A 114203-nucleotide genomic window follows, 5' to 3' on the forward strand; every position below is an offset into this window, starting at 1 on the left:
TGCACTATCGGAATCAGGCCCTTGAACCCCTAACCACCTAGAATTAAACCAGTCCAACTTTTGGGGGCTAGTTCAGTTTGCCCTGGGGTTTCGTCGTTTTCAGCGCGGCTTTAAAAACTGCGGCACAATGGAGGCCATGACTGTGCCAACCGTAACTTTCAATGATGACCGCGAAATGCCCCAGCTGGGCCTAGGTACGTACAAGCTCTATGACGAGGAATGCATCCGCGTTATCCGTGAGGCCATCGATTTAGGCTACCGCCACTTCGATACCGCTACGCTGTACAAAAACGAAGAGGCGGTAGGCACCGCCCTCAAACAGGCGATGGACGCTGGCGACGTCACCCGTGATGAGCTTTTCGTTACTTCCAAGGTCTGGCATTCCCACCACGGTGCGCATAAGGTAGAAGAGGCATTCCAGCAGTCGCTAAAGGATCTGCAGCTGGACTACCTTGACCTGTATCTCATCCACTGGCCGTGGCCGCAGGGTGGCCTATACAACGAGACCTTTGAGGCTATCGCTCGCTTGCAAGGTATGGGCCAGATTGCGTCTATCGGCGTGGCCAACTTCTACGAGGACGTGCTCAAGGACTTGATTTCCACCACCGGTATTTCTCCGGTGCTTAACCAGGTGGAGATTCACCCGGGCTTTACTCAGTCCGGTTTGCGCGCTTTCCATCACGATAATGACATCGTCACCGAGGCATGGGCCCCGTTGGCACGCGGGGTAGTGCTCAATAACCCAGTGATTGAGCAAGTTGCCGCTGACCACGAGGCCACCGAGGGCCAGGTAGTTCTGTCCTACCTCATGTCCAAGGGTATGTCCGTGATTCCGAAGTCCGCGCGCACCGAGCGGCTGAAGGAAAACCTCGCCGCCACCGAGCTGGAGCTTACGGCGGAGGAAGTATCCGCCATCGATGCTCTGGAAGGCCAGGAGGGCTTTGGTCGGATGTTTAATGACCCGCGCGAGTTCCCTGGCAACGAAGAGTAATCTCACCCGCAGTTTAAGCCCCCTCACCGGGGGCTTTTCTTTTGTCAAGCGACTGTTAACAATCTTCGCAAAAGGGGGTTGTTTCCACCGATGGGGGTAGTTGGCTAAAGACGTTGATCCAGCTCGGCGGAACCTATGAGCTTGAAAGGGTGGAGAGGTGAGGTGTTTTCTTGGCGGAGTTCACAACCTTGCAGAAAATGTTCGGTAACTTACACGACAACATGGATAGTGATTAATGACACATTATCTCGTGTGACCTAAGTTCCTCTCACCCAAGGAGACGAAGCTCTATGAGTGACGTAGCTGCAACTCCTGTCTCGCGCCGCGAACCCACCGGTAGCGAGTTCATCGCGATGCGCGACTCCGCCGAATTCGGCGAGCTGCGCCGTACCTACCGGAGTTTTACTTTTCCCATGACCGTGGCCTTCTTTGTGTGGTACGTGGTCTACGTTCTAGCTGCCGTGTTTGCCCCTGGCTTTATGGCAATCGAGCTTGGTGGCGGCTGGAATATCGGACTGGTTTTCGGCCTAGCCCAGTTCCTCACCACCTTCATTATCACGTGGATCTACGTGAAGTATGCCAATAAGAATATCGAGCCTAAGTCGGCCGCCATCCGTGAAGAGCTGGAGGGCATGTAATGATTACCACCACCCTCGCCGCCGAATCTTCCGCTGGCAATCCCATCTTGAATATCTCCATTTTCGGCATCTTCCTTTTCATCACCATGGCGGTGGTGCTGCGCGCCGGAAAGACCACGAAGAAAGCCTCGGACTTTTATACCGGCGGCGGCACCTTCTCCGGCCGACAAAACGGCCTAGCCATCTCTGGTGACTACCTTTCCGCGGCATCGTTCCTGGGCATCGTTGGTGCTGTGGCGCTCAATGGCTACGACGGCTTTTTGTACTCAGTCGGCTTCTTTGTTGCCTGGCTGGTAGCACTCATGCTCGTCGCTGAGCCCATGCGTAACGTGGGCCGCTTCACCATGGCGGATGTCTTGTCTTTCCGTTTGAAGCAGAAGCCCGTGCGCGTAGCGGCGTCCATCGCCACCCTCTTTGTCACGCTCTTCTATCTCATCGCACAGATGGCAGGCGCTGGTTCTCTAGTGGCCGTGCTGCTGGATATCCACGATTTTAAGTGGCAGGCGGTCGTCGTGGGCATCGTTGGTGTGCTCATGATTGTCTATGTATTGGTCGGTGGCATGAAAGGCACCACCTACGTTCAGATGATCAAGGCTGTGCTCCTAGTAGCCGGCGTAGTCATCATGTGCTTCTTGGTATTCATTGCACTGCGCGGTGGATTTAGCGCGCTGTTTAACAACGCCATTGATATGCACGCCGCCTCTGAACAGATTAAGGAGAAGGGCTATGAAGCTAAAGACATCATGGCCCCTGGCCTGAAATACGGCGCCACCACCGCCACCAAGCTGGATTTCATCTCCTTGGGCATTTCGCTGGTGCTTGGTGTGGGCGGCCTGCCGCACGTGTTGATGCGCTTCTACACCGTGCCTACCGCTACTGAAGCCCGCCGTTCTGTTACCTGGGCGATTGTCATCATCGGCGCCTTCTATCTGATGACCTTGGTCCTGGGATACGGCGCCGCCGCCTTGGTCGGTCCGGACCGCATCCTCGCCGCGCCGGGCGGGGCTAATGCCGCGGCACCACTGCTTGCGCTGGAGATTGGCGGCTCTATCTTCATGGCGGTTATTTCCGCAGTGGCCTTCGCCACCGTGCTTGCCGTGGTTGCTGGCCTGGCCATTACCGCCTCGGCATCCATCGCGCACGATATTTACCATGCGGTCATCCGCAATGGTAAGTCCACAGAAGCCGAGCAAGTTCGCGTTTCCCAGGCCACCGTGGTGGTCCTTGGCATCGTGGCTATCATCTTGGGCATTCTGGCCATGACCCAGAACGTGGCGTTTTTGGTCTCCTTGGCTTTCGCGGTTGCGGCTTCTGCCAACCTGCCGACTATCTTGTACTCCCTGTACTGGCGTCGCTTCAATACCGCAGGCGCGGTGGCCTCCATGTATACCGGCGTGGTGTCCTGCTTGGTGCTCATCTTCTTCTCCCCAGCAGTCTCCGGTTCTGAGACCTCCATGTTCTCGGGCGCGGACTGGGCTATCTTCTCGCTCTCCTCGCCGGGGCTGGTATCCATTCCGCTGTCCTTCTTTGTCGGCTGGTTGGTCTCCATCATGACCAAGCCAGACGACTTGGAGGAGCTTTCTGCAGAAATGGAAGTCCGCTCGCTTACCGGCGTAGGGGTGGAGGCACCCGTCCAGCATTAATTGCCTAGATAGTGCACTCAACCGGTAACATGTATCGACGTGTTTAGAACGTCGTTGACTCGCAAGGCGGCATCAGCCAAGGCTGGTGCCGCTTTAGCCGTATGTATGCTCGCCTTGACCGCCACCGCGTGCAGTAACAGCGAGAGTGATAGCGGCGCGCTTGCCGACGCCCCTTCGGGATTAACAGACACCAACCGCGACGTCCCACCAGAAATCAATGAGTTTCTAGAAGGCGATGAGGGGCGCTCTGTTACCTATATTCGGCTGCATGATGGCATGCATATGGGTTCTGCCTCGGAGCACGAGGCTCGCCCGGCGCTCAGCCTCATCAAGCTCTATATCGCCACCTACGTCATGGAAAAGGGCGAGTACGAAGATAAGTATGAGGCGCTGGATATGATCGCTAGCTCCTCCGATAAGTCTGCCGAAGACCTCTTTGAAAAATACCCAGAGTCCATCGACACCATTGCCGATGAATTCAAGTTGGAATCTACCAAAGCCGGCGAGAAATGGGGTTACTCGCAGACCTCTACGTATGACGTTGCCAGCTTCATTTCGCAGCTCATCGAGCGCGATGAAACCCACCCAGTGCTCGTAGCCATGGCTCATGCCGATCCCATCTCTGAGGATGGCTACCGCCAGGACTATGGCACCGCAAAGCTCTCTAACGTGGTGGGAAGCAAGTGGGGCTGGTCCAATGATAAGTCCATCAACTCTTCCGTCTCTTTTGGTGAGAACTTTGTAGCCGCTGCCTCGATCAATGGCTCGTCCGATGAGCTTACTGACTATGTAAAAGATGAGGTCACCGGAAAGAGCCTGGGCAAGGCCACCGAGCGCTTCCTCAAGTACAAAGACGGCGAGGACGTCCCACCGATTGAAACCACTACCTCGGAGACCTCCACGACTTCGTCTAGCAAGAAGGATAAGGACGAAAAACCCAGCACAGGGAAGAAGGATAAATCCGCGTCGAAGGAACCTACCAGCGAGTCCACCAAGTCCGAGAAGAAAGATAAAGGCAGCTCCGATAAGAAGTCCACAGATAAAAAGAAAGGCTCAGAGAAAACCTCCGAGCCCTTTAAAAAGTAGTACTACCTCGCCTTAGCAACCGTTTCTGCGACGATCTTCGCTAGCTGACGAATCTGGTCGTTGCTCAACGTTTTGCCATTGAAAGTTACGCCATCCGCAGTTACCTGCGGTAGCTCTGGCAGCTCTGGGTGCTTGCTCTGTAGCTGCGAGCTCAACTGATTTACCAGGTCGGACGAGCCATTGCTCGGCGCCGTGGCCTGCGGCTGAGTCTTTGGCTGTGGTTTCTTAGTGGCTGGCTTTTTCGCCGGTGCAGGTGCTGCGGACTTGCCCGGTGTCCACTGTCCCCAGTCATCGGCGTAGACCTCGTTAACGTCTACGATGACGCCGCCGATGGTCTGCTGTTTGCCGTGCGGCAGCTGGTGAATAGTGGTGCGCGGGTGAATCTTTCCGTTAGAGCCCCAGTCATGCATCCAGAAATACTTGCCGATGTCATCCTGGATTGCCCACTCGATGGTGTTGTAATTGCCGTAGACACCTGTCTGGTAGCCGGCCAGCTCCAGCGTCTTGGAAAACGCCTGCAGGTATGGGCGGATTTGGCGGGTGTACTGCTCGCGGGTGGGGTTATCGTCGATAGCAATGTAGATAGGGCGGTTGGTTGGGCCGCCTGCCTTCTTGTGCAGCGCAATCGCCTTCGGTGCGTGAATTGCAGCACCTGCTGCGCCCTGCTTCCAATCCGCGGTCTCCGCGCGGCCAAACTGGTAAACGGAAGCGGTAGGCAGGCCTGCTGCCGCATTGGCCTTGGTCTCTTTCAGGGTTACCGGCTTGCCGGCCATCCACGCTGCGTCTGGGCGTTTGTCGGAGACGTACCGAATCGCACCCATATGGCCGGCCTTTTTAATCGCCTGCGGGGAAGGGACACCGGCAGAGTAATCGATGATGGTGCCGCGTATCGGTCCGAGCGCCGCCGCATTAGGAACGGCAGCGCCGATAGCGCCCGCGGTCAAGGCGAGGGCACCGACCTTAAAGAGGCCGCGACGGGAGAAAGATGGTGACATGTTGAGCTCCTGCAGTAATCACATTTGTCACAGTAGTTAACAACTGCACCATAGCAGGAGGTCTAAAGCCCCAGAGGCAGCGAAAGCGCATGTCGCGCATTTACTTCGTAGTGCTATTTCGAGTCATTGCCAAACAACACTCGTGTGGGATTCTCAACCGTGCGCGACACCGTGCAGTCCTTCTCATGGGAGATGCGAATCAGATTGTCCACCAGCTCGCGTGCTTGGTTACCCTCGGACGTATCTGGGAAAGAAAGATTGAACCCCACGCGAACCTCCGACAGGCGCGATGCGCCATCCTCGTTTACGCGGTCGCCTTCTACATGCACATCAAAAGACTCCGGCTCAGCGCGCCGGGAGGTCACCACGTCCACGTCTACTGCGGAGCACCCCGCAACGGCCGCAAGCAAGAGTTCAACAGGGGAGAGGAGCCCCTCGCCACTGCCAAACTCAATGCTTGCTCCCGCGGAATTGGTAGCTCGGTATAGGGCGGTGTCGAGGCGGGTGAGGTCTACGGCGTAGTGTTTAGTACTTTCACTCATGACTTAGAGCTTAAGCAAGAAGCGAGAAACGCAGAAGGAAATGGCGGTGAGGATCGTTCGATGGTCAACGGTCCTCGCTTCTTGTGGTCAATATGAGCATAGGATCTTGTTCCAGAAAGCGGGGCAGCTGTCATGGAAAACGAGATCACAGTGAAACCGCCGAGTTGTTAAAAGTTCGCGGAACGTGACGAATTAAAAAATCAAGGGCGGCGAAAAGTGAATCCAAACCGATTGTCCCAATGCGGGTTTGTGGTCCGCAGTGGTGCGGAATATGGTTCCAGATTCATGAGTGGCGGTAACGGAGTAGTGGTCGCCTTCGAAAATTGCGGAGTCCACTATTGCTGGAACCGTGGTGCCTAGATAGTCTTCGTCCACAATCTTTGCGTGGTGCGGCAAGATAGCGGCTTTAGTACCTTCCTCTCGCACGGTTACTTGGCTCAGAGGCCATGAAACACCAAGCGTGGGACACTCGACGCAGCATCCTGTAGTGGTGGTTTGAACAATTGTCGCGTCCGAAATAAACGCCGCGACCGCCGGGCTAGCAGGATTTTCCAGCAGCTGTTGCGGGGTAGCGATTTGTTGGATTTCGCCGCCGTCTAGGACCACGACTCTATCTGCAATTGCCAGCGCTTCGGCGCGATCGTGGGTCACGTGCACCGTGGTTAGACGTTGTTTTTCCGTCAGCGCCACTAGTTCGCGACGCAAATTATCGCGCAATGGTTCGTCAAGAGCTGAAAGAGCCTCATCCAGTAACAAAAGTTTGGGACTTGCGACGATCGCTCTGGCAAGAGCCACGCGCTGGCGCTGTCCGCCAGAAAGACTGTTCGGAGACCGGTCTTCGAATCCCGGCAGCCCTACGAGGGCCAAAGTTTTAGAAATGTGCTCTTCGCGTTTAGCCTTAGATACTTTCGCTCGGCGTAGCGGATAGCCAACATTCTCTTTAACAGACATGTGTGGCCAAATCGCGTGCTGTTGGAAAACCATACCAATGCCGCGCTCTTCGGGAGGAGTTGAAGTCATCTGTCTGCCATCGATGTCGAGCTCGCCCGATGATGGGGAAATAAAACCAGCGATGGTGCGAAGGAGGGTGGATTTACCGGAGCCTGACGGTCCTACAAGTGCGATGAGTTCTCCTGGCTCGATGGAGAGGTTGATATCGCGTAGGCCAGTGGTGCCGTCCGGAAAAGTGACCGAGAGGTGTGAAGTTGCAATTTTCGCCATTTTAAGTCCTTACCTTAGGGGACTGAATAGTCAGCGCGAGGGCAACGATGCCGACGATCGCGAAGAGTAGGGATAGAGCCGATGCCTGGTTATAATTTCCCGCCTGCTGAAGATTGAACACTTGGACGCCCAGCGTTGTCGTCCCGGGAGCGACAAGTAGTACGGAAATAGTTAGCTCTCGAATCGCAGTCACCGCCACTAGAACTGCGCCGGAAATCGCCGCTGGAATGCTCATTGCACCGACGGTTGAAAAGAGCGCCTTGAGGGGCGTGGCACCAGAAATGCGCGCTGCTTCTTCTATTGTGGTCGGGGTACTTATTAAAGGAGCACGCACGGATTGAACAACGAGTGCGGTAAATGCGCAGACGTAGGCAATAAGTATTATCCAAATCGTGTTATACAACCCCGTATAACGTCCGGCGATAAGCCAGGCTACACCGATGATGAGTCCTGGCAGGGCGCTCGGTAACAGCGTAGAAAGCATTAGAAGCGTATTTCCCCGTGCATGGGTCCGGGAAACTAATATTCCGATGACCCAGCCAAGAATGCCGCAGATTAACGCTGCGGTTATTGAGAGAAGTGCGGAATTGGTTAGCCCGTCGATGACGCGCGGGTTGGACAAAGCATTGGTGAAGTTCGCCAGCGAAATGGTTTCTAATGTAAACGGAATCCCAGGGGCTGGTAGCAATGCGCGGTAGGCCAAACCGAGGATTGGGCCAATGGAAATGACTAGTCCGCACACCCACATGATGATTGTGACCGGCCAACGCGCTGAATGCAGCGAAAAGCGCGCCGGGCTACCGGAGTCATGGGAAGAAGGTGAGTTTCTTAATGAGGTGAGATAGTCCATGATGACGGCGCCGATTCCCAAGAACAAGAGAACAACTCCGATGGTGGAGACTACCTGCAGGGGGTTGGATACGGTGCCAGAATCGATGAACCGGTAAATCATCGTTGCCAGGGTTTCGAACCTAGCTGGCGAGCCGATAATCGCGGGAATCCCGAAATCGGCAAGATTAGCAATTGCCGTGAGGGTAAACGCTGACAACAACGCAGGGCGAAGGAGGGGAAGGGTGACCGTACGCAGAACCGTTATTACGGAAGCTCCTGATACACGGGCGGCGAGTTCAAAATCTGGTGAGATTGAGCGCAGGCCCGATGAAATGATTACGTATGCTGTGGGAAAAGAGTGGATAGTCATCAGCGCAATGACCCCATCTGCGCCGTAGATATTCCAAAGTTCGAACCCAATGAGTCTATTTAAACCTTGATTCGGACCGAAGAGCTGAGTCCAGGCAATCGCTCCGATAAAAGGGGGAACCAAGAGGGGCGAAAGTAGGAAGAGCCGCAGTACCGAAGAGCCATAGATATCTGTGCGGTCTATTGCGATGGCAATAACGGTTCCAATGATGACGGCAGCAAGCGCCGAAAGCGCCGTGGTGAAAAGCGAATTCCATGTAGCAATGCTGAGCCCTTGTTCCAGAAGGGTGGGAATTTGGTTTCCTCCCAGTGCGAGGGAGACAACCAGGACCAAAGGCGTAATGAACAGACCAACAGCGATGAACCACACACCAACGCGCAGCGCGGATACGGAGGGATTTTTCAACAAGTGAGCCATCAAGAACTAGGAGGGATTAGAACAGACGGGGACTAGGAAGAAACTGCTTTTTGAAAAGCTTCGACGGCGGCGTTTTTATCCTTGGTAATTTTCTCTAGGTCTTGGTCCATGAGTTCAATGTCTTCAAGTTCTGGGGTGGCTGCTGGAGTTCCCACGTCCTTGCGCACTGGAAGATACGACTGCTCGACTGCGATTTTTTGTGCCTTTTTCGAAAGTAGGAAGTTGATGTACTTTTGTGCTGCTTCTTGTTTTTTGGAATCTTTGAATACACCCGCAGGTTCAGAAATATACGGTGCTCCCTCGGAAGGGTAGGAAAGAGCGACAGGGGAACCCTTGTCCGCTAGGTCTCGCACTAGATAATCGACGACTACACCTACGGGCCGTGACCCGGAGGCGATTTCTTGGGAAGTGGGACCATTGGACTCTGCGATCATCGGGGAGTTCTGGCCGAGATCTTCGAGCCAAGTTTCGCCGAGATCTGAATTGTTCTTCCACGCCGAGGCATTGAATGCCGCCGCGCCAGAGACCGCCGGGTTCGGCATGATGAGTTTGTCCTTATATTTCGGATCAGTTAGATCTGCCCACGACCTCGGGGCTTCGCCTTCTGCAAGTTCGTCGGTGTTATAGGCAATTACCGTAGGGATAATGCGCGTACCGACATAAAAATTCTCGTCGTCCTTGGCTTCGTCGATGATGTTGTTGGAATCAACATCGGCAAGCTGGATGAGGTCACCATCGTCGGCATAGTTTTCAAAGGTAGGTGCATCGGCTGCCCAGAAAACATCCGCTTGGATGTCACCAGATTTTTTCTCTGAAGATATGCGTGCGTTCAAATCTCCGGTGCCCGCGCGGTACACCTTGACCTCGATATCAGGAAACTCTTCATTGAAGGCCGCATTGATCTCATCGACCTTTTCTTCCGGCTCTGAGGTGTAGACGGTGATCGAAGTTGAACCGCTTTCTGCCTGCGTATCTTCATTCTTGGATGTAGGCTCACCGCACGAGGTAAGAAGTACAGTTGAAGCAAGAACTACAGCAGTAAGAGAAGAGTGCCTAGGCTTCATTTGGGGAATTTCCTCCAGAGAGAGTAGTGATCAGGAGTCTTTATCTAACTGTTCCGAAGTTAAGGAAACTTGGGATCGACGTGAATTCGCAGTTAATTTTTGACTCCCTGAGCGGGTGATTTGGAGGGCGGCGCGGTTAAAAATCCTCATACAAGACTGAATGAAACTACTTTCGCGTTTTGATCCTGTAAATATGAGCATCACGGCGAATGGATTGGTGCACTTTCGGCACACGCGGTTGCGTCTGGAATCCACGCTGTACCGTCCAACGGCGCCGTTTTGAGGACAACTAGCAGTGCCGACGTTGGTACTGACGACCCCAGGGAATACCAGATCTCAGCAGTGGACCAAGCGCGAGCTGATGACCACAACCGTTCCGCGTTCACTTCGCTAATGCTGTGGGGCTTGGCGGCCCCCTTTAGATCGGCATGCTTCTCGCCGAGCTTTTCACCGTGGTATGGGATAGTGCGCTCTGAGGGCTACTCCCAAGTCAGTTATGGAGCAATTCCATTCAGAGGCGGGCAAGCGTTTGCTATTCCGCAGGTGTGATTGGAGAGCCATGGAGTTTAAAAGCTCTGCCAGAAGATTAAGGATTCAAAGAACTCGTTCAACTTTTTCCACGGGTCGTTTTGTCTGTAGACATTCTGAAATCGTCAATGTATTGCAGGCAATTGAAAAAGGCACGGTGCGTGGAGGTGGGTTTCGATAAAACTTATAACGGGAAAATCCCGAAACGATCTCTGTTCGAGGGTAAATTTGGCTTATTTGTTAATACTGGGCTTGGCGAGGGACTGGGGAATGCTTTCGTTTTCATTTGCGTCTGTGGTCAACCAACTGGTTGATTGCAGTTTCAACCAGCCCTGCGATTCAAAGCCGGAACAGATGTAGAAAGATGAGTCCTTGGAGTATTTGATTCGTCGCTAATCCGGCCGTGGCAGCGGTTGGGAAGGAGAATGACCATGAAAGCTTTGTATTGGGCATCTATTTTCTACCTTGTCTTGGGATTGGGGGCCGGGGTCTTCTACCGCGAATTCACGCGTGCCAATGACTTCCCCGAGGGTGAGTTCACTCAGCTGAGCGTGGCGCATACTCACTTGCTGGCGCTCGGTTTCATGATGAGCCTTATCTTCTTGCTATTGGAGAAGGTCTTTGGTCTGTCACGCAATCGTGGTCAGTTCAATGCGTTCTTTTGGCTGTATAACGTCGGCGTGGTCGTCACCGTCGGCGTCATGATCTGGCACGGGTGCTTGACCGTATTGGGGGAGGAGTCCACTGCAATGATCTCCGGGATTGCTGGTCTTGGTCATATCCTCATTACGATTGGCCTGATTGCATTCATTGCAGCACTAGGCAATGCCATCAACGAGGCTCAAGAGGCTGAGGCCCAACCCGTAGCAGGTGACTAATGATGAGCGAGATGGCTACTGAATAGGCACAGTGCCTCCACGGCGAGACTGAACCTAACTCATGCGCACTGGGGTAATAGTTTGTATGCGGTCCTGTATGCAGCGCTGTTGTGGGCCACAGGAATGATTGCCGATAGCTGGGGTCGCAAGCGTTCATTTCTGGCGTGGCTGCGGTTGGATCATTGACTTGCCATTGACGCTCTACGGCTTGGGCTTTGTGCCTGTGTAGTTGATGGGTACGCTGCTCAGCGAGATTCCGGTGAATAGTTTCGGTCAGGCTTCGGCTACCCAGAGTACGGTCCGCCAAGTCGGTTCCGCGCTGGGCACTGCGGTTTCTGGGTCGGTATTTTCCATGGCACTTGGGCTAACGCTGCCCAAGACGCTGGAGGCGGCCGGCATCATGGGGCCGGGTGCCGCTGGCATAGCAGAAGCAACGCGCCAATCAGCTGGTTCCGCTATTGCAGAACTGCGCGTTCAAGGCGGGCATAGTCCCTTTAGCGAGCAGACCAGCGTTGTGGTGCAGGCGCTTAGCTACGGCATGACCGGCGCCGCCCGCTACTCCCTTCTTGCTGCAACGGCATTCCTGGCGCTGGGCTTTGTTAGTGCGATGCGGGTTCGCCGTGCCGCGAACGAAAGCAGTTCCATGGAGCAATCGAACTGATTTATTGCCAGAAAGTTAGTGTAAGTCTGTTGTTTTCCTGGGCGGATTAGATGAGCAAAGTTTTTCTGCCTTCAACTAAGAGGGCTTGCCCATCCCTCAGCAGTAGGAGATTCCAATCTTGTCCGTACTGCGCAACAGTTTCACTGATGACGTTTATAGAATAAGGACCAGTCGTTCCTTGGGCGTGGGGAATAATGACATACGGAGTGAGATTTAGTCCTGTGCGGTCGGTGAGCTGCGGTGCCGTCCGCGGATCGTCCATGATTGATGCCGGTTCGATTGAAGGTCCTGCAACCATTGCGCCGGCAGAACTTCCAGCGTAAAGCGTGCCGTTCTGGACCGCTTCAACTAGCAGGTGGTCGGTACCAGTGAGTCTCAGCGCATCAAGGAGACGGAATGCCTCGCCGCTCGCAACATAGATACAGTCGGCTAAGTTGATTTCATTGCGTATGTCGCTCGGTTGCGCCTGCGCCACGGTTAAGGGGATTAGTTCCTCTGCCGCATTGCGAATGGTTGTCAACTCTGTTTGGGCGAACGGGGCTTGGCTCATTCCCGCGGCAGCATCATCGATGTACAGCACTCGACCCGAAATGTATTTGCTGATTTCTGGGTGTAGGTATGAGGCGAGGAGTAAGTGCATAGGCTTAGTCTACGTGAGCGCCTTATATGCTTGGGGCAGCTAGATCGGAGTATTGAATAATCGGAAAAGTCTCGAGACGCCGATCGGAACGATGTCTCGAGACTTCACATTGTGCCCCAGAGTGGATTCGAACCACCGACACCGGCTTTAGGAGAGCCGTGCTCTATCCCCTGAGCTACTGGGGCGGGGTTGCGTGTGCAACTTGGCTAATCATAGCAGTGGGGCAGGGGTGCCCCGAAATGGCTGGGGCTTGGCTTAGCTCTCGGCCAATTCCTTTTGCTTATTGCGCACAGAGGAGGCTGGTGGGTTGGTTTCGTGGGTGCCGTCGGAGTAGAGGACGGTGGGGATGATGCGGTTGCCGTCGTTGACGGATTCGATCCAGGCGTTGATGTCTTCGGTGTTGTCGGCCTCGACGTCGACAAGCTCGTACGGGGTTTCGGTGCGGTCCAGGTTTTTAATGAGCTTGGCGCAGAAGGGGCACCAGTCGGCGTAGAAGATGGTGACGTCGGAGTTAGTTTCTGGGGTAGTAACAGACATTAGGCTGCATCCTTTCGGTCGTAGGTTAAAAAGCGGTATTTCATGGGGAGATCGCTGGCGGATTGCTCCGGGAGCTCTAGGTGGCCCTTGTCGGAGGTGAGCCAGTCGGTGCTGTGGGCGAGGCCGAATTCCTCGGGGATTTCGGGGGCGTAGATGGATTTATCGCCGTAGGTGCTACCGATATTGACGCCCATGAGGGTGACCTCAATTCGGTCGACCTGATCCAAGGTGGCGGTATAAATTTGGCCGCCGCCGATAACCCAGGCGTCGGAAAGCGGGGGCATAGCGGTGATGACCTGGGCGCCGGCGGACCACTGGCCGGGTGTGCGGGAGGAGAGCACGTAATTCTCCCGGCCGGGAAGGGGGCGGAATTTAGGGTTGAGTGACTCCCAGGTTTTTCGGCCCATGATGACCGGCGCGCCCATGGTCACGTCCTTAAAGTGCTTGAGGTCTTCCGGCACGTGCCAGGGCATTTGCTCGCCATCGCCAATGATTCCGTCCAGGGACTGTGCCCAGATTGCGCCCAACATTAAACGGATACCTGTGCCTTGATGGTGGGGTGGGGGTCGTAGCCCTCAATCTCAAAGTCGGCGAAGTCATAGGAGAACATGTCTTCCGCCTTGTGTAGGTTGAGCTGCGGGTACGGGCGCGGTTCGCGGGAAAGCTGCTCTTTGACCTGCTCCACGTGGTCGTTATAGATATGGCAATCGCCGCCGGTCCAGATGAGCTCGCCCACCTTGAGGCCGGCCTGCTGCGCAAACATGTGGGTCAGCGCCGCGTAAGAGGCGATATTGAAGGGCACGCCGAGGAACATATCGGCCGAGCGCTGGTAGACCTGCATGGACAAGGTGCCATCGGCCACGTAGAGCTGGAAGAGCAGGTGGCAGGGCATCAGCGCCATTTGGTCTAGCTCCGCGACGTTCCACGCGGAGACCAGGTTGCGGCGCGAGTCCGGGTTGTTCTTGAGGGTATCCAGCGCCTGCTGGATCTGGTCGATGTGCTGGCCGTCCGGGGTAGGCCAGGAGCGCCACTGCACGCCGTAGACCGGCCCTAGCTCGCCATTGTCATCCGCCCACTCATTCCAGATGCGGACCTTGTTGTCCTGCAGGAACTTGATATTGGACTCGCCTTTGAGGAACCACAAAAGCTCGCCCAATACCGCGTGGAAATAGACCTTCTTGGTGGTCAGCAGCGGGAAGGACTCGGCCAGGTTATAGCGCAGCTGCGCACCAAAAATGGAGCGCGTGCCGGTGCCGGTGCGGTCGCCTTTGGGCGTGCCGGTCTCTAGGACCTTTTTCAGCAGATCCTCGTACGGGGTCTCAATCATGGGCATTAGTTTAGAAGCCGCCGTTCTCCTCGGCAAAGGCCTGGGCGTGCTCCAAGATTTCATCCTTGAGCTCGGGGCGGCAGATAAGGATATCCGGGATGAAGGTGTCCTCATTATTGAACCGGATTTCGGAGCCGTCGAGGCGGCAGCAGTGCAGACCGGAAGCTTGTGCGACGCCCACCGGGGCGGCCTGATCCCACTCGTACTGGCCACCGGCGTGGATATAACCGTCATAATCGCCGAGCAGCACGTGCATGGCCTTGGCACCCGCGGAGCCGACGCCCACGACTTCATAGCCCATTTTCTCCGCAATGTAGTCGGCTACCTTGGGCGGGCGATTGCGGGAGACGACGAACTTCTTAGACAGCGGGCCGGTGACCGCTCGAACGTCCGAGGACTTGAAGGTAACACCGAGATCCGGCAGGCCCACCGCCGCGTGGATAGGAATGCCGTTCTCTACCAGGGCGATGTGCACGGCCCAGTCCTGGCGGCCGGTGGCAAATTCCTTGGTGCCGTCGAGCGGATCCACGATCCACACGCGGTCCTTCTTCAAGCGGGCAAGGTCATCGGAGGCTTCCTCCGAGAGCATGCCGTCCTGGGGGCGGTGCTGTTCAAGCACGCGAGCGATCCATTCTTGGGCGGCTTCATCGCCGGCGTCGCCAAGCGAAAGGCCCCGTAGCAGGCCCCCGTTGCGCACGCCCTTAAGGATCTCACCGCAGCCCTGGGCGAGGGAATTGGTCAGGCGGGAATCAGAAATCTCGACGGTCATGGTGCCCACATTACAACGCGGACTAGAGTGTGGGCATGCCAGAAAACATCCTCGACCGCTTCCGGCCTCAAGTAGCGCAGTGGTTTCGGGATGTATTTGCCGCCCCCACCGCCGTGCAGGCGCAGGCCTGGGAGAAGATTTCCCGCGGTGAGCATGCCCTTGTGGTAGCTCCTACCGGTTCGGGTAAGACGCTCGCCGCGTTCTTGTGGGCGCTGAATAATTTGGTCGAGCGCGAAGGTCAGCTGGCGCTGCCGGTGGGCTCTGGCGCCTCGGGATCCGCCGCTGGGGCGAAGGTGCTGTATATCTCGCCGCTCAAGGCACTGGGGGTGGACGTGGAAAATAACCTGCGCGCCCCGCTGACCGGAATTGCCCGCACCGCAGAGAACCTTGGGCTCGATGTACCGGATATCTCGGTAGGCGTGCGCTCGGGCGATACGCCCTCCGTGGAGCGTGCGCGGCAGGTGCGCAAGCCGCCGGATATCTTGATTACCACCCCGGAGTCAGCCTATTTGATGCTGACCTCTAAGGCAGCGGGGATTTTAAAGACGGTGGATACCGTCATTATCGATGAGATTCATGCCCTGGCTGGCACCAAGCGCGGCGTGCACCTGGCGCTGACCTTGGAGCGCCTGCAGCAGGTGGCAGGAGACTTCCAGCGCATTGGGCTTTCTGCGACCGTGCGGCCGCTGTCTGCGGTATCGAATTTCTTAGGCGGCAACCGCCCAGTAGAAATTGTGGCACCGGCCGCGGAGAAGAAGTGGCAGCTGGACGTGCATGTGCCGGTAGAGGATATGTCCGATTTGCCCACACCGGAGCAAGGCTCCACCATCGGGGAGATGACGGTGGATGATGCGATTGGCATCAGCTCTCCTTCCGTGGATGAGTCCGCGCTGCCCACGGCCAAGTCCATCTGGCCGTTTATTGAAGATGACCTCTATGCGGAAATCATGGCGCATCGCTCCACACTGGTATTTGTCAACTCTCGGCGCACGGCCGAGCGGCTGACCAGCCGGCTCAATGAGCTCTATGCGCAAGAGCATGATCCGGATTCGCTGTCGCCCGAAACCCGCCGGGACCCAGCCCAGCTGATGAAGCAGGTCGACGTCGCCGGCAAGGCCCCGGCGGTTATCGCCCGCGCCCACCATGGCTCGGTGTCTAAGGATGAGCGCGCGATGACTGAAACCATGCTGAAAGAAGGAACGCTCAAGGCCGTGGTGGCCACAAGCTCGTTGGAGCTGGGCATCGACATGGGTGCAGTGGAGCTAGTCGTACAGGTGGAATCGCCGCCCTCCGTGGCCTCCGGCCTGCAGCGCGTGGGCCGCGCCGGCCACTTTGTGGGCGCGGTCTCGCATGGCTCCTTTTACCCCAAGCACCGCGCGGATCTAGTGCAGTCCACGCTGACGGTATCGCGCATGCGCGCCGGGCTCATTGAAGAGATGCATACCCCGCGCAACCCGTTGGATGTGCTGGCGCAGCAGACGGTGGCGGCGGTGTCCGCGGCTGGTGAGGACGGGCTTGATGCCGATGAGTGGTACGAGATGGTCCGCCGGGCCTGGCCCTACCGCGATCTGGCGCGCGAGGTCTATGACTCCGTGCTGGACCTGGTAAGCGGCGTCTACCCGTCCACGGACTTTGCAGAGCTTAAACCCCGCGTGGTCTATGACCGTGTGGCGGGAGTGATGACCGCGCGGCCTGGTGCCCAGCGGGTAGCTGTCACCAGCGGTGGCACGATTCCGGATCGGGGCATGTTTGGAGTATTCCTCTATACCGGCTCGGGCGAGGGCTCCGGTGGCGCTCCGCGCCGGGTGGGCGAGCTGGATGAGGAGATGGTTTATGAGTCCCGGGTGGGCGATGTATTCACCTTGGGCGCTACCAGTTGGCGCATCGAGGACATCACGCGCGACCAGGTGTTGGTCACACCCGCGCCGGGGCATACCGGCCGCCTGCCGTTTTGGAATGGCGATGGCGCGGGCCGCCCCTATGAGTTGGGCAAGGCGCTAGGTGAGTATCGCCGCGAGGTCTTTTCCTCGCCGGAGACAATCGCGGACGCCGACGATAATGCGCGCTCCAATATCGTGGCTTACCTGCAGGAACAGAACGAGGCCACGGGTGTCATCCCGGATGAAAAGACGTTGGTGCTGGAACGCTTCCGCGATGAGCTAGGCGATTGGCGGGTGGTGCTGCATACCCCGTTTGGCCGGCCGGTCAACTCCGCATGGGCGTTGGCGGTGGGGGCCAGGGTAGGCGAGCGCACCGGCATGGATCCGCAGGCAGTAGCCGGCGATGACGGCATCGTGCTGCGCCTGCCGGAAGCAGAATCCGAACCTGATGGGTCCATCTTCGCCTTCGACGCCGATGAGATTGCCGATATCGTGGCCGAGCAAGTGGGCAATTCCGCGCTCTTTGCCTCCCGCTTCCGCGAATGCGCGGCCCGCGCGCTGCTCTTGCCTCGCCGCAACCCGGGCAAGCGCGCGCCGTTGTGGCAGCAACGCCAGCGCGCCGAGCAGCTTTTGGACGTTGCCCGCAAGTACCCGTCCTTCCCCATCATCTTGGAGACGGTGCGCGAGTGCGTCCAGGACGTCTACGATGTCCCCGCGCTTACGGAAGTCATACGGGAGCTGGGCCACCGCCGCATCCGCATTGCGGAGGTCACCACCGAACAGCCCTCGCCTTTTGCCTCTTCGTTGCTGTTTAATTACACCGGCGCGTTTATGTACGAGGGCGATTCCCCGTTAGCAGAAAAGCGCGCGGCCGCCCTGGCCCTTGACCCTGCGCTTTTGGCCAAATTGCTCGGCACGGTGGAGCTGCGCGAGTTGCTCGATCCCGAGATTATCGCCGAGGTCCACGCCCAGCTCCAACGCACCGATCCCTCGCGCCGGGCCCGCACCACCGAGGAGGTAGCGGACCTGCTGCGCGTGCTCGGGCCGATTCCCACAGACGAGCTAGGCGAGCACACCGACGTGCCGCTTTCCGCCCTGGACCAGTTGGGCACGCGGATCATGCGCGTGCGGATCGGCGGACGCGAGCACTTAGCCCAGGCCCCGGATGCACCCCTGCTTCGCGACGCCCTCGGCATCCCCATTCCTCCCGGCATCCCCGCCCAAGTGGCCACCATTTCTGATGCCTTGCCGCAGCTGGTCTCGCGCTGGGCGCGCACCCGCGGGCCCTTCGTGCTGCGCGATCTCACCGCGGCTTTCGGCATTTCCGTCTCTGCCGCGCATACCGTCCTCGGCGCGCTTGATGGGGTAGTAGAAGGCCGCTACCGCCAGGGCGTCGATGAGCACGAATACTGCGCCGCAGCGGTGCTCAAGACTATCCGCTCGCGTTCGCTCGCCGCTGCGCGTGCCGCTACCGAGCCGGTTTCGGGTGCCACTTTTGCCCGCTTTTTGCCGGAGTGGCATAGCATCGCACCGGCCGGAAAGCGCCCGGCCCTGCGCGGGGCCGATGGCGTCTTTTCCGTCATCGAGCAGCTAGCCGGGGTGCGCCTGCCGGCCTCTGCGTGGGAATCGCTCATCTTGCCCGCGCGGGTGGGAGATTATTCGCCCACCATGCTCGATGAGCTCACTTCTAATGGCGAAGTGCTCATCTTCGGTGCCGGCAAGGCCGGTGCGGCAGACCCTTGGATCATGCTGTTGCCCTCGGACTATGCTGCTCAACTCGCCCCGGAAACGGACGCCGAGGGCGTGAGCATGCTGCAACGCGCCATCCTCGATGTTCTGGGCCGCGGCGGCGGCTTCCTCTTTGCCGATATCGCTGCCGAGGTCCCCGGCACTACCGAGGAGACCCGCGAGGCCCTCTGGGGTTTGGTGGAGATGGGCTTGGTAAGCCCCGATTCCTTCGCGCCGTTGCGTACCCGGTTGTCTTCCGGCGGTTCGCGCTCAGGCCGCACCGCGCACCGTTCGAAGCGGCGGCCCACCCGCTCTCGCCTGCGCATGGGGCGTACCTCCTTCGCCCAAGCTCAGAACGCCGCGGCCGCGCAGACCCCGCCCGATGTGATGGGCAGGTGGTCGCTGGCTGTGTCTGCCGCTACCGATGCCACCTCGCGGTCTGTGGCACACGGCGAGGCCTGGCTCGACCGCTACGGCGTGCTCACCCGCGGCTCCGTCGTGGCCGAAGACGTGCTCGGTGGCTTTGCGCTGGCCTATAAGGTGCTCTCCGGCTTCGAAGCATCCGGCAAGGCCATGCGCGGCTATGTCATCGATGGGCTGGGCGCCGCCCAATTTTCTACCCCCGCCATCATCGACCGCCTGCGCGGCCTGGCCGATTCCCCGGATGTTACCGGCTGGCCGTCTGGAACCACCGAGCCCGAAACCTTTGTCCTCGCCGCCTGCGACCCGGCCAATCCCTACGGTGCGGCCCTGCCGTGGCCGCAGCGCGACGATGCCGACGGCAAAGCCACCGGCGGGCACACCCGTTCGGCCGGCGCGCTGGTAGTGCTTATCGACGGACTACCCATCGCCCACCTCACCCGCGGCGGGAAAACCCTCACCACCTTCCTGGAATCGCTGCCGGGAGGCATCGACCCGGCGGAGGTATATCCCCGCCTGGTAGGCGCGCTCACGGATATGGTGGCAAGGGGAGTGCTGTCCCCGTTGGTTATCGAAAAATGCAATGGCAGCCCCATTCATAAGACGGATACCGCCGCCCACCTGCGCGAAGCTGGCGCCGGGATTACTCCCAAGGGAGTGCGCATCTCCGCGAGCGCCGCTGCTCCGCGCACCCCACGTGCAGGACGCCGCGCCAGCGAGGCCATCGAAGAACTCAGCTTTGATGACGCACCGCCTGCACCGCGCAATAATGGTGGCTTCCGCCCGCGCAGCGGGTACCGTCGCTAAAGATCCACTGGAGGTGTTATGCCCGAAGGCGATTCCGTCCTGCAGCTATCCAACCGCCTGCAGTTCATGGCCGGACGCGAGGTCACCGGCTGTTCCGTGCGCGTGCCGCGCTACGCCACCGTGCATCTAGACGGCATGGTATGCGAGCGCGTCTGGCCCTATGGCAAGCACCTCTTCATGCAATTCGACCAGACCATCGTGCACACTCACCTCAAGATGGAAGGTACCTGGGCCATCCATTACGCAGGCGACCGCTGGCGCAAGCCCGGACATACCGCGCGCATCGTCCTGCAGCTAGCCAACGCCCCGCGCGATATTGAGGTCGTTGGTCACCAGCTAGGCTTCGTGGAGATCTATCCCGCCGACCAGTACCATCAGCGCATCGCCCACCTCGGACCGGATATTCTCGATCCTGACTGGGATCGCGAAGAAGCCCTGCGGCGGCTAAATAACCGTCCCCAACGCGCCATCGGCGCGGCGCTGCTCGACCAAAAGGTCGTCGCCGGCATCGGCAATGAATACCGCGCCGAGGCCTGTTTCCTAGCAGGGGTGCACCCGGCCACACCAGTATCCGAGGTGGATACCGCCCGCATCCTCGACATCTCTCGGCGCATCATGTGGGCTAATCGCACCTCCCCGGTACGCGTGACCACCGGCGTGCGCCGCGCCGGGGAGACGACCTATGTCTTCGGGCGCAATCGCAAGCGCTGCCGCCGCTGCGGCACCTTCATTACCAAGGGCGCGCTCGGCGGTGTGGATGCCGGCGGCGATGAAGGCGAACTCGAGCGCATCATCTGGTGGTGCCCTCATTGCCAGCCGCTTCACCCCGCGAAATAAGATTCCCGCGCTAGTGTGGGGGACATGCGTACCTTTCTTAACATCGTTTGGTTTATCACCGGCGGGTTCCTCCTAGCCCTTGCCTATTTCCTCTTTGGCATCATTGCCTGCATCTTCATCGTTACTATCCCAGCGGGCGTGGCGTCGTTCCGCATGGCTAATTTCGCCCTGTGGCCATTTGGCCGCTCGGTAGTGCAGCCAGTCAAGGGTAGTGGCTCCATGTCCACCTTCTCCAATGTCGTCTGGTTCGTCGTCGCCGGCCTGTGGCTGGCCATTGGTCACGTAACCACCGCGGCGGCACAGGTAGTGACCATCGTGGGCATCCCAGCCGCGCTGGCCAACCTGAAGATGATCCCGGTTACCTGCTTCCCGTTTGGCCGCCGAATTGTGAACTCGGAAGAGATTCCCTTCGGCTGGGAGCCGATGGTCAAACTTTAAGCGCCGGACCGCAGACAAAACAAGCACGTTCTGCCCAATTTCGTGCTGATTATGGGCAGAACGTGCTTGTTTTATAACGCCTTGGGGAGAAAGACCATAAAGCAGCCGCGCTATCCGCCCGCGGAAGGTTCGAAAGCGGGTTAACGCGGCTAAAAGTGGGCGTTTAGCGGTTGGAGCGGTACCAACCGATGAGCTCGTCGGTGGATTGGTCGCCGGATGCGGCCTCCTCCTTACCGGAGACAGCCGGCGCCAGGTCATTAGCCTGCTGCTTGCCCAGCTCCACGCCCCACTGGTCGAAGGAGTTGATATCCCAGATAACGCCCTGGGTGAACACGATGTGCTCGTAGAGCGCGATGAGCGCGCCGAGGGTCTGCGGGGTGAGTTCCTCGGCCAGGATGGTGGTGGTCGGGCGGTTGCCTGGCATGACCTTGTGCGGCACGACGTCTGCGTCAACGCCTTCGGCGGCGATTTCTTCTGCGGTCTTGCCAAAGGCCAGGACCTTGGTCTGGGCAAAGAAATTGCCCATGAGCAGATCATGCATGGAGCCGGAGCCATCGGCGGTGGGGAAGTCCTGCTTCGGGCGGGCAAACCCAATAAAGTCCGCCGGGATGAGGCGGGTGCCTTGGTGCATGAGCTGGAAGAAAGCGTGCTGGCCGTTGGTGCCTGGCTCGCCCCAGTAGATTTCGCCGGTGGACGGGACGGTGACCGCGGTGCCGTCGCGACGCACGGACTTACCGTTGGATTCCATGGTCAGCTGTTGCAGGTAGGCCGGGAAGCGGCCGAGGTCCTGCGAATAGGGCAGAACGGCGTGAGTCTGGGCGCCGAAGAAGTTGGTGTACCAGACACCAAGGAGGCCCATGAGTGCGGGGACGTTTTCTTCCAGCGGGGCGGTGCGGAAGTGCTCGTCCATGGCGTGGAAGCCTTCGAGGAAGCGCATGAAGTCCATCGGTCCAATGGTGCACATAAGAGACAGGCCGATGGCACAATCCACGGAGTAGCGGCCGCCAACCCAATTCCAAAACGGGAACATATTCTCGGTATCGATGCCGAATTCGGCTACCTTTTCCGCATTGGTAGATACGGCGACAAAGTGCTTGGCCACGGCGGATTCATCGCCATCGAATTGCTCGATGAGCCAGCGGCGCGCGGCGTGTGCGTTGGTCAGCGTCTCTTGGGTGGTGAAGGTCTTGGAGGCGATGATAAATAGGGTGGATTCGGCATCCAGGCCATCGAGGGTGGCGGCCATATCGGCGGGGTCGATGTTGGAAACGAACTCTGCGGAGATGCCAGCGACCTCGTAGGAGCGCAATGCCTTAGCTGCCATGGCCGGACCAAGGTCGGAGCCGCCGATGCCGATATTGACTACCTTTTTGATGGTGTGGCCGGTGTGTCCCAGCCAGGAGCCGGAGCGCAGCGCGGTGGCGAAGTCACGCATGCGGCCTAAGACCTCGTGGACATCGGCGGCAACGTCCTGGCCGTCAACAGTCAAGTCATCTTCGACCGGGACGCGCAGCGCGGTATGCAGCACTGCGCGATCCTCGGTGTTATTGATGTGCTCGCCGGCGAACATGGCATCGCGGCGGGACTCTAGATCGGCAGCCTTGGCTACTTCCACCAGCTGCTTGATGACGTCCCCGTCGATCAAATTCTTCGATAGATCGACGTGCAAACCGGCGGCGTCGAAAGTGAAGTTGCGGGCGCGGTCTGCATCGGCGGCAAAAAGCTCGCGGAGGTTGAGATCCTTTTTGGTCTCATATGCCTTCGCGAGATCGCTCCACTGGGCAGATGCGGTGATATCCATGATGGTTGGCCTTTCTGGCAACTAGCGCATTGGCAACATTTACCTCTCCCACCGTAGTCCAGAAAGGGCAACCGCGTCGGGCCCTTCTAGAGGATGAGTGCGCCTGCCCAACCGGCGATGAGCAGCGGAATATTGAAGTGGATAAAGGTGGGAATGACCGAGTCGCGGATGTGGTCGTGCTGGCCATCCGCACCCAAGCCGGCAGTGGGGCCGAGGGTGGAATCGGAGGCGGGAGAGCCGGCGTCGCCAAGCGCGCCTGCAGTGCCAATGAGCGCAACGGTGGCCGCGGGGCTAAAGCCTAGCGACATGCACAGCGGCACGTAGATAACGGAAATGATGGGCAAGGTGGAAAAAGACGAGCCGATGCCCATGGTGACTACCAAGCCCACCACCAGCATGGCACCGGCGGAAAGGACCTTATTGGTGCCAAAGAGGTTAGCGGTGGCATCCACCAGTGGGCCGACCTCGTTGGTGGCCGTCATGACCGAGGCAAAGCCCTGGGCGGTGATCATGATGAAGCCGATGAGCGCCATCATCTTCATGCCATTGGTGAAAACGTCATCGGCATGCTTCCAATCCACCGCGCCGGTCAGCAGCAAAATACCCAGGCCGGTCAGTGCGCCGACCATGAGGCCATCGGATTCGAAGTCGAGCGCCTGCATGATAATCTGCACCGCAAAGGTGGCAATGATGGCCACGACGGAGACCCAGATCTTATAGGTAGAAGGGGTCTCTTGGTGCTCCTCAGCGGTGATGGGGAGGTCCTTATAATCACGCGGCTTGCGGTAGCTAAAGAAAATAGCGATGAGCAGGCCTGCGAGCATGCCGAGCGCCGGAACACCCATAACCTGCATGATATTTATATCCGAGGTATCCAACCCCGCCTGCTGGATATTAAATAACAGGATGTCGTTTAAGTAGATGGAGCCAAAGCCCACCGGGATGAACATGTAGGTGGTAATAAGGCCAAAGGTCAGGCAGGTGGTAATGAGCCGGCGGTCTAAGCGCAGCTTATTCATCACCTTAAGCAGCGGGGGAACGATTAGTGGAATGAAAGCAATGTGAACCGGGATGAGGTTTTGGCTCATCACGGACATGGCAATGAGCCCGAGGATGAGCATCCATTTAGTGGCCAGGGCCGCCTTGGGATTTGCTTCGCCGCTGCCGCCGAGCTTGCGGATGAGGAAATTAGCCAGGACCTGGGGCAGCCCGGCCGAGGCCACGCCCATCGCAAAAGCGCCCAAGAGGGCATAGCTCAGCGCAATCTTGGCGCCGCCGCCCAAGCCATCTTGGAAGGCAACCATGGTGGCATCGAGTCCCATGCCGGACATGAGCCCGCCGACGATGGCACCCAAGAAGAGAGCCACCACCACATGCACGCGCAAAAGGGCGAGCACGAGCATGACTATGACGGCGATGAGAACTGCATTCATGCTTAGCCAGGATACTGCATAGTATCGGCTGGCCAGTAATTATTCGGCTAGCCCAACCGGCCGCGGCCCATGCGCAGCAGCGCAGAGGCGATGGTGGGGCCTTCTTCGCCGAGTTCATCGCGGAACTGATTCAAAATTGCGATCTCGCGCGTGTGGACGAGGCGGGTGCCGCCGGAGCTCATGCGGGTGCGGCCAATAGCCTGAGAGACTTCCGTGCGGCGCTTGGCAGCATCCAGGATGATGCGGTCCATGCGGTTGATTTCTTCGCGATACTGCTGGATCTCCGCATCAGATAGGGGATCATCCGTGCCCGAAGGCGTGCGGATGTCCAGGCCGTTATCGACGATGTCCTTGTTATCTTCTGCGGTCATAAGACCATATTGTGCCACCCGCCCACGCAAAAGGAAATAGCAGCTCGCACGGCGGATACGGGGCGTGTCCGGTGGGGCTAGTAGGTTGGAAGGCACTATGAACGAAAACTCTCCTTTTAGTCCTTCCCCGTCTACCGGCGGCGCACCCACACCAAGCCCCTTTGGCGGCTTCGGCGCACCGCGCGCAGCGAGCCCGCAATCCGAATCCCCCGATGCCTTGACCGAGGGCCTCAACCCACAGCAGCTAGAGGCCGTTACCCACTCGGGCAGCCCGCTGCTCATTGTCGCCGGCGCTGGTTCCGGTAAGACCGCCGTGCTTACCCGGCGTATTGCTTATCTCATGCGCCATCGCGGGGTAAATCCGTGGGAGATCCTCGCCATTACCTTTACTAATAAGGCCGCCGCGGAAATGAAGGAGCGCGTGGGCGGGCTAGTTGGCCCTGTGGCCGAGCGCATGTGGGTATCTACCTTCCACTCCATCTGCGTGCGCATCCTGCGTCAAAATGCGCAGCTCGTGCCGGGGCTTAATACCAATTTCACCATTTATGATGGCGATGATGCCCGCCGGCTATTGTCCATGATTGCTAAAGATATGCAGCTGGATCTGAAGAAGTACACCCCGCGCGTGCTGGCTAATCAGATTTCTAATCACAAAAATGAGCTCATTGGCCCCGAATCCGCGCTGGAGGCGGCGCAACAGACCAAGAATCCTTTTGATACCACCGTGGCCCAGGTCTATGCCGAATACCAGCGCCGCTTGCGCGCGGCCAATGCCGTGGACTTTGATGATCTCATCGGTGAGGTGGTGCGGATCTTCACCCAGCACCAGCAGGTGGTGGAATTTTATCGGCGGCGCTTTAAGCACGTGCTTATTGACGAGTACCAGGACACCAACCACGCCCAGTATGCGCTGGTTGCTGCGCTCGTGGGCAGGGGAGAGCTCGGCCCTGACGCGCCCGAGCTGTGCGTGGTGGGCGACTCCGACCAGTCCATTTATGCCTTCCGTGGTGCGACCATCCGCAATATCCAGGAATTCGAGCGCGACTACCCGCAAGCACATACCATCCTGTTGGAGCAGAATTATCGCTCTACCCAGACCATTCTCAATGCGGCCAACGCCGTTATTGCTAAAAATGAGAACCGACGCGAGAAGAACCTGTGGACGGCCCACGGTGAAGGCGAGCAGATCGTGGGCTACGTTGCCGATAACGAGCACGATGAGGCGCGGTTCATCGCCTCCGAGATTGATTCCTTGGCGGATAAGGGGCGCAGCTATTCCGATATCGCGGTCATGTACCGCACCAATAATGCCTCCCGTGCGCTGGAAGATATCTTCATCCGCTCCGGAATTCCCTACAAGGTGGTCGGTGGAACGCGCTTTTATGAGCGGCGTGAAATCCGCGATATGGTGGCCTACCTGCGCATCCTGGATAACCCGGATGATACGGTGAGCCTGCGCCGCATTATCAATGTGCCCAAGCGCGCCATTGGGGATAAAGCACAAGGGCACATTGCCCTCCATGCAGAAAACCACGGCATTAGCTTTGGCAAGGCGCTTGCCGATGTCCCTCGTGGCGAAGTGCCTGGCCTAGCCACCCGGGCCATTAACGCGGTCACCAAATTCAACGAGATGATGGAGGGCATCCGCAATCAGATCCCTTCCATGCGCGATGAGGTTACTGGCCAGCCGGATTTGGGTGAGCTGCTCACCGCCATTTTGGATGCCACGGGATACAAGGCGGAATTGGAAAACTCGAACGATCCGCAAGATGGCGCGCGCCTCGATAACTTGAATGAGTTGGTATCGGTGGCACGCGAATTTACCTCAGAGGCCGCGAACCAGCTGGCTGCTTCGGGTGCAGATGCAGTGGATCCTTCCGAGTTAGTGGAGGAGGGTGAGGCCGCGCCGGGCTCGCTGCAGGCCTTCTTGGAAAAGGTGTCGCTGGTGGCTGATGCTGATCAGATTCCTGACTCGGAGACTGGCGTGGTCACCATGATGACTCTGCACACCGCAAAGGGCCTCGAGTTCCCCGTGGTCTTTTTGACCGGCTGGGAGGATGGCCAATTCCCGCATATGCGCTCTCTCGGTGACCCGAAGGAGTTGAGCGAGGAGCGCCGCTTAGCCTATGTGGGCATTACTCGTGCCCGTGAACAGTTGTATCTCACCCGTGCCATCTTGCGCTCGGCTTGGGGCAACCCGGTGACTAATCCTGCCAGCCGCTTCCTCGGCGAGGTCCCTGCAGACCTCATCAACTGGCAGCGCGAAGACTCCGATAGTTCCCTAACCGGTGCGTGGGGTGAGGACGATTACCAATATGGTCGTTCCTACGGCCGCGACTGGTCTGGGTGGGGCAGAGGTGGGGCCCGCGGTGGCCAGTGCGCTGCGTCTTCCCCATCGCAACGCACTAGCAAGCCGGCGGCAACCTCAATGCCTAAGAACAATAACTTCAACCTGGCCGTGGGTGACCGTGTCAATCACGCTAAGTACGGGCTCGGTACCGTTATTGAGACGTCGGGCTCCGGTAAGCGTGCCACGGTCACCGTGGACTTTGGTTCTTCCGGTAAGGTCCGGCTGATGCTCATCGGCGGAGTGCCGATGGAAAAGCTCTAGACCGAAATGCCGCGCTCGTTGAACCAGGAGACTGGGTCAACGGGTGCTCCACCACCTGGGTGAATCTCAAAGTGGAGGTGCGGGCCCGTGGAGTGGCCCTCGTTGCCAATGCCGGCGATCTCTTGACCCGCGGTCACGTGGTCGCCCACATTTACCTTGAGCTGGTCTGCCGACATGTGGCCGTAGACGGAGATGGTGCCGTCATCGTGCTGGATGCGGATCCAGTTGCCAAAGCCCTGTGCTGGCCCGGAGTTGATGACGGTGCCGTCCATGACCGCCACAATCGGGGTGCCCACGGAGTTTGCTACGTCGATGCCGTTGTGCATGGTGCCCCAGCGCTGGCCGAAGCCGGAGGTAAGGGTGCCGGAGGTAGGAAAGACCACTGTATTGCCCGCGGAGTCCTTGCCGCGCTTCGTGGTGAGTCCAGAGTGATTTCCCTGGGGAGCGAATGCTTCTTTCAATCCCGGTACAGAACCCGGATCCAAGACGATATTTACTCCGCCGGATTCGTTTCCATCTACCTGCGGGGTAGCCTCGCCGTTGAGAACGCCTACGGTAGTGGTGGCCAAGCCCACGAGGGCGTCGACCACACCGGCGTCATCTACGTTCGTAGCGGTGGGCTCGGAAGAGCCGTCCGATACGTCCACGCTAGCCACTGGCTCTGCAGCAAAAGCGGTGGTGCCGGTAGCAAGTACGGTACCGAGCGTAACGATGCTCAGCGCCACGTTCTTGCGTGCGCGGTTCATGCGCTTCATATCTTAAGTCCTTTTCATGGCTTGCATGGTCTCGGGACGCTTGCGCCCTAGTGAGGGCGGCGTCTTGCAACTGCCAACCGCGACACGCCGAAAGCTGAAATGCTTGCGTTCGAAATCGCTCGTGGCAACGAGTTAAAAGTTAGCCCGCCTGAACGGCCCGCGCAATCTTAAAAAACGCTGGTAGCGGCGGAAAAAATTCGAAATTATTCGAACATGCCAGCTTGTTGCGCGTGTTACGAATGTGACTAGAGTGGCGTGTGTGAAGTGTTGGTTTAGGGACTGGGGGTAGACTTTGGGGGTGGGTATGCCGCTCTGGAAATGGCGTGTTGCGTTCAAACCCAGTGATTAGCGGAAAATGTGTATTTACCTGCGACAAGGCTGAGCGCTGGACTTGCCTGTGCGGCGCAATTTGTGTCTAGGTCCGGTGGTGGAGCGCTTGTCTCGACGGGGCTTGCCATTTGTTGGAGGCGCAATGGGAAGGCTGCGACGCACTTGAGTCGTCTTGGGGAAGGTTGGCTGCAGCCGCGGTGGTCGGGAGCCGGCGCTGGTGTCTTTAGGGGCAATTGTGGACATGAAAAAGCGCCGCAGGAAAGCCACTGCGGCGCTTAACAAGAAGGTGTTTGGGTGGGAGCCTTAGAGGTCGATGCCTCGCTCAGCCAGCCAAGGCTGCGGATCGATTGCCTCGCCACCGTTCGGGTGAACTTCGAAGTGGAGGTGGGAGCCGGTGGAAAAGCCCATCGAGCCCATGCCGGCGATCTTCTGGCCGGCATGCACGTGCTCGCCAACGGCCACGTCAAGGGTCTGCATGTGACCATAAACGGTCATGGTGCCGTCGTCGTGCATGATGCGGATCCACTGGCCAAAGCCGGAAGCTGGACCGGAGTCGATGACCGTACCATCCATGACGGCAAGGATGGGGGTGCCGGGAGAGTTGGCGATGTCGACGCCCTTGTGGAAGGTGCCCCAGCGCATAGCGAATGGGGATGTGAATGCACCCTCGGCTGGGCGGGCTACGGACGGTGCGCGAGCGGCTTCGTCAGCGGCGGCGCGCTCCTCGGAAGCCTGGATGGCCTTGTTGAGCTGATCGGATAGATCTGCAACCGGCTTTGCTTCAGCTACATTGAGGATCTGCGGAGTGGTATCAACGGGGGCCTCAGCAGCGTCCTCAACCTGGGTGGAATCAGAAGCGAGCTCGAAGTCAACGGACTGCGTCTTGGTAGTGGCCGCGTCATCAGACTGGATGTTTGCAGCGGCTGCGCCACCTACGCCGGCGGTGGATACGGCACCTGCCGCAACCGTCATTACGGCGATGCGGCCCTTCGCGGTCTGCGAGGTGACAATCTTGCGATGGCGACCGGCGCCACGCTGAACTTTGCTTCGCATTAGGTCTTCTTTCGTCTTTTTCACAATCTGCGCAATCTGAGTGTTACGTCCCCACCGAGTTAGTTACGAGATTGTGACCTTCTTGTTACCAACGAGATGTAACAGTAGCGTCTCGAAAAGATAACAGCAACCCAAATTAAGAAATTTTTAGGCGTTGCTCGAGGGAATTGCCCACGAGCAGGCAACATAATCCGAATGGCATATTATTACTGCGACCAAGATCCCACTCGGGCTGCGTGTGGGTCGTATAAAACCGATAACTTTCCATTCATGTTACTGTAGCCAGAGTTAAAGGTGTGAAACCGGGGTAGATTTTATACTCCTAATATATATGTGTGGTCAAGGTGCAGGGGTGTCGCCGGTGATTTTATGGCTACCTCGTCGCGCCACCCCAGATCTGCTGCCGGAAAGTGGCAAAGTGGACGCCGATGAACAAAAACACCAGCCCCCATTCTCGGTCAACGCCCCGCCCGCGTAGCCAGGCGCGGGGCAGGACGGTGCGCACGGAGCGCACCCCACGCGCGCCCCATCCCAGCGGGGCCCGCCAGCCCTCTGGATCGGCGCAACGTGTCGCCCGAAAGGCCGGATCTAAAGCCAAAGCGCGCCGTACTCCTGCGCCGCTGACTAGGGCCGGCCGCATCCGACGCATGCTTATCACGGCGGCAGTGCCCAACGTGGTCATTGTCCTTATCATTATGGCCATTGCCCTCGGTGGTCTTATGCTGGCCGGCTCACCCATGGCGTGGTGGTACACCATCGTGGCGGAGTCATGGATGGTCTTTAACCTCGCGCCAGTCTCGGCGGCCGAAGTGCACATGTCTTTCTTGCCCGCCTTACCCGCGCTCATCTTGGCTGCGGTCGTGGCAGTCCGCGTGCGTAACGCGGTTAAGCACAAGGTCAGCGTCAAAGACTTGCTTATTCTTCTTAGCTGCGTCCTTGGCGTGCCAGTGGTATTTACCATCATCGCCTGGCTGATGCTGTGGGACGCGGGCAAGGTCTATGATGTCTCCCCGCCAAACCTGGCACAGGCTTTGCTGCGGGTTATTGTTCTACATCTTGCTGCTATGGCAGCCGGCATGGGCTCGCGCTTGTGGCGGGCATTGGCCAAGCGTTATGGGGTGCCGCGCCAGATTGTCGACGCCACTCAGATCGCCCTTCGCTACCTCGGCTACCTAGCCATTGGTGCCGCCGTAGTCTTTGCGGTGGTTTTCCTCCTCAATATTTCTCGCCAGGGCGAGATGATGGATGAATATCCCACGGTCTCCGGTCTAGGTGTGGCCGGACTAGTGCTAGTGAGCCTGCTATACATTCCCAATGCCATCGTCAGCACCGCTGCGGTGGTGGTGGGCTCAGAGTTTTCCATCGGCGAAGGTTCGGTCAGCCTCTTTAGTGCCCACCTCGTGCCGTTGCCACCGCTGCCGATTACCGGTGGAATCCCGGCCTCCGCGCCTAGCTGGGCCGTAGTGCTTCTAGTTGTCCCGCTCGGCGCCGCAATCTACGCCCTATATAAAAAGCGGCCAAGCTTCCAGGACGTACTAGTAGCTACGGTGGCCTCCGCGGTAGTGATGTTTATTGCCTGCTACCTTGTCAGCGGCGACCTTGGCTACTACGGCGCCACCGGTCCGATTCTGTGGACCGCCGCAGGCCTAACCGCCCTGTGGATGGCCGTTGTCGGCAGCGCCGTTGCCGCAGGTTTTGCCTTTGTGGCATGGCGCGCGGCGCGCACGGCACGTGTCACGGCCCCTGATACTCCCGATTCGGATGCCGCTGAAGACGACGCCCCTGAGGCCGCCGCTGAAACCGACGAGACCCCAGTTGAACCGGAGCGCGAGCCCATCACCGATCCAGAGATCGTTGACGCCGAAGTAGTTGAGAACGAGCCCGATGACTCCGCCCCTGACGCAGCCGCGGATGGGGAAGAAGGCACCCCAGCTGAGGATGCGGCGAAGCAGCAGGAGGAACCGGAGGAATCTGAGAAACACGAGGAATCGGACGAACCTGAGGACGCTGAGGAGAAGAAAAGGGGCGTCGCCAAGCCGGTTAGCCAACAGCTCAAGGACCAAATGGGGGAGAGCGAGCAGGCTTCCTCGAGCGAAAATTCCTCCGCGGAAGGGGAGAGAGACTAGGCTATAGCGCGTGACTTCACCGATGCCTCCGCGCTATACCGCTGACCCTGAACGCCTCCGAGTGGTGGTGCTCGTTTCTGGAACGGGTTCACTGCTGCAAGCCATCGTGGATGCCCAAGCAGGGCACTACCAAGTGGTGAAGGTGGTGGCGGATAAGGAATGCCACGGTATTTCGCGCGCACAGGACCACGGGATCGATACCGAGGTCGTGGCGCTAGGTGCCGATCGCGCCGAATGGAATCAACGTCTGGTTGACGCAGTAGATGCTGCGCAGCCAGACGTTGTTGTTTCTGCGGGCTTTATGAAGATCCTGGGAAAGGAATTTCTTGACCGCTTCGAAGGCCGCACCATCAATACCCACCCGGCGCTGCTGCCAGCTTTCAAGGGAGCGCACGCCGTGCGCGACGCCCTAGACTATGGCGTGAAGATCACCGGCTCTACCGTCCATTTTGTGGATTCGGGAGTGGATACCGGACCCATCATCGCGCAGCGATCCGTAGCCATCATGGCGGACGATGATGAGTCCACTCTCCACGAGCGCATCAAACAAGTAGAGCGCGATCTCATCGTGGAGGTGCTGCGCGCAGCAGACGTCCACAATGAGGAACTTATTATTCAACTCGCAGACTAAGACTTTTCGAAAGGCTTAATCCTCCTCATGAGCGAAGACCGCAAGCAGGTAAAGCGCGCTCTTATCAGCGTGTACGACAAGACCGGGCTGGAGGATCTGGCCCGCGCCCTCGATAAGGCAGGCGTAGAAATCGTCTCCACCGGCTCCACCGCGAAGAAGATCGCGGACCTAGGCATCGAGGTCACTCCGGTAGAAAAGCTCACCGGCTTCCCAGAGTGCTTGGAAGGCCGCGTCAAGACGCTGCACCCGCGCGTTCACGCCGGCATCCTGGCCGATACCCGCAAGGAAGAACACCTCAACCAGCTCGCCGAGCTCGAGGTAGAGCCTTTCCAGCTCGTCGTGGTCAACCTGTACCCCTTCCGCGAGACCGTCGCTTCTGGCGCGGACTTCGATGGCTGCGTGGAACAGATCGATATCGGCGGCCCGTCTATGGTGCGCGCGGCCGCTAAGAATCACCCGTCTGTTGCCGTGGTAGTAGATCCCTCCCGTTATGACGAGGCTGTGGAGGCCATCAACAACGGGGGCTTTACTCTAGAGCAGCGCCGCGGCTTGGCCCGCGACGCCTTCCTGCATACCGCGGATTATGATGCGGCCGTCTCCGCCTGGTTTGTGGACCAGCTGAGCGAGGAAGGCCAAACCACCCCGCTGCGCTATGGCGAAAACTCCCACCAAAAGGCCACCATCACCCGCATCGGTTCTACGGGCCTTGCCAATGCCACCCAGTTCAACGGCAAGGAGATGAGCTACAACAACTACCAGGATGCGGATGCCGCCTGGCGCGCCGCTTGGGACCACGAGCGCCCCTGCGTTGCAATTATTAAGCACACCAATCCTTGTGGCATTGCCGTTTCTGAAGAGTCCATCGCCGCCGCCCACCGCGCGGCGCATGCGTGTGACCCGATGTCCGCCTTCGGCGGCGTCATCGCCGTCAACCGCGAGGTCACCGTGGAGATGGCCGAGCAGGTCAAGGAAATCTTTACCGAGGTCATCGTCGCTCCTTCCTACGAGGACGGCGCCATCGAAGTCCTCAAGGCCAAGAAGAACCTGCGCGTGCTGCAAGCAGAACACGAAGACCAGCACGAAGAGCGCAAGTACATCTCCGGCGGCGTGCTCACTCAAGAGCCAGATACCTACCAGGCCGAGGGCGATGACCCAGCAAACTGGACCCTGGCCGCAGGTGAGGCCCTCAACGAGTCCGATATGGCTGAGCTCGAGTTCGCCTGGCGCGCCGTGCGCGCGGTGAAATCTAATGCGATTTTGCTGGCTAAGGACAATGCCACTGTGGGCGTGGGCATGGGCCAGGTCAACCGCGTTGACTCTGCCAAGCTCGCCGTCGAGCGCGCCAATACCCTGGCCGATGGCGCCAACCGCACCAAGGGCTCTTTCGCAGCTTCCGACGCCTTCTTCCCATTCGCCGATGGCTTGCAGGTGCTTCTCGACGCCGGCGTGAAGGCCGTAGTCCAGCCCGGCGGCTCCATCCGTGACGAGGAAGTCATTGCAGCGGCCAAGGAAGCCGGCGTTACGCTGTACCTGACTGGCACCCGCCACTTCGCCCACTAGCCTAAGCTAGTTTTCATGACGTTCCCTATCCGCCGGGCCTGGGGCCCGGCAGCTGCCCTCAGCGCCTGCGCACTCTCCCTGGGCGCGTGCGCAAGCGCTGAGGATGCAGCGGATAATTCCCCTACTTTTGTCAATACCGAGGCACGCGGCACGGCCGATCCCTTGTACGGAGAGACCACGTCTGCAACGACTGCGTCCTCATCCGCAGCCCCTGCTGCCGAGCGCGCCCCGTCCGACTCCACGGAACCTCCGGTCGCAGCCCCTGCCGATGACGTTCAAGCCGTACTTGATCGCATTGTGGCAGAACACGGAAATGTGGGCATTGCGGTCTCCGATGGCACCTCTACCGTCGAGGCTGGGCGCACCGCTCCCGAAGCCGCGTGGTCAACCTCCAAGGTGCCCGTGCTTATTGCGGCGCATCGTACCGGTGTTGCCGATAGTCAGCTGGTGTCCTCTGCAATTACTTACTCCGATAACGAGGCCGCCAAGGCCGCATGGGCAGCATTAGGCGAGCCGACCGTGGCCGCACAGGCCGCCCAAAGCGTTATTGCGGAGGCAGGCGATACCGCCACCCAAGTCCAATCCCAGGTCACCCGCCCGGAATTTACGGCCTTTGGTCAAACCATGTGGAGCGTGGGCAACCAGGCTAAGTTTATGGCTGGGTTGCGCTGCGTGGACGGAGCTCAGCCGATTATAGACGCCATGGGAGTCGCCGATCCTGCACAAAGCTATGGCCTACGCACCCAGCCGGGCGCCTTGATGAAGGGCGGCTGGGGACCGAACCCTGCCGGTTCCTACGATGTGCGCCAGATGGGTATCGTCCGGTTGGGCGGGCATGACGTCGCCGTAGCATTAATTGCCTCGTCCCCTGATGGGCAGTACGCCTCCACCCAAGCGGTTCTTACCTCTATGGTCGAGGAACTAACTCAAGCCGATACGCAGTGGCCCAGCCCCGCCTGCTAGGCCTGTCATTAGAAAGGAAAGCTTATGCCTTATCGCTCTCGCCTCCGCCTGCTTATCGCCGCGGGGTTCGTCCCACTCGTGGCCGCCAGCCTCGCGCTCAGCGGCTGCAGCAACGCCAAGGATGAAGCTGCCCCTAGCTTTAAAGGCCAGGGTAGTGGAATGACCACGGTCGACAACGCCGATAAAGAAGACAAGAGTGGCGAGGAAACCACGGCTGCGCAAGAGACCGCAACGAAAGATGAGGAAACCCCCGAGGAGCCACCGGTAGTTACGGTCACGCAGACAGAAAAGCAGGAATCACCATCCTCTTCCGGCGGAGGTCAGAAGAGTGGTGTGGGTAACTATATTTCCAACTTCAACGAGTACGGATGGCTGGATGGCGGTTACGCCAACTGTCAGCGCTTTGAGCGTGCCTTATTCGCCGGCTCTGGTCCCGACGGCAGGGCCATCATTTGTGAAACCGGCGGCGGCTACAAGGTCTATCGCTCGTCGATGTTTGATGGTCAGTTCCAAACGGACGACGTTACCCAGGACGGGAATAACTACTACGTCAATGCGGATCCCTCGATTATCGTGGTGACCCCGAGTGGCGTCAGCGTGCGCGAGGGAGGCGGATTGGCCGCCACGGGAGAGTTCACGGAGTCGTGGCAGCGCTGATGAGGGGTTAGCGCGACTTCTTCTTTTTGCGGTCGGCCGCTGCGGCGGCGGCTGCGGAGATGGAGTCGTTGCGATTCTTCAATAGCTCGAGGGTAGTTTCCTCGGCGTTATCGGGAACGGAGGCACCGAGGACGGCTAAGGCGGCGTCGGCAAGCATAGCGGCCGTCTTCGGCACCGATTGGGAAGCATCGAACGGCGGGGTGCCGTTATTGGTCCGCATTTCGATGACGGATAGCGCAATGTGGAAGGGAAGCTCCACGCGGGGATCCTCCTCGCCCACAATGGCGGCGGCGGTAGAGCGGAAATGATTCTGCAGGCGGTCGCGTGATTCGTGGTATTCGGAAAACTCCGGAGAATTAGCCACCGGCAGCTGATATAGGCGTCCCACGTTCCAGCCGCTGGTGAGCAGTAGACGTGATTCCGCGGCGACCAAAGACCACAGGCGCTGAGCCGGATCCGCATCGGTGCCGGCCAGCTCATCGGCCAACTCCAAGGAAGGCTCGATGGTGGAATTGAGCAGCGTAAGGAAAATCTCCGTCTTGGACGGAAAGTGGTAGTACAAAGAGGCCTGGCGGATGCCAACCGCATCTGCAATCTGGTGCGTGGATGTGGTAGCTAACCCTTGAGTAGTGAAAAGCTCGGAGGAGGCGTCCAAGATCTCCTCTCGGGCGCTATTTCCCCTGCGCCGCGGGCTGTGTTTACGCGGCCTACCGACGGTGCCTGCCATGCGGTGGGACGCCTCCTTTCACAAAAAGAAATTGCTTTTAATTACCAACTGTACAATCTTATGCCCGACTAGGTACTGCTTCCGAATCCGCACCTTAGGGACTATTTATATTCTTCTGTCTGCTGGGTAATGGACTCAAACACGGCCGAGACAATACGGCATGCCGAGCCATAAGCAGTGCGGTCCAACGGTGGAAGATCCCGCAGCGTGGCTGGACGGTCGCTGACGCGCTCGTACCAACGGCGCAACTCTAATGCATAGCCGGTACGCCACGCTAGATCCAAAGACTCTGCGTCGGTGGCGGTGAGGACAGCGCGCTCAACGCCAATCGCCAGGCGATCTACCGTCGGGCGAGGCCCCGGCGCCGCCCAGCGAGCGATAGCTGCAATGGGGGAGAGCAGTGTCGCCTTGATGTCCACAGCAGCATCTCGGTCCGGCAGGCCGTCCACCATTTTCAGAGTAGGCGGGCGCTTGGTCAAAGCTTCTTCCAGGAGTGCTTGTTCTCCGCCGTTTCCCAAGGGAAGGCCGGCATCGACGCGCGCGGCAATCGAATCGGCGGCCTCGTGAGCCTGGAGGCCGACATCAGAAAAGACTTCCTGGAGATCGGAATCCTGGCCAATCCACTCCACGGGCATAGATGGCAGCTGGTCGCCCCGAGCGGCAGCACCGGTAAGGCGTACCGGTGAGTTGACCCCAGGGGAGCGAACGATATCTACCAACAAGTGGGAATACCAGTGAGACAATTCAATCTCATTGTCTTGGTGAGCGACCGCATTGCGCAAGATATCTTGGGCCTCTGCGAGCAGCCCGCGGGCTGTAGCGCGGGACTGGCAGTGCGGGGCAAGCTCGGAGAGATCGAGTAGGGATTGGTGTAGGGCCATTGCTCACTGCCTTTCACTAGTGCGAAGCCGGTGCTTCCCCCAGCGGCTGCGGGGCGCACGAATGCTTTAAATCTAACACCTTGGCCGCGTGGGCTGAATATGTGGGTGTAAAGGCGGGAGTAAGAGGGAGAAAACGACTATCGCCGCCTGCCCTCGAGGAGGGAGGCGGCGAAAGTCTATGGATCTTTTACCGTGTCACACTTGCCAGCGGCAAAAGTGCGCTGTTGATACCCAGCTACTGTTTAGCGGGTGGTGAACGGCAGGAGAGCCATTTCGCGTGCGTTCTTGACTGCGGTAGCAACCTGACGCTGCTGCTGCGGGGTCAGACCGGTGACGCGACGGGAACGGATCTTGTGACGATCCGAGATGAACAGACGCAGAGTCTTGGTGTCCTTGTAGTCCACCTTCTCGATGCCCTCAGCCTTCAAAGGGTTCTTCTTCGGGCGACGGCTCTGCTCCATACGGAACTTCTTTTGGTTATTGCGCTTATTAGCCATTGTGCAATTACCCCTTTACCAGCTGGACTTACGAACGCCCGGCAGCTCACCACGGTGAGCCATGCCGCGCATACGGACACGGGACAGGCCGAACTTGCGGAGGTAAGCGCGTGGGCGGCCATCGGCAGCGTCACGGTTACGTACGCGGGCTGGGGAAGCGTCACGAGGCTGGCGGTTCAGCTCGAACTGAGCCTCCAAGCGCTCCTCATCCGGGGTGTTCGGGTTCTTGATGATCTTCTTGAGTTCAGCGCGACGCTCCGCATAGCGGGCGACGATTTCCTTGCGCTGCTCGTTCTTAGCGATCTTGGACTTCTTAGCCATTGATTATCGCTCCTCGCGGAATTCGACGTGCTTGCGGGCAATCGGATCGAACTTCTTCAAGGTGATGCGATCCGGGTTGTTGCGCTTGTTCTTACGGGTCACGTAGGTGTAACCGGTGCCCGCAGTGGACTTCAGCTTAATGATTGGGCGGATATCGTTACGTGCCATACTTAAATCTTCTCCCCACGTGCGCGAATCTTAGCCACAACGGACTCGATGCCATCGCGGTCGATGATCTTCATGCCCTTGGTGGAAACATTCAGGGTGATGGTACGGCCCTCAGAGGGCAGGTAGTAGCGACGACGCTGCACGTTGGGGTTCCAACGGCGCGAAGTGCGGCGGTGCGAGTGCGAGACCTGCTTGCCGAATTCCGGCTTGCGGCCCGTTACCTGGCAAATAGCCGACATGGGTCTTCTTTCTCCTAGCCGCCCACATCATGGCTATGGACAATGAAACGCCGACTGCCGAGTGAGGGTGGCAGTGCTCAAAAGTGAGGTGTGAGCGGGTGCGGCGCCATCGTCGAACGCCAGTAGACGGGGCGTAAAACGTATATTTTGACAACAGCAAGGGAAAATCTTACAGCCTTGGGCGCGAATTACCTAATCGCTACCTTGCTGTGGTTAGTGGGGCTGTTAGTGGTTGTGGGGTGGCATTTGGCTGTGGTGTGCCGCCATGCGTAATACAAGAAACTGGTGTGAAGTGAGTGGTCGGAGCGGGGAGGGGATTTCGCATCTGGGGTAGTTGACTGTAGGATAATTCAGGTTGTTGACCCGTGCCGCACGGCACGCGGTTAGCAGAGTGAAATTTGTACGTCCCAACTCGGGCACGATCCGCTCCATAAGTGGGTGGAACCGACCCGTAGTCCAACCCTGAGGGAATATATATGAAGAAAGATATTCACCCGGATTACCACCCGGTAGTCTTCCGTGATGCTGGTACCGGTCACTCCTTTTTGACTAAGTCCACCGCTTCCTCCGACCGCACCGTGGAGTGGGAAGATGGCAACGAGTACCCACTGATCGTTGTTGACGTTACCGCTGAGTCCCACCCGTTCTGGACTGGTGCACAGCGCGTTATGGATACCGCCGGCCGCGTCGAGCGCTTCAACCAGCGCTTCGGTGGCATGGCTCGCCGCAAGAAGAAGAACGCGTAAGGAGGAGAATAGAAAATGGCAACTCCTAAGTTTAAGAAGTCCCGTGCGAACACTCACGCACGTCGTTCCCAGTGGAAGGCTGACAACGTGGCCCTCCAGGAAGTCACCATCGACGGACAGACCGTCCGCATCCCGCGCCGCTTGGTCAAGGCTGCCAAGCTGGGCCTGGTTGACGTAGAGCAGTTCTAAGCTCGTTTCGCACTTTCCCCGTTCGCTCTCTGTAGGAGGGTTGAGCGGGGATTTTTGGTATCTTAAGCATGTTTCGACCTTATTTGGGGGGCTATGGGGGTAAATATTTCTCATAACTTCATGAAGTTGCGTTTCATCAGTAATAATTAGGATCATGAAAATCCTTGTGGTGGATGATGAACAACCCGTCCGTGAATCGCTACGCCGTTCCCTACGTTTCAACGGCTACGATGTGCTGACTGCTAGCGACGGCTTAGAGGCAGTGGAGGCGGTGCGCTCTGAGAATCCAGAATTGCTGATTCTGGACGTCATGATGCCAAACATGGATGGACTTGAGGTGTGCCGCACCCTGCGTAGCGAAGGCTGGGACCGTCCGATTCTCGTGCTGACCGCGCGCGATGGCGTATCGGACCGCGTAGCTGGTCTCGATGCTGGCGCCGATGATTACTTGCCAAAGCCATTCGCACTGGAAGAGCTCTTGGCGCGCGTGCGTTCCTTGGTTCGCCGCGCTTCCGCAGATTCCATCGCTGCTGAGGCTCCGGTGGAGAGCAAGCTTAGCTTCGAAGACCTAGAACTCGACGCTGATACTCGTGAAGTAAGCCGCGGTGGCCGCTCAATTTCTTTGACGCGTACCGAATTTTCCCTACTGCAGCTCCTTATGGAAAATCCCCGCAAGGTGCTTTCTCGTAGCAAGATTCTGGAGGAGGTATGGGGCTATGATTTCCCTACCTCTGGCAATGCGCTCGAGGTCTATATTGGCTACCTACGTAAGAAGACGGAGGGAGACGGCGACTCGCGTCTTATCCACACTGTCCGTGGCGTTGGTTATGTCTTGAGGGAGTCTCATCCGTGATCTTAAGGAAGCCCGCTTCCCCTGCAGTGGCTTCCGGGAAAGCACAGCCCACACCTCTTACTGAGTTCTCTGAAAGTCAAGGGAGCTGGGCTTCACGGGCGCCACTGCGGTGGCGCCTTGCTACTGTTACTGGCCTTGTGGTGGCCGTAGCCGTTGCCGTAATGACCTTGGCAACGTACTGGGTAGTATCTATGTCCCTGACTGCCTCCGTAGATGACCGCTTGGAGGCCAAAGCGGATGCCTTGTTGCGCAAGAGCCAGGACCCGCGGTTTATCGACAACGTGGATCAGGAAATTGAAGAATTTAAGTCCTATAACCCTGATACGCGCGTTTCCTTATCGCCGCCCTCAACGAGCTTGTCCTATGGCGATACTATTCCCCTCGGTGGAGACTTCCATCGGACGGAAGACTATACAGACACCTCCGTGCGTACGGTCGGCGGCGAACGTGTTCTGGCCAAACGCCACGATCTAGGCTCTACCGTTATCGTTGCGCAATCTCTGGCTCCGACCCAAGAATTCATCGCCATCCTCGGCACAGTTTTGCTGATTATTGTTGCGCTTGGCATTTTGCTCGCCATCTTTGCTGGTCTCATCGTGTCCAAAACCGGCATGCAACCCATTGCGCGCTTGAAACGCGCAGTGGATTACGTGACGCAGACCAATGATCTGCGCCCCATCGAAGTATCCAATAATGACGAGATGGCTCAGCTGACCACATCCTTTAACCAGATGCTGGAAGCTCTGCAAGAGTCTCGGTCGCAGCAGGCCCAGTTCGTCGCCGATGCCGGGCACGAGCTGAAGACGCCGTTGACCTCAATGCGTACCAATATTGAGCTTTTGATGATGCTTAATCGCGCCGGTGGCGGCTTTGGCATGAGCGATGAGGACCGCAAGGACCTTGAAGATGACGTCATGTCCCAGATGAACGAACTCTCCACCTTGATTGGTGACCTCGTTGACTTGGCGCGTGAGGATGGCAACGAACGAGAACCGGAACCGGTGGACCTGTGCGAGGTCATGATGTCTTCCTTAGAGCGTGCCCGTCGCCGCCGCCCGGACGTGGAATTTCTGGTGCGCTTTATCCCGTGGGAGCTGGATGGTGACCCCTTCGCATTGGGCCGCGCTACGTTGAATCTGATGGACAATGCGGCTAAGTGGTCGCCGGCTACTGGCACGGTACGCGTGTCCATGGAACAGCTATCTTCCCACGAGGTGCGCTTGCGCTTTGATGACTCCGGTCCGGGCATTGCGCCGGAGGAGCGGGAGAAGGTTTTCGAGCGCTTCTACCGTTCGGCAGAGGCGCGTTCTATGCCTGGCTCTGGTTTGGGCCTGGCTATCGTGAAATCGGTGATTGAGCGCCACGACGGCACGATTAAGATCCGTGAGTCTAATGATGGTGGCACGCGCATGGAAGTAGTCCTGCCGGGCAAGCCCGTGTCCGGAGAAATCTTTGTCGATGGTTTGGCAGAACCGCATGAGGGGCAGCCGGGCGGCAATGAAGATTCCAGCGATCGCGGTGAAATCTTTGCTCAACGCTGGTTTAACCAAGGGTAGGCTGCGGCCTTTTATACTGGTGATCGCATACAGCTACCTTTCAGGAATTCCTAGTAGGTTGGCAGATCAGTAACAGTCTTGACTAAGCGAAGTGAGGCATAGTTTTCTCATGAACATGAGGAATGACGATTACCGCGGCTTTGATGGTTCCTTCCCGGAGGGAGCGTCCCAAGAAGGGCCGGGTAAGGCCGAGCCGGTACACGGTGGTCCGAACTTTGGAGACATCGGGCAGCCAAACCCAAACGCTGGCACCGCCGGCCCCTATAGCAGCGACGCCGACGCGCAGGAATATGGGACTGGCTCGTATTCACAAGGCTGGAATCAACCACGCGGCGGTGCAGAAGGAGCTGATCCCAGCGCGCTAGGTTCACAGGCGCCGTACCCGCAGGGCCCGCAGACCCAAAGCTTTAATACTCAGGGCCAGGAAGGTCCGATGGTCACCCCGCTGCCCCCGCAACCGGAACAAAAGAAAAAGATTGGCCTCGGCGCCGCAACTGCCTTGGCTGCCGTAGCCGCAATCGCCGCGGGTTCAATCGCTGGAGCCGTGGTCGGTATGAATTCTGGGGGAGGCAACAACGATACGTCAGTGGTCAATGAGGCGCTCAAGGCCCAGCCGGCCAATAACAGCACCGGCAAAGAACCAGAAAAGGGCTCCGTTGAAGAGGTAGCCTCCAAGGTTTTGCCGGCGGTGGTTTCTATCCAGACGATGACCCGGACGGGCGGGGCAGAAGGCTCCGGTTCCGTTATCTCCCCGGACGGCTACGTGCTGACCAATCACCACGTGGTTGCAGGCGCTGAGCACGGCGGCATGATGCAGGTGACCATGAACGACGGCAGCAAGCATGATGCTGACGTGGTGGCTTCCGATGCGAATACTGACGTGGCCATTGTGAAGATAAAGGATGTCAAAGACCTGCCGTTCTTGCAGTTCGGTGATTCTGATTCCGTCGCCGTGGGACAGGAGGTTGTGGCCGTGGGCTCTCCTCTGGGCCTTAATGCGACCGTGACTTCCGGTATCGTTTCTGCCAAAAACCGCCCAGTGCGCGCCTCCCAAGAAGGCGGCGAGTCTTCCTTGATTGACGCCATTCAGACTGATGCCGCGGTCAACCCGGGCAACTCCGGCGGTCCACTGGTGGACCGGGACGGAAATATCGTGGGCATGAACTCCATGATTGCTTCGCTGTCCAGTAATTCCACCGGGGAGGGCGGATCCATCGGACTGGGCTTCGCCATCCCGTCGAACTTTGCCAAGCGCATGGCGGACGAGCTCATTAATGATGGCAAGGTCACTCACCCGACCCTAGGCGTGAAGGTGCTGGCGCGTGACGACGGCAATGGTGCCCGTATCGCCGGGGTTGAGCCAGGTGGCCCAGCAGATAAGGCGGGCCTGAAGGAAGGTGACATCGTCACCCGCGTCAATGATCGCTTGATCGAGAATGCCGATGCCCTGATTGCGGCGGCGCGGTCGCAAGATTTTGGCGCGACAGTGACCTTGGAGGTTACACGCGAAGACTCGGATGAGTCTCGTCAGGTAGAGGTAACCCTCTCAGGCGAGTAAATTACTGTGCAAGACCTCATTAGGTGCTGAATGCACCGTACCTCACACCGCCGAAAGGCCCTACTGCCTTAAATTAAGGAGAATAATGCCAGATTTGCAGCAGGACTTGACCGACTCCGCGCAACCGGAAGGCGAAGGCAAGCACGATTCCTTGATGGATGTTGCCGAACCCGATGATGCCTTCCTGCTAGCGAGCGAGCAGGAGGATAGCCTAGCCGCGCCACGCCGTGCTCTCATCGTTATTGTCACTGATCACCCTGGGGAGCAATCCGATAGCACCTCTCAGTTGGTCAGTGAGTTGCTCGCGGAAGCTAACTTCCGTGTCGATGGCGCCATCGTGGTGCGTTCCAAGAAGTCCAAGATTCGCCAGGCCATTGAGACCGCCGTGGTCGGTGGCGTGGATTTGGTGCTGACCGTAGGCGGCACCGGTGTAGGCCCGCGCGACAAGACCCCGGAGGCTACCCGCTCCGTCATTGACAAGATGGTTCCGGGCGTGGCCCAGGCGCTGCGTTCTTCCGGTCAAGCCTGTGGCGCGGTGGATGCTTGCACGTCCCGCGGCTTGTCGGGCGTTTCTGGTTCGACTGTAGTGGTCAACCTTGCCTCGTCGCGCGCTGCGGTTCGCGATGGCATGGCTACCTTGGCACCGCTGGTGCACCACCTCATTGAGCAGCTGCAACAATCCAGCGTTCAGTAATCACAAGGCATAGTCTATGACGTTCCGGAAAAATCGTCGGAGAGTCTTCCGTCAATCGGAAGCTGCCGATTATGACCGTAGTGCTGATAAGCCCGGCACATCGGCTGCCCACGGGGTCGATGAGGATCGAATTGTTAACGTTGATGACGCGGAATCGGCCACCGCAGCAGAAGGGGAGTCTGGTCAGCGCGATGAGCAGTTCTACCGCGAGAACCAGCCCCCACACTATGGCGGCTAGTGCGAAGGAGAAGAGTGCAATCACGCACTCAGTAAAGGGATAGATAAAAGCCCGCGGTTCCTACTTCCTCGGAAGCGAAACCGCGGGCTTTGTGCTGCGAACAGCGACAGGCGTATAGCGAAAGGCTACTTGGCCTGGTGGCGGCCGCCGCCGGTGGAACCGTAGTCTGCGTCCTCTGCGGCGTGGGAGGAACGGCTAGTGCCGGTTCCCGGGATGTCCGTATCGGAGACATTCTGGGCTTCGAGCAGATCGCGGATTTCTGCCAGGAGCTCCTCGGAGGTTGGGGCGGGAGCCTCAGGGTCGACACCGTGGCGGCGCTTAGCGGCCTCGGTGAGCTTATTAATCGGCATCACGATGAGGAAGTAGACTACTGCGGCGATAATGAGGAAGTTGATCGCCGCGGAGATGACGGCGCCGAAGTCCACAAAGGTGTTTTTCGCCTCCGTGATCTGGAAGCCAACGGCCCCAACCTCGGCGGAGCCGAGGGAGTTAATGATCGGCTGGATAATAGAATCCGTAATGGATTTGACGATTGCGGTAAAGGCAGAACCGATGATGACTGCGGTGGCAAGTTCGATGACGTTGCCACGCATGATGAAGTCTTTGAAGCCCTTGAGCATGGTGATAAGCACCAACCTTTCTGGGAATAACTAACGGTAGGTAGAAACCATGGACACTGCGAAACCTTAATGGAGCCGGTAACCGACCACAACTGTTGTGGCTGAAAAGGTCTAGTGTTGCTGCGGGTGAGCGCGATCACCAACTATGACCACCGTGAGCGGCTGGCTTAACGACGCCGCGGCAACATCATTAGCGTGATCTTGGGGCAATGCGAGTAAAACGGTCGACGAGGAAGCCTCGCCTTCCGGGCTGGAGGTAGACACCACGCGTCCGCCTGAGGCGATAACGCGTGCGGTAGGGGTTGCGGCGGCCGCCCCCGCCTCAACTGCGGTCACCACGTCCACGGTGTCGCCGTGATGCAAATGGGGGATGATATCGGGCTCGGCAAGTTTGACCGGAATCATCCGCCCGGCCTCGGCCCCTGTGCCACCCACCAAGCTGGAGACAAGATCTTCTCCTAGAAGGCGAGCACCGGTAATCACTTCGCCCTTGTTGGCGGCGGCGGTAATAACGCGGCCACTTAGTTCTTCTGGCTTTTCCGTTAGCGTAGAATCGGGGATAGAGGAGGCAGGAAGCCGGGCTAGGTCGACGTCGGCAAGCGCAAGCTCTGCTCCCGCCGGCAGATCGCGGCTAAAAACGGGAACGCGCGGTAGCTCCTTGGCCGCCGAAAGGGCCGAGGCTAGCGCGGCAATAAGGAGGGCCACCGCAATGGCGCGGCGCACTAGTACGCCGCGGCGGTGGCCAGGGGTGCGGAGGGTATCAACGAGGCGGGGAAAATGAGAAGTGGGCATACTTTTTTAGACTGTCCAAAACCGCTCATGGTTCCCGTACCCCGGAAACTAGAAGCGAGTGATGCCGTGGGCGGTGACGACGGCATCGACCTTGCGGTCGTGGTCCTCGGTAGGTAGCTCATCTAGCAGCTCGGTGGGGTAGACCATGGCGAAGACCGGTGGCTTGCCGTGGGGAAGTGGCTCTAGTGCGCGGTCATAGTATCCGCCGCCTTTGCCCATGCGGTTGCCCTTGGCGTCTACGGCCATGGCTGGGGCGAGTACCAGATCGCACTCGGCCAGGACGCTGCTATCAAAGCTTGGGCCTTGGGGCTCATTCAAACCCATCGCGCTTTCGTGCATTGCTTCTTTGCCGCGGTATTCAGCAAAGGTCAACGTGCCATTCTCGCCGGAAATTGGCAAGAGGACGCGGGAGACATGCTCCTTGAGCCACGGCACAAAATCGGCGCCGCCCGGCTCCGAACCCAAAGGCCAGTAGGCAGCCACGGTCATGGACTCGGTGAGTTCGGACTCGAGATGCTTACGCACGCCAGCAGTAAAGGCGTCGTGGTCTTCGGCGGAAAGTTCGCGGCGGGCCTGGACCAAGCGGGCCCGCAGCTCGTTTTTAGCAGTCATGGAAGAGGTCATAAATTAATCATAACCCCGCGGCGTAGCGGTGCACGGGAAAATAATGTGGCGTTGTACGCTATTACGCATGGCTATAGAACGCGAAGATTCCGCCCGCGGAATCACCACGGTTGTAGTTCCAGCGGCAGGTATGGGCACCCGATTTTTGCCCGCCACCAAGACGGTTCCCAAAGAACTGCTTCCCGTTGTTGATACTCCCGGCATTGAACTCATCGCAGAGGAGGCGGCCTCTGTAGGCGCCCGCCGCCTTGCGGTGATTACCGCGCCCGATAAGCAAGAAGTCATGCGCCACTTCGAAGCTTTCCCAGAACTGGTAGACACCCTTGAATCCCGCGGCAAGGACGAGCAGGTTGCCAAGGTTAAGCGCGCTAATCAGCTCATTCACCCTGTTGCGGTGGAGCAGGAAAAGCCACTGGGCTTGGGCCACGCGGTGGGCCTGGCAGAAGAGGTACTCGGCGAAGATGAGGATTCTTTTGCCGTCATGCTTCCAGATGACATCGTGCTGCCTGCCACCGTCATGGCAGACATGGCTCGCGTGCGCGCGGCTTTGGGCGGTAGCGTGCTGTGCGCCTTCGAGGTCCCGCGCGAGCAGACCTATAACTACGGCGTCTTCGACGTAGAAGATACCAATGCCCCCGGCGTTAAGAAGGTCGTGGGCATGGTGGAAAAGCCGGCGGTGGAAGATGCCCCGTCTAATCTCGTGGCCACCGGTCGCTACCTATTGGATCGCAAGATTTTTGATGCCCTCCGCCGTATTAAGCCAGGCAAGGGCGGCGAGCTGCAGCTTACCGACGCCATCGAGCTCCTCATCGAGGAAGGCGAGCCCGTGCACGTGGTAGTCCACCAAGGAAAGCGTCATGATTTGGGAAATCCCGGTGGGTATATCCCCGCCAATGTGGATTTTGGTCTGCGCGATGAAAAGTATGGCCCCACGCTGTATAAAGCGATTAAGCAGATTGTGGCCGAGTATGAGGATGAGCACGGCCTAAACTAGGGAGATTTCCCAAGGGCAGAGGACATGAAAGCGAAGAAAGGGCTGGCATAGACCTTATGCGTTCAGTTGATGACCAGTTGGCGCTGGTAACGGATGCGGCGAACACGCCGGAGCCGGTGCGCATCGGTATTTCCAACGCGTTGGGGTTAATGTGCGCCGAGGAGGTGCAAGCAAACCAGCCCCTGCCGGGCTTTCCGCAGGCAGCCATCGACGGCTATGCGGTGCGCGCCGTTGATATTGGAGGCGAGCGCGGCCTAAGGCTCCGCCGTCCCAAGGAGCAGGAGGAGCAGGCTGCGGAGGGGGAAGAAGAGAAGGCACCCCAGCAACCGGAGGTCGAGCGTTCCTTGCCTGTGGTGGGCGAGGTTCCGGCCGGCTCCAAGCAGCCGTTGCGCCTGCAGCCCAAGCAAGCCGTGCGTGTGTATACGGGTGCGCCTTTGCCCACGCTTGCCGACGCCGTCCTTCCCCTCGAGTGGACCGACCGCGGCCGCAAGCGCGTCACCGCCCATCGCCCGGTGCGCTCCGGTGACTTTGTTCGCCGGGTAGGCGACGATATCCAACCTGGCGATGTGGCTGTATCTTCCGGCACGGTTTTGGGCCCCGCCCAGATCGGCCTGCTGGCCGCAGTTGGCCGCTCTAAGGTATTGGTCTATCCGCGCCCGCGCATCACCATCATCTCCTTTGGCCGCGAACTGGTTGATTTGGACCAAGAACCGGCACTGGGCCAAGTCTTTGACGTCAACTCTTATTCCCTCGCCGCCGCGGCTCGCGAGGCTGGGGCAGAGGTGCATCGCGTTGGCATTGCCGAGGGGGAGCCGCGCCGCATCCGCGAAGCGCTGGAAAAGCACATCGCTCGCAGCGAGGTCCTGGTCATCTCCGGTGCGGTTGGTGGAGCCGGCGCCGAGGCCATCCGTGAGATTCTTGATGACCTCGGTGATATCGATACCTCTCGTGTTGCCATGCATCCCGGCTCCGTCCAGGGGTTTGGTCTGGTGGGCGAGGAACGCATTCCTACCTTCTTGCTGCCGTCTAATCCAGTATCCGCGCTCGTGGTCTTCGAGGTATATATCCGCCCGCTCATTCGCTTGGCACTGGGTAAACGCAATGCGCACCGCCGTGTGGTGCGTGCCCGCGCGCTGAACCACATCGATTCCCGCCCCGGCCGGCGCGGCTTCATCCGCGCTCGTTTGATGCGCGATGCGGAAACCGCGGATTATCTGGTGGAAGGGCTGGGCGGTGCCGCGGGTGCCCCAGCGCACCTATTGGCCGGTCTTTCGGAGGCCAATGCCATGATTCGCGTGCCGGAAGAGGTAACGGAAATCCGCCCGGGCGATGTGGTCGATGTGTTGTTTTTGACCCAGCGTAGCTAATGCTCGATCCCTTCGGCACTGCGGCGGATAGGTTCCGCCTTCCCGCTACCGGCCCCACGGATGACATGCATCCGGGATGGCCGGAATCTACTCCTTTTGTTAGGCTTCCCGCTTCCGCTGTCTTCCCTTCGGGGGCGCGGATGCGCCTGCGGCCGCTGCTGCGATCTGATGGGCATGAGTGGCGGCGCCAACGTATCGAAGATGAAAGCTTCCTCCGCTCAGTCGAGCCGACCCAAGCGGCACCTTGGGCGGCGGCGCATAGCCAGCAGGCGTGGTGGAATCATCTGATGTACCTGCGTACCGCCGCCCGTGAGGCACTGGTGGTCCCACTTGTCATTGAAGTGGAGGGCCAATTCGTAGGCCAAATCACCTTGGGGAATATTCAGCATGGCAGCATTCGCGATTGCTGGATTGGTTACTGGGTTTATTCCGCTATCCACGGCGCCGGGGTGGCTACGGCTGCCACCGCCTTAGGCGTGGACCACGCCTTTGGACGGGTGGGCCTACACCGGGTGACCGCTACCTATCTAGAGAGCAATCCTGCCTCTGGTCGCGTCTTAGCCGCCAATGGCTTTCGACACGAGGGATACTTGCGTCGCAATTTGCATATAGACGGTGCCTGGCAGGACCACCATTACGTGGCTTTAGTTAAAGAAGACTATGCCTCCACGGCTGTCGAGCGCCTGCGCCAGGCTGGCCGGTTGGCGTGAAATAGCTCCACAGTTGCTGGGATTTCGACCTCAATTTTCACAGAAGTCACAACATTGTAATTTGTGGGAATTTGGGGTGCTATGGTGCGGTTTCACCGTTTAGAGTGGAGTAATCATCTGTATTCAAGGGGAAGGTCCTTTTCGTGTCGACAGCTGTGCCGGTTATCGCGATCATCGTGGTGTGGCTCTTCGTCCTCGCACCATGGATTCTGGGTAGGAATAACCGCCCAATGAGCCATACTGGTGAGGCCTTTGAAGATACTCGCGTCCTTTTTGAAGGAGATTCTGGCAAGGTCGCTGGCCGCCGGCGTCCACGCCTGCGTGCCGATGATGTGCACCGCCGCGAGGACCAGGACGAGGCGGACTATGAAGTAGTAGAGGCCGCAGACACCGGCGTGGATGAGTCGGATGCCGAGGCTACTAAGCCCTCTTCGCGCTCCGTGACTATTGCCGGTGCTGCCCGCCGCGCTAAGTCCCAGCCTTTCGGTACCGGCAGCCGTGCGTTTTCTGCGGCGTCTTCCTCCGCAGCTGGTGAGGACACTCAGCCAGAAGCAGATACTATCGACGGCGAACTGGTCGAGGAAGCGACTGTAGAAGGCGACGATTCTGCAGTTCAGCCCCAAGCAGTCGCGGTCCCAGCCTCCCAGCAGGCTGATACGGCGGCAGTTGGTGACGACACCGAATTCGATGATGCCGATGACGTACTTCTTGAGGACGAGGAAGACGCCGCAGACCAGGCCGCAAAAGATGACTCTACCGATATTGCTGCCGCCGAGTCAGAGGTCTTTAGCGCTCCCGCAGTCTCTACCGTGGCGAGTGATGCCTATGACTACGACGAGACTTATACCTCGCCGGTGGACCTTATGTACCCCGGTGCCGTAGATAAGGCCGAGGTCGCTGAGAAGGATTCTGCCGATTCGGAAGTTGTGGCTGACGCTGAGCCGGTATCCGTGGACAAGGCAGAGGCCGAGGACTCTGGGGAACTCATGGAAACCGCTGCAGCAGACGACGCCGGTATGGATACCAACCTGTCCGAGGATGAGGTGGAATTCGCGCAGCGTCGCATGGGCCGTGGCGGCTGGGACCCGGTAGCAGAAAAGGAAAAGTCTGTTACTCGTTACCAGCGCCGTCAGCGCACCCTGCTGGGCCTAGCCGTGGCCGTGGTACTCACGGTGGCCCTGGGGATCGTGGCCGGCGGCTGGACCTGGTGGTTGGCTGCGGTGGCCGGTGCGCTCACCGTTGTCTATCTGATGGCTCTTCGCGCTCAGGTCCGTCAGGAGCGAGCCCTGATGCGCCGCCGTGTGCGGCACTTGCGCCGCGCCCGTTTGGGCGTGCGCAACGCAGAGGATGAAGCTTTGAAGATTCCGCGCAACTTGCGCCGCCCAGGCGCTGTGATCGTGGAGATCGATGACGAAAGCCCTGACTTTGTGCACCTTCCGCTGCGCTATAACGATGGGGAAGACGGCGATTTTGATGGCCCCCACGCCGGGCCCGACGGCTATAGCCGGCGCGATGACCTAGCAGCCCGTCGCGCTGGATAGGAACTGGTGCCGACTTAGCAGGCCGCGTTCCGGAGTTCAGTGGAAGGCGCTGACCGCGGGTTCGTGAGCGCGTTGTATTCCTGCGCTAGGCCATAATGCGGCACACCGCTGTCGTGCCATACCCCGGAGGTTCCGCGGCGGTGAGAGCCGATGAGATGGGTATCAATCATGCCGATCGCCTCCATGAGTGCGAAACAGGTGACGGGGCCGACAAAGCGGAAGCCCTTCTTCTTGAGTTCGCGTGACATCAACTTGGATTCGTAGCTCTTTTTCGGAATATCTTCCATTGCGGTGGGGTAGAGGTTCTCCGGCGGTTGGAAGGACCAAATGAACTCCGCCAGCCCGCCCTCTTCGCGTAGGGCGATGGTGGCTTTGGCGTTTGTGATGGCGGCGCGGATTTTGGTCTCGTTGCGAATAATGGAGGCGTCGCCAAGCAATCGCTCAACATCCGTTTCGGTAAATTGAGCGACTTTTTCAGGATCGAAGTCGCAAAAAGCCGCACGGAAGGCCTCGCGCTTTTTCAAAACCACCGCCCAGGAAAGCCCGGACTGGAAAGACTCGAGGCTCAAACGCTCGTAAAGAGCTGCTTCATCAAAAATAGGCAGGCCCCATTCGGTGTCGTAATACTCCTTCAACATCGGCGAGGACATTGCCCAAGGCGGGCGGCCAAGTCCATCATCGTCATAGACTAAGGCGGTGCGCTCTGCGGACTGCGTAGCTGGTTTGCTCATGGTGTTCTCCTTTAATCTTTCTGCCTGGTTCCCATTGAAACAGTCCGCGTGACTATATGCCGTTCCTTCCCCGGCAAAGGGCGAAATTCCCAGCAGTATGGGCGTAGGCCATTGCCTTCGCATCGGGTGAGGGGTTCAGGGTAATCTGTTCAGCATGAATAGACCTGCCGTACGCGATGCCGCTTTGCTTATTTTTCGAGCGGTCCTCGGATTAATCTTTATCGCACACGGCGTGGACAAGATGTTTATGACCGGCATGGACGAAACCGTGGGGCAATTTTCCGCCCTTGGGGTGCCGCAGCCACAGCTTTCCGGCTATATCGCCGCCATCGGGGAGATGGTTGGGGGCGCCTTCCTCGTCGTCGGTTTGCTCACCACTTTTGTGGCCGGCGCGCTTGCCCTGCTGATGGGGTGCGCACTGTACTTTGTGCATTTGGGACATGGTCTTTTTGCTGCCGAAGGCGGAATCGAATACCCACTGGTATTGCTGATGTCCTTATTGATGATCGTGATTTTTGGCTCCGGTCGAGCCAGCATGGACGGGGTGCTCAGCAATGTTGACGCATAGCCAAGTCCAAGCGGCGATTTCTGCGCAGCTGGACGGTGAGCACTCAGATCTGGCAGAGGACGTAATCGATGCACACTTGGAAAGCTGCGCCGAATGCCGCGCCTTTCGCGATAAGGCGGCCGCGCTTTCGCGATCATTGCGTTTTGTGGAGCCTGCGGAATCCGGTATGGCGCCGCCAACGGATCTCTCCGAAGTCATTTTGGCCGGTGTGGAGCCGGAATGGCGGCGCACCTCGAGCGCTCGCCAGGCCAACCTGACGGTTGCGCGTGCCGCCATGGTGCTCATGGGCGCCATCTTTGCACTCTGGGCAGTAGCGCTCATCGTCCATTCCTCCGGGCTCGTACCGTTGGGTGAGGAAGGAAAGGTTTTAGATCCCACGGCGGATCCGGAACGAGCCAACCTGTTGATGGAAGGCGCAGCCGTACGCTTTGGCATGGCCTGTGGCCTATTTTTTAGTGCCTGGCGCCCCGCAGCGCTTACCGGCCTGCTCCCGGTCTCGGCCACGATGTTTGCTTTCCTCTTCGGGTTCGGCATGCGCGATATTGCGCTGGGCACCGTAACCATCGAACAGGTATATTTTCTTATCGCTACCGCGCTGGCGACCTTCAGCTTGGCGTGGGCTTGGGCGGCAGAAAAGGGCTACTTGGTGCGCGCCTGGTGGAAGTCCCTCAACGCACAACCTCAATAAGCCCCGCTTTCGTGCGGCTAGGTCCAGCTAGGCAGCCACATCATGGAGTGGTACCAAGAATCTGGAATCTTGTAGCCGTACAAAATGGGAGAGAAATAGAAGAACATCGCCACTACCAGGGCTAGGTAGAACACGGCGGCGATTGTTCCCCAGCGTACAGGGCCGCCTGCCAAACTCTTGAGCCATCCCCACTGCACTGGCCTGCCATGGCCGATGAGCTGGCCGAGTGCTAAGGCAATGAGCACGATGACAAAGGGGATAAACGCAGTGGCATAAAAGAAGTACATCTGGCGGTCAAAGGCTGCAAGCCAGGGCAAGAAACCTGCCCCAAAGCCCACCAAGGGGATGAGGAAGCTGCGATTGCGACGAATGATAAGTGACCACAGTCCCCACAGGACGGCCGGGATGACCAGCCACCAGATAGCCGGCGTGCCAAAAAGGTAGAGCATCTTGCGGCACTCGTTGCTGCCATCACCGCATTGCAGGTCGGTGGAGGAGTAGTACAAGATGGGGCGGGCGGCTACCAGCCACGCCCAAGGCTTAGAATCCCACGGGTGGTGGTGGCCACCGGAGGAAGTCAGGCTGGCGTGGAATTCTAGGACAGAGGAATGGTAGTAGAACCAGCCTGCCAGGGATTCAGGCAGGTGCATCAGCCACGATCCATCCTCGATCGTTCCATCTACTTTGGCGTGGCGGTACACGGCGGTTTCGGAGGAAAACCACGCTCGCCAGGTCCAGGCGTAGAGCAGCACCGGCACCAGTACGAGGGAGGCTAGGGCAGCAGGAGTATCGCGCACGAGGGTGCCCACTATGTAGCGGCGTACGCCATAGCGCTTGCGCAGGGCAAGATCGCTAAAGACGGACATGAGGCCAAAGAACATGATGAAGTACAGGCCGGACCACTTCACCCCCAGGGAAAGGCCAAGACAGACGCCCGCGAGGAGTCGCCACCAGCGGAATCCAAAGCGTGGTCCGAAGGCGGAGGAGCCCAAACGATTTTTAAGGAAAGCGCTGTGGAGGCGCTCGCGCATCTGATTATGATCGCGAGCAAGTGCCCAGGCGGCCGAGACAACAAAGAAGACCTGGAAAATGTCCAACATGCCGAACTTGGAAGAGACCAAAAGCACACCATCAAAGACGGCGATGAGGCCAGCCAGGGTTGCTACCTGCCAGGATAAAGAGACGCGGCGGGCCAGGGACATCGTCAAGAGCACGGTGGCTGCGCCGAAGAGGGCAGTCATAAAACGCCAGCCCAGTGGGGAATAGCCAGCGACCCATTCGGACAGCGCCACAATCTGCTTGCCCAGCGGTGGGTGAACCACCAGGCCATAACCGGGGTTGGATTCTATACCTCCGATGAAGAGGTTATCCCAGCTTCGCACCATGTCCCAGGCTTGCGGAACGTAGTGCTTTTCATCAAAGACAGGAGTGCCCTTTGATACGGGCGCGGTCAATCCGGCAAAGCGGGTAATGAGCGCGAGTACGCCAACGACGCTAGTGCTTATCCAGTCAGCCTTGCCCCACTGATAGGTGCGGGGCGCTGGCGGGGCCACAGTGTCGTGCGTGGTGCGCGATGGGGCAGCGGTAGCAATAGTCACTTGGTTGAGTCTAGGCGACAAGGCACCGCGCCCGCGCATTAGAGAGTATGGAATGCTAGAGATATGTCTGTTTCAGGTCTGGATCCACTACCGCGCGGGGTCATCCTCGCCGCCACGCCGCTGGGAAACGTGGGAGATGCCTCCGCGCGTTTAATGCATGCCTTGCAGCATGCGGACGTCATTGCGGCCGAGGATACGCGGCGCGTGCGGAACTTGGCGCAAGCTTTGGGCATCGAGATTTCCGGGCGGGTGGTGTCCAATTTTGATCACAATGAAAAGGACCGAGCCCAGCAGCTTATCGACGCCGCCGCAGCCGGCACCGTCCTCGTCGTTACGGATGCCGGCATGCCCATCATTTCTGATCCAGGACTGTCTATTGTGGCTGCAGCAGCTGACCGGGATATTCCCGTGACTTGTTTTCCTGGCCCTTCTGCCGTCCCAACGGCCTTGGCGCTGTCCGGCCTCGGCGTGGGTCACTTCCTCTTCGACGCCTTTCCTCCCCGCAAGCCCGGACCTCGCAAGGCCTGGTTAGAGTCACTGCGTAACGAAAAGCGCGCCATCGTCTTTTTTGAATCCCCACACCGGGTAGCCGAAACTCTAGCCGAGTCCGCGGATATCCTCGGCGCCCAGCGCCCGGCAGCGGTGTGCAGGGAGCTTACTAAAACCTATGAGGAAGTCCGGCGCGGCAGTTTGGAAGAGTTGGCCGAGTGGGCGGCTGAAGGGGCACGGGGAGAAATCACTGTGGTGATCGAGGGCGGAACCGCCGCGGCCGCTACCGCCGCAGATTTGGTTCCCCAGGCGATGGAATTGGCGGCGGCGGGGATGCGGCTAAAGGATGCTTGTAAGCAGGTAGCGAAAGACACCGAGGTTTCCAACCGCGAGCTTTATGACGCCGCTTTAGCAGCTCGCAAGGACTAGCCCCTATCGACGTGCTGATTAAGTCACAACTTTTGGTACCCGCAGATGGCTTCACTAAAGCAAACTTTGTAACTGAATTGTTATAGTGCTCGGGCGTGTGGGTGGCTTAAAGCGCTATTTACATGGGGAAATGAAGCGTAAAAACTGTTCAAATTAGCGTGGAAAATTCCTGGGAAATGGCGCTGAGCAGCGAAGTTTCTTACTGCTTCGTTTGATAATTGAGTAGTTCCGCACCACTGTATAGTTCATGACAAACTCGGAAAATATGGGCACAGGCGTGCCAGAAGAAGGAAAGGAACCGGTCGGCGCACATGCGCAGCCGGCTTCGGCTTCTTCGAGCGAGCAGCCTATTGAGAATTATCAGACTGTAGACGAACAGCTGGACGCACAATCTGCCACCGGCCAGCTGCAGGATATGATTCACTCCGACGGTTTCCACCCGGAGCGCTACGACGATCCTGAGGTAGAAATTGCGGCCGATCGTGACAATATGCCAATCGATTGGTCCATCGTCGGCATCGCCGGCGTGCTTGTTGCCGCGATCGTCGTCTGGGGTTTGGCTGCCCCGGATAACTTTGCCAACTTCTCCGCTTCGGCCCTGACCTGGGTAGTCGACAACTTTGGTTGGGCATACATTCTCTTCGGCACCGTCTTTGTGGTGTTCGTTGTCTTCATTGCCGCCTCCAAGTTCGGCTCCATCAAGCTGGGCCGCATTAATGAGGAGCCGGAATTTTCCACGCCCTCATGGATCGCCATGATGTTTGCCGCCGGTATGGGCATCGGCCTGATGTTCTATGGTGCCTCCGAGCCGCTAGCTAACTACCGTGACGGCACCCCAGGTGAGGGCACCGGCAACGTTGGATCTTCCATGGCCTATGCAATGTTCCACTGGACGCTGCACCCTTGGGCGGTCTATGCCATCGTTGGCTTGGCCATTGCATACTCCACCTTCCGCATCGGCCGTAAGCAGTTGTTGAGCCAGGCTTTCGTGCCGCTGATTGGCGAGCGTAATGCTAATGGTGCAGTGGGCAAGCTCATTGACATCCTGTCTATCTTCGCCACCGTCTTCGGCACCGCCTGCTCCCTGGGCCTGGGTGCCCTGCAGATTCAGGCCGGACTGAAGGCATCCGGAATCATCGATAATCCCACCAACTCCGTGGTTATCGGCATTGTGTTGGTTCTGACCCTCGCGTTCATCCTGTCTGCGATGTCCGGCGTGGGCAAGGGCATTCAGTATATCTCCAATGCGAATATGGTCCTCGCCGCAGTGTTGGCGATCTTCGTGTTCATCTTGGGCCCGACCGTTACCATCCTGAACCAGATTCCTGGCTCCATTGGTAACTACCTCAACTACTTCACCGAGATGATCGGCCGCACCGCCGAGTCCGAAAACGGCGCCGCCGCTGAGTGGCTTTCCGGTTACACGATCTTCTACTGGGCTTGGTGGGTTTCCTGGTCCCCGTTCGTGGGCATGTTCCTGGCTCGTATTTCCCGCGGCCGTTCCGTCCGCGAATTCTGCTTGGGCGTCCTGCTCATCCCAGCCGGCGTATCCACCCTGTGGTTCGCTATCTTCGGTGGCACCGCCATCCACATGGAGCAAAACGGCGAATCCATCACCGGCGAATCTGCCGAGGAAGAGCTGTTTAACCTCCTGCAGTCCATGCCTGGCGGTTTCGTTGCCGGCATCGTTGCAGCAATCCTGTTGGCTACCTTCTTCGTTACCTCGGCAGACTCCGCGTCCACGGTGATGGGCTCCATGTCCCAAAATGGTGCCGCTACTGCTAAGCCGTGGCTTTCCGCCGCGTGGGGTGGATTGACTGCCTTGGTAGGCCTGACCCTGCTCTTGGCCAATGAGGATGCACTGTCTAACCTGCAGAACGTCACCATCGTTGCTGCACTGCCATTCCTGTTCATCGTGGTTGGACTGATGTTCGCCATCTACAAGGCGTTGAGCGAGGATGTTATCTACCTCGAATACCGCGAGGCACAGCAGTTCCAGCGCAAGATGGCCCGCGAGCGCCGCCTGCACCGCGAGTACCAGCGCACGCAGGTTCTGAAGAAGCGCCGCAACGAACGCCTGAAGCACCCGATGAAGCGGAAGTAAATCGCTTTCTTCGCGGCTGCTCTAAAGCGCCCATTGTTTCCTTAGTGGTAGGGAAGCGGTGGGCGCTTTCTGCTGAAAATGCAGTTCACCTGCGGGAGAAATGTCTGCCCTAATCGTGTGTATAGGAGTCGGCTTCGATAAAGTAGAACCCATGACTGAGTCTGTAGTAGTTAATGTTGCTTGGCCCTACGCCAACGGCCCGCGCCACATCGGACACGTGGCCGGTTTTGGTGTTCCTTCCGACGTCTTTGCACGTTTCCAGCGAATGCGTGGCCGCAACGTACTCATGGTCTCGGGTACGGATGAGCACGGCACTCCGCTATTGGTACAGGCGGATAAAGAGGGCGTTTCCGTTCGTGAGCTCGCAGACCGCTATAACCGTCAGATCGTTACTGACTTGGCCAACCTTGGCCTGTCCTATGATCTCTTTACTCGCACCACCACCCGTAACCACTACTCCGTGGTGCAGGAGCTGTTCAAAGGCCTGTATGCCAACGGTTACATGCTCAAAGAGACCACCAAGGGCGCTATTTCGCCGTCTACCGGACGTACCCTGCCGGACCGCTATATCGAGGGCACCTGCCCAATTTGCGGTGCGGATGGCGCCCGCGGTGACCAATGCGATGAGTGCGGCAATCAGCTCGACCCCGTGGACCTTATCAACCCCGTATCTAAGATCAACGGTGAGACCCCGAAATTCATCGAAACCGAACACTTCCTACTGGATCTGCCAGCCATCAAGGATGAGCTGCAAAAGTGGCTTTCTACCCGCGAAGATTGGCGCCCGAACGTACTGAAGTTTTCCCTGAACCTGCTTGAAGATATGCGCCCGCGCACCATGACGCGCGATATTGACTGGGGAATTCCTATCCCCGTCGAGGGCTGGCAGGACAATAACGCCAAGAAACTCTACGTGTGGTTCGATGCGGTCATCGGCTATCTGTCTTCCTCCATCGAATGGGCGTACCGCACCGGTCAGCCCGAGGCCTGGAAGGACTTTTGGCAGAACCCAGACGCCCGCCACTATTACTTCCAAGGCAAGGACAATATCACCTTCCACTCCCAGATCTGGCCGGCCGAGCTATTGGGCTATGCCGGTAAGGGCAACAAGGGCGGGGAACTCCACAAGTACGGCGAGCTCAACTTGCCTACGGAAATCGTCTCCTCCGAGTACTTGACCATGTCTGGATCCAAGTTCTCCTCGTCCAAGGGTGTTGTCATCTATGTCAAGGACTTCTTGGCGGAGTTCGGCCCTGACGCCCTGCGCTACTTCATTGCCGTGGCTGGCCCTGAAAACAATGACACGGACTTTACCTGGGATGAGTTCGTTCGCCGTATCAATAATGAGCTGGCAAATGGCTGGGGTAACTTGGTCAACCGCACCGTATCTATGGCCTTTAAGAACTTCGGAGAGGTTCCCGCACCAGCAGCATTAGAAGAAAAGGACAAAGAAATCCTGCAGCTGGCGGAGGAGACCTTCGACACTGCCGGTGGTTTGCTGGAGCAGTCCAAATTTAAGCAGGCGATTACCGCTATCATGCACGTCGTCGGCGAGGCCAATGCCTATATTGCAGACCAGGAGCCATGGAAACTAGCCAAGGATGAGTCTCAGCGCGAGCGTCTAGCCACCGTGCTGTGGACCGCCCTCCAAGTCGTTTCTGACTGCAATGTCATGCTCACGCCCTACCTGCCGTTTACCGCGCAGAAGGTGCACGAAACCTTGGGCCGCAGCGGCGTGTGGGCCGCCCAGCCGGAGGTACACGACGTCAAGGACGATATTCCGGTAGAACTCGTGGGCGCTGGTTTACCGCCAGAGGGCCACGAATATCCGATTATCATGGGTGACTACACCCAGCAGCAGGCGAAGTGGGAGCGCATCCAAGTAGAGCCGGGCACCGCTTTGACAAAGCCTAAGCCGCTCGTCTCCAAGCTGGACCCAGAGCTGGGTGAAACCGGTCCAGAGTGGGCGCCTGTCTCCAAGTAACACCATATAAATAGCCGCGTTATCGCCCGATTTTTAGGAAGTTAAGGGCATAACGCGGCTATTTGTGTGCTCCAGTGCTGAGGGGCGCGGAGCGGCGGGGAAAAACCTGGCGGTTAGCGCTGGAAATCGCGCTGGAGGTGTACCAGGCCGAGGCGGACGCCGTCTTTGGTATGGATATTCGGCATACGGCCGGTCTCGGTAAAGCCGAACTTTTTATGCAAGGCGATAGAGCCTTCGTTGGTATCGACGATATAGGTGATCATCGTCTGTACGTAGCTGTCATCAGCGGCGTAGTCCATGAGGGCGTCGAGAAGCTCGGAGCCTACGCCCTTGCCCTGGGCGGAGGGAGCAATGTAGACGGAATCTTCGACGGTGCCGTAATAGATGGCAGGGGTCACGAACTGGAAATAGGCGGCCCAACCAATGATTTCATCATCGTGTACGGCTACGAAGACCGGGGAGCCGGCCTCAAACATCTCCTTGAGCCACTTTTCACGGTCAGCCACATCTTCTTGCCAGGTGACCAAGTTGGCGGCGGGTTTCGCTGCGGAGCCGGCGTTGTAGATGGCGGTGAGCGCGGGGGCGTCGGCAAGCTCGGCAGGGCGGATATGCATAGAAATTCCTTTACACCAGAAGTTGTAGGTGGGTGAGGCTCAGCCAACGATCGAACTTGTAGCAAACCTCTTTAAGAATACCCACGTTTTCAAACCCAAACTTTTCATGCAACTTAAGTGATGCCGCATTGGTGGAGACGATGAGGGCGAGCAGCGAATGAACCTTTTTATCGGCGCGCGCCGCCTTTACCAAGGCGCCAAGTAAAGCAGTGCCTACGCCTTGGCCCTGAGCGGTGGGGGAAAGATAGATGGTGGTTTCATAACAGCCTGTCCATACCTGCGGATCGCGGTAGGGGTGGTAGAGCGCCCACCCCAGGTAGTCGCCAGAATCGGACTCCGCGACGAGGCATGGGCAGTCCTTTTCCCACAGCTCGCGTAGGTAGTCTTCGCGCTCTGCGATGCTGGCCGGGGTAGCGCGGAAGATGGCGTCGGTGTGTGCGATGGCCCAGTTGAGGGTCTCGGTCATGGCGGGCACATCCGCAAGGCCGGCGGGTCTGATCAACATGGCAGCCAATATTACAATTGCGTGCATGGCTAAAAAGAAGCGACGACCCACTCCCGTTCCGGCACCGGGCCTCAGTGGCCTTATTGATGCGCACACGCATCTTTTCTCGCCCAAGGACACCGATGAAGTGCTGGTGAATCGCGCACGCACCGCCGGTATCAGCCGCATGGTGACGGTTGGTGATGACCGCCGCGAATCGGCAGCGGCTCTGGCGACTGCACATGCCTTCCCGGATGTTTATGCTGCCTGTGCCATCCACCCAGTGCGCGCTAATGAGTTGGATGCGCCGACCAAGGCAGCGCTGGAAGAGATGGTGGCGGATCCGCGCTGCGTCGCGGTGGGGGAGACCGGCCTGGATGCGTACTGGGTGCAGCATGAGCCAGAGACCACCGCGACCATGGCCCAGCAAGAGGAATCCCTGCGGTGGCATATTGACCTTGCAGTGCGCCATGGCAAGACGCTGATGATCCACAACCGCGAAGCGGATGCGGACTTGCTGCGCATCCTTGCCGACGCCCCCGCTCCCCACACCGTCATGCTGCACTGCTTCTCCTCGCCGCTGAAGGTAGCAGAGGAGGCCTTGGAGCGCGGCTACGTGTTGTCCTTTGCCGGCAACGTAACCTTTAAGCGCAACGCCGAGCTGCGGCGGGCGGCTGCCAAGGCGCCGGCCGGCCAGCTGCTGGTGGAAACTGATGCACCGTATATGACGCCAGAACCCTTCCGCGGCCAACGCAATGAACCGGCTCTTATCGGGCACACATATGAATGCATCGCCCGTGTACGCCACCAGACGGTGCAGGCGCTAGCGGCGGAGGTTAACGAAACCTTTGACCGCGTCTACGGCCTGGGCTAACTCCTGGGTGATGGTTTTCACAATTTCAAAACCCGCTGGCCAGGGGTGGCGTGGGTGTTTGGTGTGGCGGTTGTGTGCTCAGTGAGGCATGTGGCGGATTGGTTCTCGACTTTATGTTGCTGTTATCGTATTGTTATTAATCGTTCGTTTAGGTTTTAGGGATCCGCAGCGCCGCCCACGGTGCGGCAGCAGCAGATCTGAGCAATGTAATTGCCTGCGCGGAAATTCTTGCTGGCCTAAACTCTAATAATTGTTGAAACCTGCACTATCGGAGATTCATTCGGCATGTCACCTCATCAAATCAAGCGCATCAATAACTCCCGCTCGCTGCCACTGCGCCTGGCAACGGGTGGCGTCTTGGGCACCTTGGCCGTGGGCGGCGTCGTTGCCGTTGCGGCACAAAAGGATGTCACCGTGGACGTTAACGGCGACAAGGTGGAACTGGCTACCTTTGCCAAAGACGTTGACGGCGCGCTGGAGGCAGCTGGCGTTCAGGTGAGCGAGGAAGACATCGTCTACCCGGCACCGTCCGAGTCTGTGGGCGATGGCGATGAGATCTCCGTTCGCACCGCCAAGCCGGTGGCCGTGACTATCGACGGCGTGCAGCAGCAGTTGTCCACCACCGACCTCACCGTTTCTGACCTATTGGGTAACTTGAGCGGCGTGGCCAAGGGCGCTTCCGTCAAGTCCGGTGACGCTGACGTGGACCAGGATGCCCAGCTGGAAGAGGGCATGGACCTAGAGGTCGTTTCCCCGAAGATCGTCAAGATTAATGATGGTGGCAAGGTAACTTATACCAAGATTGCTGCTAAGACCGTCGAGGACGTTCTTAAGGCGCGCAATATCGACGTTGATGACGATGATCGTGTCTTCCCGTCCAAGGACACCAAGGTTACCGATGGCATGTCCATCAAGGTGGATCAGGTTTCCACTACGACCTATGACTCTGAGGAAGAGTTCGAAGCCGAGCCTAACTTTGTTGATGACCCGGAGCTGGAAGAGGGCACCGAAGAGGTCCGCGAGGAAGGCGTTAAGGGCAAGCGCGTTATCACTCGCAAGCTGGTGATGAAGGACGGCGCCAAGGAATCTAATGACGTCATCAAAGAAAAGGTGACCGTAGAGCCTAAGGCTGCCACCATCGCCCGCGGCACCAAGAAGGCCGAAGAAGAAAAGCCAGAGGAGGGCGGTAACTCTGGTGCTGCTGCTCCGGCTGTCGCCGATGGCTCCGTCTGGGATTCCATCGCACAGTGCGAGGCTACCGGTAACTGGGCTATCAATACCGGCAATGGCTTCTCCGGTGGCCTGCAGTTCACTCCATCCACTTGGGCCGCATTCGGTGGCACCGAGTACGCACCGGAGGCATGGCAGGCTTCCCGCGAGCAACAGATTGCCGTGGCACAGAAGGTGCAGGCGGCGCAGGGCTGGGGCGCTTGGCCGGCATGTACTTCCAAGCTGGGCCTGCGCTAGACTGAAGCGCTTTATCGCCGCACACCTAAGTGGTGTGCGGCTTTTTCATCTCTTCTACTAAGTTAGAAGGCATGACTGATTCCACCGGCGCCGCGCTTTTGGGCCCCGTAGAGATCCGCGCCCTCGCGGAGAAGCTCAACATTGTGCCCACGAAGAAGCTAGGGCAGAACTTTCTGCATGATCCGAATACCATTCGGCGCATCGTCGCTGCGGCCGAGTTGGATCCCGCAGACCGCGTCCTCGAGGTGGGGCCGGGCTTGGGCTCGCTAACCCTCGGCCTGGTAGAGGCTGTGGAAGAAGTTACCGCGGTAGAAATCGACTCGCGCCTGGCTGCACAGCTGCCCGATACCGTGGCTGAGCGCGCCCCGGAATATGCCCAGCGCCTTCAGGTGGTGGAAAAGGATGCACTGCGGGTAACAGAAGCTGACGTCACTGAGCCGACCGCTCTGGTAGCCAACTTGCCGTATAACGTCGCCGTCCCGGTGCTGCTGCACCTATTGGAGACTTTCCCGTCCATTCGTCGCGTGCTGGTTATGGTCCAGCTAGAGGTGGCGGACCGCCTAGCTGCGCAGCCGGGCAGCAAGGTGTACGGCGTGCCTTCGGTCAAAGCGGGATTTTATGGCAAGGTCTCCAAGGCGGGCACTATTGGTAAGAACGTCTTTTGGCCTGCGCCCAATATTGAGTCTGGGTTGGTGCGTATTGACGTCTTCGACTCTGCTCCGTGGCCCGTCACTGACGAGTCGCGTGCTAAGGTCTGGCCGGTTATCGACGCCGCCTTTGCCCAACGCCGCAAGACCCTGCGTGCGGCATTGTCGGGTCACTTTGGTTCGGGAGCAGCCGCCGAGGAAGCATTGCGAGCTGCGGACATCGATCCGAAGCAACGCGGCGAAAAGCTCGCCGTGGAGGACTTCGTACGATTGGCAGGAATCTAATGACCGCCCCCATCGATAACGAACCATTCGTCTACACGGCGCGGGCTCACTCCAAGGTCAATATTCACCTGGGAGTGGAGGAACCGCGAGAGGATGGGTTTCATGAGCTTGCCAGTGTTTTTCAGTCCTTAGAGCTACATGACACAGTAACGCTGACTGACTTGGGGAACCCCGAGGTAGATAAGCCACGCATTCAGGGCCTGAAGGTTACAGGCCCTCACGCGCAGGGCGTGCCAGAAGACTATACGAACCTAGCGTGGACCGCGGTAAACCGTATCATGCAGTACCTGTACAGCACCCATGGGCCGAAGGCGCTGCCGGAGGTAGCGCTGGAAATCCACAAAGCCATTCCTACCGCCGGTGGCATGGCAGGTGGTTCGGCGGATGCGGCGGCCGCGCTGCGATTGGCCGAGCGCTGCTATGGCGGCTATTACGGCATCGATTCGGTGGGGGAGCCAATCCTAGACGCGCTGGGCGCGGCATTGGGCTCGGATGTTCCCTTCACCTTGCTGGGAGGCACCGCGCTCGGCACGGGGCGCGGCGAGCAGCTGACCCCGATGATGACGCGCGGTACCTACGATTGGGCGCTCATCGCCTCGGACCGTGGGCTTTCTACCCCGCAGGTCTTTCATAAGCTCGATGAGATGCGGGAAAAGGGCCGCGGCGGTGAGCCACACATGGACACCGCAGCGGTATCGCAGGCGCTCATCTCGGGCGATCCGCACCGAGTGGCGCAGCACTTGCATAACGATTTGCAGCCGGCAGCGCTGTCGTTGCGCCCAGACCTGCGCAAGACCTTGGAGGCCGGTGTGGCCGCCGGAGCCCTAGCAGGGATTGTCTCCGGCAGTGGTCCGACCTGTGCCTTCCTTTGCGCTGGGGCAGAAGAAGCTCAGGAAGTAGTGTCCCAAGTGACGGTGGAGATTCCCGGAACCAAGGGAGTGGCTACCCAGGGGCCAGCTAGCGGCGCCGTGGTGCTGTAGCTAGAGCACCGTCATTTCGGTGGGCTCGATGTCGAGGTCGAAGCGGTTGACTTCCTTTTCCTGCAGGAGGTCAATGACTACGAGCTGCTTCTTCTGGGCGTCAGTGATAAAGGCATAGCCATCGGCAGCCTGAAGGATAGGTCCTGGTTGCTGCCATTCCTTGTTTTCCTTCCACCGGGAGATGGCATCAATCTGCTTGGTGATTTCACCGGAATCCGCGTCGATGACGTTGAGTTTGCCGTCGGTGGTCAGCACAAGTGCCTCGCCCAGCGGGCCGCGGGCTAGGGAGCGGAACCAATAAGAAGCATCGAGGTCTACCTTCTTGGCCGAAAAATCCTTGGTATCTACCAAGGTTACGGAGGTAGGGCGTTCGAGCTCTGCGTCTTTGTCGGTCTTATTATCGGCCAGGATGACATCGGATTCCTCCGAACCGGCGGCATTGCCAGAGCGCTGGTAGCCGCCTGCACCGGCATAAGCAGAGGCGTCTACCTTGTGGAACTCCTTGCCATCAAAGACCACCGGGCCGTCTTCGCAGCCAAAGAAAATATTGCCGTTTCCAGCGGCAGCCTCGCCGTGGACACCAGGGCATTTGGTGGTCTCAGTAAGAACTTTGCCCTCCTTATCCAGATGCTGGATGGTGTGGCGCTCGTCCTCGGTGCCCTTAGTGATGACCACCGAGCCATCCTTCAGCGGTACGGCCACGCCGTGGTGTGCGGCCCCGGTGTCAACGGTATTGACTGGCTGGGCGTCCTTTTTGCCAATGTCTTCGGTCTTATAAATCTTTGCCACGCCATCACCATCGGAAAATAGTGCGGTAAAGCCATCGTGGTGGACCACGTGGCCGGCATGCGGTGCCTTAATGGGGGCGTCGCCAAGCGCGGGCTCAGCGGTGTAGTAGTGGTTGTGATCGCCATGGCCCTTGGTGATGCGCCCAGTGTCGTAGGTGAGGAAGCTATCGCCCTTAGTGACCATGACGTGGCGATTATCGCCGGCATCGCTGAGACGAAGGAAGGAATTCATCTTGTCCTCGCCGATTACTTTGCCCGTTTTGGCGTCATAGGCGGTTAGACCATCCGCATGGGAGATAACGATGCGGGTGGGCAGCTGGGCTACCTCGGTTTCTCCCTCTTCGGCTTCAAAGCCTTCGTGTGAGTGTCCGGCGTGGTCATGGCCGTGCTCGTGGTCATGGTCATGGTCGTGTTCATGGGCATGCTTGGCCTCGCTATGTGCGTGGTCGTGGGAGTGCAGTGAGTTCTTTTCTTCCTCGGTGGGGGCAGAGCAGGAAGCGATGGCTATCGCCGCAGTGGAAAGCACGGCGCAGAGAGAAAGTGTGTAGCGTTTCATACATTGGCAGAGTATTGGACTTGAAAATCAATAGCAATAGGTTGCAGAAATGCGGGGGTACAGGCAGGGAGGTATTAAGATGGACACTCGTTATGGCAAACCTGATTAACCTCGAGCAAGTCAGCAAAACTTATGGATTAAAAACCCTTTTAGACGGGGTGTCCCTAGGTGTGCAAAGCGGCGATCGCATCGGCATCGTCGGCGTTAATGGCGGTGGCAAAACCACCTTGCTGGAGGTACTTACCGGCATCGAACCACCCGATGCCGGCCGCGTATCCCATACCTCTGATCTACGCATGGCCGTGGTCACCCAGCGCTTCGATCTACCCGATGAACTGACCATCGCCCAAGTCATTATCGAACCCCTCGAACTGGAAACCTATGAGTGGGCATCAAATGCCAAGGTGCGCGATGTCTTGGGCGGCCTGGGCATTGTGGATTTGGGATTGGATACCCCAGTTGGCTCACTCTCCGGTGGCGAGCGCCGCCGCGTGAACCTAGCCGCCGCGCTGGTACAGGACTTGGATCTCGTGGTGCTCGATGAGCCCACCAACCACCTTGACGTGGAGGGAGTGCAGTGGCTCGCAGATCACCTCCTTAAGCGCAACTTGGCCGTAGTCGTGGTCACCCACGATCGCTGGTTCCTCGACACCGTAGCCACGTGGACCTGGGAAGTCCACGATGGCGTGGTTGATACCTACGAGGGCGGCTACAACGATTGGACCTTCGCCCGCGCCGAGCGCGCCCGCCAGGCCGATGCCATGGAACAGCGACGCAAGAACCTCGCCCGCAAAGAGCTGGCATGGTTGCGTCGTGGCGCGCCTGCCCGCACGTCCAAGCCGCGCTACCGGATTGAAGCTGCCGAGGCGCTCATCGCAGACGTGCCGGAGCCGCGCAATAAGGTCGAGCTCATGGCCTTTTCTAAGCAGCGCCAAGGCCGCGTGGTCATCGAGCTTGAGGATGCCACCGTGAAGTCCCCAGACGGTCGCACCTTGGCGGATCACCTTACCTGGCGCCTAGCCCCCGGCGAGCGCATTGGTTTGGTAGGCGTCAATGGCTCCGGCAAGACCACGCTGCTGCGCACCCTGGCCGGCGAATACGAGCTGGCGGCCGGCAAGCGCATCGAGGGCCAAACCGTGCGCCTTGGCTGGTTGCGCCAAGAGCTCGATGACTTGGATCCGCAGCGTCGGCTTATCGACGCCGTCGAGGACGTTGCCACCTATGTCCAGCTCGGCAAAAAGGAACTTTCTGCCTCCCAACTTGCTGAGCGCCTAGGGTTTTCCGCCAAGCGCCAGCGCACCCCGGTGGGGGATCTCTCCGGCGGCGAGCGCCGCCGCTTGCAGCTCACCCGCGTACTGATGGCCGAGCCCAATGTGCTGTTGCTCGATGAGCCCACCAACGACCTCGACATCGATACCCTACAGGAACTGGAGTCTCTCCTTGACTCTTGGCCGGGCACGATGGTGGTTATCTCGCACGATCGCTACCTCATTGAGCGCATCGCGGACAATACCTATGCGCTCTTTGGCGATGGCAAACTCACCAACCTTCCCGGCGGCATCGATGAGTACCTGCGCAAGCGCGCCGCACTTGAGGCGCAACACAACTCCGGCGTGCTCAACTTGGGCGAAAAGAAGCCAGACAGCTCTGCTCCTAAGCCGGAAAAGAAGCTCTCTTCCCAGCAAGAGCGCGAAATCACCAAGAAAATGAACGCGCTGGAGCGCAAGATGCACAAGCTCGAGAAGGCGGCCGCGCAGATTAATGAGAAGATGGCGACTGCCGCGGAAAAGGTCGACACTCAAGCCTTGACCGAGCTAGACGGAGAACTAAAGGACAACCGTAGCGCCTACGAGGAACTGGAGATGGAATGGCTAGAGTTGGGGGAGAAGCTCGAAGGGTAGAAGCCCGCATCGCCGATATCGTCGGCCACCTTGACCTGTGGGGCATTATCGGCGCTGCGGCGCTTTTTACCCTAGGCCTTACCCCATCCCTCCTGCCGCGTGACTGGCTCTACCAAGGGCTGGTCTCCGGCATTGCCGCAGGACTTGGTTATACGCTGGGTATTGCCCTCAAACACGTGTGGTACCGCCTCGTAGTGCGTTATGCGGCACCACGGTATTCCTGGCTCGATGCCACCACGTGGCCGCCCCGGCGCTACCGCCTTGCTTCTCGCATCGCCACCGGAGTTTTTGTGCTGTGGATGGTGGGCTTTGCGGTCTTCGCCGTGCGCTGGCAGCGTCAACTTGCAGATGCCCTAGCCGCCCCAGCGCCGACCATTGCCAGCTATCTTCTTGTGGTTCCGCTCGCTCTTGCAGTATTCACTGCTTTCCTTTTTATTCTGCGCGTGCTGCGCTTTTGCGTGCGTTGGCTCTCCAGCCACTTTCCCCACCGCTTTCGCGCCGCCTACCGCGTCGTGGGTGCGGTGCTCATCGTTGCCCTAGTGGGCACGTATACCGTGGAAAACCTCATCCCTGGCGCCATCGTTGGCGTGGGCGAGAGGATCTTTACCGCTCAAAACGCCGACCCCGATCCCGCCATGAAGCGGCCCATGTCCGCAGAGCGCAGTGGTTCCCCGCAGTCCCGTGTGGACTGGAACGGCGTGGGCCTGCAGGGCTCGCGTTTCCTTTCTTCCGGTGCGCACCGCGCGGAATTGGAGAAGGTAAGCGGAAAGCCTGCCAAGGAACCCATCCGCGCCTATGCCGGATTGGGCAATCGTGACTCGAATGAGGAGCGAGCGCAGCTGCTCATCGACGAACTCGAGCGCACCCACGCCCAAGACCGCAAAGCCCTGCTTCTCATTATGACCACCGGTACGGGCTGGGTGTCTTCCTATTCTGCTCAAGCCTTCGAACTACTCTACGGTGGCGATACCGCCATTGCGGCTGCCCAATACTCCGCTATGCCTTCCGCCCTGCACTTCCTATCGGGCGGTGGCCAGGTAGAGCGCGCCGGGGAAGAGTTCATCAACCCCATCGTGGACTGGTGGAACGGTCTGCCAGAACGCAAGCGCCCGAAGCTCTACTTATACGGCGAATCCTTGGGTACTACGGGCATCGAAGCAGCGTTTTCTGGAGTGCGTGATATTGCCAATTCTGTGGACGGAATCCTCCTTACCGGCCCGCCGCACTTCAATCGCCTGCGCACGCAATTTGTGGAAAGGCGTGATCCCGGATCCTCCGAAATTTCCCCCGAATACGCCGGGGGCCTCGTGGTGCGTTTTGCTAACGATGACGCGCAGGTACGCCAGTGGGGACCGGTGCCGGAAGAAGAGTGGGGACGCACCCGCATGCTCTATATCCAACATCCCTCGGACCCAGTGGCCTGGTGGTCTCCACAGATGGCTTTCAAAGAGCCGGATTGGATGCGCGAACGGACGCCGTATTCTGCCGAGCGCGTGATGCGATGGATGCCCATCATCTCCTCTCTCCAAGTGGCGGCCGATCTGCCCGGTGCAAAAGACGTTTCCGATGGGCACGGTCACAACTATGGAGCATCGGTACTTGATGGCTTTGCCGCCATCGCAGGTCCAGACGTGGCAGGAGCCATCGACCCCGATGAGCTACAGCACGAATTCGCCGCGCTCGACGTCGGCGTTTACTAGGTGTTTAGCCAAACAGGGCCGCGATCGCCAACATCGCCGGCAGCGAGAGGAAGGTCGTGAGAAAAACCGTATCCCGGGCTACGGTTTCTCCTACCTCATAGGTGGCGGCATAGTTGTACACGTTCTGTGCCGTGGGCAAGGCAGCCAGAATTAACGCAGCATACAACTCCGCGCCGTCAAGACCTAGCGCTGCACCAACGGCCAGCGCGATAGCGGGCATTCCCACCAACTTCAATACCGTCGCGGTAATGGTGGGCAGGCGGTCTTCCTCCAGCAGCGCGTCGCCCTTTAAAGAGGCACCAAAGCTCATGAGAATCATGGGGATAGAGGCGCCGCCCAGAATCTCCAGTGGCTTCATTACTACTTCCGGTACCTGCCACCTTGCCGCGGAGACTATGAATCCCGCCACCGCTGCCAACACTACGGGCGCGGTAACCCCTGAGACTACGGAGCGCCATATAGATTGCAGGCTTGTACCCTGCGCATTGAGCCCCGCGATGATAAACGGAGAAAGCACCGCCATTTGCAGAACTAAGGCCGGGATAGCATACGTGGCATCACCAATGACATAGGTAGCGATGGGCAGACCGATATTGACTGAGTTGTAATAGCTTGCCGCTGCGGCACCGGCCATGGTTTCGGCACCGCTGCGGGAAAAGAATAGCTGGCTACACAGCCAATACAACGCCATGGTGGCGATGGATGCAGCAGCTATAACAGCCACCACTGGGGACACGAAGGCAGAGGTATCGGATTTAGCCACGCTGGAGAAAATGAGTGCCGGCGTGGCCGCCCAAAAGGCCGTTCGATTGAATTGCAATCGTGCCTCGCCTTTGCCAATAACGCCCCTGTGCGCCAGCACAAATCCCACACCGATGACTACGAAAATGATTGCAAAACCGGTCAATACGTCCAGCAACAGTCAACAACCTTTCGCAGTACTAAAGAAAAATTCGCTGTGGGCAATTGTCCCATTATCTCTGTCGGTCATAAGACACGGGGGACCATAACAAAGTTGTATCGAAATGCCTGAGCACCACGGAAACGCCTTCCACACTGCTTGTGCTTTATGGCACGGTGGAGGGCATGAAGCTTTCTCACCGCGCAATCGTAGCCACCGTATCCACCGCTCTTGTCGTCACCGGTACTTCCACCGTGGCCTCTGCTCAGCCGGCCTTGCCGCCACAGATCCAGCAGGCTTCTTCGCAGGCTCAGCAGCTTTCTTCTGATCCTTTCGCCGCTTTAGAAGATTTCCGCCTCACCCTGCCGCCGCAGGCCTATGAGCTGGCTGAGAAGTACAATATCCCGCTGCCAGAATTCCTCGCCAAACCGGTGGGCCAGGCGCCCAAGGTTGCCGGCCAGCTAGGCGCCGCCACCACCGCCCACCTCGAAAAGGCTGGGCACCATAAAGATGCGCGTGCAGCGGCTATCGCCCAGGAATGGGCCAATCAAGGTGCTGCCGGCAAGCTTGAGTACAAGGGCGGCATTGCTCACGGTTTGAATCACAAGGACGAGGGCCAGGGCACAGTTCGTCGCCTTAGCGAACAGCAGGCGCAAGATCGCCTGAACTGGTTCAACCGCGATGTCCCGGTCAACGCTGCTCCCCAGCACGGCTTTGGCGTGGCAACCGCCTACGACGGGACCTACATCTATGTTGCGGAGTTCTTCCTCAACTAAACTTTTCCCCAAGCCTCGATTCCGCCGCGTTCTTAGCATTCATCTGCAACGATGACGAAGCCGCACGGCGCCGGTAGAATCGGGGCATGATTTTGATCAACGTACAGTTCCACGTCAAGCCCGAATACGCAGAGACCTTCCTCGATGAAATCAACTGGTACACCGAGGCCTGCAATGCAGAGCCGGGCTGCATCGACTTCAAGTGGTTCCGCGATCCAGAAGATCGTCAGCGTTTCTTGCTTCTGGAGTCCTACGCCGACGGCAAGGATGTCGAGCACGTCCAGAGCGAGCACTTCCAGCGCTCGACCGAGGAGTTCCCGAAGTACCTCGTGGAAACCCCAGACATCATTAACGTCCATATTGACGGCCGCACCGGCTGGGACAAGATGGGCGAATTTTCCGTCGACTAATCCTAAAGAGAAAAGGCTCGTCCTCTACCACGTGGTAGAAGACGAGCCTTTTCCTTTAGCTCACTACCCTTCGCGCTCACTGTGGTCGTTGCTATCCGTGGAGCACGAGCCCTCCGTGAGCGCGAAGGGCGGGGGAGGGGCTAGGCGCTTGCCGACGCCGTTACCTCCCCATATTGCCTTTGCCTTACTGCGGCACGCACTGCGAGGACACGGTCTTGTCGTATTTCGAGTACTGCTGCAGAGCATCGTAGAATGCGTCCGAGTACTCGCCGGTGCGCTCTGGCATTGGGTGAACACCATCGGAATAGAGGATTGCGGGGTCGCTCTGAGCGTGTCCGCACCAGTCAGCGACGTATACATTGTCGTATTCTTTGGCTGCGTCGAGGACATCCTGCTGGGACTGGGACATCCATTCACGGTCACCATAGGGTACAGCCATGACAACGGTGCGGTCTTTGCCGATGATATCGAGAGCTTCCTTGATCTGATCCGGGAAGGCAGCGCCATTGGTACCGAACCCGAGGAAGACGGTATCGCGCAGCTTTCCGGAATCCTTGAGCTGCTGCAGAATCTGAATGCCTGCAGTGTAGTGGCGGGATACGTCTGCGTCGACGTAAATCTGCGGGAAGCGTTGTTTGAGGGCGCCGCTAGAAGCCAGCATCACTGAGTCACCGATGGCGGTAATGTCCTTGCCCTGCGGCATGGGGCGGGTCTTCGTATTCTTCGAGTCATCCTTGTCGGCGTCGCCCGCGACAGGCGGCTGCGGGGCAGCATCATTAGGTTGAGCCGGAGCATTGTTGCTGCTCTGGTTCTGCTGCTGAAGCTGCTCTAATTGCTGCTCCAACTCGGTCTTATCGCTGGAGTTAATTACGCCGTAGACTACCCCGGCCACCGAGGCGATGACGAGGAACGGGACTACCGGCCACATGGTTTTGCCAAATCCGTCGCGCAATTCGCTAAAACCTGGGCGGGACGACCAGTAGGTGTTCCATGTCTTCTTATAGCCGCCGCGGCGGAAAGGATTCTCAATGAACTGGTAGGAAATCTCGGACAGTAGCAGCGAAATAGGTACGGCCACCAGGCCCAGAATCCACGATTTATCGGAATTCTGGTTGCCCTCGAAAAGCGCCTTGAGCATCATGATGACCGGCCAATGCCAGAGATATAGCGAAAAGGACCGCTGACCAAACCAGCGCATGACCTTGGTCCTAAATAGCGGGGTCATAGGACCGTATTCGCGGACCACGCCCCACACCATAAGGACACCGAGCACGCTGGTGAGGAAGAGCCCACCGCGGTAGGTGAACTCCGCGTCATCCGGCATGAGGAATAGCTGCGCACCGTAGCCGATGAGAGCCAAAGTGCCGATGACTCCAGCGATGCGGGATTCAGCCTTGCCCGCCGCGGCCCAAGAATCGGCCTGTGGATTCGATTGGGTAGAAGTCATCAGGAGAGACAGCACGGCGCCAGTGAGCAGGCCAAAAGCGTGGGTGTCTGTGCCGTAGTAGACACGCGTCGGGTCCTCACCGGGCACGAAGATAAGCGCCATGGCCACGGCGGATCCGAGGGCTAAAAGCGTGGACACGAGGATAGGAAGTCGGCGCGGCTTATGGCGAGAAATGAGGAAAATGCCCGTGATAAGGAGCGGCCAAATTACATAGAACTGCTCTTCCACGGCCAGCGACCAATAGTGGGCAAAGACCTGAATCTCATTGTCCGCGAAGTAGGACTGGGAGGTCGCAATCTGTGTCCAGTTATTGACAAAGAACAAAGTGCCCAAGAACTGTTGGCGCAAGCCCACCGCTAAGTCCCCGCCGATCCATGCCACCAGTGCGGTGCACATGACGAGAACTGATACTGCGGCTGGGAGGATACGCCGGAATCGTCGCACCCAGAAGTCCTTCAAGCTAATCCTGCCGGAGGTACGGAATTCACGCACCAGCAACGAGGTGATGAGGAATCCGGAAAGGACGAAAAAGAGGTCAACGCCCAAGTAACCTCCGGGAAGGAGGGCAGGGAAGAAGTGATAGAGCACCACGGCAATGACCGCGAGGCCGCGCAGTCCGTCAAGCCCCTTGACCTGGCGGAGGCGGGCATGGCGCTTCTTCTTGACTACCTTGCTCTCCGGCGGTGTCGCCAGCGCCTCAGGGTCCTTGGTCTGTTTTTGAAGCGGATATTTGGACTTGCCTTCTGACTGCCCAGCCGGAGCCTTCTGAGGTGCAGGTTTATTCGCAGCCGCTGGTGCCTGCGGCGCCACAGCTTGGGCCTTTTTCTTATCGGACGCTGGTTGCTGTGACTGGGGCGACTGCGCGTTTTCGCGCTTCTTCTCTGCGGCGGTAGCGGCTACCGCACCCGAGCCCGCGATGGCACCCTCAGCCGCGGACTTGCCTGCCTTGGCAGATGCTCCCTTAGAAGCAGCTTGGGGCTTTACCTGCTTCGGCTGAGGCTGTTCAGGCTGTTGCTTATCCTTTGACTTCTGGGCAGCGCGTGCTGGATTTTGCTGAGCCGGGGTGGGAGTGCCTACCTGTTGTGACTTTCGGGCCAATCCGCGGCTGATATGGTTTGGCTTTACCTGTGGACGCAGCTTTGTAGCCTTCTTGGCCTTGCCCTGTGGCATAGACTCCTTGGGCCGTGGCTGCTGTCCCTGCGGCTGCTGCTTGTGGAGGTTGGTTTGTGAAGGGCTGCCTTGCTGAGGCTTTGCTGGCGCTGCCTTCTCCTCCTTGGCGGCGGATTTATTCTGAGCCGGCTTAGTTTGCTTTTGGGGAGCGTTCGCTGCGCCCTTTGGGGTGTTTTCCTGTGGCTTTGGGGCAGTGGTGCCCTTCTTCGGCGCTGGGGCGTTCGATGATGCTGCTGGGGCAGACTTCTGCTGTGGTGCCGTAGGCGTGCGCGATGAACTTTTGCCTTGAGATGGCTGGGAACGATTAGAAGGCTGAGCCTTCTTCTTAGGTGATGATGGCTGTGGCTTGGACTGTTCCTTTGTCGGGTGTGTCTGTACGCGTTTCTGTGGGCCTGGCTTGTGCGTTTGCTGTTTACTTGGGGACGGTTTGGTGGTGGCAGGCTTGGGCTGTTGCGGATGGGATTTTTGTTGTGCGGCCGGTTTAGAAACCGTCTTTGCTTCAGTTGCGGACGAGCGCGGTGCCGCCGCTTTCTGGGAAGCCTTTTTTGCGCTAGGCGGAGTGGATGGCTTGGGAGGCTGCGCTGGCTTTTGCGTGGCAGGCCGAGCCTGCTGTGAGGGCCTTCCGGTCTCTTGCCGAGAAGGCTTTGCGGCAGGTTTAGGGGAAGCACCACGGGCAGAGTCGTCTTTTGAGGCGGCCTGGGTAGGCGGGGTACTAAAATTCGCACCGCGGCGTGGACGCTGAACCGGCTCATGTGCGTTGCGCTGTGGCTTCTTTTCCGGCGCGCGCGATTCTGCCTGCTTCTTTGTAGCTGCTTTAGGAGAAACCCCTGGCGCGTCTTGCTTGGCGCCGGCAGGCTTAGGCGCAGACTTTTGAGTGGCAGGCTTGGCCTTTGGCTCCTTGGCTGCAGGTGTCTGCGCGGACCGCTTAACCTGTTGCGGTTGAGCGGAATTGGTCTGAGAAGCGTGCGGTTTCGCGGTGCTGGGGCGGGGGGTGCCCTCAGCCGCGGGTTTGGCCTCGGGGGCCTTTGTAGGCTTCTCCTTGGCTTGGTCCTTGGACTTGCCTTGCGGCGTCGTGGGCTTTGCACCGGTGGTGGACTCGGTGTTGTCTGATTTTTGGGGCGCGGAGGCCTTGTTCTCAGAAGGGCGAGATGTACTGGTGGAGCCAGCTTTGGGCTTTACTGCCTGATAGACCGATGGGCGTGGTTCATCTGAACGCCCAGGTTTCTTCTTGCCCAGCAGTGAGCGCAAAATCTGCTTCACAAAAACTCCCAAAGCACTACGTATATTTTCTAAACGGACTATTTTAGCCTGCGTACGAGGTTTTCTCCCATGAGGGTGAAGTAAAGAAGCGGCACGCGGGCCGGAGACGAAAATTCGATTCTAGGACTCTTCGCTGTCAAAAAGCTGACGCAGGACTGTCATGACACCAAATTCGGTATTGGGTGGGGCTATGAGATCGGCGATTTCTTTCAATTTTGGGTGCGCATTTTCCATTGCGATAGCAGTGCCGGCCTCGCGGAGGAGCTCGTAGTCATTCAGGAAATCGCCGAAGGCGGCGGTGCGAGACATGGGAACCGCGAGGAGCTCGGCCATGGTGTGTAGCGCTTCGCCTTTATTGACGCCCGCGGCCATGACGTCGAGCCAGACGGCGCCGGAAATGGCGATATTGTGCTCCGGAACGGCCGCGAGGAGAGGCTGGTGGAGGTGCTTTTCGCTGCCGTCGGCGCAGTAAGCCGCGATTTTGATGATGTCCGCGTCGAGAAGGGCACCGAGGTCATCTACCCATTCCACTGACCTGTAGTACTTGGAAATTTCTGCGCGGGCCTGCTCATCGGCGCCCTTGTGGACAAAAGCGGTATCTGGGGTACACAGCACGACGGTATGCGCGGCGTCGACAGTGCGGAGAGCGGCAACGGCAGCGCGGACTGCCGCGGTGGGCAGGGTAGTAGCGCTAATGACCCGATTATCGTGCACGACGACGGAGCCATTTTCTGCAATGAAGGTATCTTCATGCGGAAACATTTCTTGCAGGGTGGCAAGCTGGCGGCCCGAGGCAGGGACAAGGGTGACGCCGAGCTGGCGGGCGCGGGTGCTGATCGCGGAAAAATCTGGTGGAAGTTGGCCGTTGCCGTCCAGTAGGGTGCCGTCCATATCCAGGGCGATGAGCTGTGGGAGCAAAATCCGAACCTATCTGTGAATCAATCAATGGTGGCTAAGGGGGTGAGCTGTGTGTCACTCTAGGGGGTATGACCAACGCTTCACCCATCGTGTCCTCAATCCGTAACCATACCGGAGTGATTGAACTCAACCGTCCCAAGGCTCTCAATTCCCTCACCCCGGAGATGGTAGAACTCATCGCGGCGTCGCTAGCGCAGTGGCGTGAAAACGATGAGGTGGAGCAGGTGCTTTTTCTCTCGGCCAGCCCAAAGGCATATTGCGCCGGTGGTGACGTCCGCTATGCCCGCGAAAGGGTCCTGGAAGGAAAATTAGGCGAAGTCGACACGTTCTTTGCGGATGAATACACCTTAAACGGCGATATCGCGGAGTATCCCAAGCCAGTTATCGCGCTCATCGATGGCATCGCTATGGGAGGTGGCCTGGGTATCTCCGCCCATGGATCCCATCGAGTAGTTACGGATAAGATCTTTGCTTCTATGCCAGAGATGAATATCGGCTACGTCACCGACGTAGGCATGGCCTATGCCGCCCAGCGCGCGGTGGGAACGCGCGGAAAGGCCTCGCCCGAGCTAGCGAAGTTCTGGGGTATTACCGGGTATCGCATGTACGCCGCAGACCTCCTGTGGAGTGGGTTGGCCACTCACTACGTGGCAGACGCAGAGGCTTTTGCTCACGCGGTAATTGAGCAGGGCATGGCCGCAGCGCTAACCCAGCACGCCACCGAACCCGCGGGTGAGCCCGCTTTGATTGAGCTTATTGATTCCATCGAAGACGCCTTCTCCCACGAGACCTGGCAGGATATCACCGCGGCCTTGGATAGTCACCCAGAGCTCAAGCAGCTGGTAGGGGAGCTGACTGCGCAGGCCTGCCCCACCTCTATCGTCGCAGCCATGGAGCTATTCCGCGCCGAGCAGGAGTGCAGCAGCGTGCGGGAGGCGCTGGACATGGAAACCAATCTGGGCGCCTTTATGTATCGGCGGGCGGACTTCGCCGAGGGAGTGCGTGCGGTTTTGGTAGACAAAACCAACGATGCAGCGTTTGAGCCAGCTGCGCTTGACGACGTCGACGTGGACGCCATCCGCAGCGCCCTACACGTCCACCCCGCGAAATGACGCGTAGGCGGCGCGGGCACGATCTGCATCGAGCCAATCGGGAGGGCTAACTTCTAACGTTGCCGCTGTGGCGGTGGGCGTAGGCTTGGGCAAGTGCAGCTCCGGCGCATCGAGGAGGACGAGGCCCACGCGGCCGTCGGAAAGCGTAGTGCCAGCCAGCGTCCAGATGCCAAGGATAGGCAAAGCCAGGTGGGGCAGTTGTTGCCTGCGCGCCAGCTGGAGCGGAAGGTGTGGGCGAACCAACTCGGGGACGACCTCGTTCATGCCAAAGCGTGCCAAACTGCCTGCCCACCGGGCGGCCGCAGAGTCCTTAAGCGAAGGATCGGCCCAAGCCCAGGTGAATTCCTCAGCGGATATGGTGGCTATAAGCACCGCCTTCGCCGCAAACTGCCCACCGCGATAGGACACGGTAGCGGTGGCCTTGTCTACATCGAGGTCAATTGTGGCGGCGGGGAAACGGCCCTGGAAATAGAGTTGGTTCTCCACACCGAGATAAAAGGCATCCTCGAGGATGCTGGTGGCGCTAAAACCCGGGGTGATGCTGGAAATCTTGTGCACGCCGTGGTCGGCTGGTTCGAAACACACCGTGGTGCCATCGGAAAAATGCACGTACGGCTCTTCCTCGGTGGAGTCCATGTCCAAGTAACGAGCAAGGGTGAGGGTAGGGGCCTTTTCATCCTCGTCCGCTCTGCTGTGCCGCAGGCCGTGCAGCAGGGCCTGGCGAAACTCCAGGCGAGGGTGAAAATCTACCGCAACGATAGCCACGTGCTCACCCTGCTGGGCCCGAAGTATCGGCATATTGCCCACGATGAGGGAAGCTAAAGCAATCATGCTTTCAGGGTCTCTCGTCATCGAGATACTCTGTGGCAAATCAGCACAATTCTCGGTGGCCGTGGTGGTCCAGTGCCAGGTGTCGGCAGAAATGACGGCTAGCCGCACGCCACGGAAATCAGAAACCTGCTGCGTGGAACTTATCCTCGCCTCCACTAGCTGATCGGTGACAAAATCGCCTTTACCATCCGTGGAGGGGCCGAGGAAATTAAATTCCACGTCGGTCGCCTTCCCAATGCGGTCTTGAAATGCGGCATTAACGCCCGCCTGAATGAAGCGGGCGTTATGCGCGGTGCTTGATATAGGGGCTTTCTTATCCATAACTACTGCCGAGCATACGGATTAAAGCGCCCATTAGGCTAGCTAGTCGATGGCGCGCACGGCAGCAAAGGCCGTGCGTACTATCTCATGCTTGGCGTGAGCACTCAGTGATTCTTCGGCCTGGGAGCGGCGGTGGATTTCTTTCATGCTCACCGCGGCGGCGCCCGCACAGGCCTGGAGGATGACCGCGACCTCAAAGCGCGATTTCTCCGGAACGCGTTGGTGGAAAGCTTCCAAAACCTGCTCGGATACGACCTGGAATTGTTGGCGCTCTTCGGTGGTATGGCTCAAGTTTTCTAAAGCCTCGCCGATAGTGAAAAGAGAGGTGATGGAATGCAACTCTTTTCCTTCATTTTCGGTGGCATCGAGCGTTACCTGTTCGAAGAATTCAGAAATGGATGAGTTAGGAAAGACGGTGGGCACTTCCTTAGAAAACTCGGCAAGCACATTGGTGCCAAAGGACAACAGCGCATCAGAAACCGAGGAGAAGTAGTTATGGAAGGTGCGCGGGGAAACCCCGACGGCGGCAGTTATGCCTGAAACCGTGGCAGCTTCAGCGCCACCCTCGAGGACGAGGCGCGCTGCCGCATCGGCCATGGCCTGACGAGTAGCTCGCTTCTTTTCTTCGCGCAGACTAGTCACGGTGTGTTTCGCCTACCTTTTCTCGTTGGGTGCGCAAGAGCTCCTCGCGCTCTGAGTGCAAAGCCTCTCCCTCAATATCCATGTTTGGGGTGATCTTATCCAACCAACGCGGGAACCACCATGCCTTCTTATCCAGCACAAACATGGTGGCTGGGATGATCATCATGCGGACCACGAAGGCGTCGATAAGCACGCCAGCAGCCAGGGCAAAGCCCATGGTCTTAATAAACGGCTCGTCCATCAAAATGAAGGCGGCGAAGACCGAAATCATAATCAGGGCCGCAGCGGTTACCACGCGGGCGCCGTGCTTAAAGCCATTGGAGGTAGCGTTGCCAGCCGTTTTGCCATTGACAAATCCCTCGCGCATGCGGGTGACCAAGAAAACCTGATAGTCCATGGCCAGGCCGAAGGTAAGGCCGATGAGCATGATGGGCAGGAAGGAAAGAAGCGGCTGCGGGTCATCGACGATGCCGAACATACCCTCCTGCCAAATGGCTACGGTGATGCCGAAGGTCGCGGCCATCGACAAAGCGAAGCCGGCTGCGGCGATAAGCGGTACCCAGATGGAGCGGAAGACCAGCATCAAGACGATGAAGGCCAAGCCCAGCACGATGGCTACATAAGGAATGAGCACGTTATTGAGGCGCTCAGAAATGTCATCGAAGATGGGGGTGATGCCGGTGATGCCATAAGAGCCGCCGGTCTTTTCAAACTCACCCTGGTAATCGCGCAGGTGGTTGAGGGTCTCGGTGGTTTCTTCATCGGTGGCGCCAGTGGTTGGCGTGATCATGATCTGTGCAGCATCACCGTTGTCAGTGGTCTGCACGATCTGGGCGTTTTCTACACCCGAAGTGCTATTGAATTCCTGCAGCAGGTTTTGGAACGCCGGCATGCGATCCTGTTCGGACACGTTAGCTACGTCAACGAAGGCGATCATTGGCGCATTGCGGCCTGGGCCAAAGGCATCTGCCGTAATCTCATAGGCCTCGCGCTGCGGGGTACCCGGCTTCGCGGTGCCATCGGTGGGCATGGCCAAGCGCAGCTGGGCGAATGGTACAGCCAGGATGCCCAGCAAGACGACGCCGGCGATAAGATGCAGCCACGGATGGGCGCGCACACGGCGCACCCAACGCAGACCCATGGTGGGCTTTTCGTCCTCTGGGTCCGGCACCTTGGGGCCGGGGACGCGGCCGGCAAAAATCTTGGTGCCCAAAAGTCCCAGCAGGGCAGGGATAAAGGTATTGGCAACGAGCACTGCGATGATGACCGTTGCTGCCGCGGCGATCGCCATGGTGCCCAGGAACGGAATGCCGATGATGGTCAGAGCGGCCAAGGCAATGACCACGGTGGTGCCGGCGAAGACGACGGAACCGCCCGCGGTACCCAGCGCCATGCCCATGGCGTGAGCACGGGTGGCCTTATCCATCTTCTTGAGCTCTGCGGCTAGTTCCTTAGGCGAAAGATCATTGAGGCCAGAGGAGGTAATGAGCTCATTGCGGAAACGGTTAACAATAAATAGTGCGTAATCGATGCCGACCGCCAAGCCGATCATGGAGGCCAAGGTCGGGGTCATATCGGAAATGGTATCCGTGAATACGGTGGAAACCTGCACGCCAAGGATGCCGATGCCCACACCGATGATGGCGGAAATAAGCGGCATGCCGGCGGCGACGAAGGAACCGAAGGTAATCAGCAGCACGATTGCGGCAACGATAAGGCCGATAATTTCGGCGCTGCCACCCATCTCTTGACCAGCGGAGTTAAAAGCATTGCCCTGGTACTTGACCGTGAGCTCGCCCTCGTCGTACTTTTTCAACACATCCGTTACCGCAGTCATATCCTCTTCCGGGATGTCCATGACAGCATCGGCGTCGAACGTAATAGTGACGGTATCGGTAGTTTTATCCTCGCTGAGAGGGGAGAGCTGTTGCAGGTTCTTCTTCACCTGCTCCTCCGGCATGTGCTGGGCCTTCATTTTTTCGCCCATTTGCTTTTCCATGCCAGCGGCGGCCATAACCGGGCTGACCAGCTTGTCTTGGTCCTTGAGCGCACCGGTGTCCTTGAGGTCACCGAGGAGGTTATCCACCTCGCCGGCCACCTGCTTATCGGTGAGGTCTTTGCCCTCCGGTGCTTGGATAACCACTGTGCCCTCGGGAGCGCTCATGGCGTCGGTGTCTTGGCCAAAGCGCTCCATCATCTTGTCTTGGGTGGTGGTCGAATCCATCTCCGGCATGGAGAAGTTGGGGTTCGGCGACTTGGCAAAGCCGGCGGTTAGGCCCACCATGGCCACCAAGACGATAAGCCAAAAGACCAGGAAGGGCCATACCTTGCGGTATGACCAACTTCCTAGTCGGTAGAGAAATTTAGACATATGCGTGCTTTCTAGTCGAGTGAACGGGCAATGTTATGCGCGCGGATAAGCGCGGATATGCGATCCGCGAGCAAAGATTGCATTTCATAAGAAACATTGCACAGTCTATGCAAAATTACTGAGTGTACGCAAAGGTACGTGTGGTGCATCATAAATTGACGCTCTCGAGAGATAAAACATTCAATCTCTGCAGCGTCGGAGATTTCGGCGTGGAGCGGTAGACTATCCGGCATGCTCCATGCCGTTAGTTTCGCCCTTTTGGATTCCGTTAATGCCTTGCTTATTGGCATCCTTGTGGCCATCGGCATCATCTTGCCCCGCGGTAAGTACCGGCGCATCGCCGCATTGGTGGTGGTAGGAGATTGGGTCGGGGTGCTCGTTGCAGCGGCCGTGGTCATGTTTTTGCTGCTTGGGGTAAAAGATCAAATTGAGGCCATTTTGAGCTCGCCCATTGCCGGCTGGGTGCTGGTCGCAGTTGGCATCGCCGTGGCTATCGGCTCGTGGCGCTCCAAAGGGAAACCCAACGCCTTGGTCAACCGGCTACTAGAGCCGCTCCGCACGCCGTCGCTGATTACGGCACTCATCGGCTTTGTGATGGGTGTGGTGCAATCACTGACCTCGGTGCCTTTTTATTACGGGCTCATGCACTTGGCCACAGAAGATATCTCTCCAGCAGCACAATATGGAGGCCTAGTGTGGTATGCCAGCCTAGCTCTATCCTTGCCTACCATCTGCGGCCTATTTATCGCTGTGGTGCGCGCACATCCCGATTCGGCGGCGGGCAGGCTTTTTGCCGCTGCCCGTGCCAATAGCACCCAAGTGGCGCTCTTTGGTGGTTACCTCGTGGCGATCTTTCTTATCCTCATGGGCGTATTGTCGCTCTAATCAAAGAGGACTTCATCCAGGCTTAATGCCTCATTAGATTGGCGCTGGGCGCACTCCACGTAGCGCGCCGCATGTGGGATGAAAGCTTCCGACTCCTCTGGGCTGAGTTCGCGGCGGACCTTGGCCGGCACGCCGACGGCGAGGCTGCGCGGCGGGATTTCTGTGCCCTCCAGTACCACGGCACCGGCGGCGATAAGCGAGCCCGCACCTATAGTGCAGCGCGAAAGTAGCGAGGAGGACATCCCAACTAAAGAACCTACCTCCACGTGTGCGGCGTGGACCATTGCCATGTGCCCCACCGTGACATCATCTTCCAGTACGCAGGGGGTATCTTCTTCCACGTGGAAGACACAGTTGTCCTGAATATTGCACCGCGCACCGATCCGAATTTCCCCAACATCACCGCGCAGCACGCTGCCATAAAACACGGAGGATTCCGGGCCGATTTCAACGTCTCCAATGATGGTGGCATTAGGGGCAATCCACGCGCTGCGATGGATGCGTGGCTTCTTTCCAGCAAAGGGCAACAGGAGCATGTGCGGATTCCTTTCAAAAGTTATTCGACTACTAAAGCCAAGGCGGGGGAGAGCTCATATTCGCCGGGGCGGGGAAGGTGGTCTAAGAGGGCGTCGGCAAGCGCGGGCGTAAGCGGAATAACCCAGCCGCGCCGGGGATCCTTGATGGGCAGGGCATCCTTCTTCGCAGCCGGGAAATGAACCGTTGCGGTGGGAGAAACCAGGGTGGCCGACTCGCGGGAGCGGGCTATCTCGCGCAGAACCTCCGCGCCGGGCTGATTGGTGACCACTATGATCAATGAGCCGGCGGTGTGGATTTCCAGCCTTTCCACCTGGGCAGTGGGGGCAGTGGAATCGGGGTGCGCTAAGCGCGGGGACTGCGTGCCGGTGAGCCGAGCAAGTGCATCTTTTAATCCCATAAGCCTCTAGCCTAGTGAGCGCGCACGGTAACGGTGTGGCCGCGCTCTAGATCGAAGTAGGTGCGTTGTCCCGTGGCGGCAACGTGCTCGCGAGCGAGAGATTCGTCTTGGGTAACCGACGTAGCAAAAAATACTAAAGGGCCGCCTGGGTGGCGCCAGGTACTGAAATAGCGTGCGCCCTCTCGCCTGGCTCGTGCGAGGGCTGTGCGTATCGCGTCCGGAGTGGGCTCATCTGCTTTCAGTAGCGCCGTTGCGGTAGGGGCGTAGGCAAACCCGGTGCGGGGTTGCTGGCCGGTTTCGATATCGAAGGTGCCTTCCTCGTCCGCGAGTAATTGCCGGAAAATGCGCTTCATTGGGTCCAGCGTAGTATGGGGCATCATGATTGACGCTAAGAACACCGCACTCGTTATCGAAGGCGGCGGCATGCGCAATTCCTATACCGCCGCCTGCATGGTTAAGCTCATCGAAGAAGGCGTGGACTTTGGTTGGGTAGGCGGTGTTTCAGCCGGGGCATCCCACACCGTTAATTATTTATCGCGCGATGCTCGGCGTGCGGAAGAGTCGTTTACGGACTTTGCCAAGAATCCTAGTTTTGGCGGTGTGGGGTCGCTGGTGCGTGGAACGGGCTATTTTAATGCGGAATATATCTACGAGCGCGCCGCGGATAAGGATCTGCCTTTTGATTGGACGGCTTACCGCGAGCACCCGGCCGATATGGTGCTGGCGGCAGCGCGGGCGGATACCGGCGAGTCCGTTTATTGGACTCGCGAGGATGTCCACACCCCAGAGGATCTTTTTGTGCGGGTGCGAGCCTCTTCCACGCTCCCGCTGATTATGCCGATGCGTTTTATTGACGGCGCTCCCTATGTCGACGGCGCTTTAGGCTCTTCCGGCGGCATTACCATCGCGCAAGCGGAGGAGGCCGGCTACGAGAAGTTCCTTTTCATCGGTACTAAGCCGCGTGGGTATGTACGTCCTGAGGTGGCGCGCCCGGCCTTAATCCGCCGCATCTTCCGCAGGTACCCCGCTATTGCCGACGCCCTGATAGCCCGCCCCGCTATCTACAATGCCGCCAAGGACCGCCTTGTGGAATTGGAACGCCAAGGCAAGGCCCAGCTATTTTTTCCGGAGGACATGCAGGTCGTCTCTACCGAGCGCAATGTGCACAAGCTGAGCGCGAATTATCAGGCGGGCAAAGCCCAGACCTATACGGAGTGGCCGCGGTGGAAGGAATTCCTCCTCGACTAGTTCACTTTGGATAGTTGCTGTGAGATGTACCGCTGCTGGGGGTGGTCGGTCGACGGTGAAACTGGTCTAAGCAGTAGCGATGCCGAGTGCAGGCTTTGAAGAAAGTGTCTTTCACGTGGCACTTTGCTGGAAAATGCCTAAACTATTCCAGCGTGTTAGCAATTTTTGATGGAAATATATGGCTGAGCATCTTTTTCATAGTGCTGCTCGGCACGTTATTTGGCATGATTCCTTTCGGGCCGCTGCGCTTTGGCGCGGCCGGCACGCTTTTTGTGGGTTTGGCCCTCGGCTCGTTTATTGACCTGGACAAAGACATCCTAAGCTCCCTGCAAGAGCTGGGCTTGGGACTCTTTATTTATATGCAGGGGCTCTCCGCTGGTGAGCGCTTCTTCAAGGGCTTTTCCAAGCAGATGAAGCACATGCTCACTGCTACAATTGCGATTATTGTGGCTGCAGGTGCAGCCATGGTCTTTGGGGGCATGCTGGGGCTGGACACCCTAGCTTCCGTTGGCGTATTCGCCGGCGCCACGACCTCGACGCCGTCGCTGGCAGTTGCCCAGCAACAAACCGGTGAAGAGCTACCCGCCGTGGGCTACTCGCTGGGCTATCCCGTGGGCGTGGCGGTGGCCATTTTGGTCGTGGCATTCCTGCTCAAGCAGAATTGGCCCGCCAAGCACGATAAGGACAATTCTGCCTCCAAGATCTTCCGTTCCCGCACCATTCGCGTTACCAAAGACGTGAACTACGATGATTTGGAAGAACAGTTCAAGGATCACTTTGTTATCGCTACCATTCGCCGCGGTAATAAGGTCCGGGTTGCCGGCGATCGCCCCGAATTGCACAAGGGCGATATCCTGCGCGTGATGGTCACCAAGGCTAAGGCCCGTGAGCTCACCCAAATGCTGGGCAAGCGCCAGCCGCAGACTCCGTTCGTGGATAAGCGCCTGGTCATCGAAACCGTGGCGGTATCTAACCAGGATATTGCCGGTCGCACCGTAGAGGAGTTGAACCTGTTTTCTCGCTATGGCGGCCGCATCGTGCGCGTACAGCGTGGCGACGAGGAGTTCCTAGCCAATAATGAAACCCACTTGGCCTCTGGCGATACGCTGGAGCTCATCGTGAAGTTTGACCGTTTGGGCGATATCCGGGATTACTTCGGTGACTCCGTTAAGTCCTACTCCGAGTTGAACTGGGTGGCACTAGGCGGCGGTCTTTTCTTGGGCTACCTGCTCGGCCAGGTCGTAATACCGATGCCGGGAGGCGCTTCCTTCGAACTGGGCTTTGCACTCGGACCGCTGATTACCGGCCTGATCCTCGGCGCGCTGCACCGCACCCGCCGCATCCCGTGGCAGGTTCCGGCCTCCATTAATACCGCCTTCCAGCAGTGGGGCCTCGTCATCTTCTTGGCATCCGTGGGCCTATCTTCTGGTGAGGCATTCCTGTCCACCGCATTCTCCTGGATGGGGCTGAAGTGCATGATCCTTGCTGCCATTGTTACCTCGGTGGCTGCTGTGTTTTTCGCCGTGGCGAATCGCTTCATGGGGCAATCTGAAACTCGCACCGTCGGCGGACTCTCCGGCATTTTTGCCCAGCCAGCCGTAGTCAATTACGCCACGGGGCTTAGCTCCGACTCACGTATTATGATCGGCTACGCCGCCACGATTGTGGTGGCACAGGTGGTCAAAATCGCCGTTGTCCCAGTGATGTTGATGCTTTAACCGGGCAACCGAACAAGGCCGCTTCCCAAGAATGGGAAGCGGCCTTTTGCTTGTCTTGTAGAGAAAAGAAAGCAGTGCTGCTTTAATCCGCCACCAGCGTTTCCATGGTCAGCTCTGGGTGTTCTTTCTCAATGAAGGCGAGCTTCCACTTGTCACCAAAGAGCGCGATGAGCTCGCCGTCTTGGCGGGTGAAAATTTCCACGCCACGCTGACGGCCAAGCTCTGGGGCGGATTCGGCATCGGTGCGGCGAGCTACGGAATAGGGGATAGGCTCGGTGACGGTTTCCACGTTGTATTCGAACTCCATGCGGGCCTGCATAACCTCGAACTGCATGGGGCCGACCGCCGCCATGACCGGCGAGGCATCGCCACGGGCTTCGTTCTTGAGAATCTGAACCACGCCCTCGGCTGCTAGCTGATCCAGGCCCTTGCGGAAGGCCTTGTACTTGCCCAGCGACTTCGCGCGCAGAATCTGGAAAGCCTCCGGGGCGAATTGTGGCATCGGCTTGAACTGGACCTTTTTGCCGGAATAGATGGTGTCACCAGGGGCGAGTGAGCCGGCGTTGACCAGACCCACGATATCGCCGGGATAGGCGGTGTCCACGGTATCGCGTGTGCGGCCGAAGACGGTCAGGGCATACTTGGTGGAAAAGCTGCGGCCAGACTGGGCGTGGTGCACCTGCATGCCGCGCTCAAACTCGCCGGAGACCACGCGCATGAAGGCCAAATTATCGCGGTGCTTTTGGTCCATGCCTGCCTGAACCTTAAAGACGACGCCGGAGAAATCATCGCTTACTTCGCGGACCTCATCGATAGCACTGGTGGCAGCCTCAACCGCTTTAGGATCAGATTCGCGCGAGTGCGGGGCCGGGGCAATGGCACACAGCGTATCCAGGATTTGGTGCACACCAAAGTTCAGCATCGCAGAGGCAAAAATGAGTGGGGAAGTCACGCATTGCTCAAAAAGCTCCTGATCATGCAGGGCACCATCGGCGGCGAGGAGCTCGGCCTCTTCGACCGCGGTTTCCCATACATCTGCTTCCTTCTCACCGGCGGCATCCGGATCGAAGTGCTCTTCTGGAGCAATGGTGGAACCGCCAGCGGTGCGGATAAAATGGATATACTCATCGGCCTCGCCGTCGTCATTGATATGCGCCAGACCGCGGAAATCACCGGCTATGCCCACCGGCCAGTACAGCGGAGTGGGCTGCAGCTGGATTTCGTTGACGATCTCATCGACGAGCTCCAAGGGCTCGCGGCCTACACGGTCCCACTTATTGATCACGGTGACGATGGGCAAGCCGCGGGCCTTGCAGACGCGGAAGAGCTTGAGGGTCTGGGGCTCGAGGCCCTTGGCGGCGTCGATAAGCATGACTGCCGCATCTACCGCGGTGAGCACGCGGTAGGTGTCTTCCGAAAAGTCCGCGTGGCCTGGGGTATCAACCAGGTTGATCATGTAGGGCTCGCCCTCGTGTCCCTCGGGCGCATACTCGAACTGCAGCGCTGAGGAAGCCACGGAAATACCGCGGTCCTTCTCCATGTCCATCCAGTCAGACACGGTGGACTTGCGGTTGCCCTTGCCGTGGACCGCGCCGGCCTCGTTAATAACGTGTGCGTGTAGCGCCAGCGCCTCCGTCAGCGTGGACTTACCAGCATCCGGGTGGGCGATGACGGCAAACGTGCGGCGGCGCGAGGCCTCAGAAACGACAGAACTCATGCGGCATAGTCTAGTGGGTTTGCGCTACCGCTCCACATTGAGGCGGCGCCCCAAATCATCAAAGACGCGGCGGGCTACCGATAGCTTCTTCGCAATGGGACGCTGCAGGCCGGGTTTGCGCTTGTCGTTGTAGTATTCGCCGGATTCGAAGTGGATGCCTTCCGTGCCGGTCAGGTAGTAAGCGAGGTTATCGCCGCCTTCGGCAGGCTTGCCAAAGGTTTTGCCGATCAGTCCGGAATATATTTTGGACATCATGCCAGTCGAGGACTTGGAGAAGTCCGTGGCCAGCACGCCCGGGTGGAAAGAGACTGCATTAAGCCCGTGGGCATCGAAATAGCGGGTAAGCAGGATATCCCCCAACTTCGCGTTGCCATAAGCACGCTCGGGGCTAAAGCGCTCCACAGTATCGGGATAGTTTGGCTCAAAGTAGGACATGAGAAAATTGGCCAGCGAAGCGGTCTGGACCACGTTGGCAGAATCTGCGCGCAGCTTCTCGCGCAGCAAAGAGGTCAACAGGAAAGGCGCAACCACGTTGACCTGCCAGGTGCGCTCAAATCCATCAGCAGTGGTGGAGGGGCCATCGAAAATGCCGCCAGCATTATTGCCTAGCGCATGGATATGCTCCAGCTCGCTCAACTCTCCAGCCAGGCGGCGCACCTGCCCCAAAGACTCGAAATCGGCAAGGAAGTACTGGCCGCCCACTTCCTGTGCCACCGCGCGAGTCTTTTCCGGGTTGCGGCCAATAATAACCAGGTTGTCTTGCGGGCGGGTGCGGTGCAACTGGCGTGCGGCCGCGGCGCCCAGCCCGCCCGATGCGCCCGTAATCACAATCGTCTTGGCAGTGCTATGTGGCGAAGTCATAGCCCCAATCTTAACTTCGCGGCGGGGGTGGTGCCTGCTAGCAGTTTCCTTGCACCCCAAGCAGGTCTATACTTCCGCTCGTGAAACATCTGCTTTCCATACGGCAGTGGGGACCGGCGCGCTTAACCGCCGCCGGCTTTCTTTTGCTCATTTTGCTGGGAACGGTTTTGCTCATGCTACCGTTCGCCGAGGCCGGCACCGCCCGCGCTTCTTTTCTGTCTGCGCTTTTTACCGCTACGTCTGCGGTATCGCTAACCGGACTTATCGTGGTGGATACCGGTAGTTTTTGGAGCCCGGCCGGCCAAGTGATCATCTTGGCACTCATCCAACTGGGTGGCTTGGGCATCATGTCCCTGGCCTCGCTATCCGGCCTGCTTTTTACCGGCCGGATTAGCTTCAAAGCACGCAAAACGGGCGCCTATGAGGGGCGCCCCATTGCTCCTGGCGGAATTCGCAAGACGCTGATTTTTACCTTTGCCTTTACCGCCGTGGCAGAGATCATCATCGCTCTCATCGTGGCTGCGCGGTTGATGATTGGCTATGGTCATTCCTTTCCGCGCGCGGTATGGGAAGGCATCTTTCACGCCATTTCTGCATTCAATAACGCGGGATTTAGCACCAACAGCGATAACCTAGTGCCCTTTGTTGCAGATGCCTGGATTCTGCTGCCCTTAGCCGCCGCACTGATCGGTGGCGGCTTGGGATTTCCGGTATGGGCGGAGCTGGTGCGCCTCGTGCGCCGCAACCGTTACGTGGTCCACCGCATCTCCATTACCGCGCGCATGACTCTGGTTGCTACGACCGTGCTCTTGGTAGCGGGTGCGGTCTTTTTCGCCTGCATGGAATGGACCGGACTGTTGTCGTCCATGTCGCTGGGAGAAAAATTGCTCAACTCTTTCTTTGCCAGTGCATCTCCGCGCACGGCCGGCTTTAATGCCATCGATTACGGGCAGGCTCACCCCATTACCCTGATGGGCACCGATATTTTGATGTTCATCGGCGGCGGGTCTGCCGGTACCGCCGGCGGCATCAAGGTCACCACCGCGTGCGTGCTCTTGGCGGCGATGGCGGCTGAGTTCACTGGGCGCGAAACCACGACCATCGGGCACCGCAGCCTTCCGCGCTCGGTAACCCGCCAGGCCCTGGCTTTGAGCTTTGCCGGAGTCATGGTGGTCACACTCGGCGTGGCGGCCCTGCGCTTTTTTGATCCGGAATTCAGTGGTGACCAAGTCTCTTTCGAAGTACTCTCCGCATTCGCTACGGTGGGTTTGTCCACCGGAATTACCGCCAGCCTATCTGCACCCTCGCAGATAGTGCTGTGCCTCATCATGTACCTGGGCCGTGTTGGCCCAACCACCTTGGTAGCGGCGCTGGCGGCAAAAACCGTAAGTCGGCGTTTTAGCTATCCCGAAGAAAGGCCGTTCCTTGGCTAATATTCTCAAGGCGCTGGGCCGCACCCGCGCCGGCATCGATATTCCACCCGTCGTCGTCATCGGCTTGGGACGCTTTGGCTCCTCGCTAGCCCATGAGTTGATGGCCAATGGCGTTGAGGTCCTTGGCATCGACTCCAGCGAAAAGCGCGTGCGCGAGGAAGCGCCTTACCTCACTGAGACCATTGCAGCAGATACTACTGACCCGGAAGCCTTACGTCAGCTGGGCGTGGAGGAAGTCGAGCGCGTCATCGTTGCTATCGGCTCCCACCTAGAAGACTCCATTCTTACCGCATCTAACCTGGTGGAGCTGGGGGTGAAAGATATCTGGGCCAAGGCAGATTCAGAGGCGCATGCGCGCATTTTGAGCCAGATTGGCACCCACCACGTCATCCGGCCAGAGCGAGATACGGGCCGCCGCGTGGCCTACCTTTTGGGCGGGCGTTTCCGGGATTTTGCGGAGATTGCCACCGACTATGGCGTGACCCAAATGGCCGTTCCTAGCTCATTGGTGGGCCGACCGCTCGACCTTTCCGCCATCTGGCGCACCCACCGCGTGCAATTGGTTTCGGTGCGTTGTGCGGAAGGGCAGTGGGCCCCGCTTGCCGACGCCACCGAACTTGCCCCCACCGATTTCATCGTCGCCGCCGGCAGCCCGCAGGCCCTAGAGAAATTCTCCCAGTGCTAGCGCGAGTGGTTAACGCGAGTGGATCTGGTTTTGGGCTTTGCTTAGCCCTTCGGTCACGATGAGCCGAGCCGCCTTAGCTGCAGTGGCAATGGCGTCGTCAAAGTCCGCGCCGGTATCCACCGGGCCTAATACATAGTCTGGAATCGACGAGCCCTTGGGCGGCCGTGCAATGCCAATTCGTACACGCAAGTAGTCGCGCGTGCCTAAGCGCTCGGTGAGGGACTTTAGCCCGTTGTGCCCGTTTTCATTGCCACCCTGCTTGAGCCGGACCTTATTGGCCGGCAGATCGAGCTCATCGTGGAGGACAATCACATGGTCTGGAGCGATTCCTAATTGCTGCGCTAGCGGTGCCACAGGATCCCCCGACAGGTTCATAAAGGTGCCCGAACGCACGGCAAGTACTTTGTGGCCCTCCCAATTAAGTGAAGCTACCTGCAGATCTAGCCCGCGCACCGGTTCGAGGACATCTCCGCCTGCAGCCAGTAGATCGTCGATGGCCATATAGCCCACATTGTGGCGGGTAGCGGCATACTTCGCGCCGGGGTTGCCCAAGCCCACGATAAGCCAGTCTGCCTCAAGCTCGGACGGTGTGAGTCCTAGTTGCGGCTTATCCTTCGAGCCAAAGATCCGCGCGAAAAAATCTCCTAAAGCTGCCACTGCGCTAGCTTCCTCTCTCGGTAGGGTGGGGTGGTATGAGTCAGGTTATTAGCTCCCTTTCCCGTAGCGTAATTCCCGCGCCAATGGCCGGTGGCCCCACCACCCCGGAACTGGTGCACGCAGCTTATGCGGCTGGGTCTTTCGGCACCCTAGGTTTGGGCTCTGCCAGCATCGACTCTGCTCGCACACAGATAGAACAGTGCGCCGGAATTCCGTTCGGGGTGAATCTCTTTTGCCCACAGGAACCACTTACCGAGCCGTACTTGGCAGCCGCACGCGAGCTGGCTCAAGCAGAAAACCAGCCGCTACCCGAGCCCGACTATTCCTTTGGCTATGAAGAAAAGCTGGAGCTAGCCCTGCGCGGCGGCGCCCGGGTGGTGTGGTCCATGTTTGGAACCTTCACACCCGAACAGATAGAGCGAATCCACGCTGCGGGCGCAGAGGCGTGGACCACCGTTACCACCCCTACGGAGGCAATTGCGGCCGCACGTGGCGGCGTCGACGTGCTCTGCGTCCAAGGTCCGGCGGCTGGTGGACACCGTGGAACATGGGAGCTTTCCGCAACCCCGGATTCCCGGGGCCTAGAAGAGCTAGTAGCCGATGTGCGCGCCGCTTCTCCAGAACTTCCCCTTATCGCAGCCGGTGGCCTGCGCACCGCGGCTGATGTAGCCAACGCTATGTCCTGGAGCGGAGTTGCCGCCTGCTCTTGCGGGTCCGCCTTTTTGCTCGCTGCCGAGGCTGGCACGAGCGACTATAACCGGCAGCTTCTTCGCCGTGGTGGGAAAACCGTGTCCACCCGTGCATTCTCAGGCCGCTTCGCCCGCGGTTTGGAGACCGAGTACACCCGGAGACACCCTGACTTGCCCCCGGTCTACCCACTTTTGAATCCGGTCCTAAAGAAACGCCGTGCGCAGCACGATGATGCCGTATCCTACTGCCTCGTAGGTACAGAGGTAGGCAAAATAAACGGGGGTACTGCGGCCGACATCCTTAACCGACTATGCCAAAACCCACACTAGTAGGCGCTAATATTTAGGTTTGAAGATTTAATGCCACCCCCGTGACAGAAAAGGAATGAATTTCGTGACTGCGAACGCACATGTTGGCCATGATGATTGGAACGAGCGTCTCGAGCTGGCGCAGCAGATGATTCCACTCATCCACCAGCTGCACCGCAACAATAACGTTGTCACCACCATCTTCGGCCGCCCGCTGGTGGGCCAGACGGATATCGACATCATCAAGTCCCACCGCTACGGCCGCCGCATTGCGCAGCGCCACCTGTCCACGGCGGAGACCCTGCCAATCCTGGTGGAATTGGCGGACATGAACCTAGGCGCCGCCAGCGTTGACCTCGGCCGCTTGGTACTGGGCTGGGAGGAGTCCAACGAGGAAAACCTCCGCATGTACCTGGAAGGCGAGCTATGCGAGATCGTCGGTGCAGGCGTGGATTTGGAAACCACCGACGTCGTCCTCTATGGCTTTGGTCGCATTGGCCGACTGCTTGCCCGCCTGCTCGTCGCCCGCGAGGCAGCCTATGGTGGAGTCCGCCTGCGCGGCATCGTCCTGCGCAAGAAGGGCGATGGGGACATCCTCAAGCGCGCCTCCTTGCTGCGCCGCGATTCCGTCCACGGCGCCTTCAACGGCACCATCTCCGTGGATGAGGAAAACGAGGTCATCTGGGCCAACGGCACCAAGATCCAGATGATCTACGCTAACGATCCCTCCGAGATTGACTACACCTCTTATGGCATCAACGATGCCATCTTGGTAGATAACACTGGCGCGTGGCGCGACCGCGAGGGCTTGTCCCAGCACCTCAAGGCCAAGGGCATCTCTCGTGTGCTTTTGACTGCACCGGGCAAGGGCGATATCAAGAACATCGTCTACGGCATCAATAACGAAAAGATCACCGATGAGGATCAGATCCTCTCCGCCGCGTCCTGCACCACCAACGGCATCACCCCAGTACTCAAGGTCATCAATGACCGCTACGGCGTAACCCACGGCCACGTGGAAACGGCGCACTCGTTTACCAATGACCAGAACCTCATCGATAACTACCACAAGGGTGATCGCCGTGGCCGCGCCGCGGGCCTGAACATGGTGCTTACCGCCACCGGTGCAGCTAAGGCTGTGTCTAAGGCCCTGCCGGAGTTCGAAGGCAAGCTCACCGGCAACGCCATCCGCGTTCCTACCCCGGACGTGTCTATGGCCGTGCTTAACCTTGAACTGGAAAAGGAAGTAGACCGCGAAGAGGTCAACGACTTCCTGCGCAACGTTTCGCTGCACTCTGACTTGCGTCAGCAGATTTCCTATATCGCCTCCCCAGAGGTTGTTTCCTCTGACTTCATCGGCAATACCCACGCTGGCATTGTCGACGGTGTTGCCACCATCGCCTCCGGCAAGCACCTCGTGCTTTATGTGTGGTACGACAACGAGTTCGGTTACTCCAACCAGGTAGTACGCATCGTAGAAGAGCTGGCGGGTACCCGCCCGGTTGTTCTGCCGAAGCGCGTTTCTCCTGCTGAGCTTTAAGGCTCAATGATTTTAAGCCCGCGGTTATCCGCGGGCTTAAGTCGTTTTCCAGGGCTTAGGGCTAAACGTTTGTGATTCAGCGTGTTGGTGGGGTTAGATTTGGTTTTCTTGGATGCTGATTGAATGGTTGGGGCACCCCAGCCGGTGTAGCTGGGGCCCGACCCCGGAAAGTAGACACGTCGGGGGTTAGCTATGCTGCTTGGGGCACTTCATCTTTACTTGCTGACGCTGATGCTCTCGACGGCATTCAGCTTTATGCCCTCTCGGATGCAATCGAGTCGTATCGTGATGCGGTCATAGAACAGGAGAATGCTGCCTTTACACCCTCGCGGGGCGAAGACTAATGGCCAAAAGCTCTGGTTCGCGTGGGCAGCGGGTGGGCTATATCCGGGTTTCCACAGTGGAGCAAAATAATCAGCGCCAGAAAGAACTACTCAATGCTTCCGGCAGGATTGACCGGTTCTTTGAGGATAAGATTTCCGGCCGCACTAAAACTGCACGCCCTGGACTGAGGGAGTGCATGACCTATGTGCGCGACGGTGACGAGCTCGTCGTGTCGTCGATTGACCGCCTCGCCCGTTCGCTGACAGATCTGCGCGGGATTGTTGATGAACTTACCGGCAAAGGTGTGACTGTTACTTTCCTGCATGAGAATCTTATCTTTGCGAAAGGCACCACGGACCCGCGTGCAGATTTAATGCTCGGCATTCTCGGTAGCTTCGCGGAGTTTGAGCGGGCCATTATCCGCGAGCGCCAGGCGGAGGGGATTGCGTTGGCGAAAAAGGCCGGCAAGTTCAAAGGCCGCAAACCTGCTCTAAGCCCAGAGCAGGTGGCGGAGATTAAGCGGCGCGTATTGGCGGGGGAGTCGAAAGCAGCCTTGGCGCGGGAATTCGGAGTCACTCGCCCTACGGTGTATCGGGCGTTGAAAAACGCCTAGGGCGGTGCAGCCGTATCGGTAAATCTGCGCACCTGTCAGTCCCGCCATACGGCAGAAAATACGCTAAAACACCCTCTTGGCACATGCCCGATATGTAGGGAAGTTATTCCGCACAGATTGTTCTCCTGTTATGAAACCTTCGCGATACAGATCGGCCACTCATCCAGTTTGTATTTCATATCACGCATATGAGCATTCCCTTCGTTAATTAGAGAAGGTACTTTTAGGATAAGTAATTTTCTACGAGTGGGAGACTCTATCATGCGGAAATACTGGACCAAAAACGCACTAGGCAAGACAATGGCTGCTCTACTTCTAATGGCTAATTTGTCTTAACCAGCTGCCAATGCATCTACCTCTGCCCCTACAGAAGATTTCGGGGTAATCCCAGGAACAGTGGAAAGCTATGACTCTACAGCGGAGGAAATCTTGTCAGAAGCTGCCGCTTCGAAGAACTTCGACACTTCTGTCGACTCGGAATTATCTTTCTTTGGAAATAAAGGCCCTTACACTATCGTGTCGCAGTGGACGGATAAGAATGGAAAGCTGGTTTACCTTCGGGAGAAGGCTCGGGCGAAAAACCAGAACAAACACGGTCTATCCATTCGTGCTTCACAAGCTTCAACAAAATATGCGCCAAAAAATTAAGCGCTCCGGCGACCGCTATGAATATCGCCTGCCCATGGATCATATTTCCTGCTCAGGTTGGGGACCTTTTAAGAAGTGCCGGAAAGTTGAAACCACAGACATATTAACGGTGGTTGGTTTCAACAAGATAAGGGACGGCAAACCTTACGGAGTTGTAACCACCCACTGCCTTGGCTACCAAGGCCGTTGCCCGCAATGGATTATCAATTCACCGCAGATAAAATAGCAAATGTACAAAACGATGCCTCAATCGTGGGCCACGGAGCTCGCTGGGAAAGACATTTCCGGGAAAGATATGTCCAACTATGACCTGACGGATATCAATCTCGAAGGAAGCATATGCAAAGGATGCTCGTTTCGCGGCTCCATGGTGGCATGGGCTAACTTGAAATCGGCGGAATTCACCGACGCAGATTTTACGAACGCAATTCTTAGCGAGTCAGACCTTCGTGGAGCGACATTAACGCGCGCGAATTTTACGAACGCATATCTGGTACCTGTTACCGCCAGTCCAAGGCAATTCTCTGAATGTACAGGTTGGGATGCAAGTAATGCGATACTTTATAGCCCCTGATTGCGCCTACGCGAATTCCGTTCAAGCCCTACGGTGTATCGGGCGTTGAAAAACGCATAGCTACCGCGATGGGGCGGGTGAATATACGCCCCACAGTACATGCCGTATGGCAGGACATATGTGTAGGCATATGGCACAACTACGCTTTAACAGAACGGACACGTATGTGTGAAGTGTCCCAGGTTTTGTTCCGTTTGAGTAGATGGGAAAATCTGGAACATGCCAAGGAAATTTGACCAGGATGCAAAGAACCGTGTGGTCCGTCTCGTGGAAGACCGCATCTTGGCGGAAAACATGTCGATGCAAGCCGCATGCCAGGCAGTAGCCCCAAAACTGGGGGTTTCGTGGCACACAGCTCGTCAATGGACTTAAGCCTTCCCGCCGTGCGGGAAACACTCCAGAACCTGTGCCTGAAGATTTGGCCGCCGAAAACGCGAGGCTACGCCGTGAAAATCACCAGCTACGCGACACCAATGAACTTTTAAAGGCTGCCTCGGCTTTTTTCGCGTCGGAACTCGACCCAAAACGTCGGAAATGATCTGGTTCATCGATGAATACCGGAATTGTTTCTCTGTTGAGTTCATTTATAAGACGTTGAAAAAACCGGGCTGGTGGGTTTATCACCTCGCGTGGATATCGCCAATCCAAGGCCCGTGGACTAAGTGCTCGTCGCCTTCGCGATGCTGCGCTGGTTGAACGCATTAGTGCTGTTCATCGGGATAATTACGGTGTTTATGGTGTGCGGAAAATGTGGCATGCTCTTCGCCGTGAAGGAATTGATATCGGTCGTGAACAAACTGCTCGGTTGATGCGCCTGGCCGGTGTTTCTGGCAAAGGCAAAGGCGGATCACCTATCACAACCCGAAAAGCTTAACGTGCCTGATCTGCGCCCAGACTTGGTCGAGCGTGAATTCAAAGCCCAGGGGCCGAACAAACTGTGGGTGGCTGACATTTGCGTATGTGCGCACGAAGAAAGGCTTTGTGTACGCCGCGTTTGTCACCGACGTTTACTCCCGACGGATCGTTGGGTGGGCGTTATCAGTCTCCATGCGTACCGAAGCACTGCCGCTGCAAGCTCTCAACCAGGCAATCGTGTGTGCTGAGGAAACAACAGGTCTCATTCACCATTCGGATCACGGCTCGCAGTATGTCAGCGTGGTCTACAACGAGCGACTTGCCCAGCACGGCATTGCAGCTTCCACCGGAACTGTTGGTGACTCCTATGACAATGCTCTTGCTGAAAACGTTAACGGCCCCTCACAAGAACGAGCTGATCCATACTCGCAGGTGGAATGACGTTGTCCAAGCAGAAATCGCTACGTTCGAGTGGGTGTCATGGTGGAACGAGACGAGACTTCACCAAAGCTTGGGATACCGAACCCCAGTCGAAGTGGAAACCGAATTTTGGAAGCAGAACCCGCCGCAAGCAATAATAGAAATCAAGGCAAATGCCTAGGAACAAAACTTGGGGCACTTCATTCATTTATTTATCCTTTCTTGCCCCAAAGGCTAAATCCACCTTTGTGAGGTGTTCTGTGTGCGCCTTTTTCAACTAGCTGCATTCTTCCAGTCTCCTGATGGTGGTGCCAGGTCAACCCGTTAGCAGAGCGATACTCTTGCGAGGCTTAGTTTGCCGGCCGCAGCGCTTTAGTTTTAAGCAGCCGGATCACCATCCACGTACCAGCCGTGGCGAAGATTCCTATCAGCACCGTCGCAAGAATATAGCGGGCAGGGGAATCCGCGTTCATGGGCCATGCGGGGAAGGCGATCAACCACAGCGGGGTTCTAGCGAGGACGTCTCCGCCCAAGGTCACGGAGACGATAGTGCAGACGATGCACAGTGCCAGGCCACTCATGATGCCCAGACGAATCACGATGAGAAGAGAGAATACCGAAATCACATATCCCACCCCAATGGCTAGGGGCAGTTGGACGGCCGTCGTCGAAGCTGAGCTGCCAGAAGCACTAAGTGCGAGCGAAGCGCCCACGCATACTGTGGATACTATCCCGAAAAGCCACCAGAGGAGCGCGCTGGAACAATGGCGGGATTCAATGTGGCTGAGTGGCCATACCGGCGCGAGTAATGGCCACACCACAACCGGTAACACACCCGCTCCTACAGGGAGAAGCAGAAAAATAAAGAAGCCCTGGACATAAGTCGGAGGGTAGAAAAGGACAAGAAATAGCAGTGCCAAGGCACTTAACGCCAAGCAGGCGATAACCGCTGGGCTGCACGCCGCTCGGTGGAGACCAACCAGCGCGCCTACCAAGCGGGGGCGGGCGGTGGCACGCGGTGCTGTGGCTGGGCGCCATGTGGCAGTGGTGCCGCTGGAGGCAGCGGTCGTCTGGCCGCGGCGAGGTAAAGCGAGACGGCGCAGGCGGCGCGGAGTGACGATGGCCGCATAGACGCTCACTGCTGCGAGAAGTAGCGTCAGAGCGAGGGCCGGCAGCGGACTTTCTTGCAGGAGTGGATCGCCTGGATCCAAGGGCACGGAATTTTGATGAATGTGCAGTGAATGAAGCATTAGCCGCATGGGCCAAGCTGGTGGAAAAGCCCACCACGTAGGGCCTTCGACGACCTTGGAGGTCACGCTTGAAACCTGCCAGATAACGCTGAGTATTAGTGTCGCGCCAAGGCCATAGCGCCGCGAGCAGGCAGAAGCAAGACCAGCAATGCCAATAGCACCGAGGACGGAATACAGCCCGGCGAGTGCCACAAGGTGGTGCTGTTCGCGGCCTTGTGCGAACACTACTGCCCAGGACACCCCAAAGTTGAGGAGATGGAACGCGCCCAGGCTGGCGAGCACTACAACTAAGCGGGCAATGTGTTCGTAACGAGTAGTGAGGCGGCGCCACAAGGTGCCGCCGCCACGGGCAAGAACCTCACGGCGCTCTGTAACCGCGGCAAATACCGCAACGAGCGGCGCGTACATGCCGGTGACAAACATAGATTGCCAGCCGAGAACACCGGTAGCATCCTTAGCCGGGGAAGCGATAGCAGAAAAGACTATGGTCATTAGCGCAAGCGGTAAGGCGAGAAGAGGTAGCCACTGCACAGCGCTGCCACGGCTGCGCAGCAACTCTGCCGAAAGGTAGCGCTTAAACATCGGCCTCACCACCCAGGGAGGTGAGGCGGAAGAACTCGGACTCCAATTGGCCGCTGGGGGCAAGCTCCTGCAAGGACCCGGAATAGCGAATGGTGCCCTGAGACAAAATGGTGATGTCGTCGGCCAAATGAAGGACCTCGCCAAGCTGATGAGAGCTGACCACAACAGTGTGGCCGGCTGCTGCCAAGTCTCGCAGCAAAGTACGCAGCTCCACTATGCCCTGTGGATCAAGACAATTTTGAGGTTCATCCAGCAGCAAAATTTCCGGATCCCCTAATAAAGCCTGCGCCAATGCCAAGCGGGCCTTCATACCGGTGGAAAAGGATTTGGCTTTCTTAGAACCGACCTCGGCGAGTCCCGCAATGGCTAAAACACGCTCTACCTCAGACTCCGGCAGGCCTAGCAAGCGGGTATGTACGCGCAGGTTGGCAGCGGCGGAAAGATGCCCGTAGAAGGCGGGCCCGTTCACGGATGCCCCCACGTGGTCGAGTACTTCACGTGACCAAGGAGCACCAGCCACGCGTACTATTCCGGAATCTGCCGGCAGCAGGCCAAGGAAGATGGAAAAGAGGGTGGATTTTCCGGCCCCGTTGCGTCCAAGAAGGGCGTGGACTCGGCCAGGGGTGATACGAAAATCCACATCCCGCAGTACCGCGTGGGAGCCAAAGGATTTGCTGACGCGTTCAAAGGAGATCTCAAAACTCATACCGCCTAGTCTCGCGGCACAGCGCCGCAATCACCTCCGCCTAGGCTATGGACCTTAGCGCGAAGTTCTCCTACCACGGTAGGAGGCTTAGGCGATGCCAGCCTTTTGCGCCAAGAGCACTAGAGCTACGCGGTCGCGTGCAGCCAGTTTGGAAAGCAGAGAGGAAATATGTGTCTTGACAGTCGTATCCGCGATGACCATTTCACGGGCAATTTCCGCGTTGGTGGCACCGCGGGCGATGAGGGCTAGGACTTCTCGCTCGCGACGGGTGACAAGGCTTAAGCCCTGGCGCTCTTGCGCGCTCAGCTGCCCGCGCGCAATTGCGGCGCGGTAGGTCTGCAAGACTGGGCCGGTTACCTTAGCGGCTAGGACCGATTCGCCCTTGGCGACGTCGCGCACCGCTCCCACCAGTACATCCGGGTCGGCGTCTTTGAGGAGAAACCCATGCGCGCCAGCGGCGATAGATTGAGCCACCAAATCATCTTCATTAAACGTAGTGAGCATGATGATTCGGCAGTCAGGCACCCGAGAAAGGATGGCTTGAGCCGCGGCAATGCCGTCCATTCCGGGCATTCGGATATCTAGGATGGCGACGTCAATGCGGTGGCTTATCGCGGCGGTAACGGCTTCGTTGCCGGTGTGCGCGGTGGTAACGACCTCAATATCATCCTGAGCATTGAGGATCGTGGACAAAGCGGCGGCGAGCAGCGCTTGGTCATCGGCAAGCAGTACACGAATCTTAGACACGGTTTTCCCTCTGCAACGGAAGTTCGGCGAGCAGGGTGAATTTTGTGGCATCGCCCCAGCTCTCTAGCTTTCCACCCAATGCGTTGGCACGTTCTTCCACACCGATCAGGCCCACGCCGCTACCTGGGACTTCGCTGGGAGTCGGGGAGGGAGTGGAAGAAATTAGGGTGAGTCGGGCGACGTCGGCAAGCGCAAGCTCCACATCCACCTGGGTTCCTGGGCCCTGGTGGCGCAACGCGTTGGTCAAACCCTCAGAAATGATGCGCACCAACGCCAATTGCGTAAGTGCTGGAGCCTCGTAGGCCTCAGGTATATGCGCGTTAATGTCCAAGCCTGCCGCCCGGAAGCCATCGATAATAACCTCGATGTGTTCTAGCTGCGTGGTGGGCTCCAGAGAGGTTGGTCCGGTGCTTCGCAGTGCAGTGACGATGCCGCGGACCTCTTCCAAAGCAGAATCCGCGCCATCACGAATACTGGCCAGCGCATCGTGGGCAGCCTCAGTGTTTGCACGAGCGGCAATGATCCCGGCGTTTGCCTGAACCTTGATCAACGTGAGGGAATGAGCGAGTACATCATGCAGCTCCCGTGCGATGAGCAGGCGTTCTTCTTCTTGGGCTTGGCGAAACCGCTCATGCGCTAGCCGCTCGCGCTGGCGTGCTAAATCGAAGTAGCGCGCAGCTATAAAATATGTGCTGCCTAGAACCGCCCAGTGCACGACCAACATGGCCAAGTAGCGGCGGTCCAGTTGGTAATGCAAAAAGAAAGACTCCGGATCTATGCGCCACATGAATGGCGAAATGAAGGAGCCAAGAATAGTGAGAGCCAGTACCGTGCGGGGAATGGCGCGGCGTGTGACATAGCGGGAGGTGGCATACACCGCCATGGGTGCAGTAAGCGCCCACGGGGTAATTCCCAGGTTAGTGGGAAGCTGGCTCATCCAAGCCATCGCCCAAGCTGCGAGAAGCACGATAAAGCCCGTGGCGCTGAGCACGGGACGGCTCCGCCAGACCCACATAAATGGCAGGAATAGCAACGATAGACCTGCCTGAATAATCTCAATTATGCTGGGATTCTTCGCGGCAGAAATGACATAAAATAGCGCAATGAGCACCGCCACCGCAGTGAGGATTTTATCTCCTAAACGCGCTTCCGCGACGGTGTCAGTGCTCATGATTGAAGATAGTAATACGGCCGGTGCTGCTACTTCTTCTTATCCTTCTTCTTGCCCTTCTTTGAGGTTTTCTTCGCCGTCTTCTGCTCGGACTTGCGCTCCAGCTTGGCTGCTACATCAGGCACATAGCGGAACTCTTCGCGGGCGGGGCGCTCGTAGGTCTCGCCATCAGATTCAGGGCGCTGCGGGATTTCAGGCATCTTGCGCTCGATCTTCTCGTAGGGAATGGTGCTGAGAAGGTGCGAGATGACATTGATACGCGAGCGCTTCTTGTCTTCCGATTCCACGGTGTACCACGGGGCGGTTGGGGTATCGGTGTGAATGAACATGGCATCCTTCGCGCGGGAATAGTCCTCCCAGCGGGTAATGGATTGCAGGTCCATAGGGGAGAGCTTCCAGCGGCGTAGCGGATCATTGCGGCGGGACTCAAAGCGCTTAATCTGCTCCTCATCGGAGACAGAGAACCAGTACTTGCGCAGCATGATGCCGTCTTCTACCAGCATCTGCTCAAAGGTAGGTGCCTGGTGGAGGAAGCGGACGTATTCCTGATCGGTGCAAAAGCCCATGACGCGTTCGACGCCGGCGCGGTTGTACCAGGAGCGGTCAAAGATGACAATTTCGCCCTTCGTTGGCAGCTTTTCCACATAGCGCTGGAAGTACCACTGGCCCTGCTCACGGGAGTTCGGGGCGGGCAGCGCCTCGACGCGGCACGTACGTGGGTTGAGGTACTGGGTGATGCGCTTGATAGCAGAGCCTTTGCCGGCGGCGTCGCGGCCTTCCATGATGATGACGACGCGGGCCCCGGTTTCAACGACCCACTGCTGCATGTCCACGAGTTCTGCCTGAAGGCGCTCGAGTTCCTTCTCGTAGGCCTTCTTGTTGAGTTTCTTAGGGGCTTTACTGCTCTTTGTGCTCATTGTCTCAGCTTAACCGCCGTTGATAGCAGGGGAGAAAACTGCACCGCCCTCGTTGGAGTGAGAATCTGGGCACAGTCTAAGAGCAGGTACAGCCTGGACCGCAGCCTGGTTCGCCGAAAAAAGTTGTATTGGAAATATGCCCCAAGCCCTCAATAGCAATGGTGACATTTTGACCATCTTGAATAAACTGCTGCGGCTCCCGTGCAAATCCAACGCCCTCTGGGGTACCGGTAACGATGACGTCTCCCGGATTGAGCGGGTAAAGCTGCGAGCAAAACTCGATCAGCTCAGCAACTGAAAAGATAAGGTCATCGGTGTTATCGCGCTGCCTTTCTTCGCCGCCCACGGTAGTAGTAAGTAAAGCACCAGAACCAGGTGCCCATTCCTCCGCGGTGGTGAGCCACGGGCCGAAGCCTGCGGTGCGATAGAAGGACTTACCGGCATGGAACTGGCTCGTCTGACGCTGGAAATCGCGCAGCGTGTAGTCATTCATGATGGCATAGCCGGCGACATAGTCGAGCGCCTCATTCCGGTTCACGCGGTGGGCGCGCTCGCCGATAATGACCGCCAGCTCGCCTTCATAATCCAGCTTCTGTGTGGCATATTCTGGAATGAGGACATCATCATAGGGGCCGGTGAGGGCATCGGCGAACTTGATGAACAAGGTGGGGTGTTCGGGGAATTCGCGTCCCATTTCGCGGATGTGTTTGGCGTAGTTAAGCCCGACGCAGATAATCTTGCCGGGATTCGGGACTACGGCCTCCAAGTCGGCGTGGTCGAAGACCACGGGTTCGCCGGAAAGCTGTGCGGCTTTTCGCCAGTCCTCGCTGCGTAGCAGCTGGCCCACATCCTCATAATCCAATTCGACACCCACGTTATCGCCGTCGATGCGGATAGCGGAAGTGCCAAAGCCGGTGCGGAGGGTAGCCAGTTGCATGGCGACTATCCTACGCGCAGGATCTCATCCACCGCGTTCGCGCAGATAATGGGGATCTCCACCTTTTCCTGCTTTGCCCAAGGCTTGAGCACAAACGACGCCGGATCCATACGGCCTGGTGGGCGCCCAATGCCAATCGAAAGGCGCTTATAGTCCTTTGTCCCCAGGGACTTGGTGGTGGAGCGCAAACCATTATGGCCGTGGTCGCCGCCGCCGTCGCGGAGTTTAATGGTGCCAAAATCGAGCTCCAGTTCATCGTGGACGACGATGATATCGGCGGCGGAGAGATGAAAATATTGGCTAAGGGCTTTGATCGGCCCGCCGGAGAGGTTCATGAAAGACCGTGGCTTAGCACAGATAATCTTGCGGCCACCTGTCATGCCCTCGGCGACCTCGGTATTGGTCTTCTTGTGCACCGAAAAGCTGCTCATGAGCTCGCCAGCGAGTTCTTCAGCTACATCGAAACCGATATTGTGGCGGGTTCCTGCGTACCTGGGGCCAGGGTTGCCAAGGCCTACTACGAGAAGTGGAGTCACGCGCTCAATTGTCTCATACAGCGAAAGGAAAACGGCGAAACCGCCGCGAGGTGCATTTCTCACGGCGGTTTACGTACAGGAAGGGGAAGGGATTACTCCTCTTCAGAGTCAGAGGACTTTTCGTCCTCATCTGCGGACTCGGCACCAGCGTCAGCGCCGCCTTCCTCAGCAGCCTCGGCTGCTTCCTCGAGCTCCTCATCAACCTCAGGCAGGGAGATGGATACGATGACGGTGTCTTCTTCTGCCACCAAGGTGGTGTCTTCCGGCATGGTGACATCGGCAGCGGTGATAACCGCGCCGTCCTCGAGGCCCTCGATGGAAACCTCGAGCTCCTCCGGAATGCTCAGTACGTCTGCCTCAACCAGCAGTACGTCAGCATCCTGGATGTGCATAGTGCCTGGGGCCGGCTCGCCGGTCAGGGTAACCGGAACCTCAACCTCAACCTTCTCGCCACGCTTAATAGCAAGCAGGTCAACGTGGTCGATGTCGAAGGTCAGGACGTTCTGATCAACGTGCTTAACCATGGTCAGGTACTGCTCGCCGTCGATCTCCAGCTCCAAAACGGCGTTGACACCGTTGTTGCGGACGAGGGACTGGATGTCCAGCAGCGGAACTGCGAAGTGAACCGGCTCCTGGTGGGCACCGTAGATGACGCCTGGGACCTTCCAGTCGCGGCGCAGGCGGCGTGCGACACCCTTGCCAAACTCGGTACGTGCTTCAGCCTTGATTACTGGGCGCTGTGCCATGCTTCATTCTCCTTAGTCAAAGTAGTGCGGCGCGGCCAACGCGATAAAACGACGAAAGCCTGCCGATGGACGTCTTGGACGAGTCATCGCAGGCGTATATAAAAGCAACGTGCTCTAACTTCAATCGCGTCGATAACGGCTTCCTCATCCTGAGGTCGCCCTCGCCGAGACTGAGTTAGATTAGCACGCGTACCGTTAGCAAATCAAAAGCCGCCGAAGTAAATTCTCGGCGGCTAGTGATAGTAGATCATGTTTAGGCGCGATCAAACAAGGTGGTGACAGAACCATTCTCGAAGATCTCGTGGATGGTCTGTGCCAGCAGCGGTGCGATGGACAGCACCGTGAGGTTGGACCAGCCCGCGGTGGACTGCGGCAGGGTATCGGTGGTGATAACTTCCTCCGCACCGCATTCAGAAAGGCGCTCGCGGGCGGGATCGGAAAAGACGCCGTGGGTGCAGGCAATGACAACCTTCTTGGCGCCTGCATCCTTGAGTACGCGCACGGCGCCAGCAATGGTGCCGCCGGTGTCAATCATGTCGTCGAGAAGCACGCAGTCCTTGTCCTCAACATCGCCGACCACGCGGTTGGACACCGTCTTATTGGCCTCGGTATTGGAGCGGGTCTTGTGCACGAAGGCCAGCGGGGCATCGCCCAAGTCATGTGCCCACTTTTCCGCAACCTTTACACGGCCGGCATCCGGGGAGACCACGGTGATGTTATCGGTGGCGTACTTGGACTTGATGTAATCAGTCAGGATGGGCTGAGCGTGCATGTGATCGACAGGGCCATCGAAGAAGCCCTGAATCTGATCGGTGTGCAGGTCCACGGAGACGATGCGGTCCGCGCCGGCAGCCTGCAGTAGGTCTGCCACTAGGCGAGCGGAAATCGGCTCGCGGCCCAAGTGCTTCTTATCCTGACGTGCATAGGGATAGAAAGGCAGGATGGCGGTGATGCGCTTAGCAGAGCCACGCTTGAGAGCATCAATCATGATGAGCTGTTCCACCAGCCACTTATTGAGAGGCTGGGTATGAGACTGCATCACAAAGCAATCTGCACCACGCACGGACTCTTCAAAGCGGATGAAGATTTCGCCGTTAGCGAAATCGCGGGCGGTAGTAGGAACCAGATCGGTCTTGAGCTCCTTAGCTACAGCCTCCGCCAGCTCTGGGTGTGCACGCCCAGAGAAGAGCTTCATGTTCTTGCTGCTACCAGTTACCTTGCCAGTCATGGGAGAATATGCCCCTTACTTTTCGTTGTCCTGCGCACGGGCTGCGGCCTCAGCCGCGGGAGTACCCGGACGCTTCTTTTGAACCCAGCCCTCGATGTTGCGCTGTTTGCCACCGGAGACTGCGAGTGCTCCCGCAGGAACATCGTCTTTAATTACTGTACCCGCCCCGGAGTACGCGCCATCACCGACATTGACCGGAGCGATAAACATTGTGTCAGAACCGGTGCGCACGTGGCTGCCGATGGTGGTGTGGTGCTTGTTCACCCCGTCGTAGTTTACAAAGACGGAAGATGCGCCAATATTGGACTGCTCGCCCACGGTGGCATCGCCAATATAGGTCAAGTGCGGCACCTTGGAGCCACGCCCAATCTGTGCATTTTTCGCCTCTACGAAGCCGCCGAGCTTTCCATCCTCGCCCACCACGGTCTTCGGGCGGATATAGGTAAACGGGCCTACCTTAGCGTTGGTGCCGATGACAGAATCGCTGCCATGGGTGCGCACGACGGAAGCGCCCTCGCCCACTTGCATATTGGTCAGGGTGGTATCGGGGCCAATCTCGGCATTATCGGCGATGCTGGTCGCTCCCCACAGCTGGGTGCCGGGGTGAATGATGACATCGGAGCCCACGGTGACATTGACACCAATCCAGGTGGTCTCCGGATCTACGATGGTGGCTCCGCCGCGCATCGCCTTTTCCACCATGCGTCGGTTGAGCTCGCGGCCGGCAGCGGCGAGCTGCACGCGGTCATTGACGCCCGCCAGTTCGGCCGGATCCGCTGCCACATGCGCGCCGACGCCGTGTCCAGCGGTGCGGGCGATCTCGAGCACATCGGTGATGTATAGCTCGCCTTGGGCGTTATTGGAGTCGAGCTTCTGGAGGGCGTCGGCAAGCACGCGGCCGTCAAAAGCGAAGACGCCGGAGTTGACCTCATCGACTCGGCGCTGCTCTTCGGAGGCGTCCTTTTGCTCGACAATGGCGGACACGCTGCCGTCCTCAGCGCGGATGATACGGCCGTAGCCGGTGGGATCCTCTAAGCGCATGGATAGCACCGTTACCGCATTGCCCTGGTCGGTGTGGGTAGCGCGCAGGCCCTCGATGGTCTCTGGGGTAAGTAGCGGTACGTCGCCATTAGTGACGATGATGGTGCCCTCAAACTCCGGAATCGGCTCCAAGCCGCAGGCCACTGCGTGGCCGGTGCCCAGCTGTTCTTCCTGTACTGCCTGCAGCACTTCGCAGTCCAGCTCCTGGGAGATGGCATCCACAGCGGGGGAGACCTGGTCGCGTTGGTGGCCTACCACCGTGACAATGCGTTCCGGATTAATCCCGGCCGCGGCATGCAGAGCGTGGCCGAGCAAGCTGCGCCCGCCAATCTCGTGCAAGGTCTTTTGCTTGGTGGATTTCATGCGGGTACCGGCACCAGCCGCAAGGACGACCACGGCACACGGGGTTGTTGCTACCACGGGTTTTTGAGCTCCTGGGGGTCGAGTCTAATTCTTATTCGGACTACATCCTATAGCCCGAGTGCGATTTATGTGTGAGAAACCTCTTTCAGGCTGCGGGCGCGCCACACCCCGAGAAAGCCGATGAGGGCGAGGAATAGCAGGGCCGCCTCTGGCCCGGCCAGCGCCACCACGGAGGAAATGCCACCGACGATGAGCAAGATGATGCCCATCATCGTATTAGCCGCACCTACGTATTGGGTGCGCTTATCGCCACCGGCCATATCCACCACGTAGGTCTTTCGCGCCACTCGAATGGCCGTGTGCGCCAGATTCACAGCGAAAAAGCCAATGGGCATGACCCAGGCATTGACCCCATCTGGGGCCCAATGTGAGCTGGCGACCAAGAGCACCAGCACGATGGAAGCCACGGCCGCTCCCACCGCCATGGTGTTTTTGGAGGACTTATCGGAATACACCCCGGAGATTCGCCCGCCCACCAGCGAGGCTAGCCCCGAGGCAAGCACGAATCCGTAGAGCCCGGACAGGTTGGTGCTAAGCAGCACGATAAAAGAAGTTGAAAGCGCCGATACCAACAGCAGCGCGCGGACGATGACAAAGTTGCGAAATTGTCCGTCGCTAGTAAAAAGCTGCAAGGTATCTTTCCACCACTGCTTATCGATGCCCCCTTCGGTTTCCTCTGGCACCGGCTCATCCACGCCCGAAAATACCCACGCGGCGATGGCCCACGTGGCCGCGCCAACGCCGAGGACCGTGCCCATCACGGGGATACTGAGCTCACCCAAAAAGTAAAGGATAACGCCGGTCAGCAAAGTGGCACCGCCTCCGAGTGCTGCCGCGCTACCGGTTACTCGGCCGCGCGCACCCTTGGAAATCGTGCGCGCCTGTACGTCCTTGCCCGCAATCGAGCACAGTGCGCGGAAAAGGGAAAGGGCCGCCAAGGCCAGCAGTGTTACTACACCCAGTGCCGTTCCGCGAATAAAAAATGCCGCTAGCGCGATGACCGCGGCGGACAGTGCTTGACCCAGTGAACCGATGATCCACAGGCGCTTGCGGGCCCTATGCGTAGTCACCCACGGGGTCAGCGCCGCCTGCGGCAGCATCGAACCAGATTCGCGAATAGGGGTGAGCAAACCGGTAAAGAAGGCAGGCACGCCGGCTGCACTAAAAAGCGCTGGCAGCACCGTCTTGGCTGCCACAATCTGATCGCCCAAATTTTGCAGGCCATTGGACCAGATGAAATACCGGGCATTGGATTGAGACATGAGAAATTCGATCTTTCAGAGAAACGAGTTGGTTAAATTAAAGCCATGTTGACACGCCGGAGACTAAAACACGGCCGCAGTCACGCCGAAATTCTACCCGCGCGGCAGGAGGCCTAAGAATCATGCATGATGTTGATCCCCTCATCAATTCCCTCTATCAAGCCTTTGACCTCCTTGGCGTGGTGCTAAACGGCATCATTGGTGGCACCATTGCCCGCCGCCGCGAATTCGACATCGTGGGTTTTGTATTCCTCGCCCTCTTTTCTGGGCTGGCCGGTGGCATGATTCGTGACATGCTCATCGCAGATGGGGCAGCGGCTGCGATTTCAGATCCGTGGTACCTCGGACTCGCCTGTGGAGGAGCCCTCGTTGCGTTTCTTATCGATCTTAAGGGCAAGGCATGGGAGCTTTTCCGCGAACATGGTGATGCCATCATCCTCGGCGTGTGGTCCACTACCGGTTGCGTCAAAGCACTCACGCACGGCATGCCACTTATTCCCTGCGTTTTCCTTGGCGTGCTTACCGCGGTGGGCGGCGGAATGGTTCGCGACGTAGCTTCTGGGCAAATCCCCTCTATCTTCGGCGGCAGCCCTCTTTATGCCGTGCCGTCCATCCTGACCGGCATCGTTATGGTGACCTTCGCCCACAACGGGCAATTTGCCCTCGGCATGATCATTTCCCCCATCGTCGGAAGCGGCATGGCCATCTTGTCTTATTGGCGCGGCTGGGTGTTGCCCCGCGCTGGTGTAGCCCCCGTTAATTACACCGCGGCCCAGGTGGCTGCGATTGCGAAGAAAGCCGAGCTCAAAGGCTTTCGACGCGGCAGGAAGAAAAACTAAAAAAGCTTCCCCACCAGGACTCGAACCTAGAATGACGGTACCAAAAACCGTAGTGTTGCCGATTACACCATGGGGAAACACAGCAAATTGCTGTAGGCATAGCGTACCTGACGCACCCGGGTAAATCACAAATTGCGGGGCGGGGGATAGGGTAGAAGGTATGGCTCGACAAAGGATGACCGGCCGAGAACGGCGCGAACAACTCATTTCCATCGGACGCACCGCATTTGCGGAACTAGGGTTTGAAGGGGCCAGTGTCGAAGAGATCGCGGCTCGCGCCGGGGTATCCAAGCCCGTTGTCTATGAGCACTTTGGGGGTAAGGAAGGCCTCTATGCAGTCGTCGTTGACCGCGAGATGTTGGCACTGGAAAAGGTCATTACTGATTCTTTGGAAAATGGCAGCTGGCGCGAGCGCATCGAGCAGGCCGTGATGGCCATCTTGACCTATGTTGAGGAAGAAACCGATGGATTCCTCATTCTGGTGCGCGATGCCAAGCCAGGCGATGAACGCAGTTTCTCCACGCTGTTAAATTCCGCGGTAGGCCAGGTGTCTTATATTTTGCGAGAAGCGTTTGAACACCGTGGTATCCAGCCGGATTTGGCGGATATTTATGGCCAAGCGCTGGTAGGAATGGTATCTACCACGGCGCAATGGTGGTTAGATGAGCGCAACCCGGGCAAGGAAGTCGTCGCCACGCATATTGTCAATCTATGCTGGAATGGTTTGTCCGGTATGGAACTAAAGCCCAAGCTAGGAGGCAAATAGATGGCGACCCCAATGCTGGCCGGCTTGCTCAAGGTAGCAGCCTCGGACCCCAAGCTTAAGGGCATGATTTCTCATGTGGGGGAAGACCTCCACATCACAGGTTTGGATCAGTCTCGGCCGTGGGCCTTGGGAACTTTGGCCCATCACGCCCCGGTGCTGGTGGTGACCGCCACCAGCCGCGAGGCGGAAGACCTTAGCGCAGAGCTTACGGCGATGCTGGGGGAAAAGGTGGCCATGTTTCCGGCATGGGAGACACTGCCGCACGAGCGTTTGAGCCCTGGCGTCGACATCATCGGCCGCCGCGCCCAGGTTTTGCACAACTTGGACAATGTGCAGGTCATCGTCACCGCTGCCCGCGGGCTGTCCCAGCCTATCCTCAAGGAAGTGGAAGGTCGTGCTCCCATTCACATCGAAGAAGACCATGAGTATGACTTCGATGAGGTGGTCCGTGAGCTTGAGTTCCGCGCCTATAAACACGTAGACATGGTGGCCAAGCGCGGCGAGTACGCCACTCGAGGTGGCATTATCGATATTTTCCCCACCACGCTGGACTATCCGGTCCGCGTTGAGTTCTGGGGCGATGAGATTACCGATATTCGCCAATTTTCCGTAGCTGACCAGCGCACCATCCCGGAAATCGAGGTCGGCCGCGTAGATATTTTCCCTGCCCGCGAGCTTCCTATTACGGATGCTATTGCTCAGCGTGCGGCCGACCTTGCCGTCAAGCACCCCGGTAATCCCGCCTTGGTGGAGCTTTTGACCAAGGTGAGCGAGCACATTCCGGCCGAAGGCATGGAGGCGCTTTTGCCCGTGCTTTCCGACGCCCCCATGATCACCCTCCCCGAATTCCTCCGCCCCACCACTCACGTGGTGATGGTTGGCCCGGAGAAGATTCGCCGCCGCGTCGCGGATTTAGAAAAGACCGATGCTGAATTCCTGGCCGCTGGCTGGGAAGCCGCGGCCATGGGTGCTGATGGCCCATTGGCCACCGAAGGACTCGATACCGAGGCCTCGAGCTACCGCTCCTATGAATCGCTCGAGGTTTCCATCGGCGAGTCCGACCTGCCGCTGTGGACTTTCTCCCCACCGGGAATGCTTGCCGCCCCAGAAGAGGAGACCCTCCCACTCGAATTCGAGCCAGGGCCCACCCCGCGCGGCAATATCGAAGAAATCGATGCCATGATGGCCCAACTCCTCGCGCATACCAACGCCGGGGGCCGTGCGGCCTTCATTGCTCCGGCACAGGGCGCTATCAAGCGCATGGTGGATCGCTTCGCGGAAAAGGGCATCCGCACTAAGGTTGCTACCCCTGGCTGGGAGCCCACCGCCGGAGAAGTCACCCTCTATCAGGCGCTAAGCCATGCTGGATTGGTGTTCCCCAAGGTGAAAAAGCCCAAGGACGCCGAGGCCCTCCCGTTGGTCGTTGTCACCGAAACCGATCTGACCGGCAACCGCGTAGGCGATATCGCCGAAGCGAAGCGGCGCCCCGCCAAGCGCCGCAATAAGGTCGATCCGCTTGCCCTAAAACAGGGCGATTTTGTGGTGCACGAAACCCACGGCATTGGCAAATTCTTAAAGATGGCCGAACGCACCATCCAGTCCGGCGATGAGACCAGCCGCCGCGAATATATCGTGCTCGAATACGCACCCTCGAAACGTGGCCAGCCCGCCGACCAGCTCTGGGTCCCCATGGACTCTCTGGATTTGCTGAGCAAGTACACCGGCGGCGAATCGCCCCACCTGTCTAAGATGGGCGGCTCCGATTGGAAGAACACCAAGAAGAAGGCGCGCGCCGCAGTACGCGAAATTGCGGGCGAACTCGTTGAGCTTTATGCCAAGCGACAAGCAGCACCCGGCCACCAATTCGCCCCTGACAATCCGTGGCAGGCGGAGATGGAGGATAATTTCCCCTTCGTCGAAACCGAAGACCAGATGCTTGCAATCGACGCCGTCAAACAAGACATGGAATCTACGGTGCCGATGGACCGCGTCGTCGTCGGCGATGTGGGCTATGGCAAGACCGAGGTGGCCATCCGCGCTGCTTTCAAGGCCGTACAAGACGGCATGCAGGTGGCCGTTTTGGTGCCTACCACGCTGTTGGCGCAGCAGCACTTTGATACTTTCAGCGAGCGCATGACCGGCTTCCCTGTCAAGATCGAGGTGCTCTCGCGCTTTACCTCGAAGAAAGAAGCCAAAGACATCTTTAAGGGATTGGCCGATGGCAGCGTCGATATCGTCGTTGGCACGCATCGCCTCCTGCAGACCGGTGTGCACTGGAAGAACCTTGGTCTCATCGTCGTAGACGAGGAGCAGCGCTTTGGTGTGGAGCACAAGGAACATATCAAGGCTCTTAAAGCCAGCGTGGACGTGCTCACCATGTCCGCTACACCTATTCCGCGCACCTTGGAGATGTCCATGGCGGGCATTCGCGAGATGTCTACCATCCTTACCCCGCCGGAAGACCGCCACCCCGTGCTGACCTACGTCGGTGCCTATGAAGACAAGCAGGTCGCCGCGGCCATCCGCCGCGAGCTGCTGCGCGATGGTCAAACCTTCTTCATCCACAATAAGGTCTCTGATATTGAAAAGAAGGCCCGCGAGCTGCGTGACTTGGTACCTGAGGCTCGCGTCGTCGTCGCGCACGGCCAGATGAACGAGGAAGTGCTGGAGCAGACCGTCCAAGGCTTCTGGGACCGCGAATATGATGTCCTTGTGTGTACCACCATCGTGGAAACCGGCCTGGACATTGCTAATGCCAATACCCTCATTGTGGAAAACGCCCACCATATGGGCCTGTCCCAGCTACACCAGTTGCGTGGGCGCGTGGGTCGTTCCCGTGAGCGCGGCTATGCCTACTTCCTGTATCCGAAGGGCGCTACGCTTACGGAAACCTCTTATGACCGCCTAGCCACCATCGCCCAGAACAACGACCTTGGTGCAGGCATGGCAGTAGCCATGAAGGATTTGGAGATGCGTGGTGCCGGTAACGTGCTCGGTGCCCAGCAGTCCGGCCACATTGCCGGCGTTGGCTTCGACCTTTAC

At 58.4% G+C, this 114203-nt stretch carries 109 protein-coding genes, 1 tRNA gene and 2 pseudogenes (1 of these 112 running past the window's edge); 57 read left to right on the plus strand and 55 right to left on the minus strand.

Going from position 1 to position 114203, the window contains the following annotated elements:
• The first annotated feature begins 127 nt into the window (after positions 1 to 127).
• The 4 genes from QP990_RS07790 (at position 128) to QP990_RS07805 (ending at position 4358) form a co-directional block, all read left to right on the plus strand.
• Positions 128 to 991: an aldo/keto reductase gene (locus QP990_RS07790; RefSeq protein ID WP_034656422.1), complete on the plus strand. Its 864-nt coding sequence runs from the start codon at positions 128 to 130 to the stop codon at positions 989 to 991.
• 290 nt (positions 992 to 1281) lie between these two features.
• A complete protein-coding gene (locus QP990_RS07795; RefSeq protein WP_023022008.1) occupies positions 1282 to 1629 on the plus strand; it encodes a DUF485 domain-containing protein in 348 nt (115 codons plus the stop codon).
• Complete coding sequence (locus QP990_RS07800; RefSeq protein ID WP_023022007.1) at positions 1629 to 3272, plus strand: cation acetate symporter; 1644 nt, start codon at positions 1629 to 1631, stop codon at positions 3270 to 3272. Before QP990_RS07795 ends, QP990_RS07800 begins: the two co-directional genes overlap by 1 nt.
• A gap of 39 nt (positions 3273 to 3311) precedes the next feature.
• Entirely contained in the window at positions 3312 to 4358 is a 1047-nt protein-coding gene (locus tag QP990_RS07805; RefSeq protein ID WP_023022006.1) for a hypothetical protein, read from the plus strand.
• Positions 4359 to 4360: 2 nt separating this feature from the next.
• Here the strand turns inward: QP990_RS07805 and QP990_RS07810 are convergent, their stop codons facing one another.
• From QP990_RS07810 to QP990_RS07830, 5 genes are all read right to left on the minus strand, one after another.
• The gene (locus QP990_RS07810; protein WP_023022005.1) at positions 4361 to 5353 is read right to left on the minus strand and encodes a DUF1906 domain-containing protein; all 993 of its coding nucleotides are present in this window, start codon (positions 5351 to 5353) and stop codon (positions 4361 to 4363) included.
• 113 nt (positions 5354 to 5466) lie between these two features.
• Complete coding sequence (locus QP990_RS07815) at positions 5467 to 5895, minus strand: OsmC family protein (RefSeq protein WP_023022004.1); 429 nt, start codon at positions 5893 to 5895, stop codon at positions 5467 to 5469.
• 192 nt (positions 5896 to 6087) lie between these two features.
• Complete coding sequence (locus QP990_RS07820; RefSeq protein WP_023027829.1) at positions 6088 to 7116, minus strand: ABC transporter ATP-binding protein; 1029 nt, start codon at positions 7114 to 7116, stop codon at positions 6088 to 6090.
• 1 nt (position 7117) lies between these two features.
• Positions 7118 to 8734 carry an iron ABC transporter permease gene (locus QP990_RS07825; RefSeq protein ID WP_023027830.1) on the minus strand — a complete coding sequence of 539 codons (1617 nt, stop codon included), beginning with the start codon at positions 8732 to 8734 and terminating at the stop codon, positions 7118 to 7120.
• Between the two features lie 32 nt (positions 8735 to 8766).
• Positions 8767 to 9798, minus strand: coding sequence for an ABC transporter substrate-binding protein (locus tag QP990_RS07830; RefSeq protein ID WP_023022001.1), 1032 nt, complete (start codon positions 9796 to 9798; stop codon positions 8767 to 8769).
• 959 nt (positions 9799 to 10757) lie between these two features.
• Here QP990_RS07830 and QP990_RS07835 point away from each other — a divergent pair.
• Complete coding sequence (locus QP990_RS07835) at positions 10758 to 11204, plus strand: DUF2871 domain-containing protein (RefSeq protein ID WP_023022000.1); 447 nt, start codon at positions 10758 to 10760, stop codon at positions 11202 to 11204.
• A 232-nt stretch (positions 11205 to 11436) separates the two neighbouring features.
• A complete protein-coding gene (locus QP990_RS07840; protein ID WP_023021999.1) occupies positions 11437 to 11865 on the plus strand; it encodes a hypothetical protein in 429 nt (142 codons plus the stop codon).
• A 46-nt stretch (positions 11866 to 11911) separates the two neighbouring features.
• Here the strand turns inward: QP990_RS07840 and QP990_RS07845 are convergent, their stop codons facing one another.
• The 6 genes from QP990_RS07845 to QP990_RS07870 form a co-directional block, all read right to left on the minus strand.
• Positions 11912 to 12505: a Type 1 glutamine amidotransferase-like domain-containing protein gene (locus QP990_RS07845; protein ID WP_023021998.1), complete on the minus strand. Its 594-nt coding sequence runs from the start codon at positions 12503 to 12505 to the stop codon at positions 11912 to 11914.
• A 112-nt stretch (positions 12506 to 12617) separates the two neighbouring features.
• A tRNA-Arg gene (locus QP990_RS07850) sits at positions 12618 to 12690 on the minus strand.
• 70 nt (positions 12691 to 12760) lie between these two features.
• Positions 12761 to 13042 (minus strand): glutaredoxin domain-containing protein, encoded by a 282-nt coding sequence (locus QP990_RS07855; RefSeq protein ID WP_023021997.1) that lies wholly within the window; start codon positions 13040 to 13042, stop codon positions 12761 to 12763.
• Positions 13042 to 13572 carry a dihydrofolate reductase gene (locus tag QP990_RS07860; protein ID WP_023021996.1) on the minus strand — a complete coding sequence of 177 codons (531 nt, stop codon included), beginning with the start codon at positions 13570 to 13572 and terminating at the stop codon, positions 13042 to 13044. The genes QP990_RS07855 and QP990_RS07860 overlap by 1 nt, the downstream gene beginning before the upstream one ends.
• The gene (locus tag QP990_RS07865) at positions 13572 to 14375 is read right to left on the minus strand and encodes a thymidylate synthase (RefSeq protein ID WP_023021995.1); all 804 of its coding nucleotides are present in this window, start codon (positions 14373 to 14375) and stop codon (positions 13572 to 13574) included. Before QP990_RS07865 ends, QP990_RS07860 begins: the two co-directional genes overlap by 1 nt.
• Before the next feature lie 4 nt (positions 14376 to 14379).
• Positions 14380 to 15138, minus strand: a complete 759-nt coding sequence (locus tag QP990_RS07870; protein ID WP_023021994.1) for a 3'(2'),5'-bisphosphate nucleotidase CysQ — start codon at positions 15136 to 15138, stop codon at positions 14380 to 14382.
• A gap of 35 nt (positions 15139 to 15173) precedes the next feature.
• On the opposite strand from QP990_RS07870, the gene QP990_RS07875 reads away from it, so the two are divergent.
• The 3 genes from QP990_RS07875 to QP990_RS07885 are packed head-to-tail and all read left to right on the plus strand — an operon-like array spanning position 15174 to position 21248.
• Positions 15174 to 19973, plus strand: a complete 4800-nt coding sequence (locus tag QP990_RS07875; RefSeq protein WP_023021993.1) for an ATP-dependent helicase — start codon at positions 15174 to 15176, stop codon at positions 19971 to 19973.
• Positions 19974 to 19991: 18 nt separating this feature from the next.
• A complete protein-coding gene (locus QP990_RS07880; RefSeq protein ID WP_023021992.1) occupies positions 19992 to 20810 on the plus strand; it encodes a DNA-formamidopyrimidine glycosylase family protein in 819 nt (272 codons plus the stop codon).
• 24 nt (positions 20811 to 20834) lie between these two features.
• Positions 20835 to 21248, plus strand: a complete 414-nt coding sequence (locus QP990_RS07885) for a YccF domain-containing protein (protein WP_023021991.1) — start codon at positions 20835 to 20837, stop codon at positions 21246 to 21248.
• A gap of 163 nt (positions 21249 to 21411) precedes the next feature.
• Here QP990_RS07885 and pgi read toward each other — a convergent pair whose 3' ends face one another.
• The 3 genes from pgi to QP990_RS07900 form a co-directional block, all read right to left on the minus strand.
• On the minus strand, positions 21412 to 23049 hold the full coding sequence (pgi, locus tag QP990_RS07890; RefSeq protein ID WP_023021990.1) for a glucose-6-phosphate isomerase: 1638 nt from the start codon (positions 23047 to 23049) through the stop codon (positions 21412 to 21414).
• A gap of 86 nt (positions 23050 to 23135) precedes the next feature.
• Complete coding sequence (locus tag QP990_RS07895; RefSeq protein WP_023021989.1) at positions 23136 to 24482, minus strand: Na+/H+ antiporter family protein; 1347 nt, start codon at positions 24480 to 24482, stop codon at positions 23136 to 23138.
• 47 nt (positions 24483 to 24529) lie between these two features.
• Positions 24530 to 24853: a chorismate mutase gene (locus tag QP990_RS07900; protein ID WP_023021988.1), complete on the minus strand. Its 324-nt coding sequence runs from the start codon at positions 24851 to 24853 to the stop codon at positions 24530 to 24532.
• A 97-nt stretch (positions 24854 to 24950) separates the two neighbouring features.
• Between QP990_RS07900 and pcrA the strand changes: the two genes are divergently transcribed.
• The gene (gene pcrA / locus QP990_RS07905; protein ID WP_284798921.1) at positions 24951 to 27464 is read left to right on the plus strand and encodes a DNA helicase PcrA; all 2514 of its coding nucleotides are present in this window, start codon (positions 24951 to 24953) and stop codon (positions 27462 to 27464) included.
• Here pcrA and QP990_RS07910 read toward each other — a convergent pair.
• From QP990_RS07910 to QP990_RS07920, 3 genes are all read right to left on the minus strand, one after another.
• Entirely contained in the window at positions 27461 to 28219 is a 759-nt protein-coding gene (locus tag QP990_RS07910; RefSeq protein ID WP_023021986.1) for a M23 family metallopeptidase, read from the minus strand. The two genes, pcrA and QP990_RS07910, sit on opposite strands and share 4 nt — an antisense overlap.
• Before the next feature lie 633 nt (positions 28220 to 28852).
• On the minus strand, positions 28853 to 29602 hold the full coding sequence (locus QP990_RS07915; protein WP_023021985.1) for a M23 family metallopeptidase: 750 nt from the start codon (positions 29600 to 29602) through the stop codon (positions 28853 to 28855).
• Positions 29603 to 29975: 373 nt separating this feature from the next.
• On the minus strand, positions 29976 to 30200 hold the full coding sequence (locus QP990_RS07920) for a hypothetical protein (protein ID WP_167371308.1): 225 nt from the start codon (positions 30198 to 30200) through the stop codon (positions 29976 to 29978).
• Positions 30201 to 30249: 49 nt separating this feature from the next.
• Between QP990_RS07920 and QP990_RS07925 the strand changes: the two genes are divergently transcribed.
• The 5 genes from QP990_RS07925 to QP990_RS07945 are packed head-to-tail and all read left to right on the plus strand — an operon-like array spanning position 30250 to position 35539.
• Positions 30250 to 31728, plus strand: coding sequence for a DUF6350 family protein (locus QP990_RS07925; protein ID WP_023027763.1), 1479 nt, complete (start codon positions 30250 to 30252; stop codon positions 31726 to 31728).
• Between the two features lie 22 nt (positions 31729 to 31750).
• The gene (gene purN, locus QP990_RS07930; RefSeq protein WP_023021983.1) at positions 31751 to 32359 is read left to right on the plus strand and encodes a phosphoribosylglycinamide formyltransferase; all 609 of its coding nucleotides are present in this window, start codon (positions 31751 to 31753) and stop codon (positions 32357 to 32359) included.
• 27 nt (positions 32360 to 32386) lie between these two features.
• Positions 32387 to 33919, plus strand: a complete 1533-nt coding sequence (purH, locus tag QP990_RS07935; protein ID WP_023021982.1) for a bifunctional phosphoribosylaminoimidazolecarboxamide formyltransferase/IMP cyclohydrolase — start codon at positions 32387 to 32389, stop codon at positions 33917 to 33919.
• 15 nt (positions 33920 to 33934) lie between these two features.
• On the plus strand, positions 33935 to 34882 hold the full coding sequence (locus tag QP990_RS07940) for a hypothetical protein (protein ID WP_284798932.1): 948 nt from the start codon (positions 33935 to 33937) through the stop codon (positions 34880 to 34882).
• 24 nt (positions 34883 to 34906) lie between these two features.
• Entirely contained in the window at positions 34907 to 35539 is a 633-nt protein-coding gene (locus tag QP990_RS07945) for a hypothetical protein (protein WP_239207976.1), read from the plus strand.
• A 7-nt stretch (positions 35540 to 35546) separates the two neighbouring features.
• On the opposite strand, the gene QP990_RS07950 is transcribed toward QP990_RS07945, so the two are convergent.
• The 6 genes from QP990_RS07950 to rpmB all read right to left on the minus strand — a co-directional run bounded on the left by QP990_RS07950 (position 35547) and on the right by rpmB (position 38372).
• Positions 35547 to 36266: a TetR/AcrR family transcriptional regulator gene (locus QP990_RS07950; RefSeq protein ID WP_284798936.1), complete on the minus strand. Its 720-nt coding sequence runs from the start codon at positions 36264 to 36266 to the stop codon at positions 35547 to 35549.
• A gap of 101 nt (positions 36267 to 36367) precedes the next feature.
• Complete coding sequence (locus QP990_RS07955) at positions 36368 to 37147, minus strand: putative nucleotidyltransferase substrate binding domain-containing protein (RefSeq protein ID WP_239207978.1); 780 nt, start codon at positions 37145 to 37147, stop codon at positions 36368 to 36370.
• 242 nt (positions 37148 to 37389) lie between these two features.
• Positions 37390 to 37644, minus strand: coding sequence for a 30S ribosomal protein S18 (rpsR, locus tag QP990_RS07960; protein WP_005279904.1), 255 nt, complete (start codon positions 37642 to 37644; stop codon positions 37390 to 37392).
• 15 nt (positions 37645 to 37659) lie between these two features.
• Complete coding sequence (rpsN, locus tag QP990_RS07965) at positions 37660 to 37965, minus strand: 30S ribosomal protein S14 (RefSeq protein WP_284798942.1); 306 nt, start codon at positions 37963 to 37965, stop codon at positions 37660 to 37662.
• A gap of 3 nt (positions 37966 to 37968) precedes the next feature.
• The gene (gene rpmG / locus QP990_RS07970) at positions 37969 to 38133 is read right to left on the minus strand and encodes a 50S ribosomal protein L33 (RefSeq protein ID WP_005279910.1); all 165 of its coding nucleotides are present in this window, start codon (positions 38131 to 38133) and stop codon (positions 37969 to 37971) included.
• Between the two features lie 2 nt (positions 38134 to 38135).
• Positions 38136 to 38372, minus strand: coding sequence for a 50S ribosomal protein L28 (gene rpmB, locus QP990_RS07975; RefSeq protein ID WP_005279911.1), 237 nt, complete (start codon positions 38370 to 38372; stop codon positions 38136 to 38138).
• Between the two features lie 476 nt (positions 38373 to 38848).
• On the opposite strand from rpmB, the gene QP990_RS07980 reads away from it, so the two are divergent.
• From QP990_RS07980 to QP990_RS08010, 7 genes are all read left to right on the plus strand, one after another.
• Entirely contained in the window at positions 38849 to 39118 is a 270-nt protein-coding gene (locus tag QP990_RS07980) for a type B 50S ribosomal protein L31 (RefSeq protein ID WP_005323793.1), read from the plus strand.
• 15 nt (positions 39119 to 39133) lie between these two features.
• Positions 39134 to 39307 carry a 50S ribosomal protein L32 gene (gene rpmF / locus QP990_RS07985; protein ID WP_005279913.1) on the plus strand — a complete coding sequence of 58 codons (174 nt, stop codon included), beginning with the start codon at positions 39134 to 39136 and terminating at the stop codon, positions 39305 to 39307.
• A 154-nt stretch (positions 39308 to 39461) separates the two neighbouring features.
• Complete coding sequence (locus QP990_RS07990) at positions 39462 to 40160, plus strand: response regulator transcription factor (RefSeq protein WP_023021977.1); 699 nt, start codon at positions 39462 to 39464, stop codon at positions 40158 to 40160.
• 161 nt (positions 40161 to 40321) lie between these two features.
• Positions 40322 to 41716: a HAMP domain-containing sensor histidine kinase gene (locus tag QP990_RS07995; RefSeq protein WP_232218749.1), complete on the plus strand. Its 1395-nt coding sequence runs from the start codon at positions 40322 to 40324 to the stop codon at positions 41714 to 41716.
• Between the two features lie 109 nt (positions 41717 to 41825).
• Complete coding sequence (locus QP990_RS08000) at positions 41826 to 43274, plus strand: S1C family serine protease (RefSeq protein ID WP_248099122.1); 1449 nt, start codon at positions 41826 to 41828, stop codon at positions 43272 to 43274.
• Positions 43275 to 43359: 85 nt separating this feature from the next.
• On the plus strand, positions 43360 to 43968 hold the full coding sequence (locus QP990_RS08005) for a molybdenum cofactor biosynthesis protein B (protein WP_023021974.1): 609 nt from the start codon (positions 43360 to 43362) through the stop codon (positions 43966 to 43968).
• A gap of 16 nt (positions 43969 to 43984) precedes the next feature.
• Positions 43985 to 44206, plus strand: a complete 222-nt coding sequence (locus QP990_RS08010; protein WP_023021973.1) for a hypothetical protein — start codon at positions 43985 to 43987, stop codon at positions 44204 to 44206.
• Between the two features lie 125 nt (positions 44207 to 44331).
• Here the strand turns inward: QP990_RS08010 and mscL are convergent, their stop codons facing one another.
• The 3 genes from mscL to QP990_RS08025 form a co-directional block, all read right to left on the minus strand.
• Positions 44332 to 44826 carry a large-conductance mechanosensitive channel protein MscL gene (gene mscL / locus QP990_RS08015; protein ID WP_023021972.1) on the minus strand — a complete coding sequence of 165 codons (495 nt, stop codon included), beginning with the start codon at positions 44824 to 44826 and terminating at the stop codon, positions 44332 to 44334.
• Positions 44827 to 44937: 111 nt separating this feature from the next.
• A complete protein-coding gene (locus tag QP990_RS08020) occupies positions 44938 to 45618 on the minus strand; it encodes an SAF domain-containing protein (RefSeq protein ID WP_023027832.1) in 681 nt (226 codons plus the stop codon).
• Positions 45619 to 45666: 48 nt separating this feature from the next.
• On the minus strand, positions 45667 to 46242 hold the full coding sequence (locus QP990_RS08025; RefSeq protein ID WP_023021970.1) for a 5-formyltetrahydrofolate cyclo-ligase: 576 nt from the start codon (positions 46240 to 46242) through the stop codon (positions 45667 to 45669).
• 67 nt (positions 46243 to 46309) lie between these two features.
• Here QP990_RS08025 and QP990_RS08030 point away from each other — a divergent pair, with 67 nt between their 5' ends.
• From QP990_RS08030 to glpR, 4 genes are all read left to right on the plus strand, one after another.
• Positions 46310 to 47236 carry a UTP--glucose-1-phosphate uridylyltransferase gene (locus QP990_RS08030; protein ID WP_034656428.1) on the plus strand — a complete coding sequence of 309 codons (927 nt, stop codon included), beginning with the start codon at positions 46310 to 46312 and terminating at the stop codon, positions 47234 to 47236.
• A 56-nt stretch (positions 47237 to 47292) separates the two neighbouring features.
• The gene (gene glp, locus QP990_RS08035) at positions 47293 to 48603 is read left to right on the plus strand and encodes a gephyrin-like molybdotransferase Glp (protein WP_023021968.1); all 1311 of its coding nucleotides are present in this window, start codon (positions 47293 to 47295) and stop codon (positions 48601 to 48603) included.
• The gene (locus QP990_RS08040) at positions 48603 to 49313 is read left to right on the plus strand and encodes a GNAT family N-acetyltransferase (RefSeq protein ID WP_023021967.1); all 711 of its coding nucleotides are present in this window, start codon (positions 48603 to 48605) and stop codon (positions 49311 to 49313) included. The genes glp and QP990_RS08040 overlap by 1 nt, the downstream gene beginning before the upstream one ends.
• A 143-nt stretch (positions 49314 to 49456) precedes the next feature.
• The gene (glpR, locus tag QP990_RS08045; RefSeq protein WP_284798958.1) at positions 49457 to 50854 is read left to right on the plus strand and encodes a gephyrin-like molybdotransferase receptor GlpR; all 1398 of its coding nucleotides are present in this window, start codon (positions 49457 to 49459) and stop codon (positions 50852 to 50854) included.
• A gap of 14 nt (positions 50855 to 50868) precedes the next feature.
• Here glpR and QP990_RS08050 read toward each other — a convergent pair whose 3' ends face one another.
• Complete coding sequence (locus tag QP990_RS08050) at positions 50869 to 51585, minus strand: DNA-3-methyladenine glycosylase I (protein WP_284798961.1); 717 nt, start codon at positions 51583 to 51585, stop codon at positions 50869 to 50871.
• Between the two features lie 154 nt (positions 51586 to 51739).
• Here QP990_RS08050 and QP990_RS08055 point away from each other — a divergent pair, with 154 nt between their 5' ends.
• Positions 51740 to 52153, plus strand: coding sequence for a DoxX family protein (locus QP990_RS08055; RefSeq protein WP_023021964.1), 414 nt, complete (start codon positions 51740 to 51742; stop codon positions 52151 to 52153).
• A complete protein-coding gene (locus QP990_RS08060; protein WP_023021963.1) occupies positions 52140 to 52841 on the plus strand; it encodes a zf-HC2 domain-containing protein in 702 nt (233 codons plus the stop codon). The genes QP990_RS08055 and QP990_RS08060 overlap by 14 nt, the downstream gene beginning before the upstream one ends.
• 17 nt (positions 52842 to 52858) lie before the next feature.
• On the opposite strand, the gene QP990_RS08065 is transcribed toward QP990_RS08060, so the two are convergent.
• Positions 52859 to 54478: a dolichyl-phosphate-mannose--protein mannosyltransferase gene (locus QP990_RS08065; RefSeq protein WP_023021962.1), complete on the minus strand. Its 1620-nt coding sequence runs from the start codon at positions 54476 to 54478 to the stop codon at positions 52859 to 52861.
• A gap of 24 nt (positions 54479 to 54502) precedes the next feature.
• Here QP990_RS08065 and rsmI point away from each other — a divergent pair, with 24 nt between their 5' ends.
• From rsmI to metG, 3 genes are all read left to right on the plus strand, one after another.
• A complete protein-coding gene (gene rsmI / locus QP990_RS08070; protein WP_284798967.1) occupies positions 54503 to 55357 on the plus strand; it encodes a 16S rRNA (cytidine(1402)-2'-O)-methyltransferase in 855 nt (284 codons plus the stop codon).
• 247 nt (positions 55358 to 55604) lie between these two features.
• Positions 55605 to 57461: a BCCT family transporter gene (locus QP990_RS08075; RefSeq protein ID WP_023021960.1), complete on the plus strand. Its 1857-nt coding sequence runs from the start codon at positions 55605 to 55607 to the stop codon at positions 57459 to 57461.
• 151 nt (positions 57462 to 57612) lie between these two features.
• A complete protein-coding gene (gene metG / locus QP990_RS08080) occupies positions 57613 to 59445 on the plus strand; it encodes a methionine--tRNA ligase (RefSeq protein ID WP_284798969.1) in 1833 nt (610 codons plus the stop codon).
• Between the two features lie 113 nt (positions 59446 to 59558).
• On the opposite strand, the gene QP990_RS08085 is transcribed toward metG, so the two are convergent.
• Together QP990_RS08085 and QP990_RS08090 are read right to left on the minus strand one after the other, a co-directional pair.
• On the minus strand, positions 59559 to 60059 hold the full coding sequence (locus tag QP990_RS08085; RefSeq protein ID WP_023021958.1) for a GNAT family N-acetyltransferase: 501 nt from the start codon (positions 60057 to 60059) through the stop codon (positions 59559 to 59561).
• A 10-nt stretch (positions 60060 to 60069) separates the two neighbouring features.
• Positions 60070 to 60564, minus strand: coding sequence for a GNAT family N-acetyltransferase (locus QP990_RS08090; RefSeq protein WP_023021957.1), 495 nt, complete (start codon positions 60562 to 60564; stop codon positions 60070 to 60072).
• Positions 60565 to 60589: 25 nt separating this feature from the next.
• On the opposite strand from QP990_RS08090, the gene QP990_RS08095 reads away from it, so the two are divergent.
• From QP990_RS08095 to QP990_RS08110, 4 genes are all read left to right on the plus strand, one after another.
• Complete coding sequence (locus tag QP990_RS08095) at positions 60590 to 61417, plus strand: TatD family hydrolase (protein ID WP_284798973.1); 828 nt, start codon at positions 60590 to 60592, stop codon at positions 61415 to 61417.
• 285 nt (positions 61418 to 61702) lie between these two features.
• Complete coding sequence (locus QP990_RS08100; RefSeq protein ID WP_023021955.1) at positions 61703 to 62884, plus strand: resuscitation-promoting factor; 1182 nt, start codon at positions 61703 to 61705, stop codon at positions 62882 to 62884.
• Positions 62885 to 62955: 71 nt separating this feature from the next.
• On the plus strand, positions 62956 to 63816 hold the full coding sequence (rsmA, locus tag QP990_RS08105) for a 16S rRNA (adenine(1518)-N(6)/adenine(1519)-N(6))-dimethyltransferase RsmA (RefSeq protein WP_034656465.1): 861 nt from the start codon (positions 62956 to 62958) through the stop codon (positions 63814 to 63816).
• Complete coding sequence (locus QP990_RS08110) at positions 63816 to 64796, plus strand: 4-(cytidine 5'-diphospho)-2-C-methyl-D-erythritol kinase (RefSeq protein ID WP_284798979.1); 981 nt, start codon at positions 63816 to 63818, stop codon at positions 64794 to 64796. Before rsmA ends, QP990_RS08110 begins: the two co-directional genes overlap by 1 nt.
• Here the strand turns inward: QP990_RS08110 and QP990_RS08115 are convergent, their stop codons facing one another.
• Positions 64797 to 66140 carry a hypothetical protein gene (locus QP990_RS08115; protein ID WP_284798982.1) on the minus strand — a complete coding sequence of 448 codons (1344 nt, stop codon included), beginning with the start codon at positions 66138 to 66140 and terminating at the stop codon, positions 64797 to 64799. It lies immediately after the preceding gene.
• A gap of 92 nt (positions 66141 to 66232) precedes the next feature.
• Between QP990_RS08115 and QP990_RS08120 the strand changes: the two genes are divergently transcribed.
• Together QP990_RS08120 and QP990_RS08125 are read left to right on the plus strand one after the other, a co-directional pair.
• A complete protein-coding gene (locus tag QP990_RS08120; RefSeq protein ID WP_023021951.1) occupies positions 66233 to 68041 on the plus strand; it encodes an ABC-F family ATP-binding cassette domain-containing protein in 1809 nt (602 codons plus the stop codon).
• A complete protein-coding gene (locus QP990_RS08125) occupies positions 68008 to 69741 on the plus strand; it encodes an alpha/beta-hydrolase family protein (protein ID WP_200287920.1) in 1734 nt (577 codons plus the stop codon). Before QP990_RS08120 ends, QP990_RS08125 begins: the two co-directional genes overlap by 34 nt.
• A gap of 4 nt (positions 69742 to 69745) precedes the next feature.
• Here the strand turns inward: QP990_RS08125 and QP990_RS08130 are convergent, their stop codons facing one another.
• Positions 69746 to 70660 carry an AEC family transporter gene (locus QP990_RS08130; protein WP_284798989.1) on the minus strand — a complete coding sequence of 305 codons (915 nt, stop codon included), beginning with the start codon at positions 70658 to 70660 and terminating at the stop codon, positions 69746 to 69748.
• A gap of 167 nt (positions 70661 to 70827) precedes the next feature.
• Between QP990_RS08130 and QP990_RS08135 the strand changes: the two genes are divergently transcribed.
• A complete protein-coding gene (locus QP990_RS08135) occupies positions 70828 to 71418 on the plus strand; it encodes a hypothetical protein (RefSeq protein ID WP_200287916.1) in 591 nt (196 codons plus the stop codon).
• Between the two features lie 86 nt (positions 71419 to 71504).
• The gene (locus QP990_RS08140) at positions 71505 to 71828 is read left to right on the plus strand and encodes a putative quinol monooxygenase (protein ID WP_023021947.1); all 324 of its coding nucleotides are present in this window, start codon (positions 71505 to 71507) and stop codon (positions 71826 to 71828) included.
• 184 nt (positions 71829 to 72012) lie between these two features.
• On the opposite strand, the gene QP990_RS08145 is transcribed toward QP990_RS08140, so the two are convergent.
• Both QP990_RS08145 and QP990_RS08150 read right to left on the minus strand, forming a co-directional pair.
• Positions 72013 to 75705, minus strand: a complete 3693-nt coding sequence (locus tag QP990_RS08145) for an acyltransferase family protein (protein WP_284798994.1) — start codon at positions 75703 to 75705, stop codon at positions 72013 to 72015.
• 120 nt (positions 75706 to 75825) lie between these two features.
• Entirely contained in the window at positions 75826 to 76623 is a 798-nt protein-coding gene (locus QP990_RS08150) for a Cof-type HAD-IIB family hydrolase (protein ID WP_023021945.1), read from the minus strand.
• Between the two features lie 68 nt (positions 76624 to 76691).
• On the opposite strand from QP990_RS08150, the gene QP990_RS08155 reads away from it, so the two are divergent.
• Entirely contained in the window at positions 76692 to 77735 is a 1044-nt protein-coding gene (locus QP990_RS08155) for a 3-hydroxyisobutyryl-CoA hydrolase (protein WP_284798996.1), read from the plus strand.
• On the opposite strand, the gene QP990_RS08160 is transcribed toward QP990_RS08155, so the two are convergent.
• From QP990_RS08160 to QP990_RS08170, 3 genes are read right to left on the minus strand one after another with little or no spacing between them, the layout of a single operon-like run.
• Positions 77712 to 78887 (minus strand): DUF6882 domain-containing protein, encoded by a 1176-nt coding sequence (locus QP990_RS08160; protein ID WP_239207992.1) that lies wholly within the window; start codon positions 78885 to 78887, stop codon positions 77712 to 77714. The two genes, QP990_RS08155 and QP990_RS08160, sit on opposite strands and share 24 nt — an antisense overlap.
• Positions 78888 to 78929: 42 nt before the next feature.
• Entirely contained in the window at positions 78930 to 79529 is a 600-nt protein-coding gene (locus tag QP990_RS08165) for a TetR/AcrR family transcriptional regulator (protein ID WP_284798999.1), read from the minus strand.
• On the minus strand, positions 79522 to 81900 hold the full coding sequence (locus QP990_RS08170) for an MMPL family transporter (RefSeq protein ID WP_284799002.1): 2379 nt from the start codon (positions 81898 to 81900) through the stop codon (positions 79522 to 79524). Before QP990_RS08170 ends, QP990_RS08165 begins: the two co-directional genes overlap by 8 nt.
• A 231-nt stretch (positions 81901 to 82131) precedes the next feature.
• Between QP990_RS08170 and QP990_RS08175 the strand changes: the two genes are divergently transcribed.
• Positions 82132 to 82785 carry a hypothetical protein gene (locus QP990_RS08175; protein ID WP_200287906.1) on the plus strand — a complete coding sequence of 218 codons (654 nt, stop codon included), beginning with the start codon at positions 82132 to 82134 and terminating at the stop codon, positions 82783 to 82785.
• Here the strand turns inward: QP990_RS08175 and QP990_RS08180 are convergent.
• Genes QP990_RS08180 through QP990_RS08190 form a run of 3 tightly spaced genes read right to left on the minus strand, consistent with a single transcriptional unit; the run spans position 82782 to position 84072 of the window.
• Positions 82782 to 83321 carry a gamma carbonic anhydrase family protein gene (locus QP990_RS08180; protein WP_200287904.1) on the minus strand — a complete coding sequence of 180 codons (540 nt, stop codon included), beginning with the start codon at positions 83319 to 83321 and terminating at the stop codon, positions 82782 to 82784. The genes QP990_RS08175 and QP990_RS08180 overlap by 4 nt on opposite strands.
• Positions 83322 to 83341: 20 nt before the next feature.
• Positions 83342 to 83719: a hypothetical protein gene (locus QP990_RS08185; RefSeq protein ID WP_200287902.1), complete on the minus strand. Its 378-nt coding sequence runs from the start codon at positions 83717 to 83719 to the stop codon at positions 83342 to 83344.
• An 11-nt stretch (positions 83720 to 83730) separates the two neighbouring features.
• The gene (locus QP990_RS08190; RefSeq protein ID WP_234288113.1) at positions 83731 to 84072 is read right to left on the minus strand and encodes a hypothetical protein; all 342 of its coding nucleotides are present in this window, start codon (positions 84070 to 84072) and stop codon (positions 83731 to 83733) included.
• Between the two features lie 25 nt (positions 84073 to 84097).
• On the opposite strand from QP990_RS08190, the gene QP990_RS08195 reads away from it, so the two are divergent.
• Both QP990_RS08195 and QP990_RS08200 read left to right on the plus strand, forming a co-directional pair.
• Positions 84098 to 84967: a patatin family protein gene (locus QP990_RS08195; protein ID WP_259824449.1), complete on the plus strand. Its 870-nt coding sequence runs from the start codon at positions 84098 to 84100 to the stop codon at positions 84965 to 84967.
• A gap of 152 nt (positions 84968 to 85119) precedes the next feature.
• Positions 85120 to 86685 carry a TrkA C-terminal domain-containing protein gene (locus QP990_RS08200; RefSeq protein ID WP_284799011.1) on the plus strand — a complete coding sequence of 522 codons (1566 nt, stop codon included), beginning with the start codon at positions 85120 to 85122 and terminating at the stop codon, positions 86683 to 86685.
• Positions 86686 to 86767: 82 nt separating this feature from the next.
• Here QP990_RS08200 and QP990_RS08205 read toward each other — a convergent pair whose 3' ends face one another.
• Both QP990_RS08205 and QP990_RS08210 read right to left on the minus strand, forming a co-directional pair.
• Positions 86768 to 88402, minus strand: coding sequence for a peptide chain release factor 3 (locus QP990_RS08205; RefSeq protein WP_239207997.1), 1635 nt, complete (start codon positions 88400 to 88402; stop codon positions 86768 to 86770).
• Positions 88403 to 88426: 24 nt separating this feature from the next.
• A complete protein-coding gene (locus QP990_RS08210; RefSeq protein ID WP_284799013.1) occupies positions 88427 to 89263 on the minus strand; it encodes an SDR family NAD(P)-dependent oxidoreductase in 837 nt (278 codons plus the stop codon).
• Positions 89264 to 89343: 80 nt separating this feature from the next.
• On the opposite strand from QP990_RS08210, the gene QP990_RS08215 reads away from it, so the two are divergent.
• Together QP990_RS08215 and QP990_RS08220 are read left to right on the plus strand one after the other, a co-directional pair.
• Positions 89344 to 90696 (plus strand): TrkH family potassium uptake protein, encoded by a 1353-nt coding sequence (locus QP990_RS08215; RefSeq protein WP_023021932.1) that lies wholly within the window; start codon positions 89344 to 89346, stop codon positions 90694 to 90696.
• On the plus strand, positions 90689 to 91381 hold the full coding sequence (locus tag QP990_RS08220; RefSeq protein ID WP_023021931.1) for a TrkA family potassium uptake protein: 693 nt from the start codon (positions 90689 to 90691) through the stop codon (positions 91379 to 91381). The genes QP990_RS08215 and QP990_RS08220 overlap by 8 nt, the downstream gene beginning before the upstream one ends.
• A 9-nt stretch (positions 91382 to 91390) precedes the next feature.
• Here the strand turns inward: QP990_RS08220 and pth (QP990_RS08225) are convergent, their stop codons facing one another.
• Positions 91391 to 92038 (minus strand): aminoacyl-tRNA hydrolase, encoded by a 648-nt coding sequence (gene pth, locus QP990_RS08225; RefSeq protein ID WP_239207999.1) that lies wholly within the window; start codon positions 92036 to 92038, stop codon positions 91391 to 91393.
• Between the two features lie 35 nt (positions 92039 to 92073).
• On the opposite strand from pth (QP990_RS08225), the gene QP990_RS08230 reads away from it, so the two are divergent.
• From QP990_RS08230 to QP990_RS12360, 9 genes and pseudogenes are all read left to right on the plus strand, one after another.
• The gene (locus QP990_RS08230) at positions 92074 to 93057 is read left to right on the plus strand and encodes a nitronate monooxygenase (RefSeq protein ID WP_259824442.1); all 984 of its coding nucleotides are present in this window, start codon (positions 92074 to 92076) and stop codon (positions 93055 to 93057) included.
• Between the two features lie 64 nt (positions 93058 to 93121).
• A complete protein-coding gene (locus QP990_RS08235) occupies positions 93122 to 94576 on the plus strand; it encodes a glyceraldehyde-3-phosphate dehydrogenase (RefSeq protein ID WP_375545473.1) in 1455 nt (484 codons plus the stop codon).
• Positions 94577 to 94919: 343 nt separating this feature from the next.
• Positions 94920 to 95513: a recombinase family protein gene (locus QP990_RS08240; RefSeq protein ID WP_284799022.1), complete on the plus strand. Its 594-nt coding sequence runs from the start codon at positions 94920 to 94922 to the stop codon at positions 95511 to 95513.
• A 538-nt stretch (positions 95514 to 96051) separates the two neighbouring features.
• Positions 96052 to 96387: a hypothetical protein gene (locus QP990_RS08245; RefSeq protein WP_284799024.1), complete on the plus strand. Its 336-nt coding sequence runs from the start codon at positions 96052 to 96054 to the stop codon at positions 96385 to 96387.
• A gap of 69 nt (positions 96388 to 96456) precedes the next feature.
• Positions 96457 to 96735 carry a pentapeptide repeat-containing protein gene (locus tag QP990_RS12350; RefSeq protein WP_349839577.1) on the plus strand — a complete coding sequence of 93 codons (279 nt, stop codon included), beginning with the start codon at positions 96457 to 96459 and terminating at the stop codon, positions 96733 to 96735.
• Between the two features lie 164 nt (positions 96736 to 96899).
• Positions 96900 to 97107 (plus strand): annotated as a pseudogene (locus QP990_RS08250) (hypothetical protein).
• 367 nt (positions 97108 to 97474) lie between these two features.
• Complete coding sequence (locus tag QP990_RS12355) at positions 97475 to 97609, plus strand: IS3 family transposase (RefSeq protein WP_396127279.1); 135 nt, start codon at positions 97475 to 97477, stop codon at positions 97607 to 97609.
• An 86-nt stretch (positions 97610 to 97695) separates the two neighbouring features.
• Positions 97696 to 98031 carry a DDE-type integrase/transposase/recombinase gene (locus QP990_RS08255; RefSeq protein WP_284799027.1) on the plus strand — a complete coding sequence of 112 codons (336 nt, stop codon included), beginning with the start codon at positions 97696 to 97698 and terminating at the stop codon, positions 98029 to 98031.
• Positions 97964 to 98191 (plus strand): integrase core domain-containing protein, encoded by a 228-nt coding sequence (locus QP990_RS12360; protein ID WP_349839573.1) that lies wholly within the window; start codon positions 97964 to 97966, stop codon positions 98189 to 98191. The genes QP990_RS08255 and QP990_RS12360 overlap by 68 nt, the downstream gene beginning before the upstream one ends.
• Before the next feature lie 31 nt (positions 98192 to 98222).
• On the opposite strand, the pseudogene QP990_RS12365 reads toward QP990_RS12360, so the two are convergent.
• The 12 genes and pseudogenes from QP990_RS12365 to QP990_RS08310 form a co-directional block, all read right to left on the minus strand.
• Positions 98223 to 98342: pseudogene (locus tag QP990_RS12365) on the minus strand (HNH endonuclease); the annotation flags it as partial.
• A gap of 18 nt (positions 98343 to 98360) precedes the next feature.
• Positions 98361 to 99842 carry a hypothetical protein gene (locus tag QP990_RS08260; protein ID WP_284799029.1) on the minus strand — a complete coding sequence of 494 codons (1482 nt, stop codon included), beginning with the start codon at positions 99840 to 99842 and terminating at the stop codon, positions 98361 to 98363.
• Positions 99835 to 100548 carry an ATP-binding cassette domain-containing protein gene (locus QP990_RS08265; RefSeq protein ID WP_284799032.1) on the minus strand — a complete coding sequence of 238 codons (714 nt, stop codon included), beginning with the start codon at positions 100546 to 100548 and terminating at the stop codon, positions 99835 to 99837. Before QP990_RS08265 ends, QP990_RS08260 begins: the two co-directional genes overlap by 8 nt.
• Positions 100549 to 100635: 87 nt before the next feature.
• Positions 100636 to 101295 (minus strand): response regulator transcription factor, encoded by a 660-nt coding sequence (locus tag QP990_RS08270; RefSeq protein ID WP_023021925.1) that lies wholly within the window; start codon positions 101293 to 101295, stop codon positions 100636 to 100638.
• A complete protein-coding gene (locus tag QP990_RS08275; RefSeq protein WP_284799036.1) occupies positions 101288 to 102466 on the minus strand; it encodes a sensor histidine kinase in 1179 nt (392 codons plus the stop codon). The genes QP990_RS08270 and QP990_RS08275 overlap by 8 nt, the downstream gene beginning before the upstream one ends.
• A 29-nt stretch (positions 102467 to 102495) precedes the next feature.
• The gene (ppk2, locus tag QP990_RS08280) at positions 102496 to 103383 is read right to left on the minus strand and encodes a polyphosphate kinase 2 (RefSeq protein ID WP_086588148.1); all 888 of its coding nucleotides are present in this window, start codon (positions 103381 to 103383) and stop codon (positions 102496 to 102498) included.
• 76 nt (positions 103384 to 103459) lie between these two features.
• Complete coding sequence (locus tag QP990_RS08285; RefSeq protein WP_248099078.1) at positions 103460 to 104320, minus strand: fumarylacetoacetate hydrolase family protein; 861 nt, start codon at positions 104318 to 104320, stop codon at positions 103460 to 103462.
• A 5-nt stretch (positions 104321 to 104325) separates the two neighbouring features.
• Positions 104326 to 104856: an aminoacyl-tRNA hydrolase gene (pth, locus tag QP990_RS08290; protein ID WP_248099077.1), complete on the minus strand. Its 531-nt coding sequence runs from the start codon at positions 104854 to 104856 to the stop codon at positions 104326 to 104328.
• Between the two features lie 92 nt (positions 104857 to 104948).
• Positions 104949 to 105602, minus strand: a complete 654-nt coding sequence (locus QP990_RS08295; RefSeq protein WP_248099075.1) for a 50S ribosomal protein L25/general stress protein Ctc — start codon at positions 105600 to 105602, stop codon at positions 104949 to 104951.
• Positions 105603 to 105855: 253 nt separating this feature from the next.
• Positions 105856 to 106830, minus strand: coding sequence for a ribose-phosphate diphosphokinase (locus QP990_RS08300; protein WP_284799041.1), 975 nt, complete (start codon positions 106828 to 106830; stop codon positions 105856 to 105858).
• Between the two features lie 15 nt (positions 106831 to 106845).
• Entirely contained in the window at positions 106846 to 108291 is a 1446-nt protein-coding gene (gene glmU, locus QP990_RS08305; protein WP_284799044.1) for a bifunctional UDP-N-acetylglucosamine diphosphorylase/glucosamine-1-phosphate N-acetyltransferase GlmU, read from the minus strand.
• A gap of 68 nt (positions 108292 to 108359) precedes the next feature.
• Positions 108360 to 109556: an MFS transporter gene (locus QP990_RS08310; RefSeq protein ID WP_284799047.1), complete on the minus strand. Its 1197-nt coding sequence runs from the start codon at positions 109554 to 109556 to the stop codon at positions 108360 to 108362.
• A 122-nt stretch (positions 109557 to 109678) separates the two neighbouring features.
• Here QP990_RS08310 and QP990_RS08315 point away from each other — a divergent pair, with 122 nt between their 5' ends.
• From QP990_RS08315 to mfd, 3 genes are all read left to right on the plus strand, one after another.
• Entirely contained in the window at positions 109679 to 110395 is a 717-nt protein-coding gene (locus QP990_RS08315; protein WP_023021917.1) for a trimeric intracellular cation channel family protein, read from the plus strand.
• A 160-nt stretch (positions 110396 to 110555) separates the two neighbouring features.
• On the plus strand, positions 110556 to 111161 hold the full coding sequence (locus QP990_RS08320) for a TetR/AcrR family transcriptional regulator (protein ID WP_200287858.1): 606 nt from the start codon (positions 110556 to 110558) through the stop codon (positions 111159 to 111161).
• Positions 111162 to 114203 carry the 5' portion of a transcription-repair coupling factor gene (mfd, locus tag QP990_RS08325; RefSeq protein WP_284799049.1) on the plus strand. 600 nt of this gene lie beyond the right edge of the window, so the window shows 3042 of its 3642 coding nt (coding positions 1-3042); the start codon lies at positions 111162 to 111164; the stop codon falls past the right edge of the window. It begins immediately after the preceding gene.

This window comes from Corynebacterium sp. MSK071 (assembly GCF_030232125.1).
Lineage (GTDB): Bacteria > Actinomycetota > Actinomycetes > Mycobacteriales > Mycobacteriaceae > Corynebacterium > Corynebacterium kefirresidentii.

Bases quoted from the DNA above. Each gene is read 5' to 3' on its own strand.
- QP990_RS07790 (WP_034656422.1), top strand. From the start codon at position 128: ATGGAGGCCATGACTGTGCCAACCGTAACTTTCAATGATGACCGCGAA.
- QP990_RS07795 (WP_023022008.1), top strand. From the start codon at position 1,282: ATGAGTGACGTAGCTGCAACTCCTGTCTCGCGCCGCGAACCCACCGGT.
- QP990_RS07800 (WP_023022007.1), top strand. From the start codon at position 1,629: ATGATTACCACCACCCTCGCCGCCGAATCTTCCGCTGGCAATCCCATC.
- QP990_RS07810 (WP_023022005.1), bottom strand. From the start codon at position 5,353: ATGTCACCATCTTTCTCCCGTCGCGGCCTCTTTAAGGTCGGTGCCCTC.
- QP990_RS07815 (WP_023022004.1), bottom strand. From the start codon at position 5,895: ATGAGTGAAAGTACTAAACACTACGCCGTAGACCTCACCCGCCTCGAC.
- QP990_RS07820 (WP_023027829.1), bottom strand. From the start codon at position 7,116: ATGGCGAAAATTGCAACTTCACACCTCTCGGTCACTTTTCCGGACGGC.
- QP990_RS07825 (WP_023027830.1), bottom strand. From the start codon at position 8,734: ATGGCTCACTTGTTGAAAAATCCCTCCGTATCCGCGCTGCGCGTTGGT.
- QP990_RS07830 (WP_023022001.1), bottom strand. From the start codon at position 9,798: ATGAAGCCTAGGCACTCTTCTCTTACTGCTGTAGTTCTTGCTTCAACT.
- QP990_RS07835 (WP_023022000.1), top strand. From the start codon at position 10,758: ATGAAAGCTTTGTATTGGGCATCTATTTTCTACCTTGTCTTGGGATTG.
- QP990_RS07840 (WP_023021999.1), top strand. From the start codon at position 11,437: ATGGGTACGCTGCTCAGCGAGATTCCGGTGAATAGTTTCGGTCAGGCT.
- QP990_RS07845 (WP_023021998.1), bottom strand. From the start codon at position 12,505: ATGCACTTACTCCTCGCCTCATACCTACACCCAGAAATCAGCAAATAC.
- QP990_RS07855 (WP_023021997.1), bottom strand. From the start codon at position 13,042: ATGTCTGTTACTACCCCAGAAACTAACTCCGACGTCACCATCTTCTAC.
- QP990_RS07860 (WP_023021996.1), bottom strand. From the start codon at position 13,572: ATGTTGGGCGCAATCTGGGCACAGTCCCTGGACGGAATCATTGGCGAT.
- QP990_RS07865 (WP_023021995.1), bottom strand. From the start codon at position 14,375: ATGCCCATGATTGAGACCCCGTACGAGGATCTGCTGAAAAAGGTCCTA.
- QP990_RS07870 (WP_023021994.1), bottom strand. From the start codon at position 15,138: ATGACCGTCGAGATTTCTGATTCCCGCCTGACCAATTCCCTCGCCCAG.
- QP990_RS07875 (WP_023021993.1), top strand. From the start codon at position 15,174: ATGCCAGAAAACATCCTCGACCGCTTCCGGCCTCAAGTAGCGCAGTGG.
- QP990_RS07880 (WP_023021992.1), top strand. From the start codon at position 19,992: ATGCCCGAAGGCGATTCCGTCCTGCAGCTATCCAACCGCCTGCAGTTC.
- QP990_RS07885 (WP_023021991.1), top strand. From the start codon at position 20,835: ATGCGTACCTTTCTTAACATCGTTTGGTTTATCACCGGCGGGTTCCTC.
- pgi (WP_023021990.1), bottom strand. From the start codon at position 23,049: ATGGATATCACCGCATCTGCCCAGTGGAGCGATCTCGCGAAGGCATAT.
- QP990_RS07895 (WP_023021989.1), bottom strand. From the start codon at position 24,482: ATGAATGCAGTTCTCATCGCCGTCATAGTCATGCTCGTGCTCGCCCTT.
- QP990_RS07900 (WP_023021988.1), bottom strand. From the start codon at position 24,853: ATGACCGCAGAAGATAACAAGGACATCGTCGATAACGGCCTGGACATC.
- pcrA (WP_284798921.1), top strand. From the start codon at position 24,951: ATGAACGAAAACTCTCCTTTTAGTCCTTCCCCGTCTACCGGCGGCGCA.
- QP990_RS07910 (WP_023021986.1), bottom strand. From the start codon at position 28,219: ATGAAGCGCATGAACCGCGCACGCAAGAACGTGGCGCTGAGCATCGTT.
- QP990_RS07915 (WP_023021985.1), bottom strand. From the start codon at position 29,602: ATGCGAAGCAAAGTTCAGCGTGGCGCCGGTCGCCATCGCAAGATTGTC.
- QP990_RS07925 (WP_023027763.1), top strand. From the start codon at position 30,250: ATGCTTATCACGGCGGCAGTGCCCAACGTGGTCATTGTCCTTATCATT.
- purN (WP_023021983.1), top strand. From the start codon at position 31,751: ATGCCTCCGCGCTATACCGCTGACCCTGAACGCCTCCGAGTGGTGGTG.
- purH (WP_023021982.1), top strand. From the start codon at position 32,387: ATGAGCGAAGACCGCAAGCAGGTAAAGCGCGCTCTTATCAGCGTGTAC.
- QP990_RS07940 (WP_284798932.1), top strand. From the start codon at position 33,935: ATGACGTTCCCTATCCGCCGGGCCTGGGGCCCGGCAGCTGCCCTCAGC.
- QP990_RS07945 (WP_239207976.1), top strand. From the start codon at position 34,907: ATGCCTTATCGCTCTCGCCTCCGCCTGCTTATCGCCGCGGGGTTCGTC.
- QP990_RS07950 (WP_284798936.1), bottom strand. From the start codon at position 36,266: ATGGCAGGCACCGTCGGTAGGCCGCGTAAACACAGCCCGCGGCGCAGG.
- QP990_RS07955 (WP_239207978.1), bottom strand. From the start codon at position 37,147: ATGGCCCTACACCAATCCCTACTCGATCTCTCCGAGCTTGCCCCGCAC.
- rpsR (WP_005279904.1), bottom strand. From the start codon at position 37,644: ATGGCTAATAAGCGCAATAACCAAAAGAAGTTCCGTATGGAGCAGAGC.
- rpsN (WP_284798942.1), bottom strand. From the start codon at position 37,965: ATGGCTAAGAAGTCCAAGATCGCTAAGAACGAGCAGCGCAAGGAAATC.
- rpmG (WP_005279910.1), bottom strand. From the start codon at position 38,133: ATGGCACGTAACGATATCCGCCCAATCATTAAGCTGAAGTCCACTGCG.
- rpmB (WP_005279911.1), bottom strand. From the start codon at position 38,372: ATGTCGGCTATTTGCCAGGTAACGGGCCGCAAGCCGGAATTCGGCAAG.
- QP990_RS07980 (WP_005323793.1), top strand. From the start codon at position 38,849: ATGAAGAAAGATATTCACCCGGATTACCACCCGGTAGTCTTCCGTGAT.
- rpmF (WP_005279913.1), top strand. From the start codon at position 39,134: ATGGCAACTCCTAAGTTTAAGAAGTCCCGTGCGAACACTCACGCACGT.
- QP990_RS07990 (WP_023021977.1), top strand. From the start codon at position 39,462: ATGAAAATCCTTGTGGTGGATGATGAACAACCCGTCCGTGAATCGCTA.
- QP990_RS07995 (WP_232218749.1), top strand. From the start codon at position 40,322: ATGACCTTGGCAACGTACTGGGTAGTATCTATGTCCCTGACTGCCTCC.
- QP990_RS08000 (WP_248099122.1), top strand. From the start codon at position 41,826: ATGAACATGAGGAATGACGATTACCGCGGCTTTGATGGTTCCTTCCCG.
- QP990_RS08005 (WP_023021974.1), top strand. From the start codon at position 43,360: ATGCCAGATTTGCAGCAGGACTTGACCGACTCCGCGCAACCGGAAGGC.
- QP990_RS08010 (WP_023021973.1), top strand. From the start codon at position 43,985: ATGACGTTCCGGAAAAATCGTCGGAGAGTCTTCCGTCAATCGGAAGCT.
- mscL (WP_023021972.1), bottom strand. From the start codon at position 44,826: ATGCTCAAGGGCTTCAAAGACTTCATCATGCGTGGCAACGTCATCGAA.
- QP990_RS08020 (WP_023027832.1), bottom strand. From the start codon at position 45,618: ATGCCCACTTCTCATTTTCCCCGCCTCGTTGATACCCTCCGCACCCCT.
- QP990_RS08025 (WP_023021970.1), bottom strand. From the start codon at position 46,242: ATGACCTCTTCCATGACTGCTAAAAACGAGCTGCGGGCCCGCTTGGTC.
- QP990_RS08030 (WP_034656428.1), top strand. From the start codon at position 46,310: ATGGCTATAGAACGCGAAGATTCCGCCCGCGGAATCACCACGGTTGTA.
- glp (WP_023021968.1), top strand. From the start codon at position 47,293: ATGCGTTCAGTTGATGACCAGTTGGCGCTGGTAACGGATGCGGCGAAC.
- QP990_RS08040 (WP_023021967.1), top strand. From the start codon at position 48,603: ATGCTCGATCCCTTCGGCACTGCGGCGGATAGGTTCCGCCTTCCCGCT.
- QP990_RS08050 (WP_284798961.1), bottom strand. From the start codon at position 51,585: ATGAGCAAACCAGCTACGCAGTCCGCAGAGCGCACCGCCTTAGTCTAT.
- QP990_RS08055 (WP_023021964.1), top strand. From the start codon at position 51,740: ATGAATAGACCTGCCGTACGCGATGCCGCTTTGCTTATTTTTCGAGCG.
- QP990_RS08060 (WP_023021963.1), top strand. From the start codon at position 52,140: ATGTTGACGCATAGCCAAGTCCAAGCGGCGATTTCTGCGCAGCTGGAC.
- QP990_RS08065 (WP_023021962.1), bottom strand. From the start codon at position 54,478: ATGCGCGGGCGCGGTGCCTTGTCGCCTAGACTCAACCAAGTGACTATT.
- rsmI (WP_284798967.1), top strand. From the start codon at position 54,503: ATGTCTGTTTCAGGTCTGGATCCACTACCGCGCGGGGTCATCCTCGCC.
- QP990_RS08075 (WP_023021960.1), top strand. From the start codon at position 55,605: ATGACAAACTCGGAAAATATGGGCACAGGCGTGCCAGAAGAAGGAAAG.
- metG (WP_284798969.1), top strand. From the start codon at position 57,613: ATGACTGAGTCTGTAGTAGTTAATGTTGCTTGGCCCTACGCCAACGGC.
- QP990_RS08085 (WP_023021958.1), bottom strand. From the start codon at position 60,059: ATGCATATCCGCCCTGCCGAGCTTGCCGACGCCCCCGCGCTCACCGCC.
- QP990_RS08090 (WP_023021957.1), bottom strand. From the start codon at position 60,564: ATGTTGATCAGACCCGCCGGCCTTGCGGATGTGCCCGCCATGACCGAG.
- QP990_RS08095 (WP_284798973.1), top strand. From the start codon at position 60,590: ATGGCTAAAAAGAAGCGACGACCCACTCCCGTTCCGGCACCGGGCCTC.
- QP990_RS08100 (WP_023021955.1), top strand. From the start codon at position 61,703: ATGTCACCTCATCAAATCAAGCGCATCAATAACTCCCGCTCGCTGCCA.
- rsmA (WP_034656465.1), top strand. From the start codon at position 62,956: ATGACTGATTCCACCGGCGCCGCGCTTTTGGGCCCCGTAGAGATCCGC.
- QP990_RS08110 (WP_284798979.1), top strand. From the start codon at position 63,816: ATGACCGCCCCCATCGATAACGAACCATTCGTCTACACGGCGCGGGCT.
- QP990_RS08115 (WP_284798982.1), bottom strand. From the start codon at position 66,140: ATGAAACGCTACACACTTTCTCTCTGCGCCGTGCTTTCCACTGCGGCG.
- QP990_RS08120 (WP_023021951.1), top strand. From the start codon at position 66,233: ATGGCAAACCTGATTAACCTCGAGCAAGTCAGCAAAACTTATGGATTA.
- QP990_RS08125 (WP_200287920.1), top strand. From the start codon at position 68,008: ATGGCTAGAGTTGGGGGAGAAGCTCGAAGGGTAGAAGCCCGCATCGCC.
- QP990_RS08135 (WP_200287916.1), top strand. From the start codon at position 70,828: ATGAAGCTTTCTCACCGCGCAATCGTAGCCACCGTATCCACCGCTCTT.
- QP990_RS08140 (WP_023021947.1), top strand. From the start codon at position 71,505: ATGATTTTGATCAACGTACAGTTCCACGTCAAGCCCGAATACGCAGAG.
- QP990_RS08155 (WP_284798996.1), top strand. From the start codon at position 76,692: ATGACCAACGCTTCACCCATCGTGTCCTCAATCCGTAACCATACCGGA.
- QP990_RS08160 (WP_239207992.1), bottom strand. From the start codon at position 78,887: ATGGATAAGAAAGCCCCTATATCAAGCACCGCGCATAACGCCCGCTTC.
- QP990_RS08170 (WP_284799002.1), bottom strand. From the start codon at position 81,900: ATGTCTAAATTTCTCTACCGACTAGGAAGTTGGTCATACCGCAAGGTA.
- QP990_RS08175 (WP_200287906.1), top strand. From the start codon at position 82,132: ATGCTCCATGCCGTTAGTTTCGCCCTTTTGGATTCCGTTAATGCCTTG.
- QP990_RS08180 (WP_200287904.1), bottom strand. From the start codon at position 83,321: ATGCTCCTGTTGCCCTTTGCTGGAAAGAAGCCACGCATCCATCGCAGC.
- QP990_RS08185 (WP_200287902.1), bottom strand. From the start codon at position 83,719: ATGGGATTAAAAGATGCACTTGCTCGGCTCACCGGCACGCAGTCCCCG.
- QP990_RS08190 (WP_234288113.1), bottom strand. From the start codon at position 84,072: ATGAAGCGCATTTTCCGGCAATTACTCGCGGACGAGGAAGGCACCTTC.
- QP990_RS08195 (WP_259824449.1), top strand. From the start codon at position 84,098: ATGATTGACGCTAAGAACACCGCACTCGTTATCGAAGGCGGCGGCATG.
- QP990_RS08205 (WP_239207997.1), bottom strand. From the start codon at position 88,402: ATGAGTTCTGTCGTTTCTGAGGCCTCGCGCCGCCGCACGTTTGCCGTC.
- QP990_RS08210 (WP_284799013.1), bottom strand. From the start codon at position 89,263: ATGACTTCGCCACATAGCACTGCCAAGACGATTGTGATTACGGGCGCA.
- QP990_RS08230 (WP_259824442.1), top strand. From the start codon at position 92,074: ATGAGTCAGGTTATTAGCTCCCTTTCCCGTAGCGTAATTCCCGCGCCA.
- QP990_RS08240 (WP_284799022.1), top strand. From the start codon at position 94,920: ATGGCCAAAAGCTCTGGTTCGCGTGGGCAGCGGGTGGGCTATATCCGG.
- QP990_RS08245 (WP_284799024.1), top strand. From the start codon at position 96,052: ATGGAAAGCTGGTTTACCTTCGGGAGAAGGCTCGGGCGAAAAACCAGA.
- QP990_RS12350 (WP_349839577.1), top strand. From the start codon at position 96,457: ATGTCCAACTATGACCTGACGGATATCAATCTCGAAGGAAGCATATGC.
- QP990_RS12360 (WP_349839573.1), top strand. From the start codon at position 97,964: ATGCTCTTGCTGAAAACGTTAACGGCCCCTCACAAGAACGAGCTGATC.
- QP990_RS08260 (WP_284799029.1), bottom strand. From the start codon at position 99,842: ATGTTTAAGCGCTACCTTTCGGCAGAGTTGCTGCGCAGCCGTGGCAGC.
- QP990_RS08265 (WP_284799032.1), bottom strand. From the start codon at position 100,548: ATGAGTTTTGAGATCTCCTTTGAACGCGTCAGCAAATCCTTTGGCTCC.
- QP990_RS08275 (WP_284799036.1), bottom strand. From the start codon at position 102,466: ATGAGCACTGACACCGTCGCGGAAGCGCGTTTAGGAGATAAAATCCTC.
- ppk2 (WP_086588148.1), bottom strand. From the start codon at position 103,383: ATGAGCACAAAGAGCAGTAAAGCCCCTAAGAAACTCAACAAGAAGGCC.
- QP990_RS08285 (WP_248099078.1), bottom strand. From the start codon at position 104,320: ATGCAACTGGCTACCCTCCGCACCGGCTTTGGCACTTCCGCTATCCGC.
- QP990_RS08295 (WP_248099075.1), bottom strand. From the start codon at position 105,602: ATGGCACAGCGCCCAGTAATCAAGGCTGAAGCACGTACCGAGTTTGGC.
- QP990_RS08300 (WP_284799041.1), bottom strand. From the start codon at position 106,830: ATGACTGGCAAGGTAACTGGTAGCAGCAAGAACATGAAGCTCTTCTCT.
- QP990_RS08310 (WP_284799047.1), bottom strand. From the start codon at position 109,556: ATGTCTCAATCCAATGCCCGGTATTTCATCTGGTCCAATGGCCTGCAA.
- QP990_RS08315 (WP_023021917.1), top strand. From the start codon at position 109,679: ATGCATGATGTTGATCCCCTCATCAATTCCCTCTATCAAGCCTTTGAC.
- QP990_RS08320 (WP_200287858.1), top strand. From the start codon at position 110,556: ATGGCTCGACAAAGGATGACCGGCCGAGAACGGCGCGAACAACTCATT.